At 53.1% G+C, this 115,343-nt stretch carries 114 protein-coding genes and 1 pseudogene (2 of these 115 cut by a window edge); 45 read left to right on the top strand and 70 right to left on the bottom strand.

Features of this window, described 5'->3' with window-relative positions; genetic code table 11:
- The 7 genes and pseudogenes from chbG to osmE all read right to left on the bottom strand — a co-directional run.
- Positions 1-651 carry the 5' portion of a chitin disaccharide deacetylase gene (gene chbG / locus V6E55_RS05530; protein WP_114978100.1) on the bottom strand. The gene continues 108 nt to the left of window position 1, outside the view, so 651 of the gene's 759 nt are visible here — the first part of the coding sequence; its start codon is at positions 649-651; the stop codon falls past the left edge of the window.
- Positions 652-662: 11 nt separating this feature from the next.
- Complete coding sequence (locus tag V6E55_RS05525) at positions 663-2,018, bottom strand: 6-phospho-beta-glucosidase (protein ID WP_028017213.1); 1,356 nt, start codon at positions 2,016-2,018, stop codon at positions 663-665.
- 110 nt (positions 2,019-2,128) lie between these two features.
- Positions 2,129-2,965: pseudogene (gene chbR, locus V6E55_RS05520) on the bottom strand (transcriptional regulator ChbR); the annotation flags it as partial.
- 11 nt (positions 2,966-2,976) lie between these two features.
- Positions 2,977-3,324, bottom strand: a complete 348-nt coding sequence (gene chbA, locus V6E55_RS05515; RefSeq protein ID WP_028017211.1) for a PTS N,N'-diacetylchitobiose transporter subunit IIA — start codon at positions 3,322-3,324, stop codon at positions 2,977-2,979.
- Between the two features lie 47 nt (positions 3,325-3,371).
- Entirely contained in the window at positions 3,372-4,730 is a 1,359-nt protein-coding gene (gene chbC, locus V6E55_RS05510) for a PTS N,N'-diacetylchitobiose transporter subunit IIC (RefSeq protein WP_028017210.1), read from the bottom strand.
- Positions 4,731-4,809: 79 nt separating this feature from the next.
- Entirely contained in the window at positions 4,810-5,127 is a 318-nt protein-coding gene (chbB, locus tag V6E55_RS05505) for a PTS N,N'-diacetylchitobiose transporter subunit IIB (RefSeq protein ID WP_014883474.1), read from the bottom strand.
- A 284-nt stretch (positions 5,128-5,411) separates the two neighbouring features.
- A complete protein-coding gene (osmE, locus tag V6E55_RS05500; RefSeq protein ID WP_008500677.1) occupies positions 5,412-5,753 on the bottom strand; it encodes an osmotically-inducible lipoprotein OsmE in 342 nt (113 codons plus the stop codon).
- 232 nt (positions 5,754-5,985) lie between these two features.
- Between osmE and nadE the strand changes: the two genes are divergently transcribed.
- Positions 5,986-6,813: an ammonia-dependent NAD(+) synthetase gene (gene nadE / locus V6E55_RS05495; protein WP_114978102.1), complete on the top strand. Its 828-nt coding sequence runs from the start codon at positions 5,986-5,988 to the stop codon at positions 6,811-6,813.
- 116 nt (positions 6,814-6,929) lie between these two features.
- Complete coding sequence (cho, locus tag V6E55_RS05490) at positions 6,930-7,808, top strand: excinuclease Cho (protein ID WP_114978103.1); 879 nt, start codon at positions 6,930-6,932, stop codon at positions 7,806-7,808.
- On the opposite strand, the gene ves is transcribed toward cho, so the two are convergent.
- The 7 genes from ves to astC form a co-directional block, all read right to left on the bottom strand.
- Positions 7,777-8,343 carry an environmental stress-induced protein Ves gene (ves, locus tag V6E55_RS05485; protein ID WP_129996053.1) on the bottom strand — a complete coding sequence of 189 codons (567 nt, stop codon included), beginning with the start codon at positions 8,341-8,343 and terminating at the stop codon, positions 7,777-7,779. The two genes, cho and ves, sit on opposite strands and share 32 nt — an antisense overlap.
- A 297-nt stretch (positions 8,344-8,640) precedes the next feature.
- Positions 8,641-9,135, bottom strand: coding sequence for an ATP-independent periplasmic protein-refolding chaperone Spy (gene spy / locus V6E55_RS05480; RefSeq protein ID WP_129996054.1), 495 nt, complete (start codon positions 9,133-9,135; stop codon positions 8,641-8,643).
- A 338-nt stretch (positions 9,136-9,473) separates the two neighbouring features.
- Complete coding sequence (gene astE, locus V6E55_RS05475) at positions 9,474-10,439, bottom strand: succinylglutamate desuccinylase (protein WP_316942336.1); 966 nt, start codon at positions 10,437-10,439, stop codon at positions 9,474-9,476.
- 10 nt (positions 10,440-10,449) lie between these two features.
- Positions 10,450-11,775 carry an N-succinylarginine dihydrolase gene (gene astB, locus V6E55_RS05470; RefSeq protein WP_114978107.1) on the bottom strand — a complete coding sequence of 442 codons (1,326 nt, stop codon included), beginning with the start codon at positions 11,773-11,775 and terminating at the stop codon, positions 10,450-10,452.
- Positions 11,762-13,249 carry a succinylglutamate-semialdehyde dehydrogenase gene (astD, locus tag V6E55_RS05465; protein WP_316942335.1) on the bottom strand — a complete coding sequence of 496 codons (1,488 nt, stop codon included), beginning with the start codon at positions 13,247-13,249 and terminating at the stop codon, positions 11,762-11,764. Before astD ends, astB begins: the two co-directional genes overlap by 14 nt.
- A complete protein-coding gene (astA, locus tag V6E55_RS05460; RefSeq protein WP_114978109.1) occupies positions 13,246-14,280 on the bottom strand; it encodes an arginine N-succinyltransferase in 1,035 nt (344 codons plus the stop codon). The genes astD and astA overlap by 4 nt, the downstream gene beginning before the upstream one ends.
- Positions 14,277-15,497, bottom strand: coding sequence for a succinylornithine/acetylornithine transaminase (astC, locus tag V6E55_RS05455; protein ID WP_114978110.1), 1,221 nt, complete (start codon positions 15,495-15,497; stop codon positions 14,277-14,279). Before astC ends, astA begins: the two co-directional genes overlap by 4 nt.
- 433 nt (positions 15,498-15,930) lie before the next feature.
- Between astC and xthA the strand changes: the two genes are divergently transcribed.
- The 6 genes from xthA (at position 15,931) to V6E55_RS05425 (ending at position 22,097) form a co-directional block, all read left to right on the top strand.
- Entirely contained in the window at positions 15,931-16,737 is an 807-nt protein-coding gene (xthA, locus tag V6E55_RS05450; protein WP_114978111.1) for an exodeoxyribonuclease III, read from the top strand.
- Positions 16,738-16,743: 6 nt separating this feature from the next.
- On the top strand, positions 16,744-17,427 hold the full coding sequence (locus V6E55_RS05445; RefSeq protein WP_316942334.1) for a TVP38/TMEM64 family protein: 684 nt from the start codon (positions 16,744-16,746) through the stop codon (positions 17,425-17,427).
- A gap of 6 nt (positions 17,428-17,433) precedes the next feature.
- Entirely contained in the window at positions 17,434-18,603 is a 1,170-nt protein-coding gene (locus V6E55_RS05440) for an ABC transporter substrate-binding protein (RefSeq protein WP_316942333.1), read from the top strand.
- Positions 18,576-20,096 carry a thiamine ABC transporter permease gene (locus V6E55_RS05435; protein WP_316942332.1) on the top strand — a complete coding sequence of 507 codons (1,521 nt, stop codon included), beginning with the start codon at positions 18,576-18,578 and terminating at the stop codon, positions 20,094-20,096. Before V6E55_RS05440 ends, V6E55_RS05435 begins: the two co-directional genes overlap by 28 nt.
- The gene (locus V6E55_RS05430) at positions 20,096-20,716 is read left to right on the top strand and encodes an ATP-binding cassette domain-containing protein (RefSeq protein ID WP_316942331.1); all 621 of its coding nucleotides are present in this window, start codon (positions 20,096-20,098) and stop codon (positions 20,714-20,716) included. The genes V6E55_RS05435 and V6E55_RS05430 overlap by 1 nt, the downstream gene beginning before the upstream one ends.
- Positions 20,717-20,789: 73 nt before the next feature.
- Positions 20,790-22,097 (top strand): rhodanese-like domain-containing protein, encoded by a 1,308-nt coding sequence (locus tag V6E55_RS05425; RefSeq protein WP_316942348.1) that lies wholly within the window; start codon positions 20,790-20,792, stop codon positions 22,095-22,097.
- Here V6E55_RS05425 and V6E55_RS05420 read toward each other — a convergent pair.
- Positions 22,094-22,711, bottom strand: a complete 618-nt coding sequence (locus V6E55_RS05420; protein WP_316942330.1) for a CDP-alcohol phosphatidyltransferase family protein — start codon at positions 22,709-22,711, stop codon at positions 22,094-22,096. The genes V6E55_RS05425 and V6E55_RS05420 overlap by 4 nt on opposite strands.
- Positions 22,704-23,273: a carboxymuconolactone decarboxylase family protein gene (locus V6E55_RS05415; RefSeq protein ID WP_316942328.1), complete on the bottom strand. Its 570-nt coding sequence runs from the start codon at positions 23,271-23,273 to the stop codon at positions 22,704-22,706. The genes V6E55_RS05420 and V6E55_RS05415 overlap by 8 nt, the downstream gene beginning before the upstream one ends.
- Before the next feature lie 75 nt (positions 23,274-23,348).
- Between V6E55_RS05415 and V6E55_RS05410 the strand changes: the two genes are divergently transcribed.
- Positions 23,349-23,765 carry a pyrimidine (deoxy)nucleoside triphosphate diphosphatase gene (locus V6E55_RS05410; RefSeq protein WP_316942327.1) on the top strand — a complete coding sequence of 139 codons (417 nt, stop codon included), beginning with the start codon at positions 23,349-23,351 and terminating at the stop codon, positions 23,763-23,765.
- On the opposite strand, the gene V6E55_RS05405 is transcribed toward V6E55_RS05410, so the two are convergent.
- Positions 23,725-23,997, bottom strand: a complete 273-nt coding sequence (locus V6E55_RS05405; RefSeq protein ID WP_129324497.1) for a YnjH family protein — start codon at positions 23,995-23,997, stop codon at positions 23,725-23,727. The genes V6E55_RS05410 and V6E55_RS05405 overlap by 41 nt on opposite strands.
- Positions 23,998-24,225: 228 nt before the next feature.
- Between V6E55_RS05405 and gdhA the strand changes: the two genes are divergently transcribed.
- On the top strand, positions 24,226-25,569 hold the full coding sequence (gene gdhA, locus V6E55_RS05400; RefSeq protein WP_129996065.1) for an NADP-specific glutamate dehydrogenase: 1,344 nt from the start codon (positions 24,226-24,228) through the stop codon (positions 25,567-25,569).
- 43 nt (positions 25,570-25,612) lie between these two features.
- Here gdhA and V6E55_RS05395 read toward each other — a convergent pair whose 3' ends face one another.
- From V6E55_RS05395 to V6E55_RS05385, 3 genes are all read right to left on the bottom strand, one after another.
- Positions 25,613-27,520 (bottom strand): DNA topoisomerase III, encoded by a 1,908-nt coding sequence (locus V6E55_RS05395; RefSeq protein WP_316942347.1) that lies wholly within the window; start codon positions 27,518-27,520, stop codon positions 25,613-25,615.
- A gap of 4 nt (positions 27,521-27,524) precedes the next feature.
- Entirely contained in the window at positions 27,525-28,568 is a 1,044-nt protein-coding gene (selD, locus tag V6E55_RS05390; RefSeq protein WP_114978123.1) for a selenide, water dikinase SelD, read from the bottom strand.
- Positions 28,569-28,684: 116 nt separating this feature from the next.
- Positions 28,685-29,236, bottom strand: coding sequence for an NAD(P)H nitroreductase (locus V6E55_RS05385; RefSeq protein WP_129996067.1), 552 nt, complete (start codon positions 29,234-29,236; stop codon positions 28,685-28,687).
- Positions 29,237-29,403: 167 nt separating this feature from the next.
- On the opposite strand from V6E55_RS05385, the gene sppA reads away from it, so the two are divergent.
- The 4 genes from sppA to V6E55_RS05365 all read left to right on the top strand — a co-directional run bounded on the left by sppA (position 29,404) and on the right by V6E55_RS05365 (position 34,419).
- Positions 29,404-31,260 carry a signal peptide peptidase SppA gene (sppA, locus tag V6E55_RS05380; RefSeq protein WP_316942326.1) on the top strand — a complete coding sequence of 619 codons (1,857 nt, stop codon included), beginning with the start codon at positions 29,404-29,406 and terminating at the stop codon, positions 31,258-31,260.
- 64 nt (positions 31,261-31,324) lie between these two features.
- The gene (ansA, locus tag V6E55_RS05375; protein ID WP_008500705.1) at positions 31,325-32,341 is read left to right on the top strand and encodes an asparaginase; all 1,017 of its coding nucleotides are present in this window, start codon (positions 31,325-31,327) and stop codon (positions 32,339-32,341) included.
- Between the two features lie 9 nt (positions 32,342-32,350).
- On the top strand, positions 32,351-32,992 hold the full coding sequence (pncA, locus tag V6E55_RS05370; RefSeq protein ID WP_316942325.1) for a bifunctional nicotinamidase/pyrazinamidase: 642 nt from the start codon (positions 32,351-32,353) through the stop codon (positions 32,990-32,992).
- A gap of 170 nt (positions 32,993-33,162) precedes the next feature.
- On the top strand, positions 33,163-34,419 hold the full coding sequence (locus tag V6E55_RS05365) for a glycoside hydrolase family 18 protein (RefSeq protein WP_316942324.1): 1,257 nt from the start codon (positions 33,163-33,165) through the stop codon (positions 34,417-34,419).
- Positions 34,420-34,479: 60 nt separating this feature from the next.
- Here the strand turns inward: V6E55_RS05365 and V6E55_RS05360 are convergent, their stop codons facing one another.
- Together V6E55_RS05360 and msrB are read right to left on the bottom strand one after the other, a co-directional pair.
- Positions 34,480-34,758, bottom strand: coding sequence for a YeaC family protein (locus V6E55_RS05360; RefSeq protein WP_028017183.1), 279 nt, complete (start codon positions 34,756-34,758; stop codon positions 34,480-34,482).
- Between the two features lie 41 nt (positions 34,759-34,799).
- Positions 34,800-35,213 carry a peptide-methionine (R)-S-oxide reductase MsrB gene (msrB, locus tag V6E55_RS05355; RefSeq protein ID WP_316942323.1) on the bottom strand — a complete coding sequence of 138 codons (414 nt, stop codon included), beginning with the start codon at positions 35,211-35,213 and terminating at the stop codon, positions 34,800-34,802.
- A 341-nt stretch (positions 35,214-35,554) separates the two neighbouring features.
- Between msrB and gapA the strand changes: the two genes are divergently transcribed.
- Together gapA and V6E55_RS05345 are read left to right on the top strand one after the other, a co-directional pair.
- The gene (gene gapA / locus V6E55_RS05350; RefSeq protein WP_010430074.1) at positions 35,555-36,550 is read left to right on the top strand and encodes a glyceraldehyde-3-phosphate dehydrogenase; all 996 of its coding nucleotides are present in this window, start codon (positions 35,555-35,557) and stop codon (positions 36,548-36,550) included.
- Between the two features lie 75 nt (positions 36,551-36,625).
- Positions 36,626-37,510: a D-hexose-6-phosphate mutarotase gene (locus V6E55_RS05345; RefSeq protein WP_114978129.1), complete on the top strand. Its 885-nt coding sequence runs from the start codon at positions 36,626-36,628 to the stop codon at positions 37,508-37,510.
- Positions 37,511-37,588: 78 nt separating this feature from the next.
- On the opposite strand, the gene V6E55_RS05340 is transcribed toward V6E55_RS05345, so the two are convergent.
- On the bottom strand, positions 37,589-38,335 hold the full coding sequence (locus tag V6E55_RS05340; RefSeq protein ID WP_236920555.1) for a MipA/OmpV family protein: 747 nt from the start codon (positions 38,333-38,335) through the stop codon (positions 37,589-37,591).
- A gap of 431 nt (positions 38,336-38,766) precedes the next feature.
- On the opposite strand from V6E55_RS05340, the gene yeaG reads away from it, so the two are divergent.
- The 3 genes from yeaG (at position 38,767) to V6E55_RS05325 (ending at position 42,659) form a co-directional block, all read left to right on the top strand.
- A complete protein-coding gene (gene yeaG / locus V6E55_RS05335) occupies positions 38,767-40,701 on the top strand; it encodes a protein kinase YeaG (RefSeq protein WP_028018993.1) in 1,935 nt (644 codons plus the stop codon).
- Positions 40,702-40,775: 74 nt separating this feature from the next.
- Positions 40,776-42,059 carry a YeaH/YhbH family protein gene (locus V6E55_RS05330; RefSeq protein WP_028018994.1) on the top strand — a complete coding sequence of 428 codons (1,284 nt, stop codon included), beginning with the start codon at positions 40,776-40,778 and terminating at the stop codon, positions 42,057-42,059.
- A gap of 99 nt (positions 42,060-42,158) precedes the next feature.
- Positions 42,159-42,659: a YbaK/prolyl-tRNA synthetase associated domain-containing protein gene (locus V6E55_RS05325; RefSeq protein WP_129996073.1), complete on the top strand. Its 501-nt coding sequence runs from the start codon at positions 42,159-42,161 to the stop codon at positions 42,657-42,659.
- A 21-nt stretch (positions 42,660-42,680) separates the two neighbouring features.
- Here V6E55_RS05325 and yoaI read toward each other — a convergent pair whose 3' ends face one another.
- Positions 42,681-42,785: a small membrane protein YoaI gene (gene yoaI, locus V6E55_RS05320; protein WP_236920553.1), complete on the bottom strand. Its 105-nt coding sequence runs from the start codon at positions 42,783-42,785 to the stop codon at positions 42,681-42,683.
- A 144-nt stretch (positions 42,786-42,929) separates the two neighbouring features.
- Between yoaI and V6E55_RS05315 the strand changes: the two genes are divergently transcribed.
- The gene (locus tag V6E55_RS05315) at positions 42,930-43,376 is read left to right on the top strand and encodes a DUF441 domain-containing protein (protein WP_008500737.1); all 447 of its coding nucleotides are present in this window, start codon (positions 42,930-42,932) and stop codon (positions 43,374-43,376) included.
- On the opposite strand, the gene V6E55_RS05310 is transcribed toward V6E55_RS05315, so the two are convergent.
- Complete coding sequence (locus V6E55_RS05310; protein ID WP_316942346.1) at positions 43,360-44,151, bottom strand: AraC family transcriptional regulator; 792 nt, start codon at positions 44,149-44,151, stop codon at positions 43,360-43,362. The two genes, V6E55_RS05315 and V6E55_RS05310, sit on opposite strands and share 17 nt — an antisense overlap.
- A gap of 99 nt (positions 44,152-44,250) precedes the next feature.
- Between V6E55_RS05310 and V6E55_RS05305 the strand changes: the two genes are divergently transcribed.
- Positions 44,251-45,438, top strand: coding sequence for a CynX/NimT family MFS transporter (locus tag V6E55_RS05305; RefSeq protein WP_316942322.1), 1,188 nt, complete (start codon positions 44,251-44,253; stop codon positions 45,436-45,438).
- Positions 45,439-45,468: 30 nt separating this feature from the next.
- Here the strand turns inward: V6E55_RS05305 and V6E55_RS05300 are convergent, their stop codons facing one another.
- Positions 45,469-46,176: a CTP synthase C-terminal region-related (seleno)protein gene (locus V6E55_RS05300; protein ID WP_114978133.1), complete on the bottom strand. Its 708-nt coding sequence runs from the start codon at positions 46,174-46,176 to the stop codon at positions 45,469-45,471.
- 101 nt (positions 46,177-46,277) lie between these two features.
- Between V6E55_RS05300 and V6E55_RS05295 the strand changes: the two genes are divergently transcribed.
- A complete protein-coding gene (locus V6E55_RS05295) occupies positions 46,278-46,622 on the top strand; it encodes a DUF488 domain-containing protein (RefSeq protein WP_114978134.1) in 345 nt (114 codons plus the stop codon).
- Here V6E55_RS05295 and V6E55_RS05290 read toward each other — a convergent pair whose 3' ends face one another.
- Together V6E55_RS05290 and V6E55_RS05285 are read right to left on the bottom strand one after the other, a co-directional pair.
- Positions 46,623-46,928: a hypothetical protein gene (locus V6E55_RS05290; protein WP_114978135.1), complete on the bottom strand. Its 306-nt coding sequence runs from the start codon at positions 46,926-46,928 to the stop codon at positions 46,623-46,625.
- An 80-nt stretch (positions 46,929-47,008) separates the two neighbouring features.
- A complete protein-coding gene (locus tag V6E55_RS05285; protein ID WP_114978371.1) occupies positions 47,009-47,263 on the bottom strand; it encodes a putative hemolysin in 255 nt (84 codons plus the stop codon).
- A 308-nt stretch (positions 47,264-47,571) separates the two neighbouring features.
- Here V6E55_RS05285 and V6E55_RS05280 point away from each other — a divergent pair, with 308 nt between their 5' ends.
- Together V6E55_RS05280 and V6E55_RS05275 are read left to right on the top strand one after the other, a co-directional pair.
- Complete coding sequence (locus tag V6E55_RS05280; RefSeq protein ID WP_316942345.1) at positions 47,572-48,603, top strand: sensor domain-containing diguanylate cyclase; 1,032 nt, start codon at positions 47,572-47,574, stop codon at positions 48,601-48,603.
- A 45-nt stretch (positions 48,604-48,648) separates the two neighbouring features.
- Positions 48,649-48,747, top strand: a complete 99-nt coding sequence (locus V6E55_RS05275; RefSeq protein ID WP_014883431.1) for a YoaK family small membrane protein — start codon at positions 48,649-48,651, stop codon at positions 48,745-48,747.
- Positions 48,748-48,875: 128 nt separating this feature from the next.
- Here the strand turns inward: V6E55_RS05275 and V6E55_RS05270 are convergent, their stop codons facing one another.
- Positions 48,876-49,124: a GlsB/YeaQ/YmgE family stress response membrane protein gene (locus tag V6E55_RS05270; RefSeq protein WP_114978136.1), complete on the bottom strand. Its 249-nt coding sequence runs from the start codon at positions 49,122-49,124 to the stop codon at positions 48,876-48,878.
- A gap of 286 nt (positions 49,125-49,410) precedes the next feature.
- Positions 49,411-50,895 (bottom strand): sensor domain-containing diguanylate cyclase, encoded by a 1,485-nt coding sequence (locus tag V6E55_RS05265; protein WP_410493434.1) that lies wholly within the window; start codon positions 50,893-50,895, stop codon positions 49,411-49,413.
- A 333-nt stretch (positions 50,896-51,228) separates the two neighbouring features.
- On the opposite strand from V6E55_RS05265, the gene V6E55_RS05260 reads away from it, so the two are divergent.
- Positions 51,229-52,728: an EAL domain-containing protein gene (locus V6E55_RS05260; protein ID WP_129996077.1), complete on the top strand. Its 1,500-nt coding sequence runs from the start codon at positions 51,229-51,231 to the stop codon at positions 52,726-52,728.
- A gap of 293 nt (positions 52,729-53,021) precedes the next feature.
- On the opposite strand, the gene V6E55_RS05255 is transcribed toward V6E55_RS05260, so the two are convergent.
- From V6E55_RS05255 to icd, 3 genes are all read right to left on the bottom strand, one after another.
- Entirely contained in the window at positions 53,022-53,267 is a 246-nt protein-coding gene (locus V6E55_RS05255; protein ID WP_114978138.1) for a YmjA family protein, read from the bottom strand.
- Between the two features lie 76 nt (positions 53,268-53,343).
- Positions 53,344-53,691, bottom strand: a complete 348-nt coding sequence (locus V6E55_RS05250) for a DUF1304 domain-containing protein (RefSeq protein WP_114978139.1) — start codon at positions 53,689-53,691, stop codon at positions 53,344-53,346.
- Positions 53,692-53,767: 76 nt separating this feature from the next.
- Positions 53,768-55,018, bottom strand: coding sequence for an NADP-dependent isocitrate dehydrogenase (gene icd, locus V6E55_RS05245; protein ID WP_028019009.1), 1,251 nt, complete (start codon positions 55,016-55,018; stop codon positions 53,768-53,770).
- Positions 55,019-55,135: 117 nt separating this feature from the next.
- On the opposite strand from icd, the gene rluE reads away from it, so the two are divergent.
- The 8 genes from rluE to V6E55_RS05205 all read left to right on the top strand — a co-directional run bounded on the left by rluE (position 55,136) and on the right by V6E55_RS05205 (position 62,946).
- A complete protein-coding gene (gene rluE / locus V6E55_RS05240) occupies positions 55,136-55,789 on the top strand; it encodes a 23S rRNA pseudouridine(2457) synthase RluE (protein WP_114978140.1) in 654 nt (217 codons plus the stop codon).
- Positions 55,790-55,798: 9 nt separating this feature from the next.
- Positions 55,799-56,272 (top strand): NUDIX hydrolase, encoded by a 474-nt coding sequence (locus V6E55_RS05235; RefSeq protein ID WP_114978141.1) that lies wholly within the window; start codon positions 55,799-55,801, stop codon positions 56,270-56,272.
- A 40-nt stretch (positions 56,273-56,312) separates the two neighbouring features.
- Entirely contained in the window at positions 56,313-57,425 is a 1,113-nt protein-coding gene (mnmA, locus tag V6E55_RS05230) for a tRNA 2-thiouridine(34) synthase MnmA (protein WP_316942321.1), read from the top strand.
- 27 nt (positions 57,426-57,452) lie between these two features.
- Positions 57,453-58,082: a high frequency lysogenization protein HflD gene (gene hflD, locus V6E55_RS05225; RefSeq protein WP_114978143.1), complete on the top strand. Its 630-nt coding sequence runs from the start codon at positions 57,453-57,455 to the stop codon at positions 58,080-58,082.
- A 19-nt stretch (positions 58,083-58,101) separates the two neighbouring features.
- Complete coding sequence (purB, locus tag V6E55_RS05220) at positions 58,102-59,472, top strand: adenylosuccinate lyase (protein WP_028019014.1); 1,371 nt, start codon at positions 58,102-58,104, stop codon at positions 59,470-59,472.
- Between the two features lie 125 nt (positions 59,473-59,597).
- Complete coding sequence (gene phoP / locus V6E55_RS05215; RefSeq protein ID WP_114978376.1) at positions 59,598-60,269, top strand: two-component system response regulator PhoP; 672 nt, start codon at positions 59,598-59,600, stop codon at positions 60,267-60,269.
- Positions 60,270-61,733: a two-component system sensor histidine kinase PhoQ gene (gene phoQ, locus V6E55_RS05210; RefSeq protein ID WP_316942320.1), complete on the top strand. Its 1,464-nt coding sequence runs from the start codon at positions 60,270-60,272 to the stop codon at positions 61,731-61,733.
- A gap of 91 nt (positions 61,734-61,824) precedes the next feature.
- Positions 61,825-62,946, top strand: coding sequence for a ribosomal protein uL16 3-hydroxylase (locus V6E55_RS05205; protein WP_316942319.1), 1,122 nt, complete (start codon positions 61,825-61,827; stop codon positions 62,944-62,946).
- A 93-nt stretch (positions 62,947-63,039) separates the two neighbouring features.
- Here the strand turns inward: V6E55_RS05205 and V6E55_RS05200 are convergent, their stop codons facing one another.
- Both V6E55_RS05200 and pepT read right to left on the bottom strand, forming a co-directional pair.
- Positions 63,040-63,531, bottom strand: a complete 492-nt coding sequence (locus V6E55_RS05200; protein ID WP_316942318.1) for an REP-associated tyrosine transposase — start codon at positions 63,529-63,531, stop codon at positions 63,040-63,042.
- 96 nt (positions 63,532-63,627) lie between these two features.
- Positions 63,628-64,851 (bottom strand): peptidase T, encoded by a 1,224-nt coding sequence (gene pepT, locus V6E55_RS05195; RefSeq protein WP_316942317.1) that lies wholly within the window; start codon positions 64,849-64,851, stop codon positions 63,628-63,630.
- A gap of 237 nt (positions 64,852-65,088) precedes the next feature.
- Here pepT and potA point away from each other — a divergent pair, with 237 nt between their 5' ends.
- From potA to potD, 4 genes are read left to right on the top strand one after another with little or no spacing between them, the layout of a single operon-like run.
- A complete protein-coding gene (gene potA / locus V6E55_RS05190; RefSeq protein WP_316942343.1) occupies positions 65,089-66,237 on the top strand; it encodes a spermidine/putrescine ABC transporter ATP-binding protein PotA in 1,149 nt (382 codons plus the stop codon).
- Positions 66,221-67,078, top strand: a complete 858-nt coding sequence (potB, locus tag V6E55_RS05185) for a spermidine/putrescine ABC transporter permease PotB (protein ID WP_316942316.1) — start codon at positions 66,221-66,223, stop codon at positions 67,076-67,078. Before potA ends, potB begins: the two co-directional genes overlap by 17 nt.
- A complete protein-coding gene (gene potC, locus V6E55_RS05180) occupies positions 67,075-67,866 on the top strand; it encodes a spermidine/putrescine ABC transporter permease PotC (protein WP_014169603.1) in 792 nt (263 codons plus the stop codon). The genes potB and potC overlap by 4 nt, the downstream gene beginning before the upstream one ends.
- Positions 67,863-68,897 carry a spermidine/putrescine ABC transporter substrate-binding protein PotD gene (gene potD, locus V6E55_RS05175; RefSeq protein ID WP_316942315.1) on the top strand — a complete coding sequence of 345 codons (1,035 nt, stop codon included), beginning with the start codon at positions 67,863-67,865 and terminating at the stop codon, positions 68,895-68,897. The genes potC and potD overlap by 4 nt, the downstream gene beginning before the upstream one ends.
- 47 nt (positions 68,898-68,944) lie before the next feature.
- Here the strand turns inward: potD and V6E55_RS05170 are convergent, their stop codons facing one another.
- Positions 68,945-70,174, bottom strand: coding sequence for an EAL and HDOD domain-containing protein (locus tag V6E55_RS05170; RefSeq protein ID WP_316942314.1), 1,230 nt, complete (start codon positions 70,172-70,174; stop codon positions 68,945-68,947).
- A gap of 237 nt (positions 70,175-70,411) precedes the next feature.
- Here V6E55_RS05170 and V6E55_RS05165 point away from each other — a divergent pair, with 237 nt between their 5' ends.
- The gene (locus tag V6E55_RS05165) at positions 70,412-72,343 is read left to right on the top strand and encodes a methyl-accepting chemotaxis protein (RefSeq protein WP_316942313.1); all 1,932 of its coding nucleotides are present in this window, start codon (positions 70,412-70,414) and stop codon (positions 72,341-72,343) included.
- Between the two features lie 34 nt (positions 72,344-72,377).
- Here the strand turns inward: V6E55_RS05165 and cobB are convergent, their stop codons facing one another.
- The 5 genes from cobB to lolC are packed head-to-tail and all read right to left on the bottom strand — an operon-like array spanning position 72,378 to position 77,317.
- On the bottom strand, positions 72,378-73,199 hold the full coding sequence (cobB, locus tag V6E55_RS05160; RefSeq protein ID WP_129996087.1) for a Sir2 family NAD+-dependent deacetylase: 822 nt from the start codon (positions 73,197-73,199) through the stop codon (positions 72,378-72,380).
- A 14-nt stretch (positions 73,200-73,213) separates the two neighbouring features.
- Positions 73,214-74,125, bottom strand: coding sequence for an N-acetylglucosamine kinase (nagK, locus tag V6E55_RS05155; protein WP_316942312.1), 912 nt, complete (start codon positions 74,123-74,125; stop codon positions 73,214-73,216).
- Positions 74,126-74,179: 54 nt separating this feature from the next.
- The gene (gene lolE / locus V6E55_RS05150; protein WP_114978196.1) at positions 74,180-75,424 is read right to left on the bottom strand and encodes a lipoprotein-releasing ABC transporter permease subunit LolE; all 1,245 of its coding nucleotides are present in this window, start codon (positions 75,422-75,424) and stop codon (positions 74,180-74,182) included.
- Positions 75,424-76,125 carry a lipoprotein-releasing ABC transporter ATP-binding protein LolD gene (gene lolD, locus V6E55_RS05145; RefSeq protein WP_028019028.1) on the bottom strand — a complete coding sequence of 234 codons (702 nt, stop codon included), beginning with the start codon at positions 76,123-76,125 and terminating at the stop codon, positions 75,424-75,426. The genes lolE and lolD overlap by 1 nt, the downstream gene beginning before the upstream one ends.
- Positions 76,118-77,317 (bottom strand): lipoprotein-releasing ABC transporter permease subunit LolC, encoded by a 1,200-nt coding sequence (gene lolC / locus V6E55_RS05140; protein ID WP_028019029.1) that lies wholly within the window; start codon positions 77,315-77,317, stop codon positions 76,118-76,120. Before lolC ends, lolD begins: the two co-directional genes overlap by 8 nt.
- 256 nt (positions 77,318-77,573) lie before the next feature.
- Between lolC and V6E55_RS05135 the strand changes: the two genes are divergently transcribed.
- The 3 genes from V6E55_RS05135 to ldtC all read left to right on the top strand — a co-directional run bounded on the left by V6E55_RS05135 (position 77,574) and on the right by ldtC (position 83,345).
- Positions 77,574-78,647: an acyltransferase family protein gene (locus V6E55_RS05135; protein ID WP_316942311.1), complete on the top strand. Its 1,074-nt coding sequence runs from the start codon at positions 77,574-77,576 to the stop codon at positions 78,645-78,647.
- Positions 78,648-78,794: 147 nt separating this feature from the next.
- The gene (gene mfd / locus V6E55_RS05130) at positions 78,795-82,241 is read left to right on the top strand and encodes a transcription-repair coupling factor (RefSeq protein WP_316942310.1); all 3,447 of its coding nucleotides are present in this window, start codon (positions 78,795-78,797) and stop codon (positions 82,239-82,241) included.
- Between the two features lie 138 nt (positions 82,242-82,379).
- On the top strand, positions 82,380-83,345 hold the full coding sequence (gene ldtC / locus V6E55_RS05125) for a L,D-transpeptidase LdtC (RefSeq protein ID WP_316942309.1): 966 nt from the start codon (positions 82,380-82,382) through the stop codon (positions 83,343-83,345).
- A 77-nt stretch (positions 83,346-83,422) separates the two neighbouring features.
- On the opposite strand, the gene bhsA is transcribed toward ldtC, so the two are convergent.
- Entirely contained in the window at positions 83,423-83,680 is a 258-nt protein-coding gene (gene bhsA / locus V6E55_RS05120) for a multiple stress resistance protein BhsA (protein ID WP_114978200.1), read from the bottom strand.
- A 244-nt stretch (positions 83,681-83,924) separates the two neighbouring features.
- Between bhsA and V6E55_RS05115 the strand changes: the two genes are divergently transcribed.
- Complete coding sequence (locus V6E55_RS05115) at positions 83,925-84,560, top strand: TetR/AcrR family transcriptional regulator (RefSeq protein WP_028019033.1); 636 nt, start codon at positions 83,925-83,927, stop codon at positions 84,558-84,560.
- Positions 84,561-84,619: 59 nt separating this feature from the next.
- Here the strand turns inward: V6E55_RS05115 and V6E55_RS05110 are convergent, their stop codons facing one another.
- The 22 genes from V6E55_RS05110 to yceD all read right to left on the bottom strand — a co-directional run bounded on the left by V6E55_RS05110 (position 84,620) and on the right by yceD (position 103,289).
- Positions 84,620-85,159 (bottom strand): glycine zipper 2TM domain-containing protein, encoded by a 540-nt coding sequence (locus V6E55_RS05110; RefSeq protein ID WP_008500779.1) that lies wholly within the window; start codon positions 85,157-85,159, stop codon positions 84,620-84,622.
- Positions 85,160-85,352: 193 nt separating this feature from the next.
- A complete protein-coding gene (locus V6E55_RS05105) occupies positions 85,353-86,657 on the bottom strand; it encodes an NAD(P)/FAD-dependent oxidoreductase (protein WP_316942308.1) in 1,305 nt (434 codons plus the stop codon).
- Positions 86,658-86,895: 238 nt separating this feature from the next.
- Positions 86,896-87,438: an alpha/beta hydrolase YcfP gene (ycfP, locus tag V6E55_RS05100; protein ID WP_028019035.1), complete on the bottom strand. Its 543-nt coding sequence runs from the start codon at positions 87,436-87,438 to the stop codon at positions 86,896-86,898.
- A gap of 34 nt (positions 87,439-87,472) precedes the next feature.
- Positions 87,473-88,498, bottom strand: coding sequence for a beta-N-acetylhexosaminidase (gene nagZ / locus V6E55_RS05095; RefSeq protein WP_129996096.1), 1,026 nt, complete (start codon positions 88,496-88,498; stop codon positions 87,473-87,475).
- An 11-nt stretch (positions 88,499-88,509) separates the two neighbouring features.
- Positions 88,510-89,334 (bottom strand): thiamine kinase, encoded by an 825-nt coding sequence (gene thiK / locus V6E55_RS05090; protein WP_316942342.1) that lies wholly within the window; start codon positions 89,332-89,334, stop codon positions 88,510-88,512.
- Positions 89,315-89,962 carry a penicillin-binding protein activator LpoB gene (gene lpoB / locus V6E55_RS05085; RefSeq protein WP_028019038.1) on the bottom strand — a complete coding sequence of 216 codons (648 nt, stop codon included), beginning with the start codon at positions 89,960-89,962 and terminating at the stop codon, positions 89,315-89,317. The genes thiK and lpoB overlap by 20 nt, the downstream gene beginning before the upstream one ends.
- A gap of 10 nt (positions 89,963-89,972) precedes the next feature.
- Entirely contained in the window at positions 89,973-90,347 is a 375-nt protein-coding gene (locus tag V6E55_RS05080) for a YcfL family protein (RefSeq protein WP_028019039.1), read from the bottom strand.
- A 1-nt stretch (position 90,348) separates the two neighbouring features.
- Entirely contained in the window at positions 90,349-90,708 is a 360-nt protein-coding gene (gene hinT, locus V6E55_RS05075; protein ID WP_114978204.1) for a purine nucleoside phosphoramidase, read from the bottom strand.
- Positions 90,709-90,966: 258 nt separating this feature from the next.
- On the bottom strand, positions 90,967-92,400 hold the full coding sequence (ptsG, locus tag V6E55_RS05070; RefSeq protein ID WP_108090213.1) for a PTS glucose transporter subunit IIBC: 1,434 nt from the start codon (positions 92,398-92,400) through the stop codon (positions 90,967-90,969).
- 297 nt (positions 92,401-92,697) lie between these two features.
- Positions 92,698-93,492: a metal-dependent hydrolase gene (locus tag V6E55_RS05065; RefSeq protein ID WP_114978206.1), complete on the bottom strand. Its 795-nt coding sequence runs from the start codon at positions 93,490-93,492 to the stop codon at positions 92,698-92,700.
- Between the two features lie 10 nt (positions 93,493-93,502).
- Positions 93,503-94,507: a DNA polymerase III subunit delta' gene (holB, locus tag V6E55_RS05060; protein WP_114978207.1), complete on the bottom strand. Its 1,005-nt coding sequence runs from the start codon at positions 94,505-94,507 to the stop codon at positions 93,503-93,505.
- Positions 94,504-95,145, bottom strand: coding sequence for a dTMP kinase (tmk, locus tag V6E55_RS05055; protein ID WP_316942307.1), 642 nt, complete (start codon positions 95,143-95,145; stop codon positions 94,504-94,506). The genes holB and tmk overlap by 4 nt, the downstream gene beginning before the upstream one ends.
- Positions 95,135-96,157, bottom strand: coding sequence for a cell division protein YceG (gene yceG, locus V6E55_RS05050; RefSeq protein ID WP_316942306.1), 1,023 nt, complete (start codon positions 96,155-96,157; stop codon positions 95,135-95,137). Before yceG ends, tmk begins: the two co-directional genes overlap by 11 nt.
- Positions 96,154-96,969 (bottom strand): aminodeoxychorismate lyase, encoded by an 816-nt coding sequence (gene pabC / locus V6E55_RS05045; RefSeq protein ID WP_316942305.1) that lies wholly within the window; start codon positions 96,967-96,969, stop codon positions 96,154-96,156. Before pabC ends, yceG begins: the two co-directional genes overlap by 4 nt.
- A gap of 119 nt (positions 96,970-97,088) precedes the next feature.
- Positions 97,089-98,330 carry a beta-ketoacyl-ACP synthase II gene (gene fabF, locus V6E55_RS05040; RefSeq protein ID WP_316942304.1) on the bottom strand — a complete coding sequence of 414 codons (1,242 nt, stop codon included), beginning with the start codon at positions 98,328-98,330 and terminating at the stop codon, positions 97,089-97,091.
- Between the two features lie 89 nt (positions 98,331-98,419).
- Complete coding sequence (acpP, locus tag V6E55_RS05035) at positions 98,420-98,656, bottom strand: acyl carrier protein (protein WP_003857954.1); 237 nt, start codon at positions 98,654-98,656, stop codon at positions 98,420-98,422.
- Positions 98,657-98,810: 154 nt separating this feature from the next.
- On the bottom strand, positions 98,811-99,545 hold the full coding sequence (gene fabG / locus V6E55_RS05030; protein WP_028019048.1) for a 3-oxoacyl-ACP reductase FabG: 735 nt from the start codon (positions 99,543-99,545) through the stop codon (positions 98,811-98,813).
- Positions 99,546-99,557: 12 nt separating this feature from the next.
- Positions 99,558-100,487, bottom strand: a complete 930-nt coding sequence (fabD, locus tag V6E55_RS05025; protein ID WP_129996099.1) for an ACP S-malonyltransferase — start codon at positions 100,485-100,487, stop codon at positions 99,558-99,560.
- Positions 100,488-100,502: 15 nt separating this feature from the next.
- A complete protein-coding gene (locus tag V6E55_RS05020) occupies positions 100,503-101,456 on the bottom strand; it encodes a beta-ketoacyl-ACP synthase III (RefSeq protein ID WP_028019050.1) in 954 nt (317 codons plus the stop codon).
- A 6-nt stretch (positions 101,457-101,462) separates the two neighbouring features.
- The gene (gene plsX, locus V6E55_RS05015) at positions 101,463-102,497 is read right to left on the bottom strand and encodes a phosphate acyltransferase PlsX (RefSeq protein ID WP_108090219.1); all 1,035 of its coding nucleotides are present in this window, start codon (positions 102,495-102,497) and stop codon (positions 101,463-101,465) included.
- Positions 102,498-102,577: 80 nt separating this feature from the next.
- Entirely contained in the window at positions 102,578-102,751 is a 174-nt protein-coding gene (gene rpmF / locus V6E55_RS05010; RefSeq protein WP_003857964.1) for a 50S ribosomal protein L32, read from the bottom strand.
- A 16-nt stretch (positions 102,752-102,767) separates the two neighbouring features.
- Positions 102,768-103,289, bottom strand: coding sequence for a 23S rRNA accumulation protein YceD (gene yceD / locus V6E55_RS05005; protein ID WP_014883375.1), 522 nt, complete (start codon positions 103,287-103,289; stop codon positions 102,768-102,770).
- Positions 103,290-103,429: 140 nt separating this feature from the next.
- Here yceD and V6E55_RS05000 point away from each other — a divergent pair, with 140 nt between their 5' ends.
- On the top strand, positions 103,430-104,014 hold the full coding sequence (locus V6E55_RS05000; RefSeq protein WP_114978212.1) for a Maf family protein: 585 nt from the start codon (positions 103,430-103,432) through the stop codon (positions 104,012-104,014).
- Between the two features lie 79 nt (positions 104,015-104,093).
- Here V6E55_RS05000 and rluC read toward each other — a convergent pair whose 3' ends face one another.
- Positions 104,094-105,041 (bottom strand): 23S rRNA pseudouridine(955/2504/2580) synthase RluC, encoded by a 948-nt coding sequence (rluC, locus tag V6E55_RS04995; RefSeq protein WP_236920702.1) that lies wholly within the window; start codon positions 105,039-105,041, stop codon positions 104,094-104,096.
- Between the two features lie 572 nt (positions 105,042-105,613).
- Between rluC and rne the strand changes: the two genes are divergently transcribed.
- Positions 105,614-108,730: a ribonuclease E gene (rne, locus tag V6E55_RS04990; RefSeq protein ID WP_316942303.1), complete on the top strand. Its 3,117-nt coding sequence runs from the start codon at positions 105,614-105,616 to the stop codon at positions 108,728-108,730.
- A 40-nt stretch (positions 108,731-108,770) separates the two neighbouring features.
- On the opposite strand, the gene V6E55_RS04985 is transcribed toward rne, so the two are convergent.
- Positions 108,771-109,706, bottom strand: coding sequence for a LysR family transcriptional regulator (locus V6E55_RS04985; RefSeq protein WP_207220704.1), 936 nt, complete (start codon positions 109,704-109,706; stop codon positions 108,771-108,773).
- A gap of 109 nt (positions 109,707-109,815) precedes the next feature.
- Between V6E55_RS04985 and V6E55_RS04980 the strand changes: the two genes are divergently transcribed.
- The gene (locus V6E55_RS04980) at positions 109,816-111,030 is read left to right on the top strand and encodes an MFS transporter (protein ID WP_316942302.1); all 1,215 of its coding nucleotides are present in this window, start codon (positions 109,816-109,818) and stop codon (positions 111,028-111,030) included.
- A 75-nt stretch (positions 111,031-111,105) separates the two neighbouring features.
- On the opposite strand, the gene flgL is transcribed toward V6E55_RS04980, so the two are convergent.
- The 4 genes from flgL to V6E55_RS04960 form a co-directional block, all read right to left on the bottom strand.
- Positions 111,106-112,059, bottom strand: a complete 954-nt coding sequence (flgL, locus tag V6E55_RS04975; protein ID WP_316942301.1) for a flagellar hook-associated protein FlgL — start codon at positions 112,057-112,059, stop codon at positions 111,106-111,108.
- A gap of 14 nt (positions 112,060-112,073) precedes the next feature.
- Positions 112,074-113,714, bottom strand: coding sequence for a flagellar hook-associated protein FlgK (flgK, locus tag V6E55_RS04970; protein WP_316942300.1), 1,641 nt, complete (start codon positions 113,712-113,714; stop codon positions 112,074-112,076).
- 75 nt (positions 113,715-113,789) lie between these two features.
- Positions 113,790-114,743, bottom strand: coding sequence for a flagellar assembly peptidoglycan hydrolase FlgJ (gene flgJ / locus V6E55_RS04965; protein WP_049007893.1), 954 nt, complete (start codon positions 114,741-114,743; stop codon positions 113,790-113,792).
- Positions 114,743-115,343, bottom strand: partial view of a flagellar basal body P-ring protein FlgI gene (locus V6E55_RS04960; protein WP_029740346.1) — the 3' portion only. Its footprint extends 497 nt past the window's final position; 601 of the gene's 1,098 nt are visible here — the last part of the coding sequence; its start codon lies beyond the right edge, outside the window; its stop codon occupies positions 114,743-114,745. Before V6E55_RS04960 ends, flgJ begins: the two co-directional genes overlap by 1 nt.

The following is a 115,343-nucleotide window of genomic DNA, read 5'->3' as shown; positions in this document are numbered from 1 at the left end:
GCTCTTGCGTACCGTGTTATCAACAAAAGCAGGGTGCGCCATCACTTCCACCGACTTTTCACCTCGGGCGGCCGAATCATCCAGCACTTTCAGGAATAGTGCTTCACTGATCTCTTCGCCGTAAAACGCACTACTGAATCCGTCCGTTGTGGGCACAGAGAAGAATGACAAGCCGTGCAGTACCTGCACGTCACGATCCACACGCATTGCTACCCCTTTGCGTCGCGCAAACTCTGCGACAATTGGGAAAATTGCCGGGATCATATGCACGTGATGGTGACTGTCTATGTGCGTCGGCTCCTTGCCAAACACATCAACAAAGCGGTTGAACTGACAGTCCAGCTCACGGGTAATTTCTTCGAGCGGCAGAGCATCCTGCTCCGCCAGTTCCCAAATCCACTTACCCAGCTGTCCGTCGCGAGTCAGACCTGGCATCTGCGAAAGCGGCATCCCAAGTGTCAACACAAAGTGCATGCCGACGCCCAGTGCCGGAACGTCGCGGCTCAACTGCGCCGCGTGTTCAACCGCTTCACCATTAACCAGTGCCGTTGTAGAGGTTACGATCCCCCGACGGCAGGCTTCAATAATGCCGTAGTTTTGACCTCTGGAGAGACCAAAATCATCAGCATTGACGATCAGCAGGTTTTCCATTGCGCATCCCCTTAACGGTGTTTGAACTTCAGCTTCTCTATTGTTGCAGCAAAGTTCGGCAACCATTTTTCATGCGCCAGAATCATCTCACTGGCCAGTTGCTCCGCATCGCGATCAGAATGAACCAGCGGGCTGAGGTTCAGTGCCAGCAGCACGTCATTAAGCTCACCGCTTAACGCCGCATGACTGGCAGCTACTTCAAATCCTTTGATGGTGTGAATCAGGCCCATGACTTTGTCATCAAAGTGAGTGATGCGCGGATGTGGTTTCGCCCCATCACGCCCCAGAATACAGGTCATCTCGATGGCCCAGTCAGCCGGAATGTTGTCGATATGGCCATGATGCGGCACATTAACGTAATGCTCCGCTTGCTTATCGTTGTAAATGGCATTGATAACTTCACACGCTGCATCGGAGTAATACGCCCCACCGCGCTGCTCCAGCTCTTTCGGTTTGACGTTCAGGTTCGGATCTTTATACAAATCGAACAGCTGCTTCTCCACTTTCTGGACTATCTGAGCACGTGCGCCGCCCTTATAGTACTCGCCCATTTCGATAGCCAGCATCTCTTTCTGCTTAAAGTAGTAAAGCAGGTACGAGCATGGCAGCAGATTCAGCGAGCGGATTAGCCCTTCACTGAACGGCAGGTCAAAGATGTTTTTCACGGACGCCGCGGTCAGGCGGCCGGAAGCCACGCCGTCGAGCAGTTCAGCAAAGCGTGATTTTCCGTTCACAATGACATCTTTGATAAACACCATGTGGTTCAGGCCGAACAGATCGATGGAGAGATCGTCGTTGTCGGTCAGTTCCAGAACGTCGCGGATAAACATCTTCATGCCAATCGGAATATTACAGACGCCGATAAAGCGTTTGAAACCTGTATGGCGATAGACCGCCTCGGTCACCATCCCGGCCGGGTTGGTAAAGTTAATCACCCATGCGTTCGGGCAAATCTCTTCGACATCTTTGATGATGTCGAAAATGACTGGGATGGTACGCAAACCTTTGAACAGGCCGCCCGCGCCGTTGGTCTCTTGTCCCAGATAACCGTGACTCAGTGGAATGCGTTCGTCCAGTTCACGCGCCTTTAACTGACCCACGCGCAGTTGGGTGGTCACGAAGTCAGCATCTTTCAGCGCCAGTCGGCGGTCCAGGGTTTTATGCACGGTTAAAGGCACGCCGGCTTTCTCAACCATGCGCTTGCACAGGTCGAAAATAATATTCAGTTTCTCCTGGCCTTCCTCAACGTCAACCAGCCATAACTCGCTAACCGGTAATTCATGATAACGTTTCAGGAAACCTTCAAGTAATTCCGGGGTATAACTGCTGCCGCCACCAATGGTTACGACTTTTAATTTCTTTTGCATAATATCTCCCTTAGCGTATCAGGTTAATCGCCTGCAAGGTATAGCGTACTCTTCCCGCTATTTGGGCAAGCAATCAAGGCAATATTCGTGGCGGGTAAATCCGCCGAAAGTTAATTAATTACCGTCAAGTTTTTCCGGTAACTGTTCGGGGTGAACGATGTCAATTTCTTAAAGGTTTTAATAAACAGACTGGGGCTACTGTATCCGGATTCGTAAGCAATATCGGTGACAGAATAGTTGGTAATTTCCAGCTGTTTTTTGGCAAAATTAATGCGGATTTCATTAATAATTTGCACTGGTGTTTTACGATAATAACGCTGTGTCGCGCGGGTCAGATATTCCTGCGATTTTCCCGACAGTGAAACCATATTCTCCAGCGCATTTTCACTGAACTGTCCTTTATCGTGCATCAGTTCCACGGTACCGCGCAGCCATTGCGGAACATCATCCGTCACCTGCTGCTCTTCGCGATGATGGCGCAGCCGGTTCATCACATAGAATGTCACCGTTTCAATAAACTCATCAAATTCATTGTCGCGGAAGTTAAGCGAGGCGATAACCGTTTCAATCCAGGTCATAAACTCGTTTTTGACACGATAGACCTGTGATGCCACAAAGCAGAACGGTACCAGCGGCAGATAGTGCTTCTCAAAGAAGCGTCTGCTGACGCCCACATTCAGAATGCGTGTGGCGCCAAATTCGTAGAAGCTCTGGTGATAGGATCCCATCGGCAGGAAGACAAAATCTCCCCGTTCAAGCAGGACGCGCTTACCGTTGATTTCCTGGTAGTAGCGGCCGGTCAGAACAATCGTGAACTCATAGTAGTCATGCTGGTGCAGACCGCTGGCGCTCTCCGTTTTGTTGTAAATGACCACGTGAAAATTCTTGCCATTAAACAGTTGCTGCTCAAGTGCGGTTTTAATTTCCATCGTGCTGACCTCCTGCTGCCTGACCTGACTTACTGCATTTTCTCGTGAAGCTCAATTAACTCCGCCACCAGCTCGCGTGCCAGCATCGACGTCATCAGGTGATCCTGCGCGTGTACCAGCACCAGGCTAACCTTCATCTTCCCTTCCCCCTGGTCACCTTCGATGAGCTTCGTCTGCACCAGGTGCGCTTCATTCAGCGCCGTACGGGACTGATCCATCATGGTTTTCGCGGCGGCGAAATCACCCTGTTTAGCCTGCTTGAGGGCGGCATAGGCCAGGCTGCGGGCTTGTCCGGAATTGATGATGAGCCCCATCACCACTTCTTCGAGATCGTTCTCTGCGCTTTCTTCTGCAACAATACTATCCAAATCTAACATGTTTAAGCTCCTTGTGGCTGGCGCGGGTTTCCCCGCGCCGGTCAATCTTAGAATTTCAGTGAGAGGGCAATATCCTCTTCGCTCTCTTCTTCATCAATGATGGTTGCTGCTTTGTTCGCAATCGCCACGAATGGCATGTAAAGCAGTGTTGCAATCCCGAGGTTGAATATCGCCAGCAGGAAGGCCGCCACGCTACCGTTGGTGTTGAAAAACGCGCCCAGACCCGCCGGCATTGTCCATGGTGCAATGTTGGTGATGGGTGGAATGATCCCCATGTAATAGGCTGTCAGGGTAATAGCTGCCAGCAGAGGCTGAATCAGAATGAACGGGATGAACATCACCGGGTTCATGATGATTGGCAGACCAAACAGGATCGGTTCGTTAATCTGGAAGATACCTGAAGGCAGCGCCAGTTTGGCCACCTGGCGGTAGTCAGCACGACGAGAGACAATAAAGACCGCGATGATCAGACCCAAGGTCGCCCCGGTACCGCCCAGGAAGATATAGGAGTCAAGCATCGGCTTCGCCCACACATGGAAGGTTTTACCCGCTGCCAGCGCCGCGTCAACGGAGCCGTACTGCTGGTAAAGTGCAACGTTTTCCAGTGCCCATGGGGTCATAATCCCGCTGTCCAGCGCAGCCAGTGCCAGTGAACCATGCACGCCAAAGAACCACAGCAGAGAAGTGAAAATCACATACGCCCAACCGACCACTCCACCCATTGATGCCAGCGGCGTAGAGATAGAGTCCATGATGATCTGATGGAAGTTAGTGCCCCAGTGAGAAAGCGCCCAGGCAATAATCCCCATGATGGAAAGAATAATGAAGCCTGGAATCAACGCGGAAAATGAACGAGAAACCGAAGCCGGAACGCTATCTGGCAAACGGATAACCCAGTTTCGACGAATAATAAAGGTGAACATCTCCGCCACTACCAGCCCGATAACAATACCGGAGATGATATTGGCCCCACCCAGCCAGTTGGCACCCACCGCATACGCCTCACCGACACTGTAAGGAGTCACGGTCATAAATGCGGCAACGGATAATAAACCAGCGGCCAGTGGATCCACTTTCCGCTCTTCTGCCAGCGCCATCCCTATAAAGAAAGGCGCCATCAGCGACATAATACCTAACGTCCCGTTATAGACGTTGCCGCCGATGGCTTTAAAACCGTTAAGGGTTTCAATAGTCGAAGCGTCTAACCGAATTCCTAATGAATAAAAGAAGGAACCTTCACCAAAGCTCAGAAAAACGTTGTTAATTAAAACGAACATTGCCCCGGCCAGCGTCAACGGCATTAATTTAATAAAGCCGTTTTTGATGGCATTAACGTGAGGCTGCTTTCCTATTTTAACAGCAAAAGGAAGGAGTACCTTTTCAAGTGAAGCGATAACTTTACTCATAGGAAAATACCCTTAAATGCCGCAACACAAGTTACGGCGTATTGTTTGTGAAATAACTCTTTGACGGGAAAAATAAAAATTAATTAGCAGCTTTTTTAATGGCTGCCACAGCAGCTTTCAGTACACCTAAACCATCAATCTTGCCGTACAGCCCTGAGTCGATCACTTCGACCGGTTTATTCGGTAACAGTCGTTGAATTTCGGGTAACATATAGGCGATTTGCGGCCCCAGTAAAACGACGTCGGCTTTCTGGCCTTTTTCGCCCGCCAGCGTCTCAGGAAACGCTTCAATCACCACAGGGACTTCATACTTTTCAGCTTGTGCACGCATCTTTGACACCAGAAGCGAGGTTGACATGCCCGCTGAGCAGAACAGGTAAATATGTTTCTTTTCCATCATAATTTCCCTCTTGTATGACTACCTGCCATCTTGCTATCACTCGACTCGCTGTCCCGGCAGACAGGTAGCTTGCGTATTGTTGTTTGTCGTTGGAGTGAGTATACGCAATGGTACAGACAGGAGATAATTCTGAACAGACTCAAATTGTCTCTCATTGACCTGGCTTGTTGACTCCCTTCACATTTCGGGCAAATAATTCGCGCAAAGAAATAAGATTTTTATATGCATAAAAAAACCGACCCGCAGGTCGGTTTGTTAACATCCTCAGGTAAGCAGGGTTGCTACGCCTTAGGAGCTTGCGGATCGGTGTCGTATTCAGCACAGGTCTGATAACCGGAGTTAATCACATGACCGGTATCATCCAGGGCGACAAAGTAGGTCTCTGCCTTACCATCACGTTGACCCAGGATATAGGTCTGGCATGTCCCCTTCGCATGGATCATTGTCACTTCAGAAGAAGGTTTACCGGCAATCGCAGCCACCTGCGAACGGGTCATACCTTTTTTGACATCTTTAACCACCGGCTGTGTGAACTGATCTTTGGTGCGATCATAAGCTGTACACCCTGCCAGCATAGTCAGTACTGCCGCTGCGCTAAGAATTCCCGCTACGTTCTTGTTCATATTCCGTCCTCTTGTTTATCAGCGTGTTATCTAAGCATGGAATAAAAAGTACGATTGTTCAACTTTGTGAATTACGCCAGAGGAATTTCGGAAAATTCTAATAAAACAATGATAACCTGCTAAATCGCCGCAAATTAGCGCACTCAAAACTGTGATCCTTGTCGTTTCTCGCCCAAAGGGTTAGTTTTAGCAGTAAATACTTTCGGTTTATGTTCTGCATACGGAGGGCATGATGGCTCTGCAACAAGAGATTATTCAGGCGCTGGGCGCGAAGCCTGCGATTGACGCACATGAAGAGATCCGCCGCAGCGTGGATTTTTTAAAAGCGTATTTAAAAACGAACCCTTTCTTGAAATCCCTGGTGCTGGGCATCAGCGGGGGCCAGGACTCTACCCTCACCGGTAAACTCTGCCAGATGGCAATTTCAGAGCTTCGCGAAGAGACGGGTGATGAGAAACTGCAGTTTATCGCCGTGCGTCTTCCGTATGGCGTACAGGCAGACGAGCAGGATTGCCAGGATGCCATCACATTCATTCAGCCGGACCGCGTGCTTACCGTGAATATTAAAGGCTCCGTACTGGCAAGCGAGCAGGCGCTGCGCGAAGCCGGCATAGAATTGAGTGATTTTGTTCGTGGGAACGAGAAAGCCCGCGAGCGCATGAAAGCGCAGTACAGCATCGCCGGGATGACCAAAGGTGTAGTTGTTGGAACCGACCATGCGGCAGAAGCGATCACTGGTTTCTTCACCAAATATGGCGACGGCGGCACCGACATCAACCCCATCTTCCGTCTGAACAAGCGTCAGGGTAAGCAACTGCTTGCCGCGCTGGGCTGCCCTGAGCATCTGTATAAGAAAGCGCCAACGGCGGATCTGGAAGACGATCGCCCTTCCCTTCCGGATGAAGCGGCGCTTGGTGTCACCTATGACAACATTGATGATTATCTGGAAGGCAAAAAACTGGATGAAGGTACCGCGAAAATCATCGAAGGCTGGTATCTGAAAACAGAGCACAAGCGTCGCCCGCCAATTACCGTATTCGACGACTTCTGGAAAAAATAAAAGCAAAACGGTAACCCACATTATGTAGACCGGGTAAGGCGAAGCCGCCACCCGGCTCTTTTTTAACCACCACACTCCTGCTACACTGTATACCTGAACAGTATAGGGAGTGGTATGTGAGCAGGCGTCAATCCGCCCCGCGTCTTGAGTTTGAAGCGGCGGCTATCTACGAATATCCCGAGCACCTTCGCCCATGGCTGGAAGCATTGCCTAAACAGCCAGGTGTGTACATCTTTCACGGTGAGAGTGACACCCTGCCACTGTACATCGGTAAAAGCGTCAATATTCGCAGCCGAGTATTATCCCATCTCCGTACGCCGGACGAGGCCGCCATGCTGCGCCAGTCACGACGCATTACCTGGGTTCAGACCGCAGGAGAAATGGGCGCGCTGTTGCTTGAAGCCCGACTGATCAAAGAGCAACAACCGCTGTTCAATAAACGCTTGCGCCGCAATCGTCAGCTTTGCTCCCTGCAGATAACCGCGGGCAAACCGCAGATTGTCTACGCACGTGAAGTCGACTTTTCACATGCCCCAAATCTCTACGGCTTATTCGCAAATAAACGTGCGGCACTTCAGGCTCTGCAAACGCTGGCGGATGATTTACAGCTTTGTTACAGCCTGTTGGGGCTGGAGGCAACCACCCGTGGGCGCGCCTGTTTCCGAGCTGCGCTGAAGCGCTGCGCAGGTGCTTGCTGTGGGAAAGAAAGCGTTGAGGAACATCATGCCCGGCTTCTCAGCGGGCTGGCGGCCATCAGTGTCGCCTGCTGGCCGTGGGAAAGTGCCGTTGCACTAAAGGAAGTGGGTGAAGCGATGACCCAGTATCACATCATCAATAACTGGCTTTGGCTGGGCGCCGTTGACAATATAAACGACGCAGCAACCTTGTTACGCACACCCGCCGGATTCGATCAAGACGGCTACAAGATACTCTGTAAGCCGGTATTAACCGGCAAATATGAGATCATTGTGCTGAGTGACCCGGCAGCCAGTTAATTTCACTGAACAATAAGGTGCCCTCAGACTCTAGCAGACGGAGTGTATGGGTGCCCTCTTCCCAGAATGCTCCCTGATCGGCCGTCAGCAATTTATCACCCAACTGCCACGCGCCACTTAACACGAACACCACGCCGCCCCGGGAACCAAAGGTGGTAAAAGTACGGTCAGCAACACGAACTTTTGCCTGACAGCAATCGCGCCGGGTCATGATGTTGAAATCCATTGCCATCTTTCCATCCGCAAGCAGTGCTTTTACCGGTAGATCGCCAGGAAAGCTGTAAGGCTTATGCTGTTTCAGGGTATGGCAGAACGCCTGACCTGCATCCAGCGTCACCTCCCCCCCTTCCAGTAACGTAATCACCCGATCAACACCGGGAAAAGAGGAGAATTCCCCGTTGCTGGCTATAGTCGCAATACTTGCACGCCAGAAGAAATCCCGCGTCGCGGGAGGAAAACAACAAATTTCTCGCGTTTCGCCAGCACCATTGCGCCAGAGACTGACCGGCATCTTACGGATATCAAAGAACTCCATCACCACTCCTGAATGGCACAATCTGCGCCAGGGCAAGGATATTGCTATCTTTGCTGTCTTGTTTGTTATCGTTAGGGATCCACAGACACAGTATCGGCAGCAGAGCGGGCAGGCATTAACGGAACGTTAATAAAAATTCTAACGTCATGACTCTGCGAGCATTCTCTGAAGCGACTACAGGAGCATACCGCGCCCACGGCGGCAGGCAAGAGGGAAGGAAAGAAAAACCGCCGGTCCTGTCCACAGCGGTAGCGCTTTTGTGGACAGGATCCCGGCGGTCTTAAGATGTTGAACCGATTATTCGGTTGGTGCTGGCATTTTACCTTCCATCGCCGGACGTTCTGTCAGACGCTTCTCAAAATTCGCATTAAATTGTTTTTTCTGTTCCGGGGTCAGAATGTTGTAGATCTTGTTCTGGGTTTCCATGTGAGCCAGCATGCGGGCTTTGTGCTGCGCAGCCATTTTGTCGATCTGCGCTTCAGCTTTCGCCTTATCGAAGCTATCGCTGGCGATGATGTCATGCATCGCGCGACGCTCTTCAAGCGGCGGACGCTTCATTTCGTCGCGCTGACTTTTTCTGATATCGCGGATCTGCTGCTTCTGCGCATCCGTCAGGTTCAGATCTTTGAACATCATCATCTCATTGTGCATACCCGGTTTGCCCTGGTGATGCATCATCATTTTGCCTTCAGTTGGCGCGGCTGTGGTGGTGGTTGTATCTGCGGCGAACGCCATGCTGGTAGCGCCCAGAGCCAGGGTAGAAGCAACAAACAGTGCAGTAAGTTTACGCATAATTTATTTCCTTTCTTTCAGTTTTTCTTCGGCGCTATGCCGTGTTGACGAGATTAACTTTACGGGCTTTATCGTCAATTAGTCAGAGCAACGGTAAAACAATGAAAGTGTAAAAAACAAATTTTCGACAAATATGGAGGAAATAAGGATAAAGCGTGGAGAGTTGCAACAAAAAATAATCAATACGCTGATTTTAAAGAAATTTGATGGAAGTATAACGAAGTAAAGATTAATAATAAAGCAATTCACCAGGAATATTCTGCAAACGAAGTGCTAACGCTTTAATCGTTAAGAAAAGGTTTTTGACTTCCCCCCTCAGAGGATGAGAGGGGAAACACTCAGGAGATTTTTTCCAGCATCAACCCGGCTCGCAAACCAAACGCCACCGACGGGTTAGGAAACAACACATATTCCGTTGCTTTCTGCACTTCATAACGATCCTCGCCATCTTCCGCCAACAGGACACCTTTACGGAATGGAGTGAAGTTAAGCGTGTGTGCGGCCATATGAAGCAGGAAGGCATCGCTGCGGCGTGTGATCTGCTGTACGACCCGATACCGCTCAACGGGCTGATGCACATGCTCGGGGGCTGTTCCTCCCAGCAGTGCCCTAAGGGCGAGATGCGTAGGCGCAAAGCGGGTAAGATCGTTCTCGCCGAACGGGAGGGCTTTTCCCAGTTCCAGCGTACAGGCCAGTGCAGCGAAATGTTCGCAGGTAAAATGGGTAAACGTTCCGCCCGGTGACTGATGAAAGACTAACGCCTCCAGCCCGGCGTCCCCCAGCCAGCTCAGGAACGCTTCATCCCACGGCTGATTACGCTGTGGCAGAACACCAAAGCGAACATGGTAAGACGCGCGGATCGCCGTATGCAGATCAAGATGCCAGCGCGCAGGCCCCGCAGCGGCAAAAAACGCGCTCACGACCTTCTCCAGCCACTCTGCCCGCGCCGTTTCGTCACTCTGTGGAAACTGCGAGCAGCGGCCACCAAACATACGGTTAATATCACTCACCAGATACCGTTTGTTTTGTGCCAGCGCTGGCGGGTTGCCGAGCACCACCAGCACACGACAATTAAGGGTGATATCTCCGCGATACAACGCGCGCAACAGCAGATCGACAATCTCAACGGGTGCCGTTTCATTCCCATGAATCCCCGTTGAAAGCAGCAGTGACAGATCGCTTTTTGCAGTCGGCGTCAGCTCAAGCACTCCGCGCCCCAACCAGCGCCAGTGGAATGAGGGGCCCTCCCCCTCACTCTGCTCAGGCGTTTCATCAGCCAGGGTCAGCGCCAGTAGATTTTCCATACTCACTCCTTTAGCGCTGGAACGGATAAACCGATCCCAGTTGCAGGATTGATGTCAACGCGTCGAGCGCCTCACGACCTTCGCGCAGCAGCTGAGGGTCGACCAGGTCGGCCTGCGTTAACCGGTCACGATAGTAACGATCCACCCAGTCGTTCAGGGTGTTAAACAGCGTCTCGTTCATCATCACTGCCGGGTTAACGGCCTGCATTTCATTCTGCGTCAGTACCACGCGCAGGCGCAGACAGGCTGGCCCACCACCGTTGGCCATACTTTCACGCAGATCAAAGACGCGCAGTTCGTCAATTGGGTTATCAGCCTTAACCAGCTCTGACAGATAACGCCACACCCCTTTATGATCCCGGGACTCCTGCGGCAGCACCAGCATCATGCTGCCATCGTCACGGCTCAACAACTGGCTGTTGAAGAGATAGGTTTCCACTGCATCCTGCACGCTGACCGCCTGCGTAGGCACCTGGATCGGCATAAAACCCGGCACACGTTCATGCAACGTAGCGAGCAGCTTCTCCTGATGGGCAAACGCCTGCTCATGGCAGAACAGTACCTGGCGGTTGGAGACAGCAATCACGTCGTTGTGGAACACACCCTGGTCGATCACCTGCGGATTTTGCTGAGCAAAAATCACCTGCGAAGGATTGACCTGATTCAGGCGGGCAACTGCCTGACTCGCCGCCAGTGTCTGACGGGCCGGATAGCGAACGGGTTCGGAATGACCGCCCTCTTCACGCCCGTAGATAAACAACTGCACACCGGGGTCGCCATAATCGCCCCCCAGGCGGTTATGGTTGGCAGCCCCTTCATCGCCAAACATCGCCACCTGTGGCAGAGCCTGATGCACCGCAAAATGAGCGTCATGACTGAAAATAGCGCGCAGTACGCGCTCGGTGGTTTCCGCTTCAGTGGCGCGGTGGAATTTGTTATTCAGGTTCGCCACCGTCAAATGGACTTTGCCATCCAGTGTATCGGCAGACGGTGCGACGGTTGCCGCATTTGCCACCCACATTGATGAGGCAGAACTTGCCGCAGAGAGCAGATGCGGTGTCTGTGTACCTGCTTTTTCAACCACCTGCTCATCGCTGCCGGAGAAACCAAGTTGACGCAACACTGCCACGTTTGGACGCTCCTGCGGCGGAATAACCGCCTGCGGGAAACCAGCATCCGACAACGCTTTCATTTTCAACAGACCCTGCTTCGCCGCCAGTTTCGGGTTGGAGACCTGAAAACGATGCTTCGTCGAGGCTTCATTACCAAAAGAGAGACCTGCATAGTGGTGCGTCAGCCCCACCAGGCCGTCAAAGTTGACTTCACGCGCTTTCATGACGCTCCCCTCCGGTAAAGTCCAGACCCGGATTGAGCGTTTCAGGCAGCGTCAGGGCCGGGGTCTCCAGGCTCGCCATCGGCCACGCGCAGTAATCAGCGGCATACCACGCGCTGGCGCGATGGTTGCCCGATGCACCCACGCCACCAAACGGTGCAGTGCTCGCCGCACCGGTCAGCGGTTTATTCCAGTTCACAATCCCGGCGCGCGCTTCAAGCAGCAGTTGGTCAAACTTCTCGCGATGAGGAGAAATCAACCCGCTCGACAGGCCATAACGGGTGTTATTGGCCATTGCAATCGCCGCATCAAAATCGTCATAACGCCAGACGCACAACAGCGGACCAAAGACCTCTTCGTCTGGCACGTTGCTCGCACCGCTCATCTCAATAATGCCCGGCGTCAGCAGCGAGGTGCCAGGCTGGACCAGCTTCGGTTCCAGCAAGGTTTTTGCACCACGCGCGACATGATCCTGCCAGGCTTTCAGCACATTTAACGCCGCCTGCTCGGAAATCAGCCCCCCCATAAACGGCTGCGGGTCAGCATCCCACGTTGCGGGTACCAGACGCGCGCTCACCTCAACCAGCCGTTTCAGGAAGGCATCCCCCTGCGCACCACGTTTTACCAGTAAGCGACGGGAACAGGTACAGCGTTGTCCGGCGGTAATAAAGGCGGACTGAATGGTCAGATGCACGGCAGCGTCAATATCGTCAGGGTCTTCAACGATCAGTGGATTGTTACCGCCCATCTCCAGCGCCAGAATTTTTTCCGGCTGCCCCGCCAGTTGGCGATGCAATTGATAGCCCGTTCCGGCGCTGCCGGTAAACAACAGACCATCAATATCGCTCAACGCACTCAACGCCTGACCCGTTTCACGCCCACCCTGCACCAGATTCAGCACACCTGGTGGCAATCCAGCTTGTTCCCACAGCTTCACCACCGCCTCGCCGGTTAATGGCGTGAGCTCACTTGGCTTGAAAATAACGGTATTGCCTGCCAGCAGCGCAGGCACAATGTGGCCATTCGGCAGATGCCCCGGGAAGTTGTACGGACCGAACACCGCCAGCACGCCGTGCGGACGGTGGCGCAGCGTGGCCGCGCCGTCGGGCATCTCGGTGTGCTGCTCGCCGGTACGGGTGTGGTAAGCCTTCACCGAAATGGCAATTTTGTTGATCATCGCCGTCACTTCGGTTGTTGCTTCCCAGCGTGGTTTACTGGTTTCAGACGCGATGATGCGCGTCAGTTCGGCTTTGTTCGCCTCCAGCAAACCGGCAAACTTTTCAACAATGGCCTGACGCACGGCGAAAGGCTGTTTTGCCCACGCCGGAAATGCGCGGCGAGCGGCATGGCAGGCTTGTTCAACCTGCGCGGTACTGGCGTCATTCCCCTTCCAGAGCACCTCTTTTCCTACCGGATTGGTCTTGACTCGCTGTTCGCCTTCACCCGTAACCCAGTCACCGTTAATCCATAATGTCATGCTGTTTTCTCCTCAGGGCAGAGACGCACCAGGCGAACCGTATCGCCGGCGTTACATTTCAGGGCATCCAGTTCTGCAGCCGTCAGCACCAGACGTTCACATTTCGGGTTGGTACGTACCAGCATGGCACGGAAGTTGGTGTAATTCTCATTCGACACCAGACATGCCGGCCAGTCACCCGGTGCGGGCTGACCTTCAGAGACCTCAACCAGTCGACTTTTACGAATCGCACGCACGCGGTCGATATCACACTCAAGCGTAGGCCCGCCGTCAAAGATGTCGACATAATTACGGTAGCGGAAGCCCTCTTTCTCCAGCACTGCGCGGGCTGGCGCGGTTTGCGGATGCACTTCGCCAATCACCGCCTGCGCTTCCGGAGTTAAGAAATGGGTATAGATGGGGTGCTTCGGCATCAACTCGGCGATGAAGGCTTTCTGCCCGGTTCCGCACAGATAGTCTGCCCGGCTGAACTCCATCGAGAAGAAACGTTCGCCCAGGCTTTCCCAGAACGGTGAGTAGCCTTTGTCGTCGATCACGCCGCGCATCTCCGCCACCACCTTTTCGTTAAAGCGATCGCGAAAGGCGGCCATAAACATAAAGCGCGATTTGGAAAGCAGATAGCCGTTGCCCTCTTTGCGCCACGCCGGATCGAGGAACAGCGTGCAGAGCTCGCTGGCGCCCGTATGGTCATTGCAGAGGAACAGCGTCGGCAGCGCGTTATAGACGTTCAGCTCTTTCGAGGCATGAACCATGGTGCCGACGCGGTAGTTGTACCACGGGTCGTTTAACCCAACAGCCACCTCGATGGCGCAAATCCCGGCCACAGCACCGGTGTCGGTATCTTCAAGAACGAACACATAACCCTGTTCGCTTTTTGGCAACGTCCCCTGCCAGGTTTGCAGGGCGCGCTCAATGCGCGCCGACAGTGTTTTTTCATCAGCGGGAAGTGAGGTCAACCCACCTCCCGTCTTACCGGCAAGTTTCATGAGCCCGGCGAGATCGCCGCGCTCAACGGGACGGATGACCATCATGATGACACCCCGGATTTCACATGTTCACAGGCCAGCGCAAAGCGATCTAAACCGGTTTGCACCTCTTCCTGGCTGACAATCAGCGCAGGAGCAAAACGCACCACATTGGCACCGGCGATCAGCACCATCACACCCATTTTTGCGGCTTCCTGCGAAATAAGTTTCGCTTTTCCGGCAAACTCAGCGGTGAGCTCGCAGCCAATTAACAGCCCCAGGCCACGAATTTCTTTGAACAGACCGGTCTTACTGTTGATGGCATTCAGGCGCTCAACAAACCAGTCGTGGCGCTGTTTAACCCCTTTCAACACCTCAGGAGTGTTAATGATGTCGAGAACCTGTCCGGCCACGGCGGTGGCCAGCGGGTTACCGCCGTAAGTGGTGCCATGGGTCCCCACGGTCATCACGCTGGCGAATTTATCGGTGGTCAGCATTGCCCCAATCGGGAAGCCGCCGCCCAGCGCTTTGGCAGTCGAAAGGACGTCCGGCGTTACACCGTAGTGCATGTAGGCATACAGTTCACCAGTACGGCCCACACCCGTTTGCACTTCATCAAAAATCAGTACCGCATTATGACGATCGCACAGTTCGCGCAGCCCCTGCAGGAACGCTTTTTGCGCCGGAAGCACGCCGCCTTCACCCTGCATCGGCTCGACGATCACCGCGCAGGTAGTGTCGTTAATCAACTCGCTTGCAGACTGCAGATCGTTATAGATACCGTGACGAATATCGGGCGGCAGCGGTGCAAAATCCTGCGAGTAAGAAGGCTGACCGCCCGCGCTGACGGTAAAGAGCGTACGACCGTGGAAGGCGTTCTTAAATGCGACAATACCGCTCTTGTGCGTGCCAAACTTGTCGTGTGCATATTTGCGCGCCAGCTTCAGCGCCGCTTCGTTCGCTTCCGCCCCCGAGTTACAGAAAAAGACCTTTTCGGCAAATGTCGCATCGATCAGTTTTTTCGCCAGACGCAGAGCGGGCTCGTTGGTAAACCCGTTACCGGTATGCCAGAACTTCGCCGCCTGGTCGTTCAGTGCCTGACGCAGTGCCGGATGAGCATGGCCCAGCGCGTTCACCGCAATCCCACCTGCAAAGTCGATATACTCTTTACCCTGCTGGTCCCACAGGCGTGAGCCTTCCCCACGAACCGGAATAAAAGCCGCCGGAGCGTATACTGGCATCATCCATTCATCGAAATTTTCACGCGTAATTGACAGAGACATAGCGACCTCATCCGGTAAATAAAAAGTTATTTGAATGTTAAATAATTGAGTGTTTGCACTGTGAATGTAGATTGCAGCCTTCGTGCCAGCCAGCGATAAAAATGCATAAACGGGTTGAGCCAACAGAATATCAATAAGTTACAATATGGAGTTATTCACTGTTATTGCATAAAAAGTGAATATTTTTACGACAAGCGGCGCTTTGCCGCATGAAAATAAGAAAGAGTATGCAGAGGCCAAATATAATTCTGGAATTGTGATCGCTCGCGAAATTTATCTGTCATTTACGCCCTGTTTGAGGGCGAGACGCGTCAGAATGGTGCAAATATTGCACCACTGGCATTATCTGTCGCAGTTATTGGTCAATCCCCGTAACAGTTGACGCAAATTCTGCTACCATCCATGCACTATTCACCTTGCACTGGCAGCGACTATGAAATTTGTCTCTTTTAATATCAACGGCCTGCGTGCCCGCCCTCATCAGCTTGAAGCTATCGTTGAGCAACATCAGCCAGATGTGATCGGCCTGCAGGAGACAAAAGTTCACGACGACATGTTCCCCCTCGAAGAGGTGGCGAAACTCGGCTACAACGTCTTTTATCACGGACAGAAAGGCCACTATGGCGTAGCGCTGCTCACTAAAGCGCCACCGGTATCCGTCCGCCGCGGCTTCCCTGGCGATGGTGAAGAAGCACAGCGTCGCATTATCATGGCGGAAGTGCCTTCTGCACTCGGGAATATCACGGTCATTAACGGTTACTTCCCGCAGGGTGAGAGCCGTGACCACGAGACAAAATTCCCGGCCAAAGCAAAGTTCTACCAGGATCTGCAGGACTACCTGACCACCGAACTGAAAAAAGAGAATCCGGTGCTGATTATGGGCGATATGAATATTAGCCCGACGGATCTCGATATCGGCATTGGGGAAGACAGCCGCAAGCGCTGGTTGCGTACCGGCAAATGTTCTTTCCTGCCGGAAGAGCGTGAGTGGATGGCGCGTCTGCTTGACTGGGGGCTGGTGGATACGTTCCGCAGTGCCAACCCGGAAACACAGGACCGCTTCTCCTGGTTTGACTACCGCTCAAAAGGCTTTGATGACAACCGTGGCCTGCGTATCGATCTGCTGCTGGCCAGCTCGCCACTGGCAGAGCGCTGCATTGAAACCGGTATCGACTACGATATCCGCAGCATGGAAAAACCATCCGATCACGCGCCGGTCTGGGCAAAATTCAAGCTGTAATCACGTGTGAACATTCGAAAAAGACTCTTCCTGTGCGCCCTTCTGGGCGCATTTATTCTGACATTTATCGCGCTTCCTCCGGGCACACTCTCCCTGGATGGAATTAAAACTCACCAGCAGGCGTTACTCTCTCGTGTTGAACACGCGCCGCTACAAAGTGCGCAGATCTTTTTTGCGCTCTATGTGGTGGTTTCCGCCCTGTCGATACCCGGCGCGGCGATACTGACCCTGCTGGGTGGTGCGTTGTTTCCTCTGTGGGAAGGCACCGTACTGGTCTCGTTTGCCTCAACGCTCGGTGCCACACTGGCGATGCTCGCCAGCCGTTATCTGCTGCGCGACTGGGTCCAGCGGCGGTTTGCTCAGCAGATGAAAACGGTGAACGCCGGCATGGCTCATGACGGAGCAGGCTATCTTTTTGCTCTGCGTCTGATGCCGCTGTTCCCGTTTTTTCTGGTGAATTTGCTGATGGGTCTTACCCGCATTGGGCTACGTCGTTACTGGTGGGTCAGCCAGATCGCCATGCTGCCCGCCACGGTTGTCTTTTTGAACGCCGGGCGTGAACTGGGAAAAGTGTCAACGCTGCACGATATTTTGTCGCCGGGTATGGTATTCGCCTTTACACTACTGGGGTTATTGCCGCTGGTCACTCGCCGGCTATTTACCCGTTATACCCCTTCGTCTAAAAAGTGAGGCATTATGCGCCGTGTGCGTTTTTGCACGTTTCTGACCAGCCTGCTGCTGGCAACCCCTTTGTATGCCGCAGACAGCTGGCAATCCATCCAACAACAAGCCAAAGGCCAGACGGTCTGGTTTAACGCCTGGGGCGGCGATCCGGCGGTAAACCGCTACCTTGAGTGGGTAAGCGGTGAGATGAAAACGCACTACGCCATTACCCTCAAAATTGTCCCACTGGCAGATGCCGCCGATGCGGTAAAACGTATTCAGACGGAAGCCAGCGCTGGACGTAAGACCAACGGCTCAGTCGACCTGCTGTGGGTAAATGGCGAAAATTTCCGCACGTTAAAAGAGGCTAACCTGCTGCAAACCGGATGGGCGCAGTTACTACCAAACTGGCGCTATGTCGATACCCGCAAACCCGTAACGGAAGATTTTGCTGTTCCCACTAACGGGGCGGAATCGCCGTGGGGCGGCGCGCAACTGACCTTTATCGCACGCACAAAGAGCATGCCGACGCCGCCGGAGGATCCGCAGGCGTTGCTGGCCTATGCCCGGCAGCATCCGGGTAAAGTCAGCTATCCACGCCCGCCCGATTTTACCGGGACGGCGTTTCTTGAGCAGTTGCTCCTGACACTTACCACACAGCCGGATGCGCTGCAAAAGGCACCCGATAACACCTTTGCCCAGGTAACAGCCCCGCTTTGGGATTACCTCGACAAACTCCACCCACTACTGTGGCGCGAAGGCAAAGACTTTCCCTCTTCGCCTGCACGTATGGATGCCCTGCTTGCCAGCGGCAGTCTGAACCTGTCGCTGACCTTTAACCCGGCACATGCGCAACAAAAAGTCGCCAGTGGTGAACTGCCTGCCGACAGCTACAGCTTTGGTTTTCACAACGGGATGATCGGTAACGTCCATTTTGTCGCCATTCCGGCTAATGCCAGCGCGAGCGCAGGTGCGAAAGTGGTCGCCAATTTCCTGCTTTCACCACAGGCGCAAATTCGCAAGGCTGACCCGGCTACCTGGGGAGACCCGAGCGTACTGGATGTAAAATTACTCCCCGAAGGTGACGCGAAACAGTTGCAAGCCCACACGCCTGAAGGGCTGCCGCAGGTGCTGGCGGAGCCGCAATCGGCCTGGGTTAACGCGCTGGAGCAGGAATGGCTGCGTCGTTACGGCACCCGTTGAGTTGGCTTGTCTGGCTGGCAATGGCAGCTATCTATCTGCCGCTCCTGCCCGCTGGCGCCATGCTGCTCGCCCCGGCATTTTCGGTGACTCACTGGCAGTCGCTGTTTAACGACCCGCAACTGCCTCAGGCGCTCGTCGCCACACTGGTCTCAACGCTCATCGCGACGCTGGGTTCCTTGTTAATCGCCCTTGTCCTGCTGGCGCTTCTCTGGCCCGGCAAACGCTGGCGACGCCTCAACACGCGCCTGCCGTGGCTGTTAGCCATTCCCCACGTGGCGTTCGCCACCAGCGCTTTACTGCTGTTTGCGGAGGGCGGTCTTTTTTACCAGGTCTGTACACCTGCGCTGGACCAATACGGTGCAGGGCTGGGCCTGACGCTCGCCGTCAAAGAGAGTGCGTTTGTGCTGTGGGCTATTTACGCCGTACTGCCGGAAAAACGTCTTGCACAGCAAAAAGTTGTACTGCAAACCTTCGGTTATGGGCGTTTTCAGGCACTCAACTGGCTGCTCCTTCCGGCCATCGCCCCAGTCCTCGGGGCGGTGATGCTGGCCGTTCTTGCCTGGTCAATTTCGGTTGTGGATGTGGCAATCGTTCTCGGGCCGGGCAACCCTCCCACGCTGGCCGTGCTGGCCTGGCAGTGGCTCAGCCAGGGCGACGCACAGCAACAAGCAAAAGGGATGTTGCTATGCCTGCTCATCCTCCTGCTGCTGGCTGCACTTGCCGCGCTGGGTTACGGTGCCTGGAAGGTATGGTGTCGCACGCTTGCGGATCTGCCGGGGACGCGTCGCACGTCTCCTCTCCCACTGCCTGAGCGGTCGATAAGCAGGTTGTTACCCGCGTGCGGCGTACTTTGCGTAGCAGTACTGCTGATGCTGGCACAGCGGGACGAGATGGGCTCCGTGGGTACCAGCCTTTCCTTCGGCCTGCTTTCCAGCCTGATGGCCCTGGTCATCATTTTTCTCTGGCTCGAATGGGGACCCCAGCGAGGTACGCTGTGGGTGTGGTTACCCCTCGCCCTTCCGGCGCTACCGCTCGTCACCGGGCAATATTTTATTGCGTTGCGATTAGGTATCGACGGGCAGTATATCGCCGTGCTCTGGAGCCATCTGCTGTGGGTGTTACCGTGGATGCTGCTGGTGCTGCAACCCGCCTGGCGCAGGATCGATCCCCGGCTTATCCTTACCGCCAGAACACTTGGCTGGCGACGGGCAAAAATCTTCTGCCTGCTGAAATGTCCCCTGCTGGTGCGCCCGGCACTGCTGGCTTTTGCCACCGGTTTTTCCGTCAGCATGGCGCAATACATGCCAACGCTCTGGCTGGGCGCGGGCCGTTTCACCACGCTCACCACGGAGACCGTCGCACTCAGCAGCGGGGGCAGTATCCCGGTTCTGGCTAACCGGGCACTGGGGTTATTGCTGGTCACGGGCATGGTGTTCGGCCTTGCCGCACTGTTATCACGGCTCGCGGGCCGCTATCGTCAGGGATTACGTTAATGCTGAAGGTAAAAGATCTCACCATCGAACCGCTTTTCCGCGAGGTCAATTTCTGTGTGCCTCGCGGAGAGATTGTCACCCTGATGGGACCGTCAGGTAGTGGGAAATCGACTCTTTTTGCCTGGATGGTGGGTGCGCTGTCCGACGATTTCCAGGCACAAGGCGAGTTATGGTTAGACGAGCGTCGCTGCGACAGACTTCCCGTAGAATCCCGCGGGCTGGGTATTCTCTTTCAGGATGCCCTGCTGTTTGACCACTTCACTGTTGGTCAAAATTTGTTGCTGGCATTACCTGAGCGGATCGTCGGGCGTGCACGGCGGGAAGCAGTCGAGCAGGCACTGAGTTCCGCCGGGCTTAAAAACCACTACGCCAGCGATCCGGCGACGCTCTCCGGTGGGGAGCGCGCCAGGGTCAGTCTGCTGCGGGCCCTGCTCGCTGAGCCACAGGCGCTACTGCTGGATGAACCGTTCGGCCGCCTCGACAAAACGCTACGCGCGACGTTTCGGACATGGGTGTTTGACGTTGTCCGGGCACGCGGCATACCGGTTATTCTGGTCACGCATGATGAGGAAGATATTCCTCCTGGTGGCGAAGTGATTGCGATTTCTCGCTGGCAATAATGTGCTAACGCAATGTTTTACATTCCGGGAGAGACGACAATGCCCCCCTCTTTTACTGACGTCAGGTTATATGATGAAACGTGTTTCTCAACTGACCGCGCTGGCTCTGTGTTGCAGCCTCGCTTCCCTTTCCTCTCTGGCGGCTGAAATGCCTGACACAATGACGCTGTCTCAGATTCAGGAACAGCATGGTGTGGTGATCGATACCCGTGCCAGTGCTTTTTATAACGGCTGGCCACAGTCGCTAAGTGGCACCTCCGGCCATGAACCTGCCGCGCTCAATCTTTCAGCCTCCTGGCTTGACGCAATGAGCGACGAGCAGATTGCCATCTGGGCAAAACAGCATCACCTTACGCCCTCAACCTCCCTCGCACTCTACGGCGGTGATAACACAAACCAGGCCGTGAAAGCCCGTCTGGAAAAAGCCGGATACACTCATGTTTCGCTTCTCAGCGATGCCCTGCAAACGCCTGCTCGTCTACAGCGTCTGCCTCACTTCGAACAACTCGTCTACCCGCAGTGGATCCACCAACTCCAGCAGGGTAAACCCGTCACTGCCGCTCCGGCGGGAGACTGGAAAGTGATTGAAGCTGCCTGGGGCGCGCCGAAGTTTTATCTGCTGAATCACATTCCCGGTGCGGGCTACATCGACACCAACGAAGTAGAAAGCGAGCCGCTGTGGAATAAAGTCTCTGACGACAAGCTGAAAGAGATGCTGGCAAAACACGGTATCCGTCATGACACCACGGTCATTTTGTATGGCCGTGACGTGTATGCTGCCGCGCGCGTGGCGCAGATTATGCTGTATGCGGGTGTGAAGGATGTGCGTATTCTCGATGGCGGCTGGAAAGCGTGGTCAGATGCGGGTCTGCCCGTCGAACGCGGTATGCCTTCAGAGGTGAAACCTGCCGCTGATTTTGGTGCGCCGATCCCCGGTCAGCCGCAGTTGATGGTGGATATGGAGCAGGCGCGTGGGATGTTGCATCGCCAGGATGCCTCGCTGGTCAGCATTCGCTCGTGGCCGGAGTTTATTGGCAAAACCAGCGGCTATAGCTACATCAAACCGAAAGGTGAAATTGCCGGTGCCCGCTGGGGCCATGGCGGAAGCGACGCCACTCACATGGAGGATTTCCATAACCCGGATGGCACTATGCGTAGCGCCGACGACATCGCCAGCATGTGGAAAAGCTGGAATATCCTGCCGGAACAGCATGTCGCATTTTACTGCGGTACCGGCTGGCGAGCCTCTGAGACCTTTATGTACGCCCGTGCGATGGGCTGGAAGAACGTCGCCGTCTATGACGGCGGCTGGTACGAATGGAGCAGCCACCCGCAAAACCCGGTCTCAACCGGCGAGCGCGGGCCCGAGAGTTCCCTCTAAGAATTGAGTGACTTCAACGTAACATAACCGCTCCAGATGCGCGTTGTGGTGGTCAGCCAGCACAACGCGCCGAATACCCACGCGAAAAGCGTAAAGTGCGCCGGAAACAGGCAGCACAGTACAAACAGCGTAATGGTCTCTGTCCCTTCTGTTAAACCACCGATGTAATAAAACGACTTGTGCGCATAGCCGGGGTTGTCGATATCGTGCTTCGCCGCCAGTGCGGCAAAGGCCAGAAAGCTACTGCCAGTACCGATAAAGGCGAACAGCAGCCAGGCGGCGGCCAGCGCATTCTCTTCGGGAGCTGCCAGTGCGAAGCCAAACGGTACCAACGCGTAGAACAGAAAATCGAGTGCAATATCAAGAAACCCGCCCGCATCGGTCAGCCCTCTGCGGCGTGCCAGCGCGCCGTCCAGACCATCCAGCAGGCGGTTAAATACGATGGCGACAAGTGCAGCAAGATACCAACCGAGGGCCAGAAACGGTAGCGCCAGCACGCCCACGGCAAACCCGGTCATGGTTAATCCGTCGGGCGTAATACCGGGTTTATCCAGCCAGGACGCCAGCCGGTTAAGGGCGGGCTTTACCCGTGGATGGATATGTCGATCAAGCATGCGGTTTTCCTTTTAACGTGTCGCACAGTCCCTGCGCCGGGATATCGAGAGCGGCGTTGAAGCGGGCGGAGAGATTTTGAAACGCAACCAGTGCCGTCATTTCGGTAATCGTCTCATCGTTGAAAAGACGTTTGAGGTCGCGTTTGAGCGCCTCATCCACCTGCGGCGGCGTGGCGGTAACGGCCTCCGCGTAGGCCAGCGCCGCGCGCTCCTGCTCATTAAAAAGCGCGGAGTCACGCCAGTGGCTGACGGCCTGAACTTTATCCAGCGCCCCCACGCGTTCGGCAAGGCGCAGACTGTTGGCATCAATACAAAAAGCACAATGGCATATCTGCGACACCCGCGTCATCAGCAGCGAGCGCAGCACGGGCGTCAGACGTGCATGACGCCGTTCGAGGAAACCGACAAACAGCGCCACCAGCCAGAAAAGACGCGGCATACGCCCCCACCAGCGCGTGGGGTTAAGCACGGCACCGAAGTGTTTTTTCTGCATGGCGGCAATCGGTTTTAAACTCGCCGGAAGGGTTGAGATGGGCGCTACCCAGGTGGAGGTTTCTTTCACCTGATTCTCCTGATGACTGGACTCTGACAAAGGGCAAGATAATATGGTGGTTTTCGCTTTCAAGTATTGACGACCATGCTTAAAACAGTCGATGTCGTTGCGGCAATCATCGAAAAAGACCAGAAAATTTTACTCGCGCAGCGCCCCGCACATGCTGACCAACCCGGTATGTGGGAATTCGCTGGTGGAAAAGTTGAAGCCGGAGAGACACAACCCGAGGCGCTTGCCCGTGAGTTGTGGGAGGAACTCGGTATTCGGGCCCAGCCGGGGCAGTATGTGGCAAGCCATCAGCGGGAAGTTTCGCAGCGGTTAATCAACCTTCATGCCTGGCACGTCCCCGCGTTTAGGGGTGAACCGACGGCGCACTACCACAGCGCGCTGGTGTGGTGTACGCCTGAAGAGGCGTTTGGCTACGCCTTAGCCCCCGCGGATATTCCCCTGCTGGAAGCCTTTATTGTTTTACGCGACGCCAGACCAGCGGGTTCGTACTGATCGTGCGCTCATCGCGCTGGCACTGCAACAGGACGCCATCCGCCTTCACCACAGCCCCTTCCGAATAGTTCTGATCCTGATAGATACAGCACTGATTGCAGGGCTGGGAACTTTGCCCGCTGGAGCTAAAGACCTCCGGCGGCACATTCACCTGAACATCCGGGCGAATACGGTCAGCCTGAGCGCCTGCGGTAAACATCAAACATAACGCGGTCATCACGTAACGGTTCATAGACTTGCCTTCCTGTTGTGTTCTGTTAACAACTATAACGGTTAACCGAAGCAGAACCTTTAATTTATCTCGTCATCGCTTTTTGTTATGACGCACTGCGTATGATTAATTTCCCTTTCCGCATGAATTTCTGCTTGCCTGACAAAGCAGTGCGGGTGGTATAGTCAAAAAAACAACACAAATCGCATAAGCAATAACCATAAAATACCATAAGGGGTTCTTATATCTATGGATCAGACACGTTCTCTGGAAAGTTTCCTTACCCATGTTCAACAGCGCGACCCGCACCAGAGTGAGTTTGCGCAGGCCGTACGTGAAGTGATGACCACTCTGTGGCCCTTCCTTGAAGAAAACCCGCGTTATCGTCAGATGTCTCTGCTTGAGCGCCTCGTAGAGCCAGAGCGCGTGATCCAGTTCCGCGTGACCTGGGTGGATGACCGCAATCAGGTCCAGGTCAACCGCGCGTGGCGCGTGCAGTTCAACTCCGCTATCGGCCCGTTTAAAGGTGGGATGCGCTTCCATCCTTCGGTGAACCTGTCGATCCTGAAATTTCTTGGCTTTGAGCAGACGTTTAAAAATGCGCTAACTACCCTGCCAATGGGCGGAGGTAAAGGCGGAAGTGATTTCGATCCGAAAGGCAAAAGCGAAGGTGAAGTGATGCGTTTCTGTCAGGCGCTGATGACCGAACTCTATCGCCATCTTGGTCCGGACACCGACGTCCCGGCGGGGGATATCGGCGTGGGCGGCCGGGAGGTCGGCTTTATGGCCGGCATGATGAAAAAACTCTCCAACAACAGTGCCTGTGTCTTTACCGGCAAAGGGCTGTCGTTTGGCGGGAGCCTGATCCGCCCGGAAGCGACCGGATACGGCCTGGTTTACTTCACCGAAGCCATGCTCAAGCGTCACGGCTTAGGTTTTGAAGGTATGCGCGTCGCCGTCTCCGGATCCGGTAATGTGGCGCAGTACGCGATTGAGAAGGCGATGCAGTTTGGCGCTCGCGTGGTGACCGCCTCTGACTCCGGCGGTACGGTGGTGGATGAAGCAGGCTTCACGGCTGAAAAGCTGGCGCGTCTGTGTGAAATCAAAGCCAGCCGCGACGGGCGCGTGGCGGACTATGCACGGGAGTTTGGACTGACCTGGCTCGAAGGCAAGCAACCGTGGGGCGTGCCGGTGGATATCGCCCTGCCGTGTGCGACACAGAATGAGCTGGATGTGGAAGCTGCCCGTACATTGATTAGCAATGGCGTGAAAGCAGTGGCTGAAGGCGCGAATATGCCAACCACCATCGAAGCGACCGATCTGTTCCTGGAAGCAGGCGTGCTGTTTGCACCGGGTAAAGCGGCAAACGCGGGCGGCGTGGCGACATCCGGTCTTGAGATGGCGCAAAACGCCGCACGTCTCGGCTGGAAAGCAGAGAAAGTGGATGCGCGTCTGCACCATATCATGCTGGATATTCACCATGCGTGTGTGGAGTACGGCGGTGAGGCATCGCAAACCAACTACGTGCGCGGCGCGAATATTGCCGGGTTCGTGAAGGTGGCGGATGCAATGATTGGGCAGGGTGTGATTTAAGTTTTTCGCCGGGTGGCGGCTACGCCTTACCCGGCCTATAAACTCATGCCGCACTCTTCTTCTTTTTAAATGGTTTCTTCGCGCCAGCACCTGGCGCAACCATCCCTCGGAACCGCTTCACCGGCGTGCTGCGCGCCTGATCGATCAGCTGGTACAGCGTCCCCACCAGCGGCTGCATAAAGTCCTGATAGCGGCACTGCTTTTCGCTGATTTGCGTCAGCACGGACTCCCAGTGCGCCGTCATGTCTGGCCTTGCCGCCAGCTCTGGTAACGAATGAATCAGTGCGCGTCCGGGTTCCGTTGAATGGATGTAACGCCCTTTCTTCTCCAGAAAACCGCGCTTAAACAGCAGTTCGATAATACCTGCACGGGTTGCTTCGGTACCCAATCCGTCGGTTGCGCGCAGGATCTTCTTCAGATCTTTATCCTGCACAAAGCGGGCTATCCCCGTCATGGCTGAAAGCAGCGTCGCATCCGTGAAATGGCGTGGCGGCTGGGTCTGACGTTCAACCACTTCGCCCTTCTCACACAGAAGTTCGTCATCTTTGGCAACGACGGGCAACGGCGTACCGTCGTTCTCTTCATCACGCTCTTTGTTGCCCAGCAGCGTACGCCACCCGGCTTCCGCCAGGAAACGCGCTTTGGCGACAAACTTCCCTTTGGCGATTTCGAGCTCGATCACGCACTTGCGGAACACCGCATCCGGGCAAAACTGCATCAGGTACTGACGGGCAATCAGGTTATAAACCTTCGCTTCGTTATCGGTCAGGTTAACGTTGCTGGCGCGCGCCGTCGGGATAATCGCATGGTGGGCGTCCACCTTTTTATCGTCCCAGCAGCGGTTATGGGTATCCGGGTTCACCGCTGGTTGCGGCAGCAGATCCGGCGCGTGGACGCTAATGGCGTTCATCACCGAATGACGTCCGGCAAAGTGCTCTTCCGGCAGATAACGGCTATCCGAACGCGGATAGGTGATCAGCTTGTGGGTTTCGTAGAGCTTCTGGCAGATATCCAGCACGTTCTGCGCGCTGAGGCCAAAGCGCTTCGCGGCCTCAATCTGCAGGGCTGAGAGCGAGAACGGCAACGGCGCAGGTTCTGATTCCCGTTTATCGTTATAGCTGGTGACAATTGCAGGTTGATCGGTGATCCGGTTAACCACATGATCCGCCAGCGGACGGTGCAGCAATCGCCCCTCTTCGTCCTGATACGATTCACAGGCATCGCTCGGCTGCCAGACAGCGGTAAAGCGTTCGTCTTTAGGCGTGACGATATGCGCTTTCACTTCAAAGAAATCTTTGGCGACAAAGTTCTCAATCTCCTCGTCGCGACGCACAACAAGCCCCAGCACCGGCGTTTGCACACGGCCCACAGAGAGCACGCCCTGATAACCCGCGTTACGCCCCAGAATGGTGTACGCGCGGGTCATGTTGATCCCGTACAACCAGTCCGCACGGGCGCGGGCCAGCGCGGAGACGCACAGCGGGATAAACTCGCTGTTGGCGCGCAGACGGGAGATCGCTCGTTCAACGGCCTGCGGGTTAAGGTCGTTTATCAGGCATCGCTGCACCTGCTGGCGCTTTTCCGGTGCCAGTTCCAGATAGTCCAGCACTTCATCGACCAGCAATTGCCCTTCTCTGTCCGGGTCACCCGCGTGGACGATTTCAGCGGCCTCATGCAGGAAGCGCTTGATCACGTTGAGTTGTTTGGTAACGGAGGGCCGGGGTTGCAGACGCCATTTTTCTGGCACAATGGGCAGATCGTTCAAATTCCAGCGAGCATAGCGGCTGTCGTAGACATCCGGCTGCGCCTGTTCAAGCAGGTGACCAATACACCAGGTGACCACCTGCCCGTTGCCACATTCGATAAAGCCGTCGCCTTTTCGGTGCGGTTTAGGCAGCACATCGGCGATGGCACGCGCCAGGCTCGGCTTTTCGGCAATAAACAACCGCATCGAATTAACGGATCTCAATCATCGGTCGGCCACCGCGCGCGGTCACCAGCTCACCGATCGCCGTCAGGGTAATACCAAACTCGGCGGCAGTGGCCTGCACCTCTGCTTCGGATTCCGGTGTGACCGCCAGCAGCAGGCCACCAGAGGTTTGCGGATCGCACAGCAGGTTACGCCATTCTTCAGGCATCTCGCCCATCAAATGACCGTAGCTGGCGAAGTTGCGCTGGGTACCGCCCGGGACCGCGCCCTGAGCAATATACTCTTCCACGCCCGGCAACTTAGGCACATCCTGATACCAGACCTGTGCCTGCACGCCCGCCCCCTGACAGACCTCGGAAAGATGCCCCAACAGACCAAAACCGGTCACGTCGGTCATTGCCTTCACGCCGTCAATATTGGCGAAAGCCGCACCGGCGAGGTTCATCTGGCACATGACTTCCGTTGCCAGACCTTTGTGCTCCGGTTTCAGCAGGGATTTTTTCTCAGCGGTAGTGAGAACACCAATACCCAGTGGCTTGGTGAGGAACAGTTTGCAGCCTTCCTGCGCAGTGCTGTTGCGCTTCACGCGTTCAGTGGGAACCACGCCGGTGACGGCAAGGCCAAAAATAGGCTCAGGCGCATCAATCGAGTGACCACCGGCCAGCGCAATCCCCGCCTGCTGGCAGGCAAAACGCCCACCATCAATCACCTCGCGGGCGACTTCCGGCGGGATGGTGTTGATCGGCCAGCCCAGAATGGCAATCGCCATAATCGGCTTACCGCCCATGGCGAAAATATCACTGATGGCATTGGTGGCCGCAATGCGCCCAAAATCAAACGGATTGTCGACAATTGGCATAAAGAAGTCAGTCGTACTGATAATGCTGGTGCCGTTACCTAAATCATAAACTGCAGCATCGTCACGCGTTTCATTGCCGACAAGCAGGTTCGGGTCGACAAACTTCGCCTGTTCACTGTGCAGGATGGTCTCCAGCACTTTCGGGGAAATTTTACAACCGCAACCGGCTCCGTGGCTGTACTGCGTTAAACGTATGGTTTGCTCGCTCATGGACGTCTCCTGTCATCTCAATCGCGCTATGGTAGCGCTCATTCCATAAAGAGGTAAGTATGACTGTCTGAATTCTGCGGCAGATGCTCAGAATCCAGACAGTTTAGCGTGCGTTATCAGAAACGGCTGACGAAAGGCGTGGTGTCCGGCACGCTGATGGTGCTGGAGGCTTTTAGCTGCGGGGTGCCGAGATAGAGGAAACCGACAATTTTGTCATGCTCTCCGCACTCAAAACCGTCACGGACCACCGGGCTTTCGGTTAATGCACCGGTGCGCCAGATACCGTTAAATCCTTGTGCGACGGCAGCCATTTGCATCGCCATAACAGCACAGCCTGCGGACATTTCCTGTTCCCAGACCGGCACTTTATGTTCAGGCTGGCATTTTGCCACGACAGCGATGATCATCGGTGCGCGGAACGGGGCACTGCGCGCCTTGTCGATACCTTTCTCATCCTGTCCGGCGGCAACCGCCCCCTGCTCCAGCAGTTGACTGAAACGATCACGGCCTTCGCCTTCAATCACAAAGAAGTGCCACGGCTGCAGTGTGCCATGATCCGGGGCACGCATGCCGGCACGCAGAATGTTCTCCAGTTGCTCGCCTGCCGGGGCAGGTTCGGCCAGACGGGAAGCGCTACGGCGGTTAACAAGCAGTTCGAGAGCGTCCATTGGTTAACTCCTTTCTTGAAATTTACTCACAAAATTAACACGACGGCAGATTTTGTTACAGCCTGGCAGGCGATTCCTGCTGACAAGTGGCGGTTGGGTCATTACGATAACCCAACATTACCGTCCAGTGGCGACGGAAACAGTCATTTTCTGGTTAGGGAGAATACATGCGAACCCTTTGGCGAATCTTTGCCGGTTTCTTTAAATGGACGTGGCGACTGCTCAACTTCGTCCGCAACCTGGTGATGAACATCTTTTTCATCTTCCTGGTTCTGGTTTGCGCGGGCCTCTGGATGCACATCAGCAATGCGAATCAGGCGCAACATTCGACTCGTGGGGCGCTGTTACTGGACATCACTGGCGTCATCGTCGATAAACCGTCCACCAGCAACCGTCTGGGGGCGATCAGTCGTCAGCTGTTTGGCGCAACATCAGACCGCCTGCAGGAAAACTCCCTGTTCGATATTGTCGATACCATTCGTCAGGCGAAAGACGACCGTAACATCACGGGGATTGTGCTGGATCTGAAAGACTTTGCCGGAGGCGATCAGCCTTCCATGCAGTACATCGGTAAAGCGCTGCGTGAGTTCCGTGACAGTGGTAAGCCGGTGATTGCCGTGGGGGACAGCTACAGCCAGGGGCAATATTACCTGGCGAGCTTTGCCAATAAAATCTGGCTCTCCCCGCAAGGTACGGTCGACCTGCACGGCTTTGCCACCAATGGGCTGTACTACAAATCTTTACTCGACAAGCTGAAAGTCACTACCCACGTCTTCCGTGTCGGTACCTATAAATCTGCCGTTGAGCCATTTATTCGCGATGATATGTCTCCAGCCGCCCGTGAAGCGGACAGCCGCTGGATTGGCGAGCTGTGGCAGAACTATCTGGGCACCGTTGCCGCTAACCGCCAGATTACGCCTGAGCAGGTGTTCCCTGGCGCGCAGGGCGTGCTGGAAGGCCTGCGCAAGGTTGACGGTGATACCGCAAAATATGCGCTCGATAACAAACTGGTTGATGCCCTGGGCACAAGTGCCGAGATTGAAAAATCCCTGAGCAAGCAGTTTGGCTGGAGCAAAGAGGACAAAAATTACAGCGCTATCAGTATGTATGATTACTCGACGAAAAAACCGGATGACAGTAGTGACAGCGTCGCCGTGGTGTTTGCCAACGGAGCCATCATGGACGGTCAGGAAACGCCGGGGAATGTGGGCGGTGATACCACCGCGTCACAAATCCGTGATGCTCGTCTTGATCCGAAAGTGAAAGCGATTGTCCTGCGAGTAAACAGCCCTGGTGGCAGCGTCAGTGCTTCAGAGGTGATCCGCGCTGAACTGGCAGCAGCGCGTGCCGCTGGCAAGCCGGTAGTCGTATCAATGGGCGGAATGGCCGCCTCTGGTGGTTACTGGATCTCAACGCCAGCCAACTACATCGTGGCCAACCCAAGCACACTGACCGGCTCGATTGGCATCTTCGGGGTGATCAACACCGTAGAAAACAGCCTGGATTCGCTGGGTGTGCACACCGATGGCGTTGCCACCTCTCCGCTGGCGGATGTGTCGGTGACCAAATCCCTGCCGCCGGAAGTTTCTGAGATGATGCAGCTCAGTATTGAGAATGGCTACAAACGCTTTATCACTCTGGTGGCAGATTCCCGTAAAAAGACGCCTGACCAGATCGATCAGATTGCACAGGGCCACGTCTGGACCGGTCAGGATGCGAAGAGCAACGGCCTGGTCGACAGCCTGGGCGACTTCGATGACGCGGTCAAGAAAGCCGCTGAACTGGCGAAGCTCAAGCAGTGGCATGTTGAGTATTACCAGGATGAACCGTCGTTCTTTGATCTGGTGATGAACAGTATGTCCGGCTCGGTTCGCGCCATGTTGCCTGAGGCATTACAGGCGTATCTGCCTGCGCCGGTCGTGACGGCAGCAAAAGCGATGAAAGCGGAAAGCGATAAACTCGCGGCCTTTAATGATCCACAGAGTCGTTACGCGTTTTGCCTGACCTGCGCGAACGTCCGTTAAAAAACCGTCCCCTCTTCCTGCGAAGAGGGGATTTTTTTCTTTTGAAGAACAAGAACTCACTACCATGCAGAAGAAATCGATTTATGTAGCCTACACTGGCGGTACCATCGGTATGCAGCGCTCTGAAAACGGCTATATCCCTGTCTCCGGCCACCTTCAGCGTCAGCTTGCGTTGATGCCAGAATTCCACCGTCCGGAAATGCCTGACTTTACTATCCACGAATACGAGCCGCTGATGGACTCCTCCGACATGACGCCGGAAGACTGGCAGCACATCGCGGATGACATTAAAGCCCATTACGACCAGTACGACGGTTTCGTGATCCTGCATGGTACTGACACCATGGCGTTCACCGCCTCGGCGCTCTCCTTCATGCTGGAGAACCTGAGCAAGCCAGTGATTGTAACCGGGTCGCAAATCCCGCTGGCGGAGCTTCGCTCTGACGGGCAGATCAACCTGCTTAACTCCCTGTATGTGGCGGCGAATTACCCGATTAATGAAGTGTCGCTGTTCTTTAATAACCGTCTGTATCGTGGCAACCGCACCACTAAAGCCCATGCCGACGGTTTTGACGCCTTCGCCTCCCCTAACCTGCAGCCACTGCTGGAAGCCGGTATTCATATTCGTCGCCTGGGAACACCTCCGGCACCGAACACCGCTGGCGAGCTGATTGTGCATCCGATCACCCCGCAACCGATTGGCGTGGTCACCATTTACCCGGGTATTTCTGCCGACGTGGTGCGCAACTTCCTGCGCCAGCCGGTAAAAGCGCTGATTTTACGCTCCTATGGCGTGGGCAATGCGCCGCAGAACGGTGAGTTCCTGAAAGAGTTGCAGGAAGCGAGCGAACGCGGAATTGTGGTAGTGAACCTGACCCAGTGTATGTCCGGAAAGGTCAACATGGGCGGCTATGCCACCGGTAACGCGCTGGCGCATGCGGGGGTGATCAGTGGCTTCGATATGACCGTTGAGGCAACACTGACTAAACTTCACTATTTACTGAGTCAGGATCTGGATATTCAGTCCATTCGCAGCGCGATGATGCAAAACCTGCGCGGTGAACTGACGCCTGACGAATAAGGAGGTCTCATGAAGCAACGCGCCCTGCTCCTGGTCGATTTGCAAAATGATTTCTGCGCGGGCGGTGCGCTGGCCGTCGCCGAAGGTGACAGCACGGTTGATGTGGCAAATACGCTGATCGGCTGGTGCAAAGCCCGCGGTGAAGCGGTTGTTGCAAGCCAGGACTGGCACCCGGCAAATCACGGTAGTTTTGCCAGTCAGCACAACGTAGAGCCGTTCAGCCAGGGTGAACTTGACGGCCTGGCGCAAACCTTCTGGCCGGATCACTGCGTGCAGCAGACGGAAGGTGCGGCGTTGCATCCGCTCCTGAATCAGAAGGCCATCGACGCGGTGTTCCATAAAGGGGAAAACCCGGCTATCGACAGCTATAGCGCGTTTTTCGATAACGGGCATCGCCAGAAAACAGCGCTGGACGCGTGGTTACGTCACCACGAAATCACGGAACTGATCGTGCTGGGTCTGGCAACGGATTACTGCGTGAAGTTCACCGTGCTGGATGCGCTCCAGTTAGGTTATACCGTCAGCGTCATCACCGACGGCTGCCGCGGGGTGAACATCCAACCGCAGGACAGCGCTCAGGCGTTTATGGATATGGCAGCGGAAGGCGCGACGCTGTATACGCTCGAAGACTGGCTGGAAACACAGGCGTAAGCCTTTTTAGCCGGGTGGTGTCAGCGCCCCCGGCAATCCCCCTCCGATCGTCCATAAAGTGAACTTCCTCGCATCCTCAGCGAAGCGGCAATGCTATTCTCTTTAGGCTGTTTTTTCGCCACACCTTTTCCGTGGCGTGGTTAATTTTATTAAGTCAAAGAGGAACTTGTATGAAACGTTTGCCCTTGCTGGCAGCATTACCCTTGCTTTGCGCATCAGTTGCCTCCGCCAGTTCCCTGATGTCCGTGGGCTACTTTAACGGGGGTGGCGATGTCACCGCCGGACCGGGTGGCGATATCAACAAACTAGACGTTCGCCAGATCACCCACCTCAACTACTCGTTTGGTCTGGTCTATAACGATGAAAAAGACGAAACCAACGCCGCCCTGAAAGATCCGGCGAAACTGCATCAGATCTGGTTATCACCAAAAGTTGCTTCCGACCTGGCCCTGATCCCTGCCCTGCGAAAACAAAATCCAAACCTTAAAGTGCTACTCTCCGTTGGCGGCTGGGGGGCGCGTGGTTTTTCGGGAGCAGCTGCAACCAAAGAGAGTCGTGCTGTGTTCATCCGCTCCGCACAGGAGATTGTCGAAAAATACGCTCTGGACGGGATCGATCTCGACTGGGAGTATCCGGTCAACGGCGCATGGGGACTGGTTGCCAGCACGCCTGCTGACCGGGATAATTTCACCGCCCTGCTGAAAGAGATGCGCGACGCCTTCGGGCACAAAAAACTGGTTACCATTGCCGTAGGCGCGAATGCGGAAAGTCCGAAAAGCTGGGTGGATGTCAAAGCCATCGCTCCCCTGCTCGACTACATCAACCTGATGACCTATGACATGGCGTACGGTACACAGTACTTCAACGCCAATCTGTATGATTCCAGCGCCTGGCCGACGGTGGCTGCCGCAGACAAGTACAGCGTCGATTTTGTGGTGAACAACTATCTTGCCGCCGGGTTAAAGCCACAGCAAATGAACCTTGGGATCGGCTTCTATGGCCGCGTGCCGAAACGCTCTGTTGAACCGGGTATTGACTGGAGCAAACCGGACGCGCAAAAGAATCCTGTCACTCAGCCGTACTTTGGGGCTCAGGAGATCGGGTTATTTAAGTCACTCGGCTACGACCTGACCAAAGATACCTACGTGAAGTACAACGATATCGTGAAGAAGCTGTTGAACGATCCGCAGAAGCGTTTTACCGAGCACTGGGACGACCAGGCGAAAGTGCCGTGGCTCTCGGTGAAGGGCACCGATGGCAAGGCGCTGTTTGCGATTTCGTATGAGAACCCGCGTTCCGTTGCGATCAAAGCGGACTACATCAAAGAGAAAGGTCTCGCCGGGGCGATGTTCTGGGAGTACGGGGCTGACGACGAAAACCTGCTAGCGAAACAGCTGGCGGAGTCGCTCGGTATCCCACATAAGTAGTGAAGCAATCAAGCCCTCTCCCCGTGGGAGAGGGTTGGGTGAAGGCATCGGCCCGCACCGTTATTGCATTTTCATTGTCGCAATCGGCTTCGGCGTGATCCCAAAGTCTTCTTTCAATTCCCGCTTACTCTTCATCACCATCTGACCCTGGGTGTCGATAGTCATGTGTTGCGCATCCGTGTTATTGCGCGCCTGCCACAACATCACCAGTTGCAAACTGTTCTCTTTTTGATCCGGGGTAAGTGCGACGCCATCAGGCCATTTTCCCAGTTCTACGGCGGTAACCAGACGCTGATAAATCTCCGGCGTCATACCGTTAATCATGTCATCAATATTCACGATCTCTCCTTTTCAAAGGAATAATTTGCTGAATCGTTTTTTCAACCTTTGATCTGGTCGCCATTTTCGTCATCGGTGAAGCTCATTGAGGCCGAGTTCACACAGAAACGTTCACCTGTTGGCTGAGGGCCATCCGGGAAGACATGACCAAGGTGCGCGTCGCAGTTTCCACAACGAATTTCGATGCGCACCATGCCGTGTGAGGAATCGGTCAGGTAGCGGATTGCGTCATCGCTTACCGGCTCGTAAAAACTCGGCCAGCCGCAGCCGGAATCAAATTTCGTTTGGGAATTAAACAGTGGGGCATCGCAGACCAGACAATGGTAGATCCCGTCTCGCTTGTTGTGCAGTAAACGTCCGGTGAATGGCGGTTCTGTTCCGTGATTCTGGGTCACGTAAAACTGCATTTCTGTGAGGTTTTTTTTCAAATCGTCAGGGTTACGTTGGTTCGACATATGCTTACATCTCGCTGTAGAAACAGACATCTTTTAACCCGGATTCTAACAAAACATTAACACCCTTGCGTGCACTTTTGTTCTAAACTTATGTGTCGCGAAAAAGCGGTCAGGCAATTGTGATCTTGTTCACATTTTTATCCTGTGAGGACTTTAAAATCCCGGGCGCAGCCCCCATTTGGTTGCAAGCTCAAAGGGAAAGTGAGGCGAGTCAGTCGCACAAACGTTAGTCACAGGATTGATTTGTCGCAATGATTGACACGATTCCGCTTGACGCTGCGTAAGGTTTTTGTAATTTTACAGGCAACCTTTTATTCACTAACAAATAGCTGGTGGAATATATGACTATCAAAGTAGGTATCAACGGTTTTGGCCGTATCGGCCGTATTGTTTTCCGTGCTGCTCAGAAACGTTCTGACATCGAAATCGTTGGTATCAACGATCTCCTGGACGCTGAATACATGGCGTACATGCTGAAGTACGACTCAACTCACGGTCGTTTCGACGGCACCGTTGAAGTGAAAGACGGCCACCTGGTTGTTAACGGCAAAACCATCCGCGTTACTGCTGAGAAAGACCCAGCTAACCTGAAATGGAACGAAATCGGTGTTGACGTTGTAGCTGAAGCTACCGGTATCTTCCTGACCGACGAAACCGCGCGTAAACACATCACCGCTGGTGCGAAAAAAGTTGTTCTGACTGGTCCATCCAAAGACAACACCCCAATGTTCGTACGTGGTGCTAACTTCGAAAAATATGCTGGCCAGGACATCGTTTCCAACGCATCCTGCACCACCAACTGCCTGGCTCCACTGGCTAAAGTTATCAACGACAACTTCGGTATCGTTGAAGGCCTGATGACCACCGTTCACGCAACTACCGCTACTCAGAAAACCGTTGATGGCCCGTCTCACAAAGACTGGCGCGGCGGCCGTGGCGCGGCTCAGAACATCATCCCATCTTCTACCGGTGCTGCTAAAGCTGTAGGCGTTGTACTGCCAGAGCTGAACGGTAAACTGACTGGTATGGCGTTCCGCGTTCCTACTCCTAACGTTTCCGTAGTTGACCTGACCGTTCGTCTGGAAAAAGCTGCTTCTTATGAAGAAATTAAGAAAGCAATCAAAGCTGCTTCCGAAGGCGCAATGAAAGGCGTTCTGGGCTACACCGAAGACGACGTTGTATCTACCGATTTCAACGGCGAAGTGTGCACTTCTGTGTTCGATGCTAAAGCTGGTATCGCACTGAACGACAACTTCGTTAAACTGGTATCCTGGTACGACAACGAAACCGGCTACTCTAACAAAGTACTGGACCTGATCGCTCACATCTCCAAATAAGTTGAGATGAGTGCTTGATCCAAAAAGGCGACTTCGGTCGCCTTTTTTATTGCTTTAAAGACAGAGGATTGCGTAATGATTAATAAAATTTTTGCACTTCCGGTAGTCGAACAACTTACCCCTGTGCTCTCCCGCCGTCAGATCGACGGTGCTGATGTTATCGTCGTTGACCATCCGCGGGTAAAAGCCTCCGTTGCGCTGAACGGTGCCCACCTCCTCTCCTGGAAACCAGAAGGAGAAGTTGAAGGTTTGTGGCTGAGCGATGCAACCTCTTTCAAAAAAGGGACCGCGATCCGCGGTGGCGTACCGATCTGCTGGCCGTGGTTCGGCCCATCCGCGCAACCGGGTTTGCCTTCTCACGGTTTTGCCCGTAACCAGCAGTGGACGCTGAAAGCGCATAATGAAGATGACAACGGCGCAGTACTGACCTTTGAGCTGCAGGCTAACGATGAAACCCGTGCCCTCTGGCCGCACGATTTCACCCTGTACGCCCGCTTTAAGCTGGCTAAAACCTGTGAAATTGAACTGGAAGCCCACGGCGAGTTTGAAACCACGTCTGCCCTGCATACCTATTTCAATGTAGGTGATATCAACGCCGTTAAAGTAAGTGGCCTTGGCGATACCTTTATCGACAAAGTGGACAACGCCAAAGAAGGCAAGCTCAGTGACGGGGTACAAACGTTCCCTGACCGTACCGACCGCGTATATCAGCACCCGGAAGCCTGCAGCGTGATCCACGACAGCGCGCTGAATCGTGGGATTGAAGTTGTTCACCACCATCACAGCGACGTGGTGGGCTGGAACCCAGGTCCGGCACTTTCTGTTAGCATGGCAGACGTACCTGACGACGGTTACAAAACGTTCGTCTGCGTCGAAACGGCTTGCGTGACGACGCCACAGAAAGCCAGCGAAGAAAAACCATCTCGTTTAGGGCAAACCATTCGCATTGTTAAGCGTTAATCCGGTTGCACCACCATAAAGCAAACGGGGCGCAAGCGCCCCGTTTTGATGCACTAACTGCACCGCATTAATGCACAATCAGAACTTGTAGGTCACACCAACAGAGAAAATGCCCGCCCAGGACTTGTCGACCATCGGACTATCTTTCACTTCGTCGCTCAGACGCTCGTAACGACCCGTACCGTATACGTTCCAGTCACCGAGGAAGTTGTAGCTCGCGGTCAGCTCCAGGTACGGATCCCAACCATCATCTGCGCTGTAGCTCTTCAGACCGCTACGACGGGACTCATTTTTAGAGACGCCATAGTAGTAGTCGTTGTAGTTCTCACTGTTGTACTGCACACCAATACCTGGCGTCAGGGTCAGCGCACCGTTGGTGTAGCGATAAAGCCACGCCAGATCCCAGATAAAACCGTTGCTGTTATCCAGTGTATCTCCCGCCAGCGCGGTACGCAGGAAACCATATTCGGTGTTATGCACATACGAGAGACCCGCCATCATGGTGCTCTTACGCTTGTCGAGCTGACGCAGAGCGTGGCTGTCGCTGTCACCTGGTTTGAAGTGCGTTGGATCGTAGTAGGCCATAATGGAAAGCTTATCGGTCGTATCGTTCCACAGATAATAGCCGCCGCCCAGACCGCGGAACCAGAAGTTATCGCCTTCATAGGTGACAACCGGAACAGGGTAAAGGTCACGGTCATACTGTTTGTACGGGCTGTTAATGACGCCAACGCCAGCCCCAACCGTCCACTGACTTTCCGCTTGTGCGGTGCTAACTGCGGTTGCGGCGAGTACGCCTAATGCCAGAAGTTTGAGTTTGGTCACAATCCATTCTTTCCTGTAGTCAAATAATCAGCGGGAGAAGTGTAACCGCCAGACCCGTACTTCCCCAAATTTTTTGCCTGCTAATCAGTTTGATTAACCCGTTATTTTTCATTTTTCAGATGACAGGTCGTTTTCATTTATATGACCACCAGGTGAAAAATGCCCTTATGACTTATATCGGCAATGGAAATTTTTGGATGAGTTATTGATATGTCATTGAAATTAGATTTTATCGGCATGCAAGTTTTGCAAATGCCATCTACGCTTTAATTTAAGAAGAGTTTTCCTGAACACCCTGCGGTTCTTAGCGTCTGACCTGGCACACAGGTTGCTGCTCTGGCAGTGAGGTGCGAGAGATTCTCTTCCGGGAGCCTCCACTACTCATACGAACGGCTCTTATCCTGTGCTAAAAAACGAAAGGACGGCATGCCATGAATATATTCGATCACTATCGCCAGCGCTATGAAGCTGCCAAGGACGAAGAGTTCACACTGCAGGAGTTTCTTACCATCTGTCGGCAAGATCGCAGTGCCTATGCCAATGCGGCAGAACGGCTATTAATGGCTATTGGTGAGCCAAACATGGTTGATACTGCCCTGGAACCCCGGCTTTCCCGTCTCTTTTCGAATCGGGTGGTCGCCCGATATCCGGCGTTTGAAGAGTTCTATGGTATGGAAGATGCCATCGAACAGATTGTCTCGTATCTGAAGCATGCCGCCCAGGGTCTGGAAGAGAAGAAACAGATCCTCTATTTACTGGGTCCGGTTGGGGGCGGTAAATCATCTCTGGCTGAACGCCTGAAATCACTGATGCAGCGCGTCCCTATTTATGTGCTGAGTGCGAATGGAGAACGTAGCCCGGTAAACGACCATCCGCTGTGTCTGTTTAACCCGCAGGAAGATGCGCAAATTCTGGATAAAGAATTTGGCATCCCGCGTCGTTATCTTGGCACCATTATGTCGCCGTGGGCGGCAAAACGTCTGCATGAGTTTGGTGGTGACATCACCAAATTCCGCGTAGTGAAAGTGTGGCCATCCATTCTGGAACAGATTGCTATCGCCAAAACAGAACCTGGTGATGAGAACAACCAGGACATCTCAGCCCTGGTGGGGAAAGTCGATATTCGTAAGCTGGAAAACTTCGCGCAAAACGACCCGGATGCCTATGGCTATTCTGGCGCGCTGTGCCGGTCAAACCAGGGGATCATGGAATTCGTAGAGATGTTTAAAGCACCGATTAAAGTGCTGCATCCTCTGCTGACGGCCACCCAGGAAGGTAACTACAACGGGACCGAAGGTATCTCGGCCCTGCCGTTTAACGGCATCATTCTGGCGCACTCAAACGAATCAGAATGGGTGACCTTCCGTAACAACAAAAATAATGAGGCGTTCCTTGACCGTGTTTATATCGTCAAAGTGCCTTATTGCCTGCGGATCTCTGAAGAGATCAAAATTTACGAGAAACTGCTTAACCACAGTGAGCTGGTACATGCCCCTTGCGCGCCCGGTACTCTGGAGACCCTCTCACGCTTCTCTATCCTGTCGCGCCTGAAAGAGCCGGAAAACTCCAGCATCTACTCGAAAATGCGCGTTTACGATGGTGAAAGCCTGAAAGATACAGACCCGAAAGCGAAGTCGTATCAGGAATACCGTGACTACGCCGGGGTTGACGAGGGGATGAACGGTCTGTCTACGCGTTTTGCGTTTAAGATCCTCTCCCGCGTCTTTAACTTCGATCATGCGGAAGTGGCCGCCAACCCGGTTCATCTGTTCTATGTGCTGGAACAGCAAATCGAACGTGAGCAGTTCCCGCAGGAACAGGCTGAACGCTATCTTGAGTTCCTGAAAGGCTACCTGATCCCGAAATACGCCGAGTTCATTGGCAAAGAGATCCAGACGGCCTACCTGGAATCCTATTCAGAATACGGGCAGAACATTTTCGACCGTTATGTCACCTATGCTGACTTCTGGATCCAGGATCAGGAGTACCGCGACCCGGATACCGGCCAGTTGTTTGACCGTGAATCCCTGAACGCAGAGCTGGAAAAAATCGAGAAGCCTGCCGGGATCAGCAACCCGAAAGACTTCCGCAACGAGATTGTGAACTTTGTGCTGCGCGCCAGAGCGCATAACAGCGGACGTAACCCGAACTGGACCAGCTACGAAAAACTGCGCACGGTTATTGAGAAGAAAATGTTCTCCAATACCGAAGAGCTGTTGCCGGTTATTTCGTTTAACGCCAAAACCTCAACCGATGAGCAGAAAAAGCACGACGACTTTGTCGACCGTATGATGGAAAAAGGCTACACCCGCAAGCAGGTTCGCCTGCTCTGCGAATGGTATCTGCGTGTGCGTAAATCGTCTTAAAACAAGTGCCCGGTAAGCACTCGCGTTTACCGGGCCTACAAAATGCAAGTTGGCAAATGCAGTACGGGGGGTATATGACCTGGTTTATTGACCGGCGTCTTAACGGCAAAAACAAGAGCACGGTGAACCGCCAGCGCTTCTTGCGCCGTTATAAAGCGCAAATTAAACAGTCTATCTCCGAGGCCATCAACAAACGCTCGGTGACCGACGTCGACAGCGGCGAATCTGTCTCCATCCCCACCGATGACATCAGCGAACCGATGTTTCATCAGGGGCGTGGCGGACTGCGCCATCGCGTACACCCAGGTAATGACCACTTCGTTCAGAACGACAGAATTGAGCGTCCTCAGGGCGGCGGTGGTGGTTCAGGAAGCGGTCAGGGACAGGCCAGCCAGGATGGTGAAGGTCAGGATGAGTTTGTCTTCCAGATTTCGAAAGATGAATATCTCGACCTGCTGTTTGAAGATCTGGCGCTGCCGAATCTGAGAAAAAATCAGCATCGTCAGCTTAACGAGTATAAAACCCATCGTGCTGGCTATACCGCCAATGGCGTACCCGCCAATATCAGCGTCGTGCGTTCATTGCAGAATTCGCTGGCGCGACGCACGGCCATGACGGCAGGTAAACGTCGCGAACTGCGCGAACTCGAGAGCAACCTGAAAGTCGTGGAAAACACGGAACCGGCGCAACTGCTGGAAGAGGAGCGCCTGCGTAAAGAGATTGCCGAGTTGAGAGCGAAGATCGATCGGGTGCCGTTTATCGATACCTTCGACCTACGCTACAAGAACTACGAAAAACGTCCGGAGCCATCCAGCCAGGCGGTGATGTTCTGTCTTATGGACGTCTCCGGTTCAATGGACCAGGCCACCAAAGATATGGCGAAGCGTTTTTATATTCTGCTCTACCTGTTCCTGAGCAGAACCTATAAGAACGTGGAAGTGGTCTATATTCGCCACCACACACAGGCCAAAGAGGTGGATGAACATGAGTTCTTTTACTCCCAGGAGACCGGGGGAACCATTGTATCAAGCGCACTGAAGCTGATGGATGAAGTGGTTAAAGAGCGTTACGACCCGGCGCAGTGGAACATTTATGCCGCGCAGGCCTCGGATGGCGATAACTGGGCAGATGACTCACCGCTGTGTCATGAAATTCTGGCGAAGAAAATTCTGCCCGTCGTGCGTTACTACAGCTATATCGAAATAACCCGTCGTGCACACCAGACCCTGTGGCGGGAATATGAACATCTGCAATCTATGTTCGATAACTTTGCCATGCAGCATATCCGTGACCAGGATGACATCTATCCGGTGTTCAGGGAGCTGTTCCACAAGCAATCTGCAACCAGCAATGCCTGACCCTACAGCCAGCGAATTCGCTGGCTGTATTCTTTCGACCCCGTTCATCCCGTGCTAATGTAGAAAACTGCATACTGAATTATCACCGGGAAAATCGTTATGTCTGACGACGTTATTGGGACAGGGACTCACCAGCAGCTGATTAATTTACTCACCGAGCAGGGTGCACGGTTTCGTGTCATGGAGCACGAGGCGGTGGGGAAATGCGAGGCGGTAAGTGAAATTCGCGGGACCGATCTCAGGCAAGGCGCTAAAGCTCTGGTCTGCAAAGTGAAGGGAAACGGTGTAAAAAAACACGTTCTGGCGATCCTGGCCGCCGATCTGCAGGCCGACCTGAGCCAGCTTGCCAGCCATTTTGGCGGATTAAAAGCGTCTCTCGCCAGCCCGGCCGAAGTTGATACTCTGACCGCCTGCGTTTTTGGCGCTATCCCACCTTTCAGTTTCCATCCCGATCTGACGCTGGTTGCCGACCCGCTGCTGTTCGAGCGTTTTGACGAAATCGCGTTCAACGCCGGTCTGCTGGAAAAATCAGTGATTATGGATACCCAGGATTACCTGCGTATTGCTCGTCCTGAGCTTGTGACGTTCCATAAAGCCTAATCACAAAGGCTGGCGATCCTGTCAGCCTTTTCTTTCCAGAAACAGAACAGAAGCGACGAGAATAATGGCAACAGCGAAAAACGATGAGGAGATAATGAGTGTCTCAACAAACATGTGATCGTTCATGATGGCGATCCTTTTGTGATATCTGACCTCGTTTTAGTCCCTGTAAATGACAGGGTTATGACAGTGATAAGATCTTTTAAAAACTGTCCTCCGCCATTTTTCCGCGTAAAGTAAGCAGGATGATTTTTTTGGCAAGGATTCCCTATGTTTGACCCTACTCTGCTCATTCTTCTGGCACTCGCCGCGCTCGGTTTTATCAGTCATAACACCACCGTCGCCATCTCGATTCTGGTGCTTATCATCGTGCGCGTGACACCGTTAAACACCTTTTTCCCGTGGATAGAAAAACAAGGCCTCACTATCGGGATAATCATACTCACCATTGGGGTCATGGCTCCCATCGCCAGCGGTACGCTGCCTGCATCGACGCTGCTGCACTCGTTTGTAAACTGGAAATCGCTGGTGGCGATTGCGGTCGGCATTTTTGTCTCGTGGTTGGGTGGTCGTGGCGTCACGCTGATGAGCAGTCAACCCTCGCTGGTGGCGGGTCTGCTGGTGGGAACCGTGCTGGGTGTAGCGCTGTTTCGCGGCGTGCCAGTGGGCCCGCTGATTGCAGCGGGGTTGGTCTCACTGTTTATTGGGAAGTCGTAGTCAGGTTAGCCATATAACGCGCCGGTGTCTGGCCAAGCCCCTTCCTGAACATGGTGATAAACGCGGTGGTAGAGTCATAACCCAGTGTCTGTGCCACCTGCTGTACCGACTTACCGCTAATCAAATGCTGTAACGCCACAATTAACTGCAGCTGATGACGCCAGCGGCGAAAGCTTAAACCCGTTTCTTTTACCACCAGTCGCGCCAGGTTGCGTTCGCTCATGGCAAAGTGGCTCGCCCACTGTGCCAGCGTCTGCCAGGCGGCAGGCTCTTCCGCCATCTTTTCACTCATCAGCCGGATTTTGGGGTGAGGTGAAACGGGTAACTGCAAATGCTCCTGACGCTGCAACGGCAGTTCATCAAACAGGACATCCACCAGGCGCGATGTGGCCGCAAGATAAAGCTGCTCACGCGATTTCTCTGCCAGAGATAAAATCAGTTCCCGTACCAGGGGGGAGATTTTCAGGGTGCAGCAGCGATCGGGTAAACTGGCAGCACCCGGTTCAATGAATAAAAAACAGAGCTGTGCTCCCGGTGTGGCCCTGTTACTGTGCGGCATCTGGCCAGGGATCCAGACAGCATACTGAGGCGGTACCATCAGCATGGCATTTTCCACTTCGCAGGTGATAGCACCACCAAGGGCCAGAATCAGCTGCCCCTTACGGTGATGATGCAATGGAATATATTGTTCCTCCGCCACCACGCGAATGCGGAACGCGACGGCCGCATCGTGCTGGCTATCAGGATCGTAGCCCTCCAGTCCCAGACCAATCATCATGTTGTCCGATATTAGCGATAAACTGTCATTTTAGCCTGATTTCAACCACTGAGAAAATCAGTATTGTGTGCCCTCGTTTGAACGTATGAGAACACAATGACAACTGCTATTCGCATCTCTGGAAAACAAAGCGCGCTGTTGATCGCAGGCATCCTGATGATTGCCACTACACTGCGCGTTACCTTCACCGGCGCAGCCCCGTTGCTCGACGCTATTCGCCTTGATTATGGCTTAAGCACGGCACAAACCGGTCTGCTGACCACCCTGCCTCTGCTGGCTTTTGCGCTTGTCTCCCCGCTTGCCGCAGGTGTCGCCCGGCGTATCGGCATGGAGCGCAGCCTGTTTATCGCCCTGCTGCTGATTTGCGCCGGGATTGCGGTTCGTTCCCTGCCCTCCGCAACGTTACTTTTCATGGGTACGGCGGTGATTGGCTGCGGTATTGCGCTGGGGAATGTTCTGCTGCCGGGATTAATTAAACGTGATTTTCCAGGTCAGGTAGCCCGTCTCACCGGGGCCTATTCCCTGACGATGGGGGTCTCTGCGGCGTTAGGCTCTGCGCTGATTGTTCCTCTGGCACAAGGTGACGCTGGCTGGCATGGCGCACTGCTGATGCTGATGGTGTTTCCGCTGATCGCGTTGCTGCTCTGGCTGCCACAGTGGCGTCAAAAACACATCGCGACGGTAACGGGCGCTGGCGCGTTGCATAATCGCGCGATCTGGCGATCTGCCCTCGCCTGGCAGGTGACGCTCTTTCTGGGAATTAACTCACTGATTTACTACGTTATCATCGGCTGGCTGCCGGCTATATTACTCAGCCACGGATACAGCGAAGCACAGGCCGGCTCGGTGCATGGTCTGTTACAACTCGCCACTGCCGTACCGGGTCTTGCTGTGCCGCTGATCCTCCATCGTCTGAAGGATCAGCGGATAATCGCCGGGGTTGTGGCCCTGATGTGTGCAGTCAGCGCGGCAGGATTGTGGTTTGTACCTGATATGGCAGTCCTGTGGACACTGGTGTTCGGCTTTGGCACCGGCGCAACGATGATCCTCGGCCTGACGTTCATCGGCCTGCGCGCCAGCTCTGCACACCAGGCGGCGGCGTTATCCGGTATGGCGCAGTCAATTGGCTATCTGCTCGCGGCCTGCGGTCCACCGTTGATGGGAAAAATTCACGATACTGCGGGAGACTGGCGCATCCCGCTTCTGGGCTGTGCGTTGGCTGCGGTGGTCATGGCCATCTGCGGTATGCTCGCCGGGCGTGACCGGGAGATCACGCCTCGTTAAACATTGTGGCAGGCCGTTGGGCCTGCTTTTTTAGCCGCGCGCCGCGCGCAGCATCGCCTGTACCAGTACCACCGGGCGACCTTCCAGTGCCGCACGCTCATGCTGGAATAAGGTGATCACAAAGAATGGGTGGGTAACCAACTCTGCAGCGCGGATCTCACCCTGCTCATCCCAGCCAGTAACGCGCATATCACCGTTTTCAAGCGCCTGTGCAAACGCCGGCGATACGCCATAGTTACAATGATAGCCCTCTTCAATTTCTGGCTTACCATAGGCTTTCGCGATCAGCGTATTATTACGCAACTCAATTGCATCGGTTTTTTCCACCAGCGAACAGGCCAAAGGTGCAATCACCATGGTGCCTTCGGTATCCGTTTCGGCATGGGCCGCATCGCTCCAGCCCAATACGTTACGGGCATACTCAATCAACGCATGCTGGAACCCACCGCAGGTACCGAGGAACGGAATGCTGTTTTCACGGGCGTAGCGTGCAGCGATAAAGGCAGCTTCCGTGTTTTTATAAGGGCTTGCAGGAACCAGCCAGATGGCATCGTAGCCCACCAGATCTTCAGGACTGGTTAAATCGGTCGTGGCAAGCCAGTCGTAATCGGCGGTGAGGTCAAGGACTGCGGCGGCGTCGTCAATGGCCAGCGGAATCGCCTGATGTGCAATAACATTAGGATTGTAATCGCCAACCAGCGCAATGCGCAGCGTCGTTTTTACCGGGAGGTGTTCCATGAAAGGTTCCTTATGCCAGGGAATTATCAGATAACATAAGGAACCTCAGACTACCGATCTTCTGCAATTATCACAATACCTTAAATTAGGAGGGTGGAAATATGATTCAATGCAAACGGGTCTATGAGCAGGCAAGCCCGGACGATGGCTATCGGGTTCTGGTGGACAGGCTCTGGCCGCGCGGGGTTAAAAAAACGGACCTCGCGTACGATGAATGGTGTAAAACGCTCACGCCATCAAATGAATTACGCAAGGCCTTTCACGGCGAAACCATTGATTTCGATGCCTTCAGTCAGGCCTATCGTGAAGAGCTGGCGCAACATCAGGACGAAGGGATGCGCCTGGCGGCGCAGGCAAAAAAGCAGACCGTCACCCTGCTCTACGGCGCAAAAGACAAGACACAAAATCATGCCCTGGTATTAGCCGACTGGCTGCGCCATCTGTAATCAGCCGATCATCAGCTCATCAAGGGTTTGTGGTGCTTCATCCGGGGTAAGCGGCATCAGGTGTTCAGGGCGAACAAACGCAAAGCCGTGCTGATTGTCAAAGGCGTAGACATCTCCCGTTACCAGCCATAGCGCGCGATCCGCCGTCGCGGGCAACTCCGTCATAACGCCATTGACCGGGTTAACGAAACGCAAGCCGGGCTGGCAAAGACCAAATAATTCAACGGATTTACCAATATTGCGACGGCCAGAGGCTGTGCGGGCACCGATGATCATCGCCATGCTGCCCGGTTTAAGCTGAAACATACTTCTCTCACGGTAAAGGTGGCCAGAAACTGGCTAAGAATAATCCTAAAGAGAAGTGTATCGCAGTCAATATGTCATTGTCACCTGGTGGGTTGCGGGTGATCACGGCGATAAAGCGTCCATTCGTCGATCACTTCGCCACCCGGTAACTTGCACTCTGTGCGGACACCTTGTGGGCTTTGAACCGGGATCTGTTCCCCGCCTTTCTCCAGACAATAAACGGAGGCCGGGTTCGCCATACCGACAACGTGGGGCGGTTTCGGGGCATCAGGTGGTGGTGTTTTGGTGGTGCAGGCGGCCAGGGGAAGTGCCAGCGCCAGAAGCAGAAATCTCATCTTATTGATCCTTTTAACATCATCAATAGTGTAAGGGTAACGGGTCACTCGCGCTTTCTCCATGGTTTCTCCATTTTAACTGCACTTTTCAACGCTATAGTGTGACGTGTTCTCAACATGACCAGAGAACATCATTCCGTAATCAAGATGTCTTTGCCCCGGTCTCAACAACGGGGCTTTTTTTCACCTGCGCCCCTCCTGCTGCATATATTAAATTTTCTATATTCATGTTTTACTATGCCAGAAGTCTAAAAATTCAGCATAACATGCAGATGCAGACGTCTTCTGCATGGGAGTTATTCTACGTCATGTCGGATATCATCCTTGCCCGTGTTTCAGAAACCCTCGCCACTGAACAATCCCTTGAAAGTCTCGTTCGTCAGCTGCTGGAGATGCTGGAGATTGTGACCGATATGGAATCGACTTACCTGACGAAGGTCGATATCAAAGCACGACTGCAGCATATTCTCTATGCCCGCAACAGCAAGCAGATGGAGATCCCGGAGGGGCTGAGTGTTCCATGGGATGAAACACTGTGTAAGCGCGCACTGGATAGCAACACGCTATTCAGCAACGACGTTCCTGAGCGTTGGCCTGATTGCGACGCTGCGAAAGCACTCGGCATTACCACCTACATGAGTATTCCTGTTCATCTTGCTGATGGTTCACTTTACGGTACGCTCTGTGCCACCAGCACGGCAAAGAAACCACTCAGCGAACGTGGTGAACAGGTTCTGAAATTGTTTGCCGGGTTGATTGCCCAGTACATTCAGAAAGAGTCTCTGGTGACCCAACTTCGGGAAGCCAATGCTGCGCTCATCGCGCACTCTTATACCGATGCCCTTACCCGTTTACCCAACCGTCGGGCCATTTTTGAGGATCTGACGACCCTGTTTTCTCTGGCACGACACCTTAAACGTAATGCCATCATCGCGTTTATCGACCTGAATGATTTCAAATTGATTAACGATCGTTATGGTCATGAAGCTGGCGACCAGTTTCTGGTGGAAGTGGGCAAGCGTTTGACGGAAGAAAAACAGCAGGACGATATTATTGGCCGGTTGGGCGGTGATGAGTTTCTGGTGGCTTCTCTGAGCAAAACCGACAATGAAGAGGATAACACGCAGATAAACCAGTTAAAAACACGCCTCAATGCCTGCATTGCGGGTGAATACTGGCTGGGCAGCAGTGTTCATATCATTTACCCGGGAGCCAGCATTGGTGTTATCGAAGTGGACCCTGATGTAGCCGATCCGGACAGTGCGTTACACGCAGCTGATATCGCGATGTATCAGGATAAGAAAGGAAAAAGCAAAACACGCTTTCTCACTAAGGATTAACACCGTACACTCTACGGCATTACAGAAACCGAAACAGGTGATGATATGAGAATAGGGATCCTCTTCCCGGTCGTTATTTTTATAACGGCGGTGGTTTTTCTGGCGTGGTTTTTTGTCGGTGGTTACGCAGCTCCAGGGGCATAAATGAGAAAAACGACCCTCATTATGTTGATCGTTGCCATTACTGCTTTTGCCGGGACACAACTCGGCTGGTGGTAAACCCGCTACGTAAAAAGGCTGCCCTCTGGCAGCCTTTTTTAACGCGTTCAGATTTAGCTTTTGATTTTTCTGTAGGCAAACAGAACAACCAGCGCACCAATCACAGCAACGACGAAACTGCCGAAGTTAAAGCCATCGACCTTGCCAAAACCGAACAGTGTACTGATCCAGCCGCCGACGACCGCGCCGACAATCCCCAGTATTACGGTAACAATAAACCCACCGCCATCTTTGCCCGGCATGATCCACTTAGCCAGAATACCAGCAATAAGCCCAAAGATAATCCAGGATAAAATACCCATAACTTTCCTCTCTGTATGGTTTTTGTCATTAAATCAACGACACAAAAAAGAATAGCACAGGATCAGAGAAAGAAAATTTGTGATAGGCATCACAGTGAGAGAGCGTCTATTTATTCATCAACAAAAAAGAGCGCTCCACATAAACTGTGGGGTTGAATCTTTTGTTGAGAAAGATTATCTTTCTCAACACTGAGTAGTTGAGTAAAAAACTCAAGTATTCAGTACGACATTGCTCACATTGCTTCCAGTATTTCTTGCCCACTCTTGAGTGGGCTTTTTTTTCTGGTCATACCCCAACAAAAGCGTACTGGTTACGGCCGCCGCGTTTTGCCTGATAGAGTGCCTGGTCTGCGGCAATGATAATATTCTGCTGGCTACCGGCTATTTCTACAGCACGTGCAGTGGAGACCCCTACGCTTACCGTTACCCGCCCAAAAGGACTAAAAGCATGTTCAATTTGCAAAGAGAAGACATTGCGAATAATCGTCTGAGCAATGCGCCGCGCCTCCTGGATATCCGCATCAGGTAATATCAGCGCAAACTCCTCCCCGCCATACCTGGCCACAATCTGGTTATCACGAGTGAGACTTTTCCTGAGACTGTCCCCCAGTTGAGTCAGGCACCGATCCCCTTCAGGATGGCCGTAGTTATCATTGTATTTTTTGAAGTAATCCACATCCACAATCAGCACCGAAATCGGCGCACCGCGTGCCACGCAACCCGCAATTTCCGAGAGTATCTTTTCATCAAAACTGCGGCGGTTGAAAAGCCCTGTCAGCGCATCCTCAGAGGCAATAATCTTCAGCTCTTTGTTATCTCTGGTTTTTCGTGATAAGTCCGAATACAGGAAATAAGACGCCACAATGAGTATTACGGTAAAAACGAAAATGAGTATGGCAAGCTGGATAGCCTGCTTGCGCCAGGGAAAGAGAGCCTCATCGGTGCTGACGGCCACCGTGGTGACCAGTCCGTAACGTGTGTTTTTCTCATAGGCATAAATGCGTTCGATTTTATCAAACCGGGAAATAGAACTGGCGATCCCGGTATTTTGTACCTTGAGATATTTTCTGAAGAGAGGCGAATCAGAGACAATCGCGCCAATATAGTTATTTTTAAAGGGATAACGGACCAGCAAGACGCCTGACGGTGTCGTTAAGCCAATGACGCCAGAATGACCAATATTAATCTGCCCGTAGAGTGCCAGAAAATTTTCGATGCCCAGTGTCACAACGACGACACCATTAAACGCGCCGGTATGGGTTTCAAGACGTCGGCTAATGGTGATAACCCATTTACCATTAGTTCTGCTTACCACAGGCTCACCAATAAAAATCTGCTGACTCTTATTATTCTTGTGGTAGATAAAAAAAGCCCTGTCCGCTCCTTTCCGGGGGCCAGAAAAAGTTTCGTGCAATGCGGTAAAGAGTTCGCCCCGGGCATCGTACACAACCACATTATTAATCTGGGTAAGGAGATTATCCTGGTTACTTATCATCCGCTGGATATTGGTCGCCTGTTGTGGGTTCATGCCATAAATTTCGATTATGTCGGAAACAGTCGTAATCAGCATTTCACTTTGGCGCATGATCCCCTCAGTATACACATCAAGGGTATGGCTCAGGTTGGCAACACTGGTATTTATTTGCTGGATTGACTGCTGTCTGGATGTGGTAATTTGGACAGCAAGCGACAGCGAGATGATCAATGAGACAATGATGACGGTAATGGTTGTTGTGTAGAAAGTATTTTTTATATGCACGAGCTTTTCCACCTTATCACGCCTGACATCCCCGGCTGACAGCTATTGTCACTGTAACAAAGCTCAGGATAAGAGGAAAATGAATTGCACTTAAGCAGACCACCAGCCCCCTCTTTATTTCACTTTTCACAATCTGACATCGGGGGATACCCTGCACATCGCAAAACCAAAACGCGGCTACAAAGTCACATTCTCTCCTGGCTTAGCAGCAGAGGGTGAGCATCATAATGTTGCGCATGATTTATCGGTCTGAATGTGATCACCTGTCGTGACTATCAGGCTTGTGCCTCGTCCTGGCTGTGTTAAGATTTGTGAAATTCAGGGAGCGGACAGGATAACTGGATAATGAAAAAGATCATTGCCGTTGCTATCATTTCAACGCTTCTGGTCATCCTGTCTCTTTATGCGGTCAATGCTGTTATCGTTAGCCAGCAGAAGAGCAAACAACTTGAGATTTCCCATACTCTTTTAGAGTATTCAGAAGACCTGTCCCAAAGCGTAGCACTGGCTCTCAAAAGCATCACTACCCAGGGATGTGATAAAACCAGTCTTGATAGTTACAGACAAATAAAACTCGACAGCCTCTATTTCGGTGATGTCGGATTCATAGAGAAAGGAAAAATAGTCTGTACTGCTTTTTGGGGTAAACTCGCTACTCCTGTTGCACTTCCTGCAGAACTGCATAAAACCCCAAGGGGCTTTCTCCTGGCCCAGTTTGACAAAAAAGAGTTCTTTACAGGTAACGCGGCAATTTATCATAACATTATTATCTTCACCTCCCGCTACGCTTACGATAAATTCGCTCCGGTTACAGCGAGTTACTCTCTGAGTGCAACCACCAAAGACTTTGGCAGAACTTTTTTTTCGGCCACCCCTGCATTTAAGCAACAGGACTTGCTGCATTCGACATTGTTTACCATCACCCTCACGCAGTGCAGCGCTTTCTGGGATTTATGCGTCATTGTGAAACATCACAACGCAGGGCTTGCTTCGCTACCTCCCGCTGTGTTTACGTTTCTTGTGGTCATTTTGTATTTTATCTGGGTAGCGATAACGTTCTTTTTCTTCCGCATTTATGAAGACCGTTTCTCTCTCGAACGGACGCTGGTCAAGGCTGTCATCACCAATACCATCAGTGTTAAATATCAGCCAATCATTCGAATTCAGGATAAAAAAATAGTGGGCGTTGAGGTTCTGTCGAGATGGCACGATCAAAAACACGGTGATGTCTCCCCGGAGCTTTTTATTCCATTAATCAAAAAGATCGGCCTGTATAAAAAATATTACATTAATATTATCGAAAAATCCCTTTCAGAAATTGCACCACTTGCAACAAAACATCAGCTGGTCGTCTCACTCAATGTTGGCCGAACGGAAATTGAAGACGGGCAATTTATTACTATTTTACGTCGCGTGTGTTTACTTCATCGCATCCCACTCTCCTTGATAAAAATCGAACTCTCTGAAAAGGCCGTTTCCGCTGTAGATATTCTTGAAGAATTCTGTCGGGAATTAAAATCGCTTGGTATAAAAATATCAATAGATGATTTTGGTGTACAAAATTCAAACCTGGCCAGGCTGTCACTTCTTGAATATGATGAAATAAAAATCGACAAATCGCTGGTCGATGGCATCAGTGAACATTATAAACAAAACATCTTTGTTATTTTTAGTGATGCCCTCGCCCGGCTGAATAAACCCCTTGTTTTTGAAGGGGTAGAGAATGAAATACAATATCGTTTTATTGCTGACAGATATCCCAATGCCCTGGTTCAGGGATGGTATTTCTCAAAATCACTGACCCGCAGTGAGCTGGCGAAGAAACTTGTCGGCGTCGCGCGGTAACCACTGATGCCTGGCGCGCCCATATTTTTTCTGATCAGGCATTTTCATTCCTTTCCCAAAAACATATAGTTGTCACATTCAGACGGTAGATTACCCTGAAGCACACACTTATTTTGGTTAAAAACGTGAAAATATCCTTACTTTATCCAGTGGTACTCTTTTTCCTGATCGTTATTTTCGCGCTGTTTAGCGACAACCCCACCTCGCATATTCTGCGTAAAAAATGCATGTGGTCTGATAGCGTGATGCTGAGCTGTATAGCAAAGCATCAGCATAATGGTTTTTGAGGAAGGCTATTCATTCCCCCACTGATTGAGGAAATTCGCAATATCATCAATGCGACCAGCACGGATCCCGGCTTCAGTCGCCATCTCTTGCTGGGCTTCCTCACTGATCTCCTCGTTATTTGATAAACGGGTGAGCAGCAGCTGGAAATAACCTGCCAGCGGATCACGCTCTGAATCACTGACTTGCTCTGCGGCTTCCGTCGCGTACTCATCGACGATGTCATAATACTTCAGTGGGATTTCGTTGTTCATAAGCAGTCTCGTATCTGGCTTGTCATAAGTGGCGTAGTGAGTATATCGGACGACGGACGTCGACCATAGCATTGCTTCAGACCAGTAGCGCCAGCAAGGCGGCAACAGCGGGCAAGGCCTGCACATACAGAATTTTTCTGCTGGCGGTCACTGCCCCAAATATACCGGCAACCACCACGCAGACAAGGAAAAAGACTGTCACGTGGATACCCTTTTCGCCGAGCCAAAGGCTCCAGAGTAAACCTGCCGCCAGAAAACCGTTGTACAGCCCCTGATTCGCGGCCAGCACACGGGTTTCACGGGCAAATTCAGGACGGAGATTAAACGCCTTATGCCCGGTTTTTGTGTTCCAGAGGAACATTTCCAGCACCAGGATGTAAAGATGGATGAACGCAACAACAGCAACCAGGATGGTGGCTAACATCATGCTTCTCCTGTAAGCAGAGACAAAAAAAACGGGAACCCTACGGCCCCCGTTAGTATTTAACCCAGAGTCTGGATTACATGTTCGCGATAATCGCATCGCCAAACTCTGAACATTTCAGCAGTTTAGCGCCATCCATCAGACGTTCGAAGTCATAGGTCACGGTCTTGGCAGCGATAGCGCCTTCCATGCCTTTAACAATCAGGTCTGCAGCTTCGAACCACTCCATATGGCGCAGCATCATTTCTGCGGACAGGATGATAGAACCTGGGTTCACTTTGTCCTGGCCTGCATATTTTGGTGCAGTACCGTGGGTCGCTTCGAACAGGGCGCACTCATCACCGATGTTCGCACCCGGGGCAATACCAATACCGCCAACCTGTGCCGCCAGGGCGTCAGAAATGTAGTCACCGTTCAGGTTCATACAGGCGATCACGTCGTATTCAGCTGGACGCAGCAGGATCTGCTGCAGGAACGCATCGGCGATCACATCTTTAATGATGATCTCTTTGCCGGTGTTCGGGTTCTTGATTTTCTGCCACGGGCCGCCGTCGATCAGCTCACCACCGAACTCTTCTTTCGCCAACTGGTAACCCCAGTCTTTGAACGCGCCTTCGGTGAACTTCATAATGTTGCCTTTGTGAACCAGGGTCACAGAGTCACGGTCGTTGGTGATGGCGTACTCGATGGCCGCACGTACCAGACGCTTGGTGCCTTCTTCGGAGCACGGCTTGATGCCGATACCGCAATGCTCAGGGAAGCGAATTTTCTTCACGCCCATCTCATCGCGCAGGAATTTAATCACTTTTTCTGCGTCTGCAGAGTCAGCTTTCCATTCGATACCTGCGTAGATGTCTTCTGCGTTTTCACGGAAGATAACCATGTCGGTCAGTTCAGGGTGCTTAACCGGGCTTGGGGTGCCCTGGTAGTAACGAACCGGGCGCAGACACACGTACAGGTCCAGCTCCTGACGCAGTGCAACGTTCAGAGAACGGATACCGCCACCGACAGGTGTGGTCAGTGGGCCTTTAATAGCAACGCGGTAGTCGCGGATCAGGTCCAGCGTTTCCGCTGGCAGCCAGACGTCCTGGCCATAAACTTGAGTAGATTTTTCACCGGTGTAAATTTCCATCCAGGAAATTTTACGCTCGCCTTTGTAGGCTTTCTCAACAGCGGCATCAACCACTTTCAGCATTGCCGGGGTAACGTCTACACCGATACCGTCACCTTCGATGAACGGGATAATCGGATTGTGAGGAACGTTAATCTTGCCGTTTTGCAGGGTGATCTTTTTACCTTCCGCCGGAACAACTACTTTGCTTTCCATTAACCTCTCCTTCGAGCGCTTCTGGTTGTTACTGATCTTATGTTAATAAATTGTAATGAGCCCTTCGATAGTACCTGATTGTCCGACGCCATGAAAGGTCTTCGTTATTAGGCTATAATGCGGCAATTGATAGAGCCTGAAAATACCATGAAGAAAACTTCTTTTACAAAACACCGGGTTGAGCGATTCAGCTCGCGACAAGCCGCCAGAAGACCGCAAGAAAGCCAGCCGAAGCGGGTAATTTTGTTCAATAAACCCTACGATGTTTTGCCGCAGTTCACCGACGAGGCCGGGCGCAGCACGCTGAAGGACTACATTCCCGTCCAGGGCGTCTACGCCGCCGGGCGACTGGACCGCGACAGCGAAGGCCTGCTGGTCTTAACTAACGACGGAGCCTTACAGGCGAAGCTCACGCAGCCAGGGAAGCGCACGGGTAAAATTTACTTCGTGCAGGTAGAAGGTGAACCGGATGAAGAGACGCTGGCAACATTACGCAACGGCGTCACGCTGAACGACGGTCCAACTCTGCCGGCAGGTATTGAACGCGTGAATGAACCGGAGTGGCTGTGGCCGCGTAACCCGCCCATCCGCGAACGCAAATCCATTCCGACAAGCTGGCTCAAAATCACCCTTTATGAAGGCCGAAACCGTCAGGTTCGGCGTATGACCGCACACGTTGGCTTCCCTACCCTGCGCCTGATTCGCTACGCCATGGGCAACTACACGCTGGAGAGCCTGGCTAACGGTGAATGGCGGGACGTTACCTCCTAAGGAGTCACTATGTTCAAACCTCATGTCACTGTCGCCTGTGTGGTTCATGCGCTGGGTAAATTCCTGGTCGTCGAGGAGACTATTGGTGGCAAAGCCTTATGGAACCAGCCCGCAGGGCACCTCGAAGAAAACGAAACGCTGCTGCAGGCCGCAAAACGCGAGCTGTGGGAAGAGACGGGGATCCATGCCGAACCTCAGCACTTCATCCGCCTGCATCAGTGGATAGCGCCTGACCACACGCCATTCCTGCGCTTTTTATTCGCCGTTGAGCTTAGCGAAATGTGCGCCACAGAGCCGCAGGATGATGATATCGACCGCTGCCTGTGGGTCACCGCTGATGAGATCCTGAATGCGCCAAACCTGCGCTCGCCGCTGGTTGCAGAAAGCATTCGCTGCTGGCAGTCTGCTGGCCGCTTACCGCTGGATGTCATTGGAGAATTTAACTGGCCGTTTACAGAGGGTGTCAATGGTGGGGGGGCGTGATAGAATACGCCGCCTTGAAGTTCAATGTCGTGAGTATTCCATGTCAGATAACAGCCAGAAAAAAGTAATCGTCGGCATGTCCGGCGGTGTCGATTCCTCCGTTTCCGCCTACCTGTTACAACAACAGGGCTATAAGGTGGAGGGCCTGTTCATGAAGAACTGGGAGGAAGATGATGGCGAGGAATACTGCACTGCCGCTGCGGATCTCGCCGATGCGCAGGCCGTATGCGACAAGCTCGGCATTGAACTGCACACCGTTAACTTTGCCGCAGAATATTGGGACAACGTTTTTGAACTGTTCCTGGAAGAGTACAAAGCCGGCCGTACGCCAAACCCGGATATTCTGTGCAACAAAGAGATCAAATTTAAAGCCTTCCTGGAATTCGCGGCGGAAGATCTGGGCGCAGACTACATTGCGACCGGTCACTACGTGCGTCGTGCCGATGTGAATGGCAAAAGCCAGTTGCTGCGTGGTCTGGACGGCAACAAAGATCAGAGCTACTTCCTCTATACGCTGAGTCACGAGCAAATCGCCCAGAGCCTGTTCCCGGTCGGCGAGCTGGAAAAGCCGCAGGTACGTAAAATTGCCGAAGAGCTGGACCTGATCACCGCGAAGAAAAAAGACTCTACCGGTATCTGCTTCATTGGTGAGCGCAAATTCCGCGATTTCCTGGGGCGTTACCTGCCAGCGCAGCCGGGTAAAATTGTTACCGTTGACGGCGAAGAGATTGGCCAGCACCAGGGGCTGATGTACCACACTCTTGGTCAGCGTAAAGGCCTGGGTATCGGTGGAACCAAAGAGGGTAGCGAGGATCCGTGGTACGTTGTCGACAAAGATGTCGAAAACAATATTCTGGTTGTCGCTCAGGGTCACGACCACCCGCGTCTGATGTCCGTTGGACTTATCGCGCAGCAATTGCACTGGGTCGATCGCGAACCACTCAAAGGTACCCTGCGCTGCACGGTGAAAACGCGCTACCGCCAGACCGATATTCCTTGCACCGTAACCGCACTGGATGACGATCGCATCGAAGTGCGTTTCGACGAGCCTGTTGCTGCTGTCACCCCGGGTCAATCTGCTGTCTTCTATAGCGGCGAAATCTGCCTGGGTGGCGGGATCATTGAACAGCGCCTGCCGCTGACCGCTGTTTAACACGATTGCACACATAAAGGAGACCGTGTGGCGAAGAACTATTATGACATCACCCTGGCACTGGCGGGAATTTGCCAGTCTGCCCGTCTGGTGCAACAGCTGGCGCATCAGGGTCATTGCGACGCTGACGCGCTGCACGTTTCACTCAACAGTGTTATCGATCTCAACCCTGGCTCAACCCTGGGTGTCTTCGGTGGGAGTGAAACTAATCTTCGTCTCGGTCTTGAAACCCTGCTTGGCGTGCTTAACGCCAGTAACCGTCAGGGATTAAACGCAGAGTTAACACGCTACACGTTAAGTCTGATGGTGCTTGAGCGTAAACTGAGCGCAGCGAAAGGTGCGCTCAATACGCTCGGTGACCGTATTGCCGGGTTGCAACGTCAGCTCGACCATTTTGATCTGCAGTCCGAAACACTGCTGAGTGCCATGGCTGCCATTTATGTTGACGTCATTAGCCCACTTGGCCCACGTATTCAGGTCACCGGTTCCCCTGCTGTTCTGCAAAGCCCTCAGGTCCAGGCAAAAGTGCGTGCCTCCCTGCTGGCCGGGATCCGCGCCGCTGTGCTGTGGCATCAGGTTGGCGGTGGCCGACTGCAGTTAATGTTTTCTCGTAATCGCCTGACTACTCAGGCAAAACAAATTCTTGCTCATTGTTAACCTCCCGGAGTTGCGAATTATGGAATTATCCTCACTGACCGCCGTATCCCCTGTCGATGGACGCTATGGCGATAAAGTCAGCGCGCTGCGCGGGATCTTCAGCGAATATGGTTTGCTGAAGTTCCGTGTTCAGGTTGAAGTACGCTGGCTGCAAAAGCTGGCCGCCCAGGCAGCAATCAAGGAAGTTCCTGCTTTTGACGCCCAGGCAAACGATTACCTTGATAAAATCGTTGCTGACTTCAACGAAGAAGATGCCGCGCGTATCAAAACCATCGAGCGCACCACCAACCATGACGTGAAAGCGGTTGAGTATTTCCTGAAAGAGAAAGTGGCTGCTGTGCCTGCTCTGCATGCTGTATCTGAATTCATTCATTTCGCCTGCACATCAGAAGATATCAACAACCTGTCTCACGCGCTGATGCTCTCTACCGCGCGCAAAGATGTGGTACTGCCTTACTGGCGTAAAATCATCGACGCAGTAAAAGCGCTGTCCGTGGAATACCGCGACATTCCGCTGCTCTCCCGTACCCACGGCCAGCCAGCTACCCCATCCACGATGGGTAAAGAGATGGCGAACGTAGCGTACCGTATGGAGCGCCAGTACCGTCAGCTGGAGCAGGTTGAGATCCTCGGCAAAATCAACGGTGCGGTCGGTAACTATAACGCCCACATCGCCGCGTACCCGGAAGTGGACTGGCACCAGTTCAGCGAAGAGTTCGTGACCTCTCTGGGTATTCAGTGGAACCCGTACACTACCCAGATTGAGCCGCATGACTACATCGCCGAGCTGTTTGATTGCATCGCACGCTTCAACACCATCCTGATCGACTTTGATCGTGACGTGTGGGGTTACATCGCGCTGAACCACTTCAAACAGAAAACCATCGCCGGTGAAATTGGTTCTTCTACCATGCCGCACAAAGTGAACCCAATCGACTTCGAAAACTCCGAAGGCAACCTGGGTCTGGCAAATGCCGTGTTGCAACATATGGCAAGCAAACTGCCGGTTTCCCGCTGGCAGCGTGACCTGACAGACTCCACCGTTCTGCGTAACCTGGGTGTGGGCATTGGCTACGCGCTGATTGCTTACCAGTCCACCCTGAAAGGCGTGAGCAAACTGGAAGTGAACCGTGACCGTCTGCTGGATGAACTGGATCACAACTGGGAAGTTCTGGCTGAGCCGATCCAGACCGTGATGCGCCGTTACGGTATCGAAAAACCGTACGAGAAACTGAAAGAGCTGACTCGCGGTAAACGCGTTGACGCTGAAGGCATGAAACAGTTTATCGACAGTCTGGCGCTGCCAGAAGAAGAGAAAACTCGCCTGAAAGCGATGACCCCGGCGAATTACATTGGTCGCGCTATCACCATGGTTGATGAACTGAAGTAATCTTCCCTCTGCCCTCTTTCCGCCCGGAAAGAGGGTTGCTTTTCCCCGGTTTACTAAATGTTTATCCCCACAACAACATAATCAGCGTTAAACTATTCATACCATTAATTTAGGGAGAAGAGATGATGCGCGTATTGGTTGTTGAGGATAATGCATTGCTACGCCATCACCTGAAAGTACAACTTCAGGAGATGGGACATCAGGTGGACGATGCCGAAGATGCAAAAGAAGCCGATTATTATCTCAATGAACACCTGCCGGATATCGCCATCGTCGATTTAGGGTTACCTGATGAAGACGGTTTGTCGTTAATTCGTCGCTGGCGCAGCCATGATGTTTCTCTCCCGGTTCTGGTTCTGACCGCTCGTGAAGGCTGGCAGGACAAGGTTGAAGTGCTCAGTGCAGGTGCAGATGATTACGTCACCAAACCGTTTCATATTGAAGAGGTGGCGGCGCGCATGCAGGCACTGTTACGCCGCAACAGCGGGCTGGCTTCGCAGGTTATCTCCATCCCTCCGTTCCAGGTTGATCTCTCCCGACGGGAATTAGCCATCAACGATGAAGTGATCAAGCTGACTGCTTTCGAATACACCATCATGGAAACGCTGATCCGTAACAGCGGTAAAGTGGTGAGCAAGGATTCCCTGATGCTCCAGCTCTACCCCGATGCCGAGTTGCGTGAGAGCCACACCATTGATGTGTTGATGGGTCGTTTGCGTAAGAAAATTCAGATGCAGTACCCACAGGACGTGATCACCACCGTCCGTGGTCAGGGCTACCTGTTCGAATTACGCTAAATGAGACGGATTTTGCGCCACATACTGCCCCTCTCGCTACGGGTTCGTTTTTTACTGGCAACGGCCGCCGTTGTACTGGTGTTGTCGCTTTCGTACGGTATGGTGGCGCTGGTGGGCTACAGCGTCAGCTTTGATAAAACGACCTTTCGGCTGTTGCGCGGTGAAAGCAATCTGTTTTATACCCTGGCGAAGTGGGAAAACAACAGAATCACCGTAGAAATGCCGGAAAACCTCAACCAGCAGAGTCCAACGCTGGCCCTGATTTATAACGAAAAGGGAAAATTGCTTTGGGCACAGCGCGATATTCCCTGGCTGGTCAACAGCATTCGTCCGGAGTGGCTTAAAACCAACGGGTTTCATGAAATTGAGGCCGATCTTAATATCACCAGTTCGCTGATACGTGAAGATCGCTCCCTGCAAAAGAAACTGAATGAGATCCGCGCCGATGATGCCGAAACGGAAATGACCCACTCCGTTGCAATCAATATCTATCCGGCGACGATGAATATGCCGCAGTTGACCATCGTGGTAATCGACACCATTCCGGTCGAACTGAAACGTTCTTATATGGTCTGGAGTTGGTTCATCTATGTTCTGGCCGCGAATCTGCTGCTGGTGATCCCGCTACTGTGGGTAGCGGCGTGGTGGAGCTTGCGCCCCATCGAATCACTGGCGAAAGAGGTTCGCGAACTGGAAGAACATCACCGTGAAAAGCTCAACCCGGAAACCACACGTGAACTGACAAGCCTTGTGCGGAACCTCAACCGCCTGCTGAAAAGCGAGCGCGAGCGCTATGACAAATACCGCACCACACTTACCGACCTGACACACAGCCTCAAGACACCGCTGGCAGTGATGCAAAGTACATTGCGTTCAATGCGCAGTTCAAAACTCAGCGTCGATGATGCCGAGCCTGTGATGCTAGAGCAAATCAGCCGTATCTCTCAGCAAATTGGCTACTATCTGCATCGCGCCAGCATGCGCTCGGGTAGCGCGTTATTAAGCCGCGAATTGCATCCGGTAGCGCCACTGCTGGATAACCTCACGTCTGCGCTGAACAAGGTTTACCAGCGAAAAGGGGTAAATATCAGCCTTGATATCTCGCCGGAGATCAGCTTCGTCGGCGAGAAAAATGATTTCATGGAAGTGATGGGGAACCTGCTCGACAACGCCTGCAAGTATTGCCTGGAGTTTGTTGAAGTGTCGGCGCGTCAGACAGAGGACGAACTGCACATTATTGTTGAAGATGACGGCCCGGGCATTCCACGCAATAAACGTGAAATGGTGTTCGATCGTGGCCAGCGTGCCGACACACTGCGTCCCGGCCAGGGCGTGGGATTATCTGTCGCACGTGAGATTGTCGACCAGTACGATGGCAACATCGAAACCGGTGAAAGCTTACTTGGCGGCGCCAGAATGGAAGTGATTTTTGGTCGTCAGCAACCCATATCGAACGATAGTTAACCCGTTATGTGAAAAATGCGAGGATCTCGCACCCAGGCTCCTGAGCTTCCGTTATAATCCGAGTCAATAAGAGCCTGCGGAATAAAAAAATATGGACTTTCACTTAACACTTAACTGGCCCGAGTTTATTGAACGCTACTGGCAAAAACGCCCGGTGGTTCTGAAACGCGGGTTCAGCAATTTTATCGATCCCATCTCGCCTGACGAGCTGGCCGGTCTGGCCATGGAAAACGAAGTCGACAGCCGCCTGGTCAGCCATCAGGACGGGAAATGGCAAGTCAGCCACGGTCCATTCGAAAGCTATGATCACCTGGGTGAAAACAACTGGTCACTGCTGGTGCAGGCGGTCAACCACTGGCACCAGCCGACTGCCGCATTAATGCGTCCGTTCCGTGCCCTGCCCGACTGGCGAATGGACGATCTGATGATCTCCTTCTCCGTACCTGGGGGCGGTGTGGGCCCGCATCTGGATCAGTACGACGTGTTTATCATTCAGGGGACTGGCCGCCGCCGCTGGCGCGTGGGCGAAAAAGTGCCAATGAAACAGCACTGCCCTCATCCGGACCTGCTGCAGGTTGATCCCTTTGAAGGGATCATCGACGAAGAACTGGAGCCGGGTGATATTCTCTATATTCCGCCAGGATTCCCGCACGAAGGCTATTCGCTGGAAAACTCTCTTAACTACTCTGTCGGGTTCCGTGCGCCAAGCGGTCGCGAGATGATCAGCGGCTTTGCCGACTATGTTCTGCAACGCGAGCTGGGCAGCTATCGCTACAGCGATCCCGATGTCCCTGCGCGCGAGCACCCGGCAGATATCCTGCCAGAAGAGCTGGATAAACTGCGCGGTATGATGCTGGATTTGATCAACGAGCCCGAACATTTCAAACAGTGGTTTAGTGAGTTTGTCAGTCAGTCCCGCCACGAACTGGATGTTGCGCCGCCAGAGCCACCGTATCAGGCCGATGAAATTTATGATGCGTTGCAACAGGGCGATAAGCTGGTTCGTCTGGGCGGGTTGCGCGTTCTGCGGATTGGCGAAGATGTGTTCGTCAATGGCGAGAAGCTGGATTCTCCACACCGTCCGGCGCTGGACGCCATCGCCAGCCATCTGGTGCTAACGGCTGATACCTTCGGCGATGCACTGGAAGATCCCTCTTTCCTCGCGATGCTCTCTGCGCTTGTAAACAGCGGGTACTGGTTTTTTGAGGACTGAGTTGTAAACATCTGCCGGGTGGCGGCTGCGCCTTACCCGGCCTACAAAAGCTCGATCCCGTAGGCCCGGTAAGCGCAGCGCCACCGGGCACTATTATTTTCGCTCACCCGCTGCAAAATCCTCAATCTCTCCAGCCCAATCCACCGGATACAACCCTTCCCGTACATCACGATGAAACGTTGAATACGGCCAGTCGATAACTTTGCTAACATAACCATGCTTCATCGGGTTGATGTAGACATAATCCATATGCCGCCAATAGTCCTCTTCGTTACGGATGGTGTGTTCCCAGAAGCGCGACTGCCAGATGTGACGCATTTCAATGTTACGACTGAACGTTTTTTTGATATCCCGCCAGCGAGCCGAAAAATCACAGTCTCCTTCCGGTAGGGTCCAGATACAGTGCATATGTTCAGGAAGAATAACCCAGGCGTTGATGGTGAAGGGTTTAGCACGTTTAACCGTTGAAGTGGCGGAACGCAGGCTATTGATATGGCGGGTAAGCAAATCACTCTGGCGGTTTTGCAGGTTGACGGTGAAAAACCAGGTTCCACCAGGGATGTAGTGACGACGATAGTTTGACATGGGCATTCCTTGCCTTAACGCCGGGTGGCGGCTGCGCCTTACCCGGCCTACATTCTGATCGTAGGCCCGGTAAGCGTAGCGACACCGGGCAATGTCTTACTGCTTCGCGGTTAACTCCGCTATCCGCACAATCACTTTCACTGCTTTTTCCATCCCTTCCAGCGTCACGAACTCATGCTTACCGTGGTAGTTATACCCGCCAGTGAACAGGTTCGGACAAGGCAGACCCATAAATGACAGCTGCGATCCATCAGTGCCGCCACGAATTGGTTTTAAGATCGGTTCAATGTCGCAATCGCGCATGGCCTGCTGGGCGATATCAATAATATGCGGATGCGCCATCACCTTCTCGCGCATATTGTAATAGCTGTCTTCGATGATCAGCTCTATATAGCAGTCAGGGTGCAAGCCCTTCCCGACCTTCTTCGCGATCTCCATCATCTTACGCTTGCGTGCTTCAAACGCTTTGCGGTCAAAATCGCGGATGATGTAGTGCATCTGCGCGCTGTCTACAGTGCCCTTAATGCTGGTCAGATGATAGAAACCTTCATAACCTTCAGTCTGCTCCGGACTTTCTTCTACCGGTACTTCCGCATGAATACGTGATGCCAGCGACAACGCATTCACCATCACTCCTTTGGCGGAGCCCGGATGAACATTGTTCCCGACAATCTTGATCGTCACCGATGCGGCATTGAAGTTTTCATACTCCAGCTCACCTACACCACCACCATCAACGGTATAAGCCCACTTCGCGTTGAAGGCTTCCACATCGAAATGTTTCGCCCCCTTTCCGACCTCTTCATCAGGCGTGAATGCCACACGAATATTACCGTGTGGAATATTTTTACCCTTCAGTACCGCCATCGCGGTCATGATTTCTGCGATACCCGCCTTGTCATCTGCCCCCAGTAACGTTTTCCCGTCGGTGGTGATCAACGTCTGGCCGAGTAACTGGTGCAGTACCGGGAACATCACCGGAGAGAGCACCTCGTCACCAATGCCCAGCGCAATATCACCGCCGCGGTAGTTTTCAACAATCTGCGGGTTCACATGCTTGCCGCTAAAGTCCGGAGAGGTGTCGACATGGGAGATAAAGCCAATCGCCGGAATATCGCCCGGGACATTTGCAGGCAGCGTTCCCATCACAGTGCCTTTATCGCTTAACGTGACGTTCACCAGCCCCATGGCGTCAAGCTGCTCTTTAAGCAGATTTAATAACTTCCACTGGCCTTCGGTGCTCGGCACCTGGCGGACACCCGGTTTAGATTGGGTATCCAGCGAAACGTACTGTAAAAAACGCTCAAGTAATTTATCCATGCAGTCACCCTCACTTTTTGTGACAACATTATCAATAAGCATCAAAACGCAAATATTGCGTCAGGTCACTTTTATCCCGCAAACGAGAATATTTTCCGTTTATATCGTTATACGCTAGTAAATGTAGCTTATGAATCAGTGACAAGGATTGGCGATTCCAGTGGTTTACCGTAGAATGTCCGCCCTCATTACGAGTCACCAAGGTGGTTACACACAAACCCCGCTTCAGTCTGCTGCCTGAGGCGTCTATATGGGACAGCGCAAAAATTGAATACACAATCCCGTTCACGTTCACCGCTGGTGCAACTGGAACGAATTCGTAAGAGTTTTGATGGTAAAGAGGTTATTTCAGAGCTCAACCTGACCATCAATGACGGTGAGTTCCTCACGCTGCTTGGCCCCTCTGGCTGCGGCAAGACAACCGTACTGCGCCTTATCGCCGGGCTGGAAAATGTCGATAACGGCACTATCCATCTTGAAAACCTGGATATTACCCAGGTCCCCGCTGAAGATCGTCACGTTAACACCGTCTTTCAGAGCTATGCGCTTTTCCCACACATGACCGTGTTCGAAAACGTGGCATTTGGTTTGCGCATGCAAAAAACGCCTGCCTGCGAAATCCCACCACGTGTCACTGAAGCGCTACGTATGGTGCAACTGGAAGAATTTGCTCAGCGTAAGCCTCATCAGCTTTCCGGCGGTCAGCAACAGCGTGTGGCCATCGCCCGCGCCGTGGTGAATAAACCGCGTCTACTCCTGCTGGATGAGTCTCTTTCAGCGCTGGATTACAAATTACGTAAGCAGATGCAGAACGAGCTTAAAGCCCTGCAGCGCAAGCTTGGCATTACCTTTGTGTTCGTGACCCACGACCAGGAAGAGGCGCTGACCATGTCGGACCGTATTGTGGTCATGCGCGACGGCAAAATCGAACAGGACGGTACCCCGCGCGAAATCTACGAAGAGCCGAAAAACCTGTTCGTGGCCAGCTTCATTGGTGAGATCAATATCTTCAATGCCACGGTGATTGAACGTCTGGACGACCAGCGCGTGCGCGCCAGTGTTGAAGGACGCGAGTGCAATATCACGGTGAATTTCCCCGTCGAAAAGGGACAAAAACTCAACGTTCTGCTGCGTCCGGAAGATCTGCGTGTCGATGAAATTCACGGCAATACAGAGGCCGAGGGGCTTATCGGCTATATCCGCGAACGGAACTATAAAGGGATGACGCTGGAATCTGTCGTCGAACTGGAGAACGGCAAAATGGTGATGGTCAGCGAGTTCTTTAATGAGGACGACCCTGACTTCGACCACTCTCTCGACCAGAAAATGGTTATTAACTGGGTAGAAAGCTGGGAGGTTGTACTGGCTGATGAAGAACACAAGTAAATTCCAGAATGTGGTGATTGCCACTATCGTCGGTTGGCTTGTGTTATTTGTCTTTCTACCCAACCTGATGATCATTGCCACCAGCTTCCTGACCCGGGACGATACAAACTTCGTTTCGCTGGTTTTTACGCTGGATAACTACGCGCGCCTGCTCGATCCGCTCTATTTTGACGTGCTTCTTCATTCACTCAATATGGCGCTGTTCGCCACCGTTGCCTGTCTGGTGCTCGGTTATCCATTCGCGTGGTTTCTGGCACATCTGCCGCAAAAGGTCCGCCCGGTACTGCTGTTTTTACTGATTGTTCCCTTCTGGACGAACTCGCTCATCCGAATTTATGGCCTGAAGCTCTTCCTCAGCACGAAGGGTTATCTCAATGAGTTTCTGCTATGGCTGGGGGTGATTGATACGCCAATGCGCATCATGTTTACGCCGGGCGCAGTGATCGTTGGACTGGTCTATATCCTGTTGCCGTTTATGGTAATGCCGCTCTACTCCAGCATTGAAAAGCTGGATAAACCCCTGCTGGAAGCGGCTAAAGATTTGGGGGCCAGTAAACTGCAGACCTTTACCCGTATTATCATCCCGCTGACCATGCCCGGTATTATCGCGGGTTGTCTGCTGGTGATGTTGCCGGCGATGGGGCTATTTTACGTTTCTGACCTGATGGGTGGGGCGAAAAACCTGCTGATTGGTAATGTCATTAAGAGCCAGTTCCTCAACATTCGTGACTGGCCGTTCGGTTCGGCCACCAGCATTACCCTGACGGTGGTAATGGGCCTGATGCTGCTGGTTTACTGGCGTGCCTCACGTTTACTGAACAAAAAGGTGGAGCTTGAATGATCGGTCGACTGCTTCGCGGCGGTTTTATGACCGCCATTTACGCTTACCTTTATATCCCGATTATCATTTTGATCGTGAACTCGTTTAACAGCTCACGCTTCGGAATTAACTGGCAGGGGTTTACCACCAACTGGTACAGCCTGCTGATGAACAACGACAGCCTGCTGCAGGCCGCTCAGCATTCCCTGACGATGGCGATATTCTCGGCCACCTTCGCGACGCTGATTGGCTCCCTCACCGCTGTAGCACTCTACCGCTATCGTTTTCGTGGCAAACCGTTTGTCAGCGGCATGCTGTTTGTGGTGATGATGTCACCCGATATCGTCATGGCAATTTCGCTGCTGGTGCTGTTTATGCTGCTGGGCGTTCAGCTTGGCTTCTGGTCACTGCTGTTTTCCCATATCACCTTCTGCCTCCCGTTTGTGGTCGTGACTGTTTTTGCGCGCCTGAAAGGGTTCGACGTGCGCATGCTGGAAGCGGCGAAAGATCTGGGTGCCAGTGAGATGACCATCCTGCGCAAAATCATCCTGCCGCTGGCGATGCCCGCCGTGGCGGCTGGATGGCTACTTAGCTTTACCCTGTCAATGGATGACGTTGTCGTCTCCTCCTTTGTGACCGGGCCGAGCTACGAAATTCTGCCACTGAAGATCTATTCAATGGTAAAAGTCGGCGTCTCACCTGAGGTGAACGCGCTGGCGACCATTCTGTTGGTGTTCTCGCTGGTGCTGGTGATTGCCAGTCAGGTTATTGCTCGTGATAAAACAAAATCTCAGGGGACAATGAAATGAAAAAAATACTTGCCGCTGCGGCACTGGTGCTTGGAATGGGTGCCGCACATGCCGATGACAGCAAAACACTCTACTTCTACAACTGGACCGAATATGTGCCGCCAGGCCTGCTGGAACAGTTCACGAAAGAGACAGGCATCAAGGTTATCTATTCCACCTATGAGTCGAATGAAACCATGTATGCCAAGCTGAAAACGTACAAAGAAGGCGCGTACGATCTGGTCGTTCCCTCTACCTACTTTGTCGATAAAATGCGCAAAGAGGGCATGATCCAGAAGATCGATAAAACGAAGTTAACCCATTTTTCAAACCTCGATCCTGAGATGCTCAACAAGCCTTTCGACCCAAATAACGACTACTCCATTCCGTATATCTGGGGTGCAACAGCCATCGGTATTAACAGCGATGCGATCGATCCTAAAACCGTCACCAGTTGGGCCGATCTGTGGAAACCGGAATACAAAAGTAGCCTGTTGTTAACCGATGACGCACGCGAAGTGTTCCAGGTTGCGCTACGCAAGCTGGGTTACTCAGGTAACACAACGGATCCAAAAGAGATTGAAGCGGCGTATAACGAGCTCAAAAAGCTGATGCCTAACGTGGCGGCCTTTAACTCTGATAACCCGGCAAACCCGTATATGGAAGGCGAAGTGAACCTGGGCATGGTCTGGAACGGCTCAGCATATGTCGCCCGCCAGGCCGGTACACCGCTTGAGGTGGTCTGGCCGAAAGAAGGCGGTATCTTCTGGATGGATAGTCTCGCAATTCCTGCCAATGCGAAAAATGTGGATGGTGCTCTGAAGCTGATTAACTTCCTGCTACGCCCGGACGTGGCTAAACAGGTTGCTGAGACGATTGGCTATCCGACACCAAACCTGGCTGCGCGCAAACTGCTCAGCCCGGCTGTGGCGAACGATAAATCGCTTTATCCGGATGCCCAGACCATCAGCAAAGGTGAATGGCAAAACGATGTCGGTGACGCCAGCCGCCTTTACGAGGAGTACTATCAGAAATTGAAAGCGGGCAGATAAACACACCGCGTACTTCCTCACGCCGTCTGCACGGCGTGAGGAAGCGTTTAACTCACAGCATTTTCCCCCGCCCAGAGTGTTGCCCTTCGCATTGCCTCGACCACATCCTCATCTGAAAGGCCGAGCGCCTGACGAACTCTGGTCGCATCATCCCACCGCTGCTGCTCATAATAACGGCAAAGCGTAACCATATCGGATAACTGTCCTTCATGATGGCACAGCGCATTGCTCACACTCTGTGGCACCGCGATTTGCTTCATCAGCTCAGCCATCGGCAGTTCAAGGAGGGTATCAAGCAGTGAAAACAGACCGCACATGAAGGCATTTTCAGCCAGCGTCGGTTCGTTCATCTTCTCTGCAATCAGTTCACAGAACTTTCCGCGCATCATGCTCAACGGGTAAAGCTCGCTGACGGTATCATTCCCCGCACTCGCCAGGACCACGACGGCAACAAACCGTCTGAGCTGGTTTTCCCCGAGATACCTGAGTACTTCGCTCAGGGTTAACTTACTGAAATTACAGGCGCCGACATGTTTAAATGCTGTGTGCTTCATGTAGCGCATGATTTTATACGACAAGGTGAGATCGGTTTTTATCAACGACTCGATGATTCGAAAATCAGGTTTATTGCGTCCAACCTCCATTTGCAGACGGAAAATAGCCAGCTGATTTTGCGACAATCGTTTATATTTAATCACCTCCGGACGGCAGAAAAAATATCCCTGAAAAAGAGAAAAACCTTCATCCCGGTATAGTTTGAATTCCTCTTTAGTCTCAATTTTTTCAGCGAGATATTTAATATGTCCGGTCAGGTGTTTACGTTCATTCAGATACTGTTTAATTTGCGCTAAGGAATAATTTCTGACATCGAATTTCAGTATTGAAATATAGGGTAAAAAAGCATCCCACTCCGGAGCAAGAGTGAAATCATCGAGTGCGAAGCGGTATCCGTGCGCATGCATTCCCCTGACAGCCAGCAATAACTCTTCCCCTGGAACAGCATCTTCCAGGATCTCGATGACCACTTTCTCTTTATCAAGCGCCTCTCCACTGCGGTCAATGACCATCCTGGAGGGAAAATTAATAAACGACACATGTGACCCGGCGATGCCCTGAGAGGGCACACATAAAAACTGGTCGGATATCATTCTGGATGTGGCATATTCCGCCGACACATCCGGAAAACGGTTTGTCATCCCATCTCTGAAAAGCAGCTCATAAGCTACCGTATTCATATCAGGATTAAAAATGGGTTGTCGCGCGATAAATCCGTACATATCCCATCCTCCTCTACAACTTTATATTTATTAGCATCCTCTTTCTACACGACGATAACGAGCATTATCGAGTACTATTTTGATTGAATGCACAAAATAAAAGCATCCACACTAACTAACAGGATTTGAAATTTTGAAATTTAAATTAAATAGACCTGGTACTCTACAGAAAGGAGGCGATATATCCGATAAGTAATGTGTGCCTGCCCGACATGCACAACATTACGGGAGATGAGAATGAAAGACACCATGGTCCGAAGACAAAAAATGAGAGTCAAGACGTTGATGCTGTTGTCCATTTTCCTCACCGTGACGGTGGGCTTTACCGCAACGATCGGCTTTATGATGTGGCAGTGGATGGCACAGCAAGACATTCTCGCCAAAAAACATATCCGGCAAATTGCCGAAGTGCAGTCTTTGCAGGTCAGCAAACAGCTGGATTCCGCCCTGTCAGCCGCCCGGGATATGGGCAACAGCGCCCTGGCGCTGCACGATGCGGGCGTAACTGATCGTCAGAGCCTCAACCAGTTGCTCACCCATTATCTCTCGTCTCATCCGCAGTTTCTCTCCATGTCGATGGCCTTTGAACCCAACGCTTTCGACGATAAAGACGCCACTTTTGCCGGGCAAAGCGGTGAAGACCCTGCCGGACGTTACGCCCGCTACGTCGACCGCGACGCTACCGGCAAACCCGCATTGCACTTGCTGACGGATTTCGAATCGCCGGGCAGCGGCGATTATTATTTGCTGCCGAAGCAGCGGCATAAAGATGTCATCATCGAACCCTATATTTATCCCTACAACGGCGTGGACGTGATGCTTACCTCAATTGCCGCGCCCATCATGCGTGATGGTCAGTTCCTGGGATCTGTCACCTCTGACTTTTCGCTTGCCACGCTGCAATCGATGATCGGGGCGATTAAACCATGGAATGGCACTGGTTATGCCCTGCTCCTCTCCGCAGGTAATAGCGTGGTTTCCAGCCCGGACAAGCGTGCCACAGGTAAGCCTTACGCGGGCAAGATTGCCGGTAATGACGTCATCCGGGCGGACGATCCACTACTGAAGGAAGAGGTGTTTATCACCTGGCAGGACATTGTTATCGGCAACAGTCAGACACCGTGGAAACTGGCTATTGTCACACCGGTCAACGAAGTGATGGCCGAAGCAAGGGCATTTTTACTGAAAGCTATCATCCTGATGGTGTTAAGCATCGTTGCTGTCAGTCTGGTGATGGCGCAGATATTTACCCGTAAAGTTGACCGTCCGGTTGGAGGCGAACCATCGGATGCCGCGGGGATCGCCCTGGCTGTTGCCCGAGGAGATCTGAACAACATCATCCCGGTTCGTTCCGGGGATACCAGCAGTATTTTTTATGCGCTGCACACCATGCAGATGCAACTCAAGCGCATTGTCGACAATATCAGCGAAGCCAGCCATTCCGTTCACGGCGGCACCAGCGAAATTTCGGCGGGTAATCTTGATCTCGCTTCACGTACCGAAGAACAGGCGGCTGCGATTGTAGAAACAGCCGCCAGCATGGAAGAGATTTCGGTCACGGTGAAGAACAATGCCGATAATGCGCATAAGGCGACAACGTTGACCGACCGTGCCGCCACGCTCGCCGGGCACGGGGAAACACTGGTGAACGACGTGGTCGTTGTGATTGGAGAGATTGATGAGAGCGCACGTAAGATCGGCGAGATTAACAGTATCGTCGATGGCATTGCTTTCCAGACCAATATCCTGGCGCTCAATGCTGCCGTTGAAGCGGCCCGGGCTGGTGAACAGGGACGCGGTTTTGCGGTAGTGGCAGGTGAAGTCCGCAATCTTGCCCAGCGCAGCGCTAACGCGGCAAAAGAGATCTCCCAGTTGATTGCCGAGTCGTCCGGTCGCGTCAGCAAAGGTGTTGAGCTGGTCAATGAGACGGGGGTCATGATGAAACAGGTCATCGAGGCCGTATCGCATGTCCATCTGGTGATCAACGATATGGTTCAGGCCCTGGACGAGCAGAATCGGGGAATTAGCCAGGTGAGCACCGCCGTCAATCAGATGGACAGTACGACCCAGCAGAATGCTTCTCTGGTTCAGCAAATCTCTGCGGCTGCCCTCTCGCTGGACGAACAGGCTAAGTCGCTGGAGAAAACGCTGGCGTTCTTTAATTCATAACAAAAAGGCACCCGGGAACGGGTGCCTTTTGGGATTACAGCCCTTTCAGCAGCTTGTCGACAAATTCCGGTACAACCGTACTTGCCAGGCCATAGTGTTTCTCTTCAAATTCACTTCCCACCTGGCTTGGCTCCAGGTTCAGTTCGACCGTATGTGCGCCATGCAGCCGCGCCTCGTGAACAAACCCGGCCGCCGGGTAGACATGGCCTGACGTGCCAATAGCGATAAACACATCCGCCATCGCCAGCGCACTGTAGATCTCATCCATCCCCAGTGGCATCTCACCAAACCAGACCACATGCGGACGCAGCCGCGCGGGGAACTGACAGCAGTGGCACTTATCCTCTGGCAGCACGTCCTCTTTCCAGTCCAACACCTGACCGCTCCAGGCACAGCGAACTTTCAGCAGCTCACCGTGCATATGGATGATGTTGTGGTTACCGGCTCGCTCATGCAGGTTGTCGATATTCTGCGTAATCAGCAGAAAGCGATCGCCCAGCGCCTCTTCCAGCTTCGCCAGCGCCAGATGCGCCGGATTCGGGGCAATCTCAGGCTGCTGAAGCTGGCGACGGCGGGCATTGTAAAAGGCCTGCACGAGATCCGGATCGCGGGCAAAACCTTCCGGTGTAGCCACATCCTCCACGCGGTGTTCTTCCCACAACCCGTCCGCTGCACGGAAGGTACGAATTCCTGACTCGGCGGAGATCCCCGCGCCGGTCAGCACCACCACTCTGGGTTTATCCATCGCTTCTGGCATCATTCTGTCTCTGAAAAAGATCCGCTGACGCAAGCGCTCACGTAAGCGGCGCTTGTTTTTGCGAAAACGGCTGAGTCGACCCTGGCGACGCGACAGCATAGAAACCTCGTAAACTAATCGGTGAGATGAAGGAATGCGGCTCCGCGCATGCCTCCTGCATCCCCGTGTCGCGCACGTTCAATACGTGGCACGCGGGCAACCGGTAATAAATGTCGGGGTAAACGCCCGGACAGCTGTTCCGTTATTGCGCTAAAGTTTGAAAGCCCTCCTCCTATCACCAGCAAATCAGGGTCAACGATGGTGAGAATATTGCCCAGACACACCGCCAGCAGATCCAGATAGCGTTCTACGTGCTCGCGCGCCTGTGCATCCCCTTGCTCCCACAAGGTAATGATTTGAGGGGCCTCAAGTTTCTGATGATAGAAGTGTTCGTAAAGCCATGCAAACCCACGGCCTGACAGGGTGTTTTCAATACAACCATGCTGACCACAGCCGCAGCGGGTCAGCGGGAAATCTCGCCCCACCACCTCCAGCGCATCCACCGGCAGACGGATATGGCCGAACTCGCCTGTGATATAACTGCGCCCGGTGATGGGCTTACCGTTGAAAATGATCCCACCACCAACACCGGTGCCGAGTATCAGCCCCATCACCAGTGGGTACTGTGTAAACTCTTCGTCCCAGGCTTCCGAGAGCGCAAAGCAGTTGGCATCGTTGTCTAAACGCACATCGCGTTCAAGGAGAGCAGAGAGATCGGCGCGCAGCGGTTTGCCGCTGGCAGCAGGCACGTTGGCGGCATACAGCGTACCGTCGTCGGTTTCGGGCATCCCCGGAATACCAATGCCGACACTGCCTTTCACGCCAAAACGTTGATCGGCTTGCGCAACCAGTGCTGCAATCGCCGTTAAAAATTCGTCGTAGCTTTCGCGCGGGGTGGGAACGCGGGTTTCCCACTGTAGTTTGAGGTTTTTATCAAACACCCCGAGCGCAATTTTGGTGCCGCCAATATCAAATCCATAATACATAATGCATTCCTCTTTCTGACATAGCGGCCTCAAAACCGCTATACCATGACGTAATTACTGGCCACTTAATACCCTCGCCGGATCAATTCGGCTTGCGCGACGCGCCGGATACCAGCTTGCCAGCAGACTCAGTAAAAGTGCTGTCGCCAGCACATAAAAAACGTCCAGCCAGTGCAGTTCAGACGGCAGGAAGTCAATAAAATAGATATCACCCGACAGGAACTGGTGGCCAATCAGCTTCTCTATACCATTGATAATCGGCGTAAGTTGCAGAGAAACCACCACACCAATCACCACGCCACACAGGCTGCCAAACAGTCCCGCCAGCAAACCGTACCAGACAAAGATGGCGCGGATAAGACCGTCTTTTGCGCCTAAGGTGCGCAGCACGGCAATATCACCACTCTTGTCTTTGACCGCCATCACCAGCGTCGAGACGATGTTAAAGCACGCGACACCAATCACCAGCACCATCGCCAGGTACATAATGGCGCGGATCATCTGGATATCACGGTACATATACCCGTAAGTACCGATCCAGCTTTTGATGTAGACATAGTTATTGGTCACACCGCCTGCGTCACGTACCAGTTTGTTGGCGTTAAAGACGTCGTTAACCTTAATGGCAATGCCCGTCACGCTGTCGCCCATATCGAGATACTGACGAGCATCTTCCATCGGCACCATCGCAAAGCTGTGGTCAAGCTGGCCGCTCAACTGAAGAATACCGGTGACATGAAGACGCACGCGTTTAGGCTGCTGCAGTTTGTGGTCGGCACTGGCGTTCGGGATCATGATTGACACCCAGTCGCCCTGCTTCACTTTCAGGGCATCGGCAACGCCTTTACCCATGATGATCTGCTGCTCACCGGCCTTAAAGTTCGCCCATGCGCCGTTCTGTACATACTTCGGAAGCGCGCTCAGACGCTCCTCCTGCGCCGGGTTCACCCCTTTTACCTGAATGGCGCGCAGGTTTACCCCACTCTCCACCAACCCGGTAAAGTTAATGTAGGGCGCGGCGGCGGCAATACCCGGCACTTTTTCCACTTTGGCCAGGGCATCGCTCCAGTTGTTCCACGGCTGGTTAACCGGCTCGATCTCCCCGTGCGGTACCACCGCCAGAATGCGGTTGTTGAGCTCGCGCTCAAAACCGTTCATGGCGCTCAGCCCCACAATCAGCACGGCGACACCCAGTGCAATCCCCACGGTGGAAATCACCGAGATGAGCGATACCATGCCGCCGCGACGGCGACCACGGCTAAAACGTAGCCCAATGAGTAACGATAACGGTGAAGCCATTACTCCGCTCCCATCAGGGTCAGTTCGGCGTTCAGATGACCGTCGCGCATCTCAAGCTGGCGTCCCATACGTTTTGCCAGTTGCAGGTCGTGGGTCACCACCAGAAACGCGGTGCCCTGTGAGGCATTCAGCTCGCCCAGAAGCTGGAAAATACTGTCCGCATTGCGCGCGTCCAGGTTCCCGGTCGGTTCATCTGCCAGCACCAGACGAGGGTTATTAACCAGTGCGCGGGCAATCGCCACACGCTGACGTTCCCCACCTGACAACTCTGAAGGACGGTGATTACCACGATGCCCCAGCCCTACCGCTTTCAGCATGTCGCTGGCGCGGGCGTTAATTTCTGCCGGTTTCTTTTTGCCAATCAGCAGCGGCATCGCCACGTTTTCCAGCGCCGTGAAGTCCGGCAGCAGGTGATGGAACTGGTAGATAAAACCGAGTTCACGGTTACGCAACTCGGCCTTCGCCGCAGAGGACATTTTGCTCATCGGCTTGCCTGAGAAAATCACGTCACCGCTGGTTGGGGTATCCAGCCCGCCCAGCAGATGCAGCAGCGTACTTTTGCCCGAGCCGGAGCTACCGACAATCGCCATCATCTCGCCTTCACCCACACTGAAGCTCACATTGTGCAGCACGTCAGTCTGTACAGTGCCTTCCTGATAGCGTTTGGACAGGTTGTCGCATTGCAACAGGATCTTATTCATAACGTAAAGCCTCAGCGGGTTGAGTGGCGGCAGCGCGCCAGGAAGGATAAAGCGTAGAAAGCAGCGCAATCGCCATCGCGGCCAGCGCAATTCCGATCACCTGTAGCGGCTCAATCGCCACAGGCAGCGCCGCACCATCGAGCAACGCACCGATGATCGGCATTAAGTTGTTAAGCTGGCTGGCAAGCAGTGCACCCAGCACCGCCCCAAGCAGCGCGCCGATAATCCCGGCACTAGCACCCTGTACCATAAAGACCGCCATGATCTGGCGCGGCGTGAGTCCCTGGGTTTGCAGAATAGCGACCTCGCCCTGCTTTTCCATCACCATCAGTCCCAGTGAGGTAATGATGTTAAACGCGGCAACGGCCACAATCAGGCTCAGCAGCAGTCCCATCATGTTTTTTTCCATACGTACGGCCTGGAACAGTTCGCCTTTGCGCTCACGCCAGTCCTGCCATTTGGTTCCTTCCGGCAGTTTTTGCTGGCTGAGAGTATCAACCTTCAGCGGTGCGTCGAGCCACAGGCGCCAGCCGGTAATATTCCCTGCCGGGTAGCGCATCAGGCGCGAAGCGTCCTGGATGTTAACCAGCATCTGGTAACCATCGACTTCGCTGTTGGCGGCAAAGGTACCAATCACGTTGAACAGACGCTGGCTTGGCAAGCGCCCCATTGGCGTGAACTGGCTGGCAGACGGCACCATCACACGCAGCTGATCGCCACGGTTGACGCCAAGCTGCCCGGCAAGCTGTTCGCCCAGAATCACGTTGTATTTACCCGCTTCCAGATCGGTCTGTTTTACGTTAACCAGATACGGCGTCAGCGGATCGTTTTGCGCCGGGTCAATCCCGAGCATCACGCCAACCGCCACGCTGCGGGCGCTTTGCAGTACCACATCGCCTGTAGTTAACGGCGCAACGCGCGTGACACCCTGTAACTTCGCCGCGCTTTCCGGCAGCTGTTGCGGGTTAACCGAACCGTTGGTTGATGAGAGAACGGCCTGCGGCATCAGCCCCAGGATGTTGTTTTGCAGCTCGCGCTCAAAGCCATTCATGACGGACAGTACCGTCACCAGAGCCATCACGCCAAGCGTAATGCCAATAGTCGAAAGCCAGGAGACAAAGCGACCGAAGCGGTCCGCGGCGCGCCCACGCATGTAACGTAAGCCTATGAAGAGTGCGACAGGTTGGTACATGAAATCCGTCTGTTTGCTGATAGCAGACCCACGAGTATATAAGCGAATCCGTTAAGCGTAAATGACTGAAACAGTAAGCTTTGGTAATCATTTTTCCGAAAAATTCAGATAAATCAGAGTGCTATTGTCTGAATACTCGCCTTGTAACCTCCACCTTTTCCGAAAAAGCTCCTGATACAGACTGTTACCCGTTACATCCAGGTGTCGTTTCACAACAATTGCTCGTTCGTTTATGGCAATAAGGTAGTTGCGAACAATGAAGCAAAAAGCATTATGGATTAACCAGATAAAAGGGCTGTGTATCTGCCTGGTGGTTATTTACCATTCGGTCATCACGTTTTATCCTCACCTTACGGGGCTGCAGCACCCGCTATCCGGTCTTCTCGCCAAATGTTGGGTCTATTTTAATCTTTATCTCGCTCCGTTCCGTATGCCGGTCTTCTTCTTTATCTCAGGCTATCTGATCCGTCGTTATATTGCTGAGGTGGACTGGCGAACCAGTCTCGACAAACGGATCTGGAGCATTGTCTGGGTCCTGGCGCTGTGGGGCATCCTGCAATGGCAGGCGTTGACCCACCTGAATGCCTGGCTGGCACCCGAGCGTGAGCTTGCTACATCATCGAATGCGGCCTACGCCGACTCACTCTCCGGATTTGTGCTGGGGATGCTCACCGCCAGCACCAGCCTCTGGTATCTGTATGCTCTGGTGGTGTACTTCACGCTGTGTAAACTGCTGAGCCGATGGAAGCTGCCGGTACTGGGACTGCTGGCGCTGGCAAGCATCGCGATCAACTTCCTCCCGCTACCGTGGTGGGGGATGAACAGCGTGGTACGCAACATGATCTACTACAGCCTCGGGGCGTGGTATGGCGCAGAGCTGATGGCGTGGATGAAAAGCGTCAACCTGCGCCGCATCTGGCTGGTAACCGGCGCTTTCGCGGCCGTCTCCGTGGTCCTGTGGTTTGCTAACGTTCCGCTACTGCTCTCTCTGTTGTCAATTGTGTTGATCATGAAGCTTTTTTATAAACTTGAGCAGCGCTATGCCGTGCATCCTAACAACCTGTTGAACGTGATTGGCTCAAACACGATCGCGATTTATACCACCCACCGCATCTTAATCGAAGCCTTTAGCCTGTTCCTGATTGGCGAGATGAATAGTGCCTTGTGGCCGGTCTGGCCGGAGTTGGGCTTAATTCTGATCTACCCGTTTGCCAGCCTGCTTATCTGTACCCTTGCCGGGCTCGGGGTGCGTAAACTCTCTACCACGCTGTTCGGGGACGTTTTCTTCTCCCCTCCGTCAACGCTGACCCTGTCGCCATCCTCCCGTTGATGGCTCTCTTCGCCCCTGCCGGGGCGAATTTTCCCCCTGTGCGGTTCTGGTTTGCTTATACAAAACGATCGAGGATAATAAAGACATTGCGTATCAGTGATATGCCCCAATACTGTTGGTATATCCATAAGAGACTCTGACATAGCCATGCCTGAACACTATCGTTATTCCTTGCCTGTCAAAGCGGGTGACCAGCGCCAGCTGGGTGAACTCACGGGCGCGGCGTGCGCCACGCTGGTAGCGGAAATCGCTGAGCGTCATCCTGGCCCGGTAATCCTGGTTGCCCCGGACATGCAAAACGCCCTGCGTCTGCACGACGAAATTCGCCAGTTCACCGATAGCCTGGTGTTCAGCCTGGCCGACTGGGAAACGCTGCCCTATGACAGCTTCTCTCCGCATCAGGAGATCATCTCCTCTCGCCTGTCGACGCTGTATCAACTCCCGACCATGCAGCGTGGCGTGCTGATTGTACCGGTGAATACCCTGATGCAGCGCGTCTGTCCGCACAGCTATCTGCATGGGCATGCGCTGGTGATGAAAAAAGGTCAGCGCTTGTCCCGCGATACCCTGCGCGTGCAGTTGGACAGCGCCGGATATCGCCATGTTGATCAGGTGATGGAACACGGAGAATACGCCACCCGCGGTGCATTACTCGATCTCTATCCAATGGGGAGTGACCAACCGTATCGCCTGGACTTTTTCGATGATGAAATCGACAGCCTGCGCGTGTTTGACGCTGACACGCAGCGTACGCTGGAAGAAGTGGAATCCATCAATTTACTCCCCGCGCACGAGTTCCCGACGGATAAAACCGCCATCGAACTGTTCCGCAGCCAGTGGCGCGATAAATTCGACGTCAAACGCGATGCCGAACATATTTATCAGCAGGTCAGCAAAGGGACGTTGCCCGCAGGTATTGAATACTGGCAACCGTTGTTCTTCAATGAACCCCTGCCTCCGCTGTTTAGCTACTTCCCGGCGAATACGCTGATTGTTAACACCGGAGATATCGACGCCAGCGCCAGCCGCTTTGAAAGTGAAACCCGCGCCCGTTTTGAAAGCCGGGGCGTTGATCCGATGCGTCCGCTGTTGTCCCCGGAAGCGCTTTGGCTACGTACCGATGAACTCAATGCGGAGTTGAAACGCTGGCCGCGTATGCAGCTTAAAACCGATTCGCTTGCCGCTAAAGCCGCCAATACCAATCTCGCGTTTCAGACGTTGCCAGATCTGGCCGTTCAGGCACAGCAGAAATCACCGCTGGATAATCTGCGTAAGTTCCTCGAATCCTTTACCGGCCCGGTGGTGTTCTCAGTTGAGAGTGAAGGCCGTCGCGAAGCACTCGGAGAGCTGTTGGGGCGTATTAAAGTGGCGCCTAAGCGTATCCTGCGTCTGAGCGAAGCCACCGGAAACGGTCGTTATCTGATGATTGGCGCCGCCGAACATGGGTTTATTGATACGCTCAATAACCTTGCGCTGATTTGCGAAAGCGACCTGCTGGGTGAGCGCGTCGCGCGTCGCCGTCAGGACAGCCGTCGTACCATCAACCCGGACACGCTGATCCGCAACCTGGCCGAGTTACACCCGGGCCAGCCGATTGTTCACCTGGAGCATGGCGTCGGGCGTTACCAGGGAATGACCACGCTAGAAGCTGGTGGTATCAAAGGTGAATACCTGATGCTGACCTACGCGAACGACGCCAAACTGTATGTTCCGGTCTCTTCCCTGCATCTGATCAGCCGCTACGCGGGTGGCGCAGAAGAGAATGCGCCATTGCATAAACTGGGTGGCGATGCCTGGGCGCGCGCGCGCCAGAAAGCAGCGGAAAAAGTGCGCGACGTGGCGGCTGAGCTGCTGGATATCTATGCACAACGCGCGGCCAAAGAGGGCTTCGCCTTTAAACATGATAAAGAACAGTATCAACTGTTCTGCGACAGCTTCCCGTTTGAAACCACGCCAGATCAGGCCCAGGCCATTAACGCCGTGTTAAGCGACATGTGTCAGCCGCTGGCGATGGACAGACTGGTCTGCGGCGACGTCGGCTTCGGTAAAACCGAAGTGGCGATGCGCGCAGCCTTCCTTGCGGTGGAAAACAACAAGCAGGTGGCAGTGCTGGTACCCACGACCCTTCTCGCTCAGCAGCATTTCGACAACTTCCGCGACCGTTTCGCCAACTGGCCGGTGCGCATAGAGATGCTGTCACGTTTTCGCAGTACCAAAGAGCAGACGCAGATTCTGGAGCAGGCAAGCGAAGGTAAGATCGATATTCTGATCGGTACCCACAAACTGCTGCAAAGTGATGTGAAATGGAAAGATCTGGGGTTGTTGATCGTCGACGAAGAGCACCGCTTTGGGGTGCGTCATAAAGAGCGTATCAAAGCGATGCGTGCCGATGTCGATATCCTGACTCTGACCGCAACGCCAATCCCGCGAACCCTGAATATGGCGATGAGCGGCATGCGCGACCTGTCGATTATTGCCACCCCACCGGCGCGTCGTCTGGCGGTGAAAACCTTTGTCCGCGAGTACGATAATCTGGTGGTACGTGAGGCGATTCTGCGTGAAGTGCTGCGCGGAGGTCAGGTCTATTACTTATACAATGATGTGGAAAATATCCAGAAAGCCGCGGACAGGCTGGCGGAACTGGTACCGGAAGCACGCATTGCTATCGGTCACGGGCAGATGCGCGAGCGCGAGCTGGAACGGGTAATGAATGACTTCCACCACCAGCGCTTTAACGTTCTGGTGTGTACCACCATCATTGAGACCGGGATCGATATTCCGACGGCAAATACCATCATTATCGAACGAGCCGATCACTTTGGTCTGGCGCAACTCCACCAGTTGCGTGGCCGCGTCGGGCGTTCACACCATCAGGCCTACGCCTGGTTGTTAACGCCGCATCCGAAAGCGATGACCACCGATGCCCAAAAGCGTCTGGAAGCGATCGCCTCCCTGGAGGACCTTGGCGCCGGCTTTGCGCTGGCAACACACGATCTGGAAATCCGTGGTGCCGGTGAACTGCTGGGTGAAGACCAGAGCGGCTCCATGGAGACCATCGGCTTCTCCCTGTATATGGAATTGCTGGAAAACGCGGTCGATGCCCTGAAGGCCGGACGCGAGCCGTCGCTGGAAGATCTCACCAGCCAGCAGACCGAGGTTGAATTGCGTATGCCTTCCCTGCTGCCGGATGATTTCATTCCGGACGTAAATACCCGTCTGTCGTTCTATAAACGCATCGCCAGTGCGAAAAGTGAGAATGAACTGGAAGAGATTAAGGTGGAGCTGATCGATCGTTTTGGTCTGCTGCCAGACGCGGCGAGAAATCTGCTGGATATCGCGCGCCTGCGTCAGCAGGCACAGAAGCTGGGAATTCGTAAGCTCGAAGGGAATGAAAAAGGTGGCGTGATTGAATTCGCCGAGAAGAACCACGTCAACCCGATGTGGCTGATCGGCCTGTTACAAAAACAGCCGCAGCATTTCCGTCTGGATGGTCCAACACGCCTGAAATTCACCCAGGAACTGACGGAACGCAAAACCCGCATGGACTGGGTGCGTCACTTTATGCGTCAACTGGAAGAGAACGCGATCGCTTAACCCACTCTCCCCCCGCTAGCGGGGGGACAATTTACAAACACTTTGCACTTCACCCGATCTTCCCGACACACCCATTCATCATAATTATCATTAACGCCTTATAAAACAATAACCTTATCATTTATATGGATTATGGTAATGATGACCTCTTCGCGTTTTACTCGCTGGATAACATTGTTTGCGCTGGCAGCCACCGTCGCGGTTGCGCTCCCTGCTCGTGCGAATACCTGGCCACTTCCACCACCGGGCAGCAAGGTCGTGGGGGAAAACCGCTTTCATGTAGTTGAAAACAATGGTGGCTCACTGGAAGCGATTGCTAAAAAATATAATGTCGGTTTTCTGGCCCTGCTGCAGGCGAACCCCGGCGTAGACCCCTATGTACCGCGTGCGGGCAGCGTATTGACCATTCCGTTACAAACAATCCTGCCGGATGCCCCGCGCGAGGGGATCGTGATAAATCTGGCAGAGTTACGTCTCTACTATTACCCACCGGGTAAGAATGAAGTTACTGTCTACCCTATCGGTATTGGTCAGTTGGGCGGTGATACCCTGACGCCAACGATGGTTACCACCGTATCAGATAAGCGCGCTAACCCAACCTGGACACCAACAGCTAATATTCGTGCCCGTTATAAAGCACAAGGAATCGACCTTCCGGTCGTTGTTCCTGCAGGGCCAGACAACCCGATGGGCCACCACGCGATCCGCCTGGCGGCTTACGGTGGTGTCTATCTGTTGCATGGAACGAATGCAGACTTTGGCATTGGCATGCGCGTTAGTTCCGGCTGTATTCGTCTGCGTGATGACGACATCAAGACGCTTTTCAACGTCATCAAACCGGGGACCAAAGTGAATATTATCAATACGCCGATTAAAGTCTCGGAGGAGCCAGGTGGTGAGCGACTGGTTGAAATTCACCAGCCATTATCGAAAAACATCGACGATGATCCGCAGACATTACCCATTAACCTGAATGCTGCAATGGTAAGTTTTAAAACGAATGCCAGCACCGATGGCATAGTCATGGAGCGCGCAATGGAGGCCCGGTCGGGAATGCCAACCGATGTCACCCGACATCACGACATCGCTTCACAGGCGATGTAAACGCACAGATAAGAAAAACGCCCTGCTCATGCAGGGCGTTTTTTATTGCAGTGGCATAAATGAGGGTTCAGCCGGGCTTATTTGTAGATAACAGCAGTGCCGTGCAGTGTGTTAGGACCGGTCACTGAGGTAATACGGAAAGATTTCGCACCCATCTCTTCCGCTTTTTGTGCCAGCTGATCTTCCAGGGAACCCAGGTTAGTACCTGCAGAAGCAGAGATAGTACCAACTTTATGCTGATCAGCAGGGGTGGATTGTACCTGTACAGCTGCAAAGCTTGCGAAAGAGAGTGAGCTCAGAATTGTGGCAGCGATGAGGGTTTTTACGTTTTTCATGATGTTTACCTTTAGCAGATGAATTTGGAGGTCGTCAGTTAATTACTTAACGATCGATAGTTAAATCATAAATGTGATCCACATCACACGTCAACATAATTTTATAACGAGCATTAAGTTATTTTTAAAGTCGTTATTTTTCATACATATATGATTAATTTATTTTTAAGCATTCTGCACTGGTGGTGGGTTGCGTTTATTTTTATAATGTTCATTCACCAAACCAACAGAGGACCAACGGCAAATGACAACCGATGTCACGAGTTGTGCGAAGAAAAGCCGTGGCCGACCAAAAGTGTTTGACAGGGATGCAGCGCTTGATAAGGCCATGACTCTCTTCTGGCAACATGGGTATGAAGCAACTTCGCTTTCTGATCTGGTAGAAGCTACCGGAGCCAAAGCGCCGACGCTGTATGCCGAATTTACCAATAAAGAGGGGCTGTTCAGGGCAGTGCTGGACAGATACATTTCGCGCTTTGCAGCGAAACACGAAGCCCAACTTTTTTGTGAAGAGAAAAGTGTTGAACAGGCGCTACGGGACTTTTTCACTACCGTCGCCACCTGCTTCACCAGTAAAGATACGCCAGCTGGCTGCTTTATGATTAACACCTCTGCCACCCTTGCGGCGTCCTCTAAAGAGATCGCTAAAACGGTGAAGTCGCGTCATGCCATGCAAGAGGAGACGCTAAGTGCGTTCCTGGCACAGCGTCAGCAGCGTGGTGAAATTCCCGCGCATTGCAATCCTCAGATACTGGCGCAATATCTGAGCTGTATTTTGCAGGGGATGTCGATAAGCGCACGTGAAGGCGCCACGCTGGAAAAATTGCAGAGTATTACTGACACCACCCTACGACTGTGGCCTGAACTACTCAAAATCTGAAGCAAAAAAAAGCTCCTCAGCCTGAGCGCATGAGGAGCTAAATTCAGAGAACATCTTTTTTACACTTTGTTATTCAGAACCAACTGGCCATTTCCATCCAGTGGAATTTGTGTGCCAGGATCTTTATCCATGCGGATTTTGCCCTGCTGATCGCCAATTTTGTACGTCACGTCATAACCCAGCATTTTTTCCGACTTGTCATAGACGGTTTTGCAACGTTGCTGAGTCGTGGTGTAGGTGTCATTATCCTGCATCGCGCCCTGCACCTGGTTACCGGCATAGCCGCCGCCCAGCGCGCCGACCACGGTCGCCACATCTTTACCCCGACCACCGCCAAACTGATGACCAATCACGCCACCTGCTACCGCACCCAGAACAGAACCGGCAATGCGGTTTTCATCCTGTACCGGACGACGGTGAGTCACGGAGACGTTGCGGCACTCCTGACGAGGGGTTTTTACGGTTTCTTTAATCGGTGTAGCAGAAACCACCTGTGCATATTGCGGGCCGCGGTCTAATACGTTGAGACTGGCAACGGCAGCCACACCTAACGCAGCCGCAACACCAATCCCTATACCCGCCAACATTGATTTATTCACGGGACTTCCTCCTTTGTTGCTATTGGTAACAATTTTGCAATGGAGACAAGGCTTCGCCAATAAGATAAAGGATCAAAAAAAGGGCGTTGAGAGGAGATAAAACGTATTTAGGAGAACTCTTAAGCACTCAATCTGTGATGAGCAGCATGATATGCTAAAAACTCCCTCCGGAGAGCCCGGAGGGAGTGAAAGATTAGTGCAGCTTCAGACGCGGACGGATCACACGGTTGATTCTGCCCACCAGCATCATCAGCCCGGTTTTGAAGTAGCCGTGCAGCGCAATCTGATGCATACGGTACAGGGAGATATACACGAAGCGTGCAATGCGCCCTTCCACCATCATTGAGCCACGCATCAGGTTGCCCATCAGGCTGCCGACGGTAGAGAAGTTTGACAGTGAAACCAGAGAACCGTGGTCTTTATAGACATAGCCTTTCAATGGCTTGCCTTTGTACTGCGCCAGAATGTTGTGCAGCACCAGGCTTGCCATCTGGTGTGCGGCCTGAGCGCGCGGCGGCACGAATCCACCTCCAGGACGCGCGCAGGAAGCACAGTCACCGATAGCAAAGATTTCAGGATCACGTGTGGTTTGCAGCGTCGGCTCCGTCACCAGCTGGTTAATGCGGTTCGTTTCCAGGCCACCGATATCTTTCATAAAGTCAGGTGCTTTGATACCCGCTGCCCAGACCATCAGATCCGCTTTGATGTATTCGCCGTCTTTGGTGTGCAGACCGCCTTCGTCGGCGCTGGTCACCATGGTTTGCGTAAGCACCCGCACGCCCAGTTTGGTGAGCTCATTGTGTGCCGCACCGGAAATACGTGGCGGCAGTGCAGGCAAAATGCGCTCACCGGCTTCAACCAGCGTGACGTTCAACGCTTCGTTGGTTAGCCCTTTGTAACCGTAGCTGTGCAGCTGTTTCACCGCATTGTGCAGCTCCGCGGACAGCTCAACACCCGTCGCACCACCGCCGACAATGGCGATATTAACCTTACCGTTCGCACCCAAATTGCTGGTGTACTTCAGGAACAGGTTCAGCATTTCCTGATGGAAACGACGCGCCTGGTGCGGGTTATCGAGGAAAATACAGTGCTCTTTCACGCCCGGCGTGTTGAAGTCGTTGGAGGTACTACCCAGCGCCATGACCAGCGTGTCATACGCCAGTTTACGCTCAGGAACCAGCAGCTCCCCTTTCTCGTCGCGCAGCTCTGCCAGGGTAATGGTTTTGCTTTCACGGTTGATATCCACCACCGAGCCCAGCTGGAACTGGAAATGATGGTTGCGCGCGTGCGCCAGATAGCTGAGCGCATCCACACCCTCATCCAGAGAACCGGTTGCCACTTCGTGCAACAACGGTTTCCACAGGTGACTGTGGTTACGATCTACCAGCGTAATTTTGGCTTTTTTACCGCGACCCAGCTTCTTGCCCAGCTGTGTAGCCAGCTCCAGCCCGCCAGCACCACCGCCTACAATCACTATCTTTTTCAATGGCGTAGTCAACGTGACCCCCTCAAATTATTAACCAATTGTTAATTAAAAGTTATAAAAATAACCCTTAATTAACAACAGGTTACAACACTGAAACCATTCAGGTGCATTGAGAATACCACGTCAGGCGCATTGGTCATACCAAAATTGATATGCATCAAGTTTTGATGGCTTAAAAGTAGACAATTCTGGTCAAAAAGAAAGCCCGGAACGCTTTCGCGGCCGGGCTTTGGCGCCTGCGGATAAGTGGTTAACCCAGCGTTTTAAACGCTTTGATACGCTGCAGGTGCGGTGAGATGTTTTTGAATTTGTGCGTCTGTTCTTCGTCCCAGACAATCTCATAGTAATGATGCAGCAGTTCAGCAGCCCGATGGCTGTTGAGTGCCTCATCTTTACGTGAAAGGATCACCAGACAGCGGTCGCGGTTTTTCTCACGAAAATTGCTGACGCACTTGGTCGCAATATCAACATACTCTTCCGGGCGGTCAATTTTGCCTTCCATGTTCTCGTTCGGGAAAAGGTTAGGATTGAAAACCACCTGGCGGATGTCACACAGGAAGCCAATGCGCTCCGCCCAGTAACCGCCCAGCCCCACTCCGCAAATCAACGGACGATCATCGACGTTGAGCTGCAACATCTTGTCCACTTCTTTGAGAAGATGTTGCATATCATGCTTTGGATGGCGCGTACTGTAACTGATCAGCCGAACATCCGGATCGATAAACTGCAGTTGCAACACCTTCTCATGATTACCAGGACTGTTTGAGTCAAAACCGTGTAAATAGATGATCATTGTCTTCTCACCACGCTACGCCTTCCGGGAGGGTTTACAGACTGGCTTTATGTGCCTGCCAGCGCTCATTCAGGTCTTCAAGCCGGGCGTTGACCGCCTTCCAGCGCGCCGAATCCATCAACTCCTGACGGCTAAATGAACCTTTATGATACAATTGTGTAACACGCTCTGCATTGATCGGCGACAGGTTATCCAGCACGCTAACGGCACCTTTACGATTATTGCAGACCAGGATCATATCGCAACCTGCATCCAGCGACGCCTGACCGCGTTCCGCATAGCTGCCCATAATCGCGGCCCCTTCCATCGACAAGTCGTCTGAGAAAATCACGCCATTGAACCCTAACTCCTGACGCAGAACAGTTTTCAGCCAATGCGGAGAACCGCTGGCAGGACGTGGGTCGACGTCGCTGTAAATCACGTGCGCGGGCATGATGGCGTCCAGCTTGTTATCGGTGATAAGCGAGCGGAACACCGACATATCTTTGGCACGAATTTCCGCTTCCGGGCGCGGATCGCGTGGGGTTTCTTTGTGCGAGTCCGCGGTTACTGCACCGTGGCCCGGGAAGTGTTTCCCGGTGGTTTTCATTCCCGCATCGTGCATACCGTCGATAAACCGGGTCGCCATCGCCAGCGCAATACGCGGATCTTCATGATATGAGCGTTCACCAATGGCAGCGCTGATATGTCCCACGTCCAGAACCGGGGCAAAACTAATGTCGATATCCATGGCAATCATTTCACTGGCCATCAGCCAGCCAGCCTCCTGCGCCAGTTTTCCCCCCTCATCCGTGCCTAACAGCGCAGCAAAAGACTGGGCTGCTGGCAGGCGGGTAAAGCCTTCACGAAAACGTTGTACGCGTCCGCCTTCCTGATCTACGGCCACCACCAGATGGTTACGCGATGCGTCGCGGATCTGACGCACCAGTTCACGCAGCTGTGCCGGATCGTGATAGTTGCGGGTAAACAGGATCAGGCCACCCACCAGCGGATGCGCCAGAATCTCACGCTCCTCCGCATCCAGTTCAAACCCTTCTACATCCAACATGACTGGACCCACACCAACCTCTCTTATCCTTTAGTTTGTAACTGACGCCAGGCATCGTCTGCCAGCGCAATAAATTGTTTGTATCTGGACTGCTGAAAGCGCATTTCAAACCAGCCAGCCATCAGCATCACGACCCATGGCCGCCACCGCCTGACCTGACGCGCCAGCGCTCCTTCATCAAGATGTGCCACCCTGGCGTAGTCTCTGATGAGGTTTTGCCGCGCGGCTTCACTCTCTGTCCAGACTGCCGCCAGTTCAAGCGCTATATCGCCGTCTCCGGCATATTCCCAGTCGATAAGCCTGGCCCCCACTGACGTATGAACAATGTTTCCGACATGAACATCCATGTGCAACGGTGAGAGCCGAATCGGCTGTGGCTCACCCGCTTTACGCAGTCGTTTGAGATGTGCAAGCCACATTGGGGTACGTCTGTCTGGCAGGGCTTGCTGCCAGTAGTGCTCAAGCAACGGGAACAGCGCGATTCGCCACCCCAGACGCGGCTGCTGATGCAAATGATACAACATAGCCGCAAGCACAGGGGTGTCCGGGAGCTCGCTTTTGATCTCACCCGCCAGATACGCAACAGCCATCCAGCCCTGCCCGAAAAAACAGGGCTCAGGCACAAGATCCGACGGAAGACGCTTCAGGGCGCGAAACTGACGACGAAAATGGGAAGCTGGAGCGAAAGGATCATGGTTCTGCCGCAGCACCAGCCGTTGTTCGCCATGCTCTATAATGCAACTCGCGCCGCCAAGCCCGGAATGGGCCTGCGGCGCGATAAGGCGATACTGGGGAAAATAACGCGTCAGGATCTCTTCACGCGTAAATTCACTGTTGCGTAACGGCACCTTTACCTGACCAGATAATTTCACCTGTCTGAACCAGCATCAATTGCATCTGCAGAGCTGGCGTATTCACATTACCAGTGGCGTTAGAGTACAACACGTACTGTGCACCTACGTTACGGGCAATACCGATCGCCTTGCTACGGGTACCGAGACTATCCTGTGGTGACAGGCCCAGTTGCTGCTTAGCGACCGCGAGCTGCTGAGCCGAGACCAGCGTAAACTTACCGTTGTTAGCCAGAGCATTGCGCAGCGTCTCTGTCGCTTCACCCGCATTCAGTGAACCGTTGGTACGGTTGTTCACGCTATCAACCAGCAACACGCTACCTGCCGTCACGCCTTGAGCCTGCAACATTTTACCAACCATCGGCTGCATCGCACCGTTCCAGTCATAATGACGCACGCGTGGCGCTGGCTGTGACGTCTGGTCCGGATGTTCAATCGGGCCCGGCTGCGACGGAATTGACGGAACCGACGGCACGGTTGGCTCCGGCTGCGTGGGTTGTGTCGGCTGCTCAGTACCGGGTTTAGCTTCTTCCACAGGCGCAGGCTGCTCAGTACGGGTCACACACCCTGCGAGGAATAAAGCAAAAGCTGTCACGAGCGCATAACGGCTCATATTTTTAATCAAGGTTCACCCCTTACAGATAAAGATAAAGTCTCACCTTATGTGCACCCAGATAGTTGGCGCTGCCATAGAGCGTTACCGACGACCTTGCCGGAATGGTGACGCTACGTGGCGCCTCCAGCGGGTGCATTTCAAGACCTCTTACGTCATACCAGAAAAAACGGTAATGAACCGTCACGGGTTCATGTCTTTCATTAAAGAGCGTAGAGGAAGCAGAAGAGTTGATTTCACTGATAGTCAACGCAGGTTGTTGCGCTGTGATGCCCGCAGCAAGCACAGAGGATTCCATCACCAGCGTCTGTTCATCACTCACGGGGATCGCCGGACGCGAGCTGCACCCCGCAATCATCACCATCAGTATCAGCGCTGCAATACGCCCTTTAAGCATGTCAAAGACCTTTATGTGCCAGCATCGGCCCCAGAGGACGTCCGCCCAGCAGATGCATGTGAATATGATAAACTTCCTGGCCACCATGACGATTACAGTTCATGATCAGACGGTAGCCGTCTTCAGCAATCCCTTCCTGTTCAGCAATTTTCGCGGCCACCGTCAGCATACGACCTAATGCCACTTCGTGCTCGGCTTTTACGTCGTTTACAGTTGGAATCAGAATATTAGGAATGATGAGGATATGAGTCGGTGCCTGAGGGGAAATGTCCCGGAAAGCCGTCACCAGTTCATCCTGATAGACGATATCCGAAGGAATTTCGCGACGGATAATTTTACTGAAAATCGTTTCTTCAGCCATGACCTTTTCCTTTTTTGTTTAATCTGACGTGGTGCGTCCGCTGTTAACACACTCTCTGAACGATCGTGTGACATAACGCAAGAGTATGAGCGAGTTTCTCCTGTCCTTTCAACCTTCTCCCCCGATTTCTTTCCCGAATGTTCATCTGCTGTATGAAGAGTGACCGCTCGCGCGCCTTAGTGACGTTTTTTAAGACATAAAACCCGCACCAATAAAAAAGGCAGCCATTCGGCTGCCTTAGTCTCCCCTAGTCACAACTTAGTGGCCGCGGATGTACTCATCCATTTCGGTTTTCAGGTTATCGGATTTAGTACCGAAGATTGCCTGAACACCAGAACCAGCCACAACAACACCTGCTGCACCCAGTTTTTTCAGACCAGGCTGGTCTACTTTCGCAACGTCGGCAACGCTCACACGCAGACGAGTGATGCACGCGTCCAGGTTAGTGATGTTCTCTTTACCGCCGAACGCGGCAACCAGTGCCGGAGCCATTTCGCTGGTTGCGCCTGCTTTGCTGTCTTCTGTTGCATCTTCACGACCTGGAGTTTTCAGGTCCAGTGCTTTGATCAGCACACGGAAGATGGTGTAGTAAACAACGGCATAGCACGCACCAACGATTGGGAACAGCCACAGTTTGCTGCTGTTACCGGACAGTACGATGAAGTCGATCAGGCCGTGAGAGAAGGACGTACCGTCACGCATACCCAGCAGGATACAGATTGGGAACGCCAGACCCGCCAGAATCGCGTGGATAACGTACAGGATCGGCGCAACGAACATGAAGGAGAACTCGATCGGCTCGGTGATACCGGTCAGGAACGAGGTCAACGCTGCGGAGATCATGATACCGCCCACTTTTGCACGGTTCTCTGGTTTAGCAGAGTGCCAGATAGCAATCGCTGCAGCTGGCAGACCGTACATTTTGAACAGGAAGCCACCTGACAGTTTACCTGCAGTTGGGTCACCCGCCATGTAGCGTGGGATATCACCGTGGAATACCTGGCCTGCCGCGTTGGTATATTCACCAATCTGCATCTGGAAAGGTACGTTCCAGATGTGGTGCAGACCGAATGGTACCAGGCAGCGTTCAACGAAGCCGTAGATACCGAACGCAACAACTGGGTTCTGGTAGGCTGCCCACTGAGAGAATGCCTGAATCGCGGAACCAATTGGTGGCCAGATGAAGGACAAGATCACGCCAGTGAAAATCGCTGCCAGACCAGAGATGATCGGAACGAAACGCTTGCCCGCGAAGAAGCCCAGATACTCAGGCAGCTTGATGCGATAGAAGCGGTTAAACATATAGGCCGCAATCGCACCGGAGATGATACCGCCCAGAACACCGGTATCTGCCAGGTGTTTCGCAGCGATCTCTTCTGCAGGTAAGTGCAGAACCAGCGGTGCAACCACAGCCATGGTTTTCACCATGATGCCGTAGGCAACAACTGCAGCCAGCGCAGAAACGCCGTCGTTATTGGTGAAGCCCAGAGCCACACCGATCGCGAAGATCAGAGGCATGTTAGCAAAGACAGAACCGCCTGCTTCGGCCATCACATGGGATACTACGGCTGGCAGCCAGCTGAAGTTTGCAGAACCGACACCCAGCAGGATACCTGCGATAGGCAGTACGGATACTGGCAGCATCAGCGATTTACCGACCTTTTGCAGGTTAGCAAATGCATTCTTAAACATAATTGAGAGTGCTCCTGAGTATTTGTGCTTTTTTTACGCTTTCACGCATTGGCCCGGGGGGAGTACCGTGCCGTGGACGGGACATCTAAGCGCCCTTTATTTATTACACAGAGTAAAATAATTCCCTCTGGGTTTGTTTGACGGCTATCACGTTTCAGCTTAAGGCGGTCGAAAAACTTTCAGTTATTTACAAAAAGCATGTCCGGATGTGTCTAAAAACACCCTCACCGCCCCAAATGAGGCGGTGAACTTTACTCGTTTTATTTATTAATTACGAGCCTAAAAAAAACAGGTGTATCAAACAGATTGCAGGCGGGCGGGGTCGATATGGAACAGCGTAGAGAAGTTTTCGGTCGTGACGCGGGCCAGTTCTTCAATACTGACACCTTTAAGCACGGCCATGTACTCAGCTACATCTCTCGTCATGGCTGGCTGGTTCTCTTTACCGCGATGCGGTACCGGTGCCAGATAAGGAGAGTCTGTTTCCACCAGAATGCGATCGAGCGGAACATAACGCGCAGCATCACGGAGCTGCTCTGCATTACGAAACGTCACGATCCCAGAAAACGAAATATAAAACCCCAAATCAAGCAGTTTACCCGCCGTTTCTCTGTCTTCTGTGAAACAGTGTAGTACGCCACCACAATCCGTCACGTTTTCTTCCCGGAGGATCGCCAGCGTATCCGCACGCGCATCGCGGGTATGAACAATGACCGGCTTGTTAAGTTCGCGGCCTATGCGGATATGATGACGGAAGGACTCCTGCTGGCGAGATTTAGTTTCAGGTGTGTAGAAATAGTCCAGCCCTGTCTCACCCATCGCGACAACACCCTCTTCCGCCGCCAGGCGACGTAAGTCCTCTACGTCGTATGCTTCATCCTGATTCAACGGATGTACGCCACAGGAAAATACGACGTTATCGCGAACGCCCACCAGCTCGCGCATGGTGCGATAGCCCGGCAACGTGGTTGCGACAGCCAGACAGAATTTCACATCGCGGGCGGCAGCTTTCGCCAGCACGTCATCCACGTTTTTATGCAGAGATTGATAATCCAGGCCATCAAGATGGCAGTGTGAGTCGACTAAAAACATAATGTCTCTCTCAGAGATGGGAAACAGGCGGTGTGATGCCTGGTTGCAGGTAATGTTCGATACGCAGTAACTGGTCGGTCAGTAACAGCTCGCGATTAAGACCAGTGACTGTCAAAAGCTGTTCACGGCTCTGGCAAACCTCATGAAGGATAGCGTGCAGAACCCTACCTGAGAGGCGGTTTGCCAGTGTGTTCACCAGCGGCCACACATCCAGGTTGGTCAGCAGTGTTGCGCCTTGCTGGATCTTGAGTGCATCCAGAAGTAAGGAAGCCAACCAGTGCAGACGTTCAACGGCCTGATCGCTATTCAGTGCAGGCAGTAAACTTAGCCAGTCATGGCTGTTGAGTGAAGAGTCAACGGCCTTACAGAGCGTCTCTCGCTGTGACCAGACATCAGGTTGCAATAGTGCCAACGCAGCAGCAGGTGCACCGCTGCTCAGACGCAATGCGGCCAGTGCACTATTTTGTGACGTTGTCACCTCTCGTTCCAGCCAGCTTAGCGCCCACGATTCCTGAGGCACTGCAAGGTGATGAAGCCGACAACGACTGCGCAGCGTCGCCAGCAATCGTCCCGGGTCACGGCAAGAGAGGAAGAACCACGTTTTTTCCGGCGGCTCTTCCAGGGTTTTCAACAGCGCGTTCGCTGCCGCCTCTGTAAGCAGTGTGGCGTCTTTAAGCCAGACCACCTTTGCACCGCCCAGTCGCGCATGTTCGTACAATTTTTCACTGACTTCACGCACGGCATCAATACCCAGCGTGTTTTTGCCCTTCTCAGGCTCAAGCGTATAGTAGTCAGGATGCGTGCCCGCCTGCATCAGCTGACAGCCACGGCATTTACCACAACTCTTGTGCCCTTCCGGTTGCTGGCACATCAGAAAACGGGTGATGGCATAAATCAACGCATCATCCCCCATCCCTGGCAACGCCTGAATCAGTAACGCATGATGCCCCCGACCCGCCTGATAGCTATTGATCAGCTGTTCAAAGTGTGGGCGCAACCATGGATACCATTTCATGCCTGCTGCTCCCGAAGCCACTGCGTCACGGTTTGCTGAATAGAACGGGTAACCACTTCCAGCGATTGGGTCGCATCAATGGTGCGAATAGAGCTATCCTGCGCTGCCAGCTCCAGATAACGCGCACGAGTGCGGTTAAAGAAGTCGAGAGATTCCTGCTCAATACGGTCCAGTTCACCGCGCGCACGGGCACGTTTCAGACCCACTTCTGGGGTCACATCCAGATAGAGCGTCAAATCGGGACGAAAATCACCGAGCACGGCATTGCGCAGTGTTGCCAGCATCGTCTGGTCAATACCACGTCCACCACCCTGATACGCCTGAGTAGAAAGATCGTGACGGTCGCCGATTACCCACTTGCCAGCGGCCAGCGCGGGTTTGATTACCGTTTCAACCAGCTGTACGCGCGCCGCGTAAAACATCAAAACTTCAGCTTTGTCAGTGATAACTTCGTCGCCAACGGATTTAATATCCAGCACCAGGCTACGCAACTTCTCAGCCAGTTGCGTACCGCCCGGCTCGCGGGTAAAGACCATGTCCGCAACGCCGAGCGCGTTGAGTGTGTCAACCACCACGTTGCGAGCGGTGGTTTTCCCCGCCCCTTCGAGTCCCTCAATGACAATGTATTTACTGCGCATTTTTTTCCTTAAGTGCCTTCAGATAGTCCTGAACAGAGCGATTATGGCTGGCAAGGTTGGTGTTAAAGGTATGTCCCCCTTTTCCATCAGCCACAAAATAGAGATACGGTGTTTTAGCCGGATGTGCAGCCGCACGCAGAGAAGCTTCACCTGGCGTGGCAATCGGGCCTGGCGGTAACCCGCTAATCACGTAGGTATTATACGCAGTTGGCGTCTCAAGATCTTTTCTCGAGATCTTACCCGCATAACTCTCGCCCATACCGTAGATGACAGTAGGGTCGGTTTGCAGACGCATACCGATGCGCAGACGGTTGATAAACACCGATGCAACCTGATCGCGCTCGGCCGCGACGGCCGTCTCTTTCTCTATAATTGAGGCCATCGTGACAAACTGGTTTTGATCTTTATATGGCAGCCCTTCCATTCGCCCTTCCCAGGCGGAATCCACTGCGGCGACCATTTTTTTATGCGCCCGCTTCAAAATCGCCACATCGGTGGTGCCCGCCGTGTACATCCAGGTATCAGGCCAAAACCAGCCTTCAACCCATTCCGGGTGTTCGAATTTCAACACTTCAGCAACTGTCTGGTAGCGATCATCTTTCAGGGTATGTTTGATATACGGCGCATCACGCAGCTGTTTGAGATAATCGCTCAGGCGCATCCCTTCCACAAAACGCAGCGGGAATTGAGCCTCTTTACCGCTTTCCAACAATTGCAACATGTCTCTGACGGTCATGTCAGGTGTAAAACGATAGGTACCGGCTTTGAAATGTGACAGCTCAGGTTCGATACGCAATAGCCACTGGAAGACACGCGGACGGTTAATGATTTTATCGCCGTAAAGCTGTTCTCCCAGCGCCAGACGTCCGGTTCCTGCTTTAAGGGTAAATATTGTCTCTTCTTTGATCAGAAGCTTGCTGTCCGCCATCTGACGAACCTTCCACACTCCGACTCCGCCAGCAATCGCCAGCACAACAACCAGGAGCAGGATAAAGCGCAACATTTTCTTCATGACGTTCTGGTTTGCTCACATAACGGGGCTAAAAAATGATACAGCTCGCGCGATGGCCAACGTTGTTGGCCACAGGCACGAACAGGTACAACTGGCATTAACGCATTACAGACAACAACCTCTTCTGCTGTTATCAGCGCATTCTCAGTTGCGTTAACTTCGACAACGCGAAAACCAGAGTGTGCCAGTTGCTGTAGACAAAACTGGCGCATGATGCCATTTACGCCAGCCTGATCAAGCTTCGGCGTAAAGACATCGCTGCCCTGCCGCCAGAATAAATTAGCCGCACAGCATTCAGTAATGAACCCTTCGCTGTCAAGGACCAGTGCCTCGTCTGCGTCTGACTGCTCAAGATGAGCGCGGATCAAGACCTGCTCAAGACGGTTAAGGTGTTTTATTCCGGCAAGCGCTGGGTTTCGCCCAAGACGTATTGGGCTTAATTCAAGCGTGATACCGTCCTGACGCCAACGTTCATAATGTGAAGGATATGCAGAAACGGAGAGGATCCGCACCGGATGCTGGCAGTTCGCGCCACTGTAGCCCCGGCCACCACTGCCACGGCTGATGATCACTTTCAGTACGCCGCTGGAATGCCCTTTTGCCCGTTGAGCCATCTCGTCGGCAAGTGTGTCCCAGTCCTTGAAAGGGATCTGCAGTTTTTCACAGGCACCCTGCAATCGTCGGATATGTTCTGCAAGTAAACAGACATCGCCATGACGAATACGCGCCGTGGTGAAGCAGCCGTCACCAAACTGAGTCGCCCTGTCGCTTGCAGGAAGCGTGTCCTGCTCAAGGCCATTGATTAGAAACATACTGGCTCCTTATGCGTGGTCGTACAGTCTGGCAAGGTGAATAACATCGGACAAGGGGATAAAACCGAATAAAAAAGGTCCGACAAGCGGACCTTTTTATCGCCATCAGGCAGCCAGGCTCAGACCTTTTTAAAGATCAGTGAACCATTCGTACCACCGAAGCCGAAGGAGTTACACAGGGTGTACTCCATACCACTGACCTGGCGCGCTTCGTGAGGAACGAAGTCCAGATCACAACCTTCATCCGGGTTATCCAGGTTGATGGTTGGCGGAACAGCCTGATCACGCAGGGCAAGAATGGAGTAGATAGACTCTACTGCACCCGCCGCGCCCAACAGGTGGCCGGTCATGGATTTCGTGGAGCTCACCAGTACGCAGCTGGCAGATTCGCCGAAGATAGACTTAACAGCCTGAGCTTCCGCTTTATCGCCTGCTGGCGTAGAAGTGCCGTGCGCGTTAACGTAGCCGATTTGTGCTGGGGTAATACCCGCGTCACGAATCGCGTTCTCCATGGCCAGCGCAGCACCTGCACCGTTCTCTGGAGGCGACGTCATGTGGTAAGCATCGCTACTCATACCAAAGCCAACGACTTCAGCATAAATTTTTGCGCCACGTTTTTTAGCATGTTCGTACTCTTCCAGCACGAGCATACCCGCACCATCACCCAGTACAAAACCATCACGGTCTTTATCCCACGGACGGCTTGCCGCCTGAGGATTGTCGTTGCGGGTAGACAGCGCACGCGCGGCACCGAAACCACCAACACCCAGCGGGGTGCTGGCTTTTTCAGCACCACCCGCAACCATAGCATCTGCATCGCCGTACGCAATGATACGCGCGGCCTGGCCGATGTTATGCACGCCGGACGTACATGCGGTCGCGATAGAAATGCTTGGCCCACGCAGGCCAAACATGATGGTTAGGTGACCCGCCACCATGTTAACAATCGTGGACGGAACAAAGAACGGACTGATTTTACGAGGGCCGCCATTCATCAGAGATGTATGGTTTTCCTCGATCAGGCCAAGACCGCCAATTCCGGAGCCAATAGCGGCACCGATACGGGTTGCGTTCTCTTCCGTAATTTCAAGACCAGAATCCTGCATGGCCTGAACGCCAGCGACAATTCCATATTGAATGAAGGCATCCATCTTGCGCTGTTCTTTGCGCGAGATGATCTCTTCACAGTTAAAATCCTTTACTAAGCCAGCAAATTTCGTTGCATAGGCGCTAGTATCGAAATGGTCGATTAGGCTGATGCCGCTCTGACCGGCAAGGAGAGCTTTCCAGGTGGACTCTACGGTATTGCCGACAGGAGACAACATGCCAAGTCCGGTCACAACTACACGACGCTTAGACACGTTTGTCCTCCAGGGAGGGATAAAAAAGGGATTCGTGGGACAAAAAAGATAAAACTCAGGCGGTCGAATGACCGCCTGGAGATGTTCACTTACGCCTGGTGACCGTTGATGTAATCAATGGCAGCCTGAACGGTGGTGATTTTCTCAGCTTCTTCGTCCGGAATCTCAGTATCAAACTCTTCTTCCAGAGCCATTACCAGCTCAACGGTGTCAAGAGAATCTGCGCCCAGGTCTTCAACGAAGGAAGCGGAGTTCACAACTTCTTCCTGCTTAACGCCCAGCTGTTCGCCGATAATTTTCTTAACGCGTTCTTCGATAGTGCTCATACTCTTAAATTTCCTATCAAAACTCGCTTTCGCGATGGTTTTCGTAGTGTATAAAATGTTGAAAAATTTGCAACTAAATCCCGGCAGTTCTTACCACGATTTTACGTTATTTTGAGGCCAATCCCTACAATAACGCAAATATTTTTCATCGTGATTAAACCATGTACATCCCGCCATTGACGTGGAGGGTCTCACCAGTGATGTAACCCGCTTCGTCAGAGGCTAAAAATGCAACCGCACTGGCAATTTCTTTAGGGTCGCCTAAGCGACCTGCAGGAACTGCTGCCAGTGTACCCGCACGCTGTTCTTCAGTCAGCGCACGCGTCATGTCCGTTTCAATAAAGCCCGGAGCAACAACGTTCACAGTAATACCGCGAGACGCGACTTCGCGCGCCAGCGACTTACTGAAACCAATCAGACCTGCTTTCGCCGCAGCGTAGTTAGCCTGACCAGCATTTCCCATGGTACCAACCACAGAACCGACAGTGATAATACGACCATGACGCTTTTTCATCATAGCGCGCATTACCGCTTTTGACAGACGGAATACAGATGACAGGTTGGTTTCGATAATATCGTTCCACTCGTCGTCTTTCATTCGCATTAACAGGTTATCACGAGTGATCCCGGCATTGTTTACCAGAATATCCACTTCGCCAAACTCAGCGCGAATATTTTCCAGAACAGATTCGATAGATGCAGGTTCGGTCACATTCAGTACCAGACCTTTACCGTTTGCACCCAGATACTCGCTAATGGCCTGAGCGCCATTCTCGCTGGTTGCGGTACCAATCACTTTCGCGCCGCGCGCAACCAGTGTCTCAGCAATTGCGCGCCCGATACCGCGGCTTGCGCCTGTCACCAGCGCGATTTTTCCTTCAAAACTCATGGTATTCCTCTTTTATTGCGAGAGTGCCGCTGACATCGCTTCCGGCTCGTTAATCGCCGAAGCTGTCAGGGTGTCAACAATTCGTTTTGTCAGACCGGTGAGGACCTTACCAGGACCGACTTCATACAGATGCTCAACGCCCTGTGACGCCATAAACTCAACGGTTTTGGTCCACTGTACCGGGCTGTAGAGCTGGCGAATCAACGCGTCACGGATAGCGTCCGGCGCTGTTTCGCATTTCACATCGACGTTGTTTACAACGGAAATTGTCGGCGTGTTAAACGTAATTTTTTCCAGCTCAACCGCCAGTTTCTCGGCAGCTGGCTTCATCAGCGCACAGTGTGACGGCACGCTCACTGGCAGTGGCAGCGCACGCTTGGCGCCCGCAGCTTTACAGGCAGCACCCGCACGTTCAACCGCTTCTTTATGACCGGCAATAACCACCTGGCCCGGAGAGTTGAAGTTAACCGGAGAAACGACCTGACCTTCGGCTGATTCTTCACAGGCTTTCGCAATGGCGGCATCATCAAGACCGATGATGGCAGACATGCCACCCGTGCCTTCAGGTACTGCTTCCTGCATGAATTTACCGCGCAGTTCCACCAGGCGTACCGCGTCAGCAAACGCGATCACACCAGCACACACCAGCGCAGAGTACTCACCCAGGCTATGGCCTGCAAGCAGCGCTGGCGCTTTACCGCCCTGCTGCTGCCAGACACGCCACAGCGCAACGGATGCAGTCAACAGCGCTGGCTGAGTCTGCCAGGTTTTGTTCAGTTCTTCTGCCGGCCCCTGTTGCGTCAGTGCCCACAGATCATAACCCAGTGCATCTGAAGCTTCACGGAAAGTCTCTTCAATTACCGGGTAGTTTGCTGCCATTTCAGACAACATCCCAACGGTTTGAGAGCCCTGGCCCGGGAACACAAAAGCAAATTGCGTCATTTTTTATTCCTTATCCTAGAAACGAACCAGCGCGGAACCCCAGGTGAACCCACCACCAAAGGCTTCAAGCAAGACCAGTTGGCCCCGTTTAATTCGTCCATCACGTACCGCTTCATCAAATGCGCACGGTACCGACGCCGCAGAGGTGTTGCCGTGACGATCCAGCGTCACCACAACGTTATCCATCGACATGCCCAGCTTTTTAGCGGTCGCGCTGATGATTCGCAGGTTCGCCTGATGCGGCACCAGCCAGTCAAGTGCGGTGCGTTCAAGGTTATTGGCTTCCAGCGTCTCGTCGACAATGTGCGCGAGCTCAGTTACCGCTACCTTGAAGACTTCATTACCCGCCATTGTCAGGTAAATGGAGTTATCCGGATTAACGCGATCGGCGTTAGGCAGCGTCAGCAATTCACCGTAGCTTCCATCGGCATGCAGATGCGTGGAGATGATACCCGGCTCTTCGGACTGACCCAGCAGTACCGCACCCGCACCATCACCAAAAATAATGATCGTACCGCGATCGGTTGGATCGCAGGTACGCGCCAGCACGTCAGCGCCAATGACCAGCGCATATTTCACGGCACCGGATTTAACATACTGATCGGCAACGCTCAGGGCATAGGTGAAACCTGCACACGCAGCTGCGACGTCAAACGCCGGACAGCCCTTAATGCCGAGCATGTTTTGCACCTGGCACGCCGCGCTTGGGAAAGCATGCGTGGCAGACGTCGTGGCGACCACGATCAGGCCAATCTCTTCTTTATCGATGCCCGCCATTTCGATAGCACGCTGTGCGGCTTCGTAACCCATGGTAGACACGGTTTCGTCTGGCGCGGCGATACGACGTTCACGGATACCTGTGCGCGTGACAATCCACTCGTCAGACGTATCTACCATTTTTTCCAGATCGGCGTTGGTACGCACTTGTTTTGGCAGGTAGCTGCCGGTACCTAAAATCTTCGTATACATGTACGCTCAGTCACTTTTAGCTAATACAGATTCCAGGCGAGCGGCAATCCGCTGAGGGACTTGTCGCTGCACCGCCTGCACTGCCTGTTCAATGGCGACAGAAAATGCTCGCTGATTGGCGGCGCCATGACTCTTAATCACGATGCCGCGCAATCCTAACAGACAGGCGCCATTATACTGGTCGGGGTTGAGGTGACTGAATCGCCGCGTCAGGCTTTTTTGTAACCAACGCTTCAATAAAATCAACCACCAGGCGCTTTTTTTGCCTTCTCCCTGAGATTTCAGCAGAGAAAGAAACATGCGCACGACCCCTTCCATGGTCTTTAACGTTACGTTTCCGGTGAAGCCATCGCACACCAGAACATCCGTTTTACCCGTCAGCAACTCATTGGCTTCGAGATAACCAATATAGTTGATGGAAGGAACCTGTTTGAGCAATTCTGCAGCTTCGCGAATGCTGTCCAGGCCTTTGGTCTCTTCTTCACCAATGTTCAGTAACGCAACACGGGGATTGTTGATCCCGACCACTTCTTCTGCCAGCACCGAACCCATCACGGCAAACTGAGCCAGCATTGTACTATCACAGTCGACATTAGCGCCCAAATCGAGCACCACTGTCTTGCCCTTCTGTTGATGCGGTAATACCGTCACCAGCGCCGGGCGCTCAATACCCTCAATAGGCTTGAGCAACAATTTCGACAGCCCCATCAGCGCACCGGTATTTCCCGCACTGACGCAAGCCTGCGCTCGCCCTTCTTTCACCAGCTCAAGCGCCATCCGCATTGAACTACCACGGCTATTGCGAATCGCCTGCGAGGGCCGGGCATCACTGGCAATAACTGACTGCGCAGGAATAATCTGCAGACGCGAACGTTGTTCAAAGTCAGCTTTTGCAAGTAATGGCGTGATTGTGTCGGGATTGCCGACTAAAAGAAGTGTGAGTTGCGAATTAGAATTCAGTGCCTGCAATGCTGCAGGCACTGTCACAGAAGGGCCAAAATCTCCCCCCATGACATCTAACGCCAGGGTTAGACGTGTCAAGGTATCGTCGCAGCCTGGTTCGGTAAATTCCCCGTTTACACGGGGAAATCCTCACTAAGCCTAATCACGCTGACGCGTGATTACTTAGTGATAACCTTGCGGCCGCGGTAGAAACCGTCAGCGGTGATGTGGTGACGCAGGTGTTTCTCACCAGAAGTCTTGTCTACAGACAGGCTGGTAACTGCAGTCAGCGCGTCATGGGAACGACGCATGCCACGTTTGGAACGGGTTGGTTTATTCTGTTGTACGGCCATGGACCTTACTCCTCAATTACTTACGCTTTAAGCTGGCTAATACGGCAAATGGGTTTGGTTTTTGCGCTTCATCAGGCAGTTCCCCAAAGACCATGTCCGCCTCGGACACTTCACAGTGTTCAGAATCATGCACCGGAACCACTGGCAAGGTGAGGATGATTTCATCTTCAACCAGAGCCAGAAGATCGATTTCACCGAATTCGTTAACCTCAATCGGCTCATACGCTTCCGGGAGTGCTTCAGCCTGTTCGTCAGAACGAACCGGACTGAAACAATACGTTGTGTGAACATGCTGTACAAACGGTTTCCCGCAACGCTGACACTCGAGCGTTACCGTTACCTTTGCATCACCGGTTAAAACGGCGAGACGCTGGTTATCGATAGCGAACGACATGGAGCATTCTACATCACTGTCCACACTGACTACGGATTCGGCAATACGCTCAGCCTGATCGGAAGTATAGATACCTTCGTAATCAAGGCGTTTTTGAGCCGTACGAACCGGATCAAGAGTCAGGGGTAATTTTACCTTTTGCATAGGGCGCGCATATTAACTTTGTAACGTCATATAGTCAAAGAAAAAGGCAACCTGGGCTGCCTTTTGCCAATTATTCGCACACATTGCGGCCTGTAGTTTAAAATGGCTGGCATCGATACGCTATATCTGGTGATAAAAATATGCCAAATCTCGTACTTGCTTCCACTTCGCCCTACCGCCGAATGCTGCTGGAAAAGCTCGGGATCCCGTTTGAATGTGCTGTACCAGACGTTGATGAGACGCCACAGCCTGGCGAGTCACCGCGTCATCTGGTGACGCGTCTTGCCAGGGAGAAAGCACAATCGCTCGCCGCACATTATCCTTCGCATTTGATTATAGGCTCCGATCAGGTTTGCGTGCTTGATGGCGTTATCACCGGAAAACCCCATACCGAAGAGAATGCCATCCAGCAGTTGCTGAGCGCACGCGGCAATATCGTCACCTTTTATACTGGCCTGGCGCTGTACAACTCGGCCTCTGGCCATCTGCAAACGGAGTGCGAGCCTTTCGATGTGCACTTCCGCCATCTCAGCGAGCAAGAGATCATGGATTATGTGCGTCGTGAGCGACCGCTGAACTGTGCAGGCAGTTTTAAAAGTGAAGGATTGGGGATTGCTCTGTTCGAAAGGCTGGAAGGCCGCGACCCAAATACCCTGGTCGGTTTACCGCTGATTGCGCTGTGCCAGATGTTACGGCGTGAGGCCTGCAATCCGCTGACGATGTGATTTTTGCCCGGCGGCGCTTCGCTTGCATGGGCCTACGGGCTTCGTAGGCCGTGTAAGCGCAGCGCCACCCGGCACAGAATCAGCCGCGCAGAACCTTCAGACAGCGCTTTAACTGGTCATCCAGCGGTGCTTCAATACGGATGGTTTCACCCGTATTTGGATGGGTAAACTTCAGCGCTGCCGCATGCAGGAACAGACGAGATAGCCCCGTGCCCGCCAGTTGCTTATCGAACTCCCGATCGCCATAGCGATCATCAAACGCGATAGGATGGCCTGCAAACTGGGTATGCACGCGGATCTGGTGGGTGCGACCGGTGACCGGGCTGCAACGTACCAGTGTGGCAAACTCGTAGCGCTCTTCAACTTTAAAACGCGTCTCTGATGGTTTCCCTTCCTGGCTCACGCGGACAATACGCTCGCCGCTTTGCAGAATGTTCTTCAGCAATGGCGCCTGCACCACTTTCACATGGGACTGCCACTGACCGCGAACCAGCGCCAGATAATCTTTCTGCATCCCTTTTTCACGTAATTGCTCATGTAAAGAACGCAGTGCAGAGCGTTTCTTCGCCACCAGCAGTACGCCGGACGTGTCACGGTCAAGACGGTGCACCAGTTCGAGGAAACGCGCCTCCGGGCGCAGGGCTCGCAAACCCTCAATCACGCCGAAGCTCAGACCGCTACCACCATGAACAGCTGTACCTGACGGTTTATTTAGCACCAGAATGTAGTCATCCTCATAAAGGATCACATCGCTCAGGGCCGCGACTTTTTGCAGCTTAGGTGAAACGACCTCTTCTTCACGTTCTGCAACGCGCACTGGCGGAATACGCACTTCATCGCCTGCTTCGAGCTTATACTCAGGTTTCACGCGCTTTTTATTAACCCGCACCTCACCCTTACGCAAGATACGGTAGATCATACTCTTTGGCACACCTTTCAGTTGAGTGCGCAAAAAGTTGTCGATACGTTGCCCTGCTTCATCTTCGGCGATGGCAACCATTTTTACGGCTGTAGTCTCTGTTTTCATGGTTGGCGATTCTAAATATCGTCAGCCATTAGCGCCACTCATTTTTCTATGCTTATATTTACTTTTATCCGGCCTGTCCCCCGTTTCGCGCAACCGATTTGGTGGTTATTAAACCAATCACCATTCTGAAGTGAAGAAACTGTGAGTAACCGGGTGATAATTGGTAAAAGTCATCTTGCTATAACCCGGCGAGCAGTGGAATAATGAAGCTGTTTTCCGTGTTAAATCCTGGTTAAGTAAGGATGTTGACGGAATGACCAATTTTGTCTGACCGATCATCCACGCAGCAATGGCGTAAGACGTATTGATCTTTCAGGCAGTTAGCGGGCTGCGGGTTGCAGTACTTCCCGGTATAAGGATTGTTCTCTGGAGAGTTCTACCCAGGCAATTCCCCTGATAATTGCGCTGTGTTTCCGTATGAAATACAGGCAACCGACACTTTGCGCCTCTTAAGCGAGCGACAACCGTGAGGTTGGCGACGTGAATAGACACGAGGCCATCGGTTCATACCCCGGAAAGCGTCACCTTGCCCGCAGCTTTGTCGTCAATGTAAGAATAACGAGTAAGTTACGATGAAAAGAATGTTAATCAACGCAACTCAGCAAGAAGAGTTGCGTGTCGCCCTTGTGGATGGGCAGCGCCTGTACGATCTGGATATCGAAAGTCCTGGACACGAACAGAAAAAAGCGAACATTTACAAAGGTAAAATCACCCGCATTGAACCAAGCCTTGAAGCTGCATTTGTCGATTACGGTGCTGAGCGTCACGGTTTCCTCCCTCTGAAAGAAATCGCCCGCGAATATTTCCCTGCAAACTACAACTCTCATGGCCGTCCAAACATCAAAGATGTTCTGCGTGAAGGTCAGGAAGTTATCGTACAGATTGATAAAGAAGAGCGTGGCAATAAAGGCGCCGCACTGACTACCTTTATCAGCCTGGCAGGGAGCTATCTGGTTCTGATGCCAAACAACCCGCGCGCGGGTGGTATCTCTCGCCGTATCGAAGGTGATGATCGTACCGAGCTGAAAGAAGCGCTGGCAAGCCTCGAATTGCCTGATGGCATGGGGCTTATCGTGCGTACCGCAGGCGTAGGCAAATCTGCCGAAGCATTGCAGTGGGACCTGAGCTTCCGTCTGAAGCACTGGGAAGCCATCCAGAAAGCAGCGGAAAGCCGCCCTGCTCCATTCCTGATCCACCAGGAAAGCAACGTTATCGTGCGTGCCTTCCGTGATTACCTGCGTCAGGACATCGGTGAGATTCTGATCGATAACCCGAAAGTGCTTGAACTGGCGCGCCAGCACATTGCCGCATTGGGTCGTCCGGATTTCACCAGCAAAATTAAACTGTACACCGGTGAAATCCCGCTGTTCAGCCACTATCAGATTGAATCCCAGATTGAGTCAGCCTTCCAGCGCGAAGTGCGTCTGCCATCCGGTGGTTCTATCGTTATTGATACCACTGAAGCGCTGACCGCTATCGATATCAACTCCGCGCGTGCAACACGCGGCGGCGACATCGAAGAGACTGCCTTCAATACCAACCTTGAAGCCGCTGATGAAATCGCCCGCCAGCTCCGCCTGCGTGACCTGGGTGGTCTGATTGTTATCGACTTCATCGATATGACCCCGGTTCGTCACCAGCGCGCGGTTGAAAACCGTCTGCGTGAAGCGGTGCGCCAGGACCGTGCGCGCATCCAGATTAGCCATATCTCGCGTTTCGGCTTGCTGGAGATGTCCCGTCAGCGTCTGAGCCCATCTCTGGGTGAATCCAGCCATCACGTCTGCCCGCGTTGCTCCGGCACCGGTACCGTGCGTGATAACGAATCTCTGTCCCTCTCTATCCTGCGTCTGATCGAAGAAGAAGCACTGAAAGAGAACACCAAAGAGGTTCACGCCATTGTTCCTGTGCCAATTGCGTCCTACCTGCTGAACGAAAAACGTGCAGCGGTAAGTGCCATCGAAGCACGTCAGGGTGGCGTTCGCTGCATTATCGTGCCAAACGATCAGATGGAAACCCCGCACTATCACGTGCTGCGTGTCCGTAAAGGCGAAGAGACAACCACGCTCAGCTACCTGCTGCCGAAGCTGCATGAAGAAGAGATGGCTCTGCCTTCCGATGAAGAGCCTGCCGAGCGCAAATTGCCTGAGCAACCTGCGTTAGCCACCTTTATCATGCCTGAAGCACCACCTGAAACGGCGCTGGAAAAACCTGCTGCAAAACCTGCGGCACAGAAACCAGCAGCTACAGTGGAAAAAACCCAACCGGATCAACCTGGTCTTCTGAGCCGCTTCTTTGGCGCGTTGAAGAAAATGTTTGCCGGCGAGGAAGCTCAACCAGAGCAACCGAAAGAAGAGCCAAAAGCAACCAAGCCTGAGCGTCAGCAGGACCGTCGCAAGCGTCAGAACAATCGCCGTGATCGTAATGATCGCAACGACCGTAATGACCGCAGCGAGCGTCGTGACAACCGTTCAGACAACGGTGAAGGCCGTGAACAACGCGAAGACAACCGTCGCAACCGTCGCGAGAAACAACAGCAAAATGTTGAAGATCGTGAAATTCGCCAGCAGGCGGGCGATGAGTCAGAGAAGAGCAAACAGCGTGACGACCAGCAGCCGCGCCGCGAACGTAATCGTCGTCGTAACGACGAGAAACGTCAGGCACAGCAAGAAGTCAAAAACCTGAACCGTGAAGAGCCTGTTGAACAGCAGGACGGCGAGCAGGAAGAACGGACTCAGGTTATGCCGCGTCGTAAGCAGCGTCAGCTTGCGCAGAAAGTACGCTTCACCTCCGAAGCTACCGAAGAGTCAACCATTGTCGCCGCTGAAACAAGCGAGAACACAACCGGTACCCAACTAGCAAAAGTTGATCTGCCGGCTGTGGTAGAAAACACGGTTGAGCAGGATGAAAACGGTGAAAACCGCGATAATGCCGGTATGCCGCGTCGTTCACGTCGTTCTCCACGCCATCTGCGCGTCAGTGGTCAGCGTCGCCGTCGTTATCGTGACGAGCGTTACCCTGCCCAGTCGCCAATGCCATTAGCCGTGGCATGCGCATCACCTGAAATGGCATCCGGTAAAGTCTGGATCCGCTATCCGGTCGCTCGTCCGGAGCAGGTTGTGGAACAACAGCTGGTAACAGAAGAGTTGATTGCGCCAGTCGCAGCCGTGGAAGAAACCGTAGCTGAAGCAGCCATCGTGGTAGAACCGCAAATTATTGAGGTTGAAACCCCACATGCCGTGACGGTAGAAACCACGCATCCGGAAGTGATTGCCACCCCGGTTGATGCTGCACCGCAGCTGATCGCTGAAGAAGATACCGTAGTGGCAGAAGAGGTTGCAGAAGAAGTACAGCCTGCAGCTGCTGTAGAAGATACCGCAGAAATCATGGCCGAAACCGTCACTGAAAATGTGGTTCAGGATGTTGAGATTGTAGCTGAACCTGTTCGTGCAGCCGAAGAAGTGAAAGTACCTGAGGTGAAACCAGAGCCGGTTGTTTCTGCGCCAGCCTCTGCTCATGTTGCGACAGCTCCTATGACGCGTGCTCCGGCACCTGAGTACGTGCCTGAAACTCCGCGTCACAGTGACTGGGTACGCCCTGCTTTCAACTTCGAAGGCAAAGGCTCAGCAGGTGGTCACAGTGCAACGCATCAGGCGACTGCACCGGCGACTCGCCCGCGCTCTGTCGAGTAACGGCATCGAAAGTAAAAAGCCGACCTCCGGGTCGGCTTTTTTATTGCTTGTTTACAGGCTTTCTCATTCCGGCAATGTCCGGCATCACCTGTTTCATCATCTCAAGAAAACGACGTAAACGCGCCGGATAGTATCGCGACCAGGGGTAAACCAGATGAACGGGCAGAGCCGCAGGTTGCCACTCCGGAAGAAGATGAACCAGGCGTCCTTTCTCAATATCCTCTTTCACCGTCCAGCTGGAGACCATCGCGACACCAAGCCCAGTCAGTACCGTATTGCGTGCCACGTACAAACTGTCAGTACTGAGACGCGGTGTAATGGCGATACGTGTTGGCTGTGCCGAGCCGTCAAATAACTCTATATGGCGCTGATAAAAGGTACTGATGGCGATCCAGGGGAGTGCCTGCAAATCCTCTGGCTTTTTGACCTCCGGAAAACGCGCCAGCAGTGCCGGGGATGCCACGACGGAGCGCGGTACCTCTGCCAGTTGCACAGATACGGTCGCCGGATCGACCTCAGCACCCACGCGGATCGCGCAGTCAATGTTGTCACTCAGGAAATCTACCGACCTGTCATGCAACATCCACTCAACGGACAACTGTGGATAACGATGCAAAAATTCGGTTAATGGCTTCAGAAACTGGTCCTGCCCAAAGGCATGCGGTGCACGCACCCGTAATACCCCCACCGGTTCATCCTCAGCCTGTCCAACTTCATCTTCAAGTGCCAGCCAGCTGTCAATCACGCGCCGGGCGTGTTGATAGCAGCGCTCACCATCGTCAGTAAGCCGGGTCGCATGGGTTGTACGCAGCAGCAAGCGAGCCCCCAGCAGGGTCTCCAGAGACTGCAAACGTCGGCTAACCGTGGCCTGAGTGGTTGAAAGCTGCCTTGCCGCTGCTGATAACGACCCAGTTTCAACGATACGAACAAACGTGCGCATCAATTCCACTCTGTCTAAACGCTCAACTCGTTTCATATACCTCCCTGACATACGTTTAACGTATAAGCGTTTTACCACCGGGCTGGCTACCCTCGCAAGGCAGACTGATAAAAAATAGCCCCACACGACGAATGAGGAACATCTTATGAACACAACGACTTCCCCCCACGCTGCCAGCCGCTGGGTGATTTTCATGCTAGCACTGGGCGCTGGCTTTAGCGTGGCATCCATCTATTACGCACAGCCCCTTCTTCCGCTAATGGGTGCCGACCTTCATCTGAGCATTGAAGGCATGGGGTTAGTACCAACCTTAACTCAGGCAGGTTATGCGCTCGGCATTCTGTTTCTGCTTCCACTGGGCGATCGTCATGACCGCAGGACATTAATCCTGATTAAAAGCGCGGCGCTGGCGCTGTTCCTGCTGGGCTGTAGCCTGACCGGGCAACTCCATTCCCTGTTGCTGGCAAGTTTACTTATCGGTATGGCCGCCACCATGGCACAAGATATCGTTCCGGCTGCGGCTATTCTCGCGCCGGAAGGGAAGCTGGGTAAAACCGTGGGTACGGTGATGACGGGGCTGCTGATGGGCATCTTATTGTCGAGAACTGTTAGCGGTGTGGTGGGAGAAGCCTTTGGCTGGCGCGTCATGTACCAACTGGCTGCGGTGAGCATTGCGTTCATCGGGGTGATGATGTGGATTGTACTTCCCCGTTTCGCCATTCACTCCACACTGAGCTACCCCGCGCTGATGCGTTCTATGGAACATCTGTGGCGTCGTTATCCGGCATTGCGCCGTGCAGCGCTGGCACAGGGTTTTCTGTCGATTGCCTTTAGTGCCTTCTGGTCCACGCTGGCGGTCATGCTGCTGGAACGCTATCACCTTGGCAGTGCCGTAGCCGGTGGTTTTGGTATTGCGGGTGCAGCAGGTGCATTAGCCGCACCGCTGGCGGGTGGACTGGCGGATAAACTGGGAGCCGGAAAAGTCACACAGCTTGGCGCATTACTTGTGACTGTCTCGTTTGCCCTGATGTTCCTGATGCCTGCTTTGGGAACTCATGGGCAACTGATTCTGATTGCCATCTCTGCCGTTGGGTTCGATCTGGGTCTGCAGTCTAGTCTGGTGGCCCATCAGAATCTGGTCTACAGCCTTGAACCACAGGCCCGGGGACGCCTTAATGCTCTGCTCTTTACCGTTATCTTTATCGGCATGGCACTGGGCTCCGTCTTAGGCAGTAATATCTACTCGCTGGCGGGCTGGACGGGCGTGGTCGCTCTGGCAACCGTCTGTGGTGTCATTGCGCTGGGGATCCGTCTGATAGAAAGCGCACGTGTCGCCTCCATACAGGCAGAAGTTGCATAAAAAAAATGCCCAATCCAGATGGATTGGGCAACAGAACATACCCTGGCTAAGGACATGTTCCAGGAGGTCAAGATGTTATTTGTTCAGCTGGAACAGAGACATGCCCTGCATATCGCTAAACGCTTTATAAGACGCCTGCAAGGCCGCCTGCTGCATGGTGTAAGAGGAAATTGCCGCATTCCAGTCAACGTCCACAAGATCACTCATTTGTGCAGTCTGAGAGAGCGAGCGGTCATTACTCAATGTGTTCAGTTTATCAAGTTCGTTAAGCTTGGTACCCAAATCGGCCCGTACGGTTAATACATTATCAAGCGAGTTACGTAACCCCCGGTTTGCAACATCAATAGCTGCATTCTCCTGATCAACCTTCGCTTGATCGTCACCAACAGGTGTGTTCAACGATGTGATAGCGTTATCCAGTATCTTGAACAAATTCTTTTCCGGCGTTCCACCACCCGGCTCCGGTGTTGCATTGCTGGTAAACGTGGCAAAAACCTCTAATCCAGTGTGGCTAATCTGCATATTTCGCGCAGAATCTACCTGTTGGTTAATCGGGGTTGTACCGCCGATATAATTGCCGCTGGTTTGGTCAAAAGCGACATTCTCCGTCTTATAACCTGCAAAGATATATCGCCCATTACCGTCAGTGCTGTTGGCGAGGTTCATCAACTGATCGCGGATCCCTTGCAAGTCCGTCGCCAGAGATGCCCGATCGCTATCACTTAATGTTCCGTTTCTGGCATAAACAACTTTTTCCTGAGCACTCTGAATGGCCGTTGTAACCTGGGAGAGGACACTCTCTTCAAGTGACACTTTCTGAGTTGCAAAGGTACGCGCAAGATCGAATTGGCTATTCTGCGCCTGAGCCTGAGACAGAACAATCGCCTGCGATGCCGCGATAGGATCATCCGACGGACGATTGACACGCTTACCGGTGGACATTTGCTCCCCGTAGTTCAGCCACTTGCTCTGGGAATCGGTGATCCCCCGCATGTTCTGGTCGTACATCATCTGGGTGCTAATACGCATTGTTCACCTCAACCTTATCGAATGTTGATAATTGCATCGAAGAGCGTACTGGCAGTCTGGAGAACCTGCGCATTGGCCAGGTAATACTGCTGATAACGCTGTAAATTGCCATACTCTTCGTCGAGGTTTACCCCAGAGATGGACTGCTGCTGCTTAGTTAACTGTGTTTCCACATTCGCTTTCGTCTGGCTGCTCACTTTCAGTGACGCCGTTGAGCTACCGACAGTACTGACGAGAGAAGCATACGCATCGTTGAAGGTTTTGTTTCCACCCACCACTTTGGCGTTTTGCAGATCAAGCAGTTTTTGACCGTTACGGTTGTCACTCTCACCGCCGTTCTGCACCGATGCCATCGCCAGTTTAGACTCGTCACTGATTGCCAGATCCATGTTCATGATGACATTGGATACAGGCTTCACGGTGAAACTGTCTTTGGTGTTTGCTGTGCCGCTCACATTGACGTTAAGACCGTCAAACGACAGATTGCCGCTTGCATCCGGGCTCATCGTAAAGCTGGTTTTATCGGAAGTACGGGTGACCGTCCAGTCGGTGCCATTAAATTGCAGTTTGTAGTCTGTTGCCTGGACTTGTTTGCTGTCCGTTACAGAAGCCGTGACAACGGCCGAACCGCCATTCTTGCTATTGGACAGAACCGCCGGAGAACCGAAGTCAAACAGCTTACCGCCCGCATCACCGTTTGCATCAAAACCGGCTTCATGCTGCGTGTTCATTGCATCGGCAAAGGCCAGTGCCATTTGGTTCAGGGTGTTACGGGCTTTATCCAGATCTTCATTACGGAATGTCAGCAAACCGCCTAAAGAGCCGGTGGTGATCATCTTTTCCGGGATCTCAATATTACCCGCAACATCGTCGACATAGGCGACGGTCGTACGAGCCGGATCTGCGCTCGACTTAACGGCCGCCAGTTGGTTGGCTTTGCTGCCCTGCACCAGGCTGTAACCGTTGCCGAAAGAGATGTTAAACGTACCACTATCCTGAACAGAAACTTCCACACCTACGATTTTGTTCAGCTCGCTGACTAACTGATCGCGCTGGTCGAGCAGATCGTTAGGGGAAGCGCCCGCACCGACACCAGTCAGACGGGAAATCTGATCGTTCAGATTCGCAATCTGTTTGGCGTAGTTGTTGATCTGAGAAACGCTGCTCGAAATCGCGGTATTTACCTGAGAATCCTGATCGCGAAGATATTGATCGTTGGTTTTAAACTGATTGACAAGACCATCTGCCTTTCCCAGCACCGTCTGGCGTGCAGCAGGATCTTCCGCGTTGCTTACCAGCGTTTGCAGGCTCTTGAAGAAGTCCTGCAACGTCGTAGAGAGCGAGTTGGTCGTATCGGACAGCACATCGTCGATCTTTGACATCTGCTGATAGCGCGTCGTCAGACCGCTGCTCTGCGTCTGCGCGGCACGCAACTGGTTGGTGATGAATGCGTCATACTCACGCTGGACACCGGAGACATAAACCCCGTTACCCACCCAGCCACCGCCGGTCAGCGTGCTGTTAGAGGCGCCCAGCACCGTGGTCTGGCGGGTGTAACCTGCCACGTTATAGCTTGAAATATTATTACTGACGGTATTGAGTGCCGACTGCGCAGCACTGAGGCCACTCATGGCGCTGTTAATCAAACTGGACATGGGGGTTCCTTTTATACGTTCAGACACGAGTCCTGATGAAGGTTATCGGCAACCTCCACCGGGACTTGAGAACTTTCAGAACAGATTTTCGATATCTGTGCTATAGGCTTTGCTGACCTTTTCGCCCATGGATTTCAGCTGCTGGATCATACTGGTGAGCTTACGCGCATAGTTCGGGTCGGTCGCGTAACCTGCGTTTTGCAGGGCCTGAGCACCCTGCTCCGCCGTCGCCGCCTGGGTAACAGCGGTATAACGCGGATTTCGGCTCAACAGCCCCACATAATCGGACAACGCTTCCAGATAAGAGCTGTACACGCGGAATTTTGCTTTAACCTTCACCGCCGCACCGTTCTCGTATTCGGTGGTCGTGATCTCCGTTGTTGGCCCCTTCCAGCCGGAAGTCGCCTTCACGCCGAAGATGTTAAAGCTCGGTTCACCGTTCTCCTTTCGGATTTGGCGCTGACCCCAGCCCGATTCCAGCGCGGCCTGCGCCAGAATCAGGTGATGTGGAACACCGCTCTGTTCACTGGCAAGTCGCGCAGGCAGTGAAAGCTGCGCCAGGAAGTCTTTGCTGTCACCGGAGAGGGGTTCATCACCGCCCCCCGTTGTTTTCGGGATCGCCTTACGCACCATTTGTGTCAGCGCCTGGTTCTGATAACTGGTCACCGTTTCCAGGTCGAACTTCATCGGCACTTGCTGCGTCTGCTCTTGCGGCTGAATACCTTGCGCGGCTTCGGTCTGTTTCACAATCATGTCAGCCAGACCGAGACCTTTACCGGCAGTCATCTGCTGCGCAATCTGCTGGTCATACATGCTGGTGTACAGACGCGTTGAATCGCTGCTGAACATCCCGTCTTTCGGCAGGGTTTCACGCATGCTTTTCAACATCATCTGTACAAACATCCCTTCCACCTGGCGGGCAACCGGGCGGATATTCGCCGCCGGGTCTTTACCTGCTTTGGTTTTCAGTTCGTTGAGCGACTGGGCGTCCCAGGCGGCACTGGTCAACAGTTTGCTATCGGTCAGCATTAGATGATTTCCAGTTTGGCACGCAAACAGCCCGCGCTTTGCATGGATTGCAGAATGGACATCAGATCCATCGGCGTTGCACCCAGGGCGTTCAGGGCACGCACCACGCTGTTCAGGTTGGCGCTGGAGCGAACGCTCTGCAACGACCCACCGCTCTGACGCATATCAATCTGCGTTTGCGGTGTCACCACCGTCTGACCACCACCAAATGGCGTATTCGGTTGACTCACGTTCGCGGAGCGGTTCACCGTCACAGAGAGGTTACCCTGTGCCACAGCACAGCTATCCAGAGAGACTTCCCGGTTCATCACTACCGAGCCCGTACGGGAGTTAATAATCACCTTCGCATCCTGTACCGGGACATTCACTTCCATATTCTGGATATCGGCCAGCATGCGTACCTGGTTGCTGCTACCGGTGGAGGTACGGATCTGCACGGTGCGCGCATCCAGTGCCGTTGCATTACCGTAACCGCGGCTGCGGTTGATGGTATCGGCAATTTGCTGCGCCATGGTGAAGTCTTCATTATTCAGCTGCAGGTTGATGGTGTTGCCCGCGCCAAACTGAGTCGGCAACTCACGCTCAATGATGGCACCGTTG

This window comes from Enterobacter sp. 342 (genome assembly GCF_036663495.1).
Lineage (GTDB): Bacteria > Pseudomonadota > Gammaproteobacteria > Enterobacterales > Enterobacteriaceae > Enterobacter.
Note: the sequence above shows the minus strand (reverse complement) of the source record. Positions and strands in the feature narration are given on the sequence as shown.

Coding starts and splice junctions, on each gene's coding strand:
- V6E55_RS05525 (WP_028017213.1), bottom strand. CDS start 2,018: ATGCAAAAGAAATTAAAAGTCGTAACCATTGGTGGCGGCAGCAGTTAT.
- chbA (WP_028017211.1), bottom strand. CDS start 3,324: ATGTTAGATTTGGATAGTATTGTTGCAGAAGAAAGCGCAGAGAACGAT.
- chbC (WP_028017210.1), bottom strand. CDS start 4,730: ATGAGTAAAGTTATCGCTTCACTTGAAAAGGTACTCCTTCCTTTTGCT.
- chbB (WP_014883474.1), bottom strand. CDS start 5,127: ATGGAAAAGAAACATATTTACCTGTTCTGCTCAGCGGGCATGTCAACC.
- osmE (WP_008500677.1), bottom strand. CDS start 5,753: ATGAACAAGAACGTAGCGGGAATTCTTAGCGCAGCGGCAGTACTGACT.
- nadE (WP_114978102.1), top strand. CDS start 5,986: ATGGCTCTGCAACAAGAGATTATTCAGGCGCTGGGCGCGAAGCCTGCG.
- ves (WP_129996053.1), bottom strand. CDS start 8,343: ATGGAGTTCTTTGATATCCGTAAGATGCCGGTCAGTCTCTGGCGCAAT.
- spy (WP_129996054.1), bottom strand. CDS start 9,135: ATGCGTAAACTTACTGCACTGTTTGTTGCTTCTACCCTGGCTCTGGGC.
- astE (WP_316942336.1), bottom strand. CDS start 10,439: ATGGAAAATCTACTGGCGCTGACCCTGGCTGATGAAACGCCTGAGCAG.
- astB (WP_114978107.1), bottom strand. CDS start 11,775: ATGAAAGCGCGTGAAGTCAACTTTGACGGCCTGGTGGGGCTGACGCAC.
- astD (WP_316942335.1), bottom strand. CDS start 13,249: ATGACATTATGGATTAACGGTGACTGGGTTACGGGTGAAGGCGAACAG.
- astA (WP_114978109.1), bottom strand. CDS start 14,280: ATGATGGTCATCCGTCCCGTTGAGCGCGGCGATCTCGCCGGGCTCATG.
- astC (WP_114978110.1), bottom strand. CDS start 15,497: ATGTCTCTGTCAATTACGCGTGAAAATTTCGATGAATGGATGATGCCA.
- xthA (WP_114978111.1), top strand. CDS start 15,931: ATGAAATTTGTCTCTTTTAATATCAACGGCCTGCGTGCCCGCCCTCAT.
- V6E55_RS05440 (WP_316942333.1), top strand. CDS start 17,434: ATGCGCCGTGTGCGTTTTTGCACGTTTCTGACCAGCCTGCTGCTGGCA.
- V6E55_RS05435 (WP_316942332.1), top strand. CDS start 18,576: ATGGCTGCGTCGTTACGGCACCCGTTGAGTTGGCTTGTCTGGCTGGCA.
- V6E55_RS05430 (WP_316942331.1), top strand. CDS start 20,096: ATGCTGAAGGTAAAAGATCTCACCATCGAACCGCTTTTCCGCGAGGTC.
- V6E55_RS05425 (WP_316942348.1), top strand. CDS start 20,790: ATGAAACGTGTTTCTCAACTGACCGCGCTGGCTCTGTGTTGCAGCCTC.
- V6E55_RS05420 (WP_316942330.1), bottom strand. CDS start 22,711: ATGCTTGATCGACATATCCATCCACGGGTAAAGCCCGCCCTTAACCGG.
- V6E55_RS05410 (WP_316942327.1), top strand. CDS start 23,349: ATGCTTAAAACAGTCGATGTCGTTGCGGCAATCATCGAAAAAGACCAG.
- V6E55_RS05405 (WP_129324497.1), bottom strand. CDS start 23,997: ATGAACCGTTACGTGATGACCGCGTTATGTTTGATGTTTACCGCAGGC.
- gdhA (WP_129996065.1), top strand. CDS start 24,226: ATGGATCAGACACGTTCTCTGGAAAGTTTCCTTACCCATGTTCAACAG.
- V6E55_RS05395 (WP_316942347.1), bottom strand. CDS start 27,520: ATGCGGTTGTTTATTGCCGAAAAGCCGAGCCTGGCGCGTGCCATCGCC.
- selD (WP_114978123.1), bottom strand. CDS start 28,568: ATGAGCGAGCAAACCATACGTTTAACGCAGTACAGCCACGGAGCCGGT.
- V6E55_RS05385 (WP_129996067.1), bottom strand. CDS start 29,236: ATGGACGCTCTCGAACTGCTTGTTAACCGCCGTAGCGCTTCCCGTCTG.
- sppA (WP_316942326.1), top strand. CDS start 29,404: ATGCGAACCCTTTGGCGAATCTTTGCCGGTTTCTTTAAATGGACGTGG.
- ansA (WP_008500705.1), top strand. CDS start 31,325: ATGCAGAAGAAATCGATTTATGTAGCCTACACTGGCGGTACCATCGGT.
- pncA (WP_316942325.1), top strand. CDS start 32,351: ATGAAGCAACGCGCCCTGCTCCTGGTCGATTTGCAAAATGATTTCTGC.
- V6E55_RS05365 (WP_316942324.1), top strand. CDS start 33,163: ATGAAACGTTTGCCCTTGCTGGCAGCATTACCCTTGCTTTGCGCATCA.
- msrB (WP_316942323.1), bottom strand. CDS start 35,213: ATGTCGAACCAACGTAACCCTGACGATTTGAAAAAAAACCTCACAGAA.
- gapA (WP_010430074.1), top strand. CDS start 35,555: ATGACTATCAAAGTAGGTATCAACGGTTTTGGCCGTATCGGCCGTATT.
- V6E55_RS05345 (WP_114978129.1), top strand. CDS start 36,626: ATGATTAATAAAATTTTTGCACTTCCGGTAGTCGAACAACTTACCCCT.
- yeaG (WP_028018993.1), top strand. CDS start 38,767: ATGAATATATTCGATCACTATCGCCAGCGCTATGAAGCTGCCAAGGAC.
- V6E55_RS05330 (WP_028018994.1), top strand. CDS start 40,776: ATGACCTGGTTTATTGACCGGCGTCTTAACGGCAAAAACAAGAGCACG.
- V6E55_RS05325 (WP_129996073.1), top strand. CDS start 42,159: ATGTCTGACGACGTTATTGGGACAGGGACTCACCAGCAGCTGATTAAT.
- yoaI (WP_236920553.1), bottom strand. CDS start 42,785: ATGAACGATCACATGTTTGTTGAGACACTCATTATCTCCTCATCGTTT.
- V6E55_RS05315 (WP_008500737.1), top strand. CDS start 42,930: ATGTTTGACCCTACTCTGCTCATTCTTCTGGCACTCGCCGCGCTCGGT.
- V6E55_RS05310 (WP_316942346.1), bottom strand. CDS start 44,151: ATGATTGGTCTGGGACTGGAGGGCTACGATCCTGATAGCCAGCACGAT.
- V6E55_RS05305 (WP_316942322.1), top strand. CDS start 44,251: ATGACAACTGCTATTCGCATCTCTGGAAAACAAAGCGCGCTGTTGATC.
- V6E55_RS05300 (WP_114978133.1), bottom strand. CDS start 46,176: ATGGAACACCTCCCGGTAAAAACGACGCTGCGCATTGCGCTGGTTGGC.
- V6E55_RS05295 (WP_114978134.1), top strand. CDS start 46,278: ATGATTCAATGCAAACGGGTCTATGAGCAGGCAAGCCCGGACGATGGC.
- V6E55_RS05290 (WP_114978135.1), bottom strand. CDS start 46,928: ATGTTTCAGCTTAAACCGGGCAGCATGGCGATGATCATCGGTGCCCGC.
- V6E55_RS05285 (WP_114978371.1), bottom strand. CDS start 47,263: ATGAGATTTCTGCTTCTGGCGCTGGCACTTCCCCTGGCCGCCTGCACC.
- V6E55_RS05280 (WP_316942345.1), top strand. CDS start 47,572: ATGTCGGATATCATCCTTGCCCGTGTTTCAGAAACCCTCGCCACTGAA.
- V6E55_RS05275 (WP_014883431.1), top strand. CDS start 48,649: ATGAGAATAGGGATCCTCTTCCCGGTCGTTATTTTTATAACGGCGGTG.
- V6E55_RS05270 (WP_114978136.1), bottom strand. CDS start 49,124: ATGGGTATTTTATCCTGGATTATCTTTGGGCTTATTGCTGGTATTCTG.
- V6E55_RS05260 (WP_129996077.1), top strand. CDS start 51,229: ATGAAAAAGATCATTGCCGTTGCTATCATTTCAACGCTTCTGGTCATC.
- V6E55_RS05255 (WP_114978138.1), bottom strand. CDS start 53,267: ATGAACAACGAAATCCCACTGAAGTATTATGACATCGTCGATGAGTAC.
- V6E55_RS05250 (WP_114978139.1), bottom strand. CDS start 53,691: ATGTTAGCCACCATCCTGGTTGCTGTTGTTGCGTTCATCCATCTTTAC.
- icd (WP_028019009.1), bottom strand. CDS start 55,018: ATGGAAAGCAAAGTAGTTGTTCCGGCGGAAGGTAAAAAGATCACCCTG.
- rluE (WP_114978140.1), top strand. CDS start 55,136: ATGCGGCAATTGATAGAGCCTGAAAATACCATGAAGAAAACTTCTTTT.
- V6E55_RS05235 (WP_114978141.1), top strand. CDS start 55,799: ATGTTCAAACCTCATGTCACTGTCGCCTGTGTGGTTCATGCGCTGGGT.
- mnmA (WP_316942321.1), top strand. CDS start 56,313: ATGTCAGATAACAGCCAGAAAAAAGTAATCGTCGGCATGTCCGGCGGT.
- purB (WP_028019014.1), top strand. CDS start 58,102: ATGGAATTATCCTCACTGACCGCCGTATCCCCTGTCGATGGACGCTAT.
- phoP (WP_114978376.1), top strand. CDS start 59,598: ATGCGCGTATTGGTTGTTGAGGATAATGCATTGCTACGCCATCACCTG.
- phoQ (WP_316942320.1), top strand. CDS start 60,270: ATGAGACGGATTTTGCGCCACATACTGCCCCTCTCGCTACGGGTTCGT.
- V6E55_RS05205 (WP_316942319.1), top strand. CDS start 61,825: ATGGACTTTCACTTAACACTTAACTGGCCCGAGTTTATTGAACGCTAC.
- V6E55_RS05200 (WP_316942318.1), bottom strand. CDS start 63,531: ATGTCAAACTATCGTCGTCACTACATCCCTGGTGGAACCTGGTTTTTC.
- pepT (WP_316942317.1), bottom strand. CDS start 64,851: ATGGATAAATTACTTGAGCGTTTTTTACAGTACGTTTCGCTGGATACC.
- potB (WP_316942316.1), top strand. CDS start 66,221: ATGAAGAACACAAGTAAATTCCAGAATGTGGTGATTGCCACTATCGTC.
- potC (WP_014169603.1), top strand. CDS start 67,075: ATGATCGGTCGACTGCTTCGCGGCGGTTTTATGACCGCCATTTACGCT.
- potD (WP_316942315.1), top strand. CDS start 67,863: ATGAAAAAAATACTTGCCGCTGCGGCACTGGTGCTTGGAATGGGTGCC.
- V6E55_RS05170 (WP_316942314.1), bottom strand. CDS start 70,174: ATGTACGGATTTATCGCGCGACAACCCATTTTTAATCCTGATATGAAT.
- V6E55_RS05165 (WP_316942313.1), top strand. CDS start 70,412: ATGAAAGACACCATGGTCCGAAGACAAAAAATGAGAGTCAAGACGTTG.
- cobB (WP_129996087.1), bottom strand. CDS start 73,199: ATGCTGTCGCGTCGCCAGGGTCGACTCAGCCGTTTTCGCAAAAACAAG.
- nagK (WP_316942312.1), bottom strand. CDS start 74,125: ATGTATTATGGATTTGATATTGGCGGCACCAAAATTGCGCTCGGGGTG.
- lolE (WP_114978196.1), bottom strand. CDS start 75,424: ATGGCTTCACCGTTATCGTTACTCATTGGGCTACGTTTTAGCCGTGGT.
- lolD (WP_028019028.1), bottom strand. CDS start 76,125: ATGAATAAGATCCTGTTGCAATGCGACAACCTGTCCAAACGCTATCAG.
- lolC (WP_028019029.1), bottom strand. CDS start 77,317: ATGTACCAACCTGTCGCACTCTTCATAGGCTTACGTTACATGCGTGGG.
- V6E55_RS05135 (WP_316942311.1), top strand. CDS start 77,574: ATGAAGCAAAAAGCATTATGGATTAACCAGATAAAAGGGCTGTGTATC.
- mfd (WP_316942310.1), top strand. CDS start 78,795: ATGCCTGAACACTATCGTTATTCCTTGCCTGTCAAAGCGGGTGACCAG.
- ldtC (WP_316942309.1), top strand. CDS start 82,380: ATGATGACCTCTTCGCGTTTTACTCGCTGGATAACATTGTTTGCGCTG.
- bhsA (WP_114978200.1), bottom strand. CDS start 83,680: ATGAAAAACGTAAAAACCCTCATCGCTGCCACAATTCTGAGCTCACTC.
- V6E55_RS05115 (WP_028019033.1), top strand. CDS start 83,925: ATGACAACCGATGTCACGAGTTGTGCGAAGAAAAGCCGTGGCCGACCA.
- ycfP (WP_028019035.1), bottom strand. CDS start 87,438: ATGATCATCTATTTACACGGTTTTGACTCAAACAGTCCTGGTAATCAT.
- V6E55_RS05080 (WP_028019039.1), bottom strand. CDS start 90,347: ATGCTTAAAGGGCGTATTGCAGCGCTGATACTGATGGTGATGATTGCG.
- hinT (WP_114978204.1), bottom strand. CDS start 90,708: ATGGCTGAAGAAACGATTTTCAGTAAAATTATCCGTCGCGAAATTCCT.
- ptsG (WP_108090213.1), bottom strand. CDS start 92,400: ATGTTTAAGAATGCATTTGCTAACCTGCAAAAGGTCGGTAAATCGCTG.
- V6E55_RS05065 (WP_114978206.1), bottom strand. CDS start 93,492: ATGTTTTTAGTCGACTCACACTGCCATCTTGATGGCCTGGATTATCAA.
- holB (WP_114978207.1), bottom strand. CDS start 94,507: ATGAAATGGTATCCATGGTTGCGCCCACACTTTGAACAGCTGATCAAT.
- tmk (WP_316942307.1), bottom strand. CDS start 95,145: ATGCGCAGTAAATACATTGTCATTGAGGGACTCGAAGGGGCGGGGAAA.
- yceG (WP_316942306.1), bottom strand. CDS start 96,157: ATGAAGAAAATGTTGCGCTTTATCCTGCTCCTGGTTGTTGTGCTGGCG.
- pabC (WP_316942305.1), bottom strand. CDS start 96,969: ATGTTTCTAATCAATGGCCTTGAGCAGGACACGCTTCCTGCAAGCGAC.
- acpP (WP_003857954.1), bottom strand. CDS start 98,656: ATGAGCACTATCGAAGAACGCGTTAAGAAAATTATCGGCGAACAGCTG.
- fabG (WP_028019048.1), bottom strand. CDS start 99,545: ATGAGTTTTGAAGGAAAAATCGCGCTGGTGACAGGCGCAAGCCGCGGT.
- fabD (WP_129996099.1), bottom strand. CDS start 100,487: ATGACGCAATTTGCTTTTGTGTTCCCGGGCCAGGGCTCTCAAACCGTT.
- V6E55_RS05020 (WP_028019050.1), bottom strand. CDS start 101,456: ATGTATACGAAGATTTTAGGTACCGGCAGCTACCTGCCAAAACAAGTG.
- rpmF (WP_003857964.1), bottom strand. CDS start 102,751: ATGGCCGTACAACAGAATAAACCAACCCGTTCCAAACGTGGCATGCGT.
- yceD (WP_014883375.1), bottom strand. CDS start 103,289: ATGCAAAAGGTAAAATTACCCCTGACTCTTGATCCGGTTCGTACGGCT.
- V6E55_RS05000 (WP_114978212.1), top strand. CDS start 103,430: ATGCCAAATCTCGTACTTGCTTCCACTTCGCCCTACCGCCGAATGCTG.
- rluC (WP_236920702.1), bottom strand. CDS start 105,041: ATGAAAACAGAGACTACAGCCGTAAAAATGGTTGCCATCGCCGAAGAT.
- rne (WP_316942303.1), top strand. CDS start 105,614: ATGAAAAGAATGTTAATCAACGCAACTCAGCAAGAAGAGTTGCGTGTC.
- V6E55_RS04985 (WP_207220704.1), bottom strand. CDS start 109,706: ATGAAACGAGTTGAGCGTTTAGACAGAGTGGAATTGATGCGCACGTTT.
- V6E55_RS04980 (WP_316942302.1), top strand. CDS start 109,816: ATGAACACAACGACTTCCCCCCACGCTGCCAGCCGCTGGGTGATTTTC.
- flgL (WP_316942301.1), bottom strand. CDS start 112,059: ATGCGTATTAGCACCCAGATGATGTACGACCAGAACATGCGGGGGATC.
- flgK (WP_316942300.1), bottom strand. CDS start 113,714: ATGTCCAGTTTGATTAACAGCGCCATGAGTGGCCTCAGTGCTGCGCAG.
- flgJ (WP_049007893.1), bottom strand. CDS start 114,743: ATGCTGACCGATAGCAAACTGTTGACCAGTGCCGCCTGGGACGCCCAG.